Source organism: Zavarzinella formosa DSM 19928 (genome assembly GCF_000255705.1).
GTDB lineage: Bacteria > Planctomycetota > Planctomycetia > Gemmatales > Gemmataceae > Zavarzinella > Zavarzinella formosa.
This window is the reverse complement of sequence record NZ_JH636440.1, coordinates 457115-572457: the sequence shown is the minus strand read 5'-3', so window position 1 is coordinate 572457 and position 115343 is coordinate 457115. Positions and strand designations below refer to the sequence as shown.

99 protein-coding genes and 1 pseudogene (1 of these 100 cut by a window edge) are annotated in these 115343 nt (G+C 59.7%); 64 read left to right on the top strand and 36 right to left on the bottom strand.

The window, feature by feature from the left end; all coding sequences use genetic code 11:
- The 3 genes from BGIM_RS0113305 to BGIM_RS0113295 form a co-directional block, all read left to right on the top strand.
- Window positions 1-2811 carry the 3' portion of a PVC-type heme-binding CxxCH protein gene (locus BGIM_RS0113305; RefSeq protein WP_020470264.1) on the top strand. Its footprint begins 261 nt before the window's first position, so 2811 of the gene's 3072 nt are visible here — the last part of the coding sequence; its start codon lies off the left edge, out of view; its stop codon occupies window positions 2809-2811.
- A gap of 97 nt (window positions 2812-2908) precedes the next feature.
- Window positions 2909-3337 (top strand): DUF2809 domain-containing protein, encoded by a 429-nt coding sequence (locus tag BGIM_RS57410; RefSeq protein WP_020470263.1) that lies wholly within the window; start codon window positions 2909-2911, stop codon window positions 3335-3337.
- The gene (locus tag BGIM_RS0113295; RefSeq protein WP_020470262.1) at window positions 3306-3917 is read left to right on the top strand and encodes a DUF6891 domain-containing protein; all 612 of its coding nucleotides are present in this window, start codon (window positions 3306-3308) and stop codon (window positions 3915-3917) included. The genes BGIM_RS57410 and BGIM_RS0113295 overlap by 32 nt, the downstream gene beginning before the upstream one ends.
- Window positions 3918-3954: 37 nt before the next feature.
- Here BGIM_RS0113295 and BGIM_RS50195 read toward each other — a convergent pair whose 3' ends face one another.
- Complete coding sequence (locus BGIM_RS50195; protein WP_020470261.1) at window positions 3955-4677, bottom strand: 7TM domain-containing protein; 723 nt, start codon at window positions 4675-4677, stop codon at window positions 3955-3957.
- A 167-nt stretch (window positions 4678-4844) separates the two neighbouring features.
- Here BGIM_RS50195 and nuoH point away from each other — a divergent pair, with 167 nt between their 5' ends.
- From nuoH to nuoK, 3 genes are read left to right on the top strand one after another with little or no spacing between them, the layout of a single operon-like run.
- On the top strand, window positions 4845-6047 hold the full coding sequence (nuoH, locus tag BGIM_RS0113285) for an NADH-quinone oxidoreductase subunit NuoH (RefSeq protein ID WP_020470260.1): 1203 nt from the start codon (window positions 4845-4847) through the stop codon (window positions 6045-6047).
- Window positions 6048-6063: 16 nt separating this feature from the next.
- Window positions 6064-6585 carry an NADH-quinone oxidoreductase subunit J family protein gene (locus BGIM_RS0113280; RefSeq protein WP_020470259.1) on the top strand — a complete coding sequence of 174 codons (522 nt, stop codon included), beginning with the start codon at window positions 6064-6066 and terminating at the stop codon, window positions 6583-6585.
- Window positions 6585-6896, top strand: a complete 312-nt coding sequence (nuoK, locus tag BGIM_RS0113275) for an NADH-quinone oxidoreductase subunit NuoK (protein ID WP_020470258.1) — start codon at window positions 6585-6587, stop codon at window positions 6894-6896. Before BGIM_RS0113280 ends, nuoK begins: the two co-directional genes overlap by 1 nt.
- Before the next feature lie 87 nt (window positions 6897-6983).
- Here nuoK and BGIM_RS62825 read toward each other — a convergent pair whose 3' ends face one another.
- Window positions 6984-7154: a hypothetical protein gene (locus BGIM_RS62825; protein ID WP_020470257.1), complete on the bottom strand. Its 171-nt coding sequence runs from the start codon at window positions 7152-7154 to the stop codon at window positions 6984-6986.
- Here BGIM_RS62825 and BGIM_RS0113265 point away from each other — a divergent pair.
- Together BGIM_RS0113265 and BGIM_RS0113260 are read left to right on the top strand one after the other, a co-directional pair.
- Window positions 7153-7680 (top strand): HEAT repeat domain-containing protein, encoded by a 528-nt coding sequence (locus BGIM_RS0113265; RefSeq protein WP_020470256.1) that lies wholly within the window; start codon window positions 7153-7155, stop codon window positions 7678-7680. The genes BGIM_RS62825 and BGIM_RS0113265 overlap by 2 nt on opposite strands.
- A gap of 200 nt (window positions 7681-7880) precedes the next feature.
- A complete protein-coding gene (locus BGIM_RS0113260; protein WP_020470255.1) occupies window positions 7881-9134 on the top strand; it encodes a DUF5690 family protein in 1254 nt (417 codons plus the stop codon).
- Here the strand turns inward: BGIM_RS0113260 and BGIM_RS0113255 are convergent.
- A complete protein-coding gene (locus BGIM_RS0113255; RefSeq protein ID WP_020470254.1) occupies window positions 9061-10245 on the bottom strand; it encodes a substrate-binding domain-containing protein in 1185 nt (394 codons plus the stop codon). The two genes, BGIM_RS0113260 and BGIM_RS0113255, sit on opposite strands and share 74 nt — an antisense overlap.
- A gap of 303 nt (window positions 10246-10548) precedes the next feature.
- On the opposite strand from BGIM_RS0113255, the gene BGIM_RS0113250 reads away from it, so the two are divergent.
- Window positions 10549-11439 carry a DUF1559 family PulG-like putative transporter gene (locus BGIM_RS0113250; protein ID WP_020470253.1) on the top strand — a complete coding sequence of 297 codons (891 nt, stop codon included), beginning with the start codon at window positions 10549-10551 and terminating at the stop codon, window positions 11437-11439.
- Between the two features lie 264 nt (window positions 11440-11703).
- On the opposite strand, the gene BGIM_RS0113240 is transcribed toward BGIM_RS0113250, so the two are convergent.
- From BGIM_RS0113240 to BGIM_RS0113230, 3 genes are all read right to left on the bottom strand, one after another.
- Window positions 11704-12726: a hypothetical protein gene (locus tag BGIM_RS0113240; protein ID WP_020470251.1), complete on the bottom strand. Its 1023-nt coding sequence runs from the start codon at window positions 12724-12726 to the stop codon at window positions 11704-11706.
- 106 nt (window positions 12727-12832) lie between these two features.
- On the bottom strand, window positions 12833-14461 hold the full coding sequence (groL, locus tag BGIM_RS0113235) for a chaperonin GroEL (protein ID WP_020470250.1): 1629 nt from the start codon (window positions 14459-14461) through the stop codon (window positions 12833-12835).
- A gap of 195 nt (window positions 14462-14656) precedes the next feature.
- On the bottom strand, window positions 14657-14953 hold the full coding sequence (locus BGIM_RS0113230) for a co-chaperone GroES (RefSeq protein ID WP_020470249.1): 297 nt from the start codon (window positions 14951-14953) through the stop codon (window positions 14657-14659).
- A 441-nt stretch (window positions 14954-15394) separates the two neighbouring features.
- Between BGIM_RS0113230 and BGIM_RS0113225 the strand changes: the two genes are divergently transcribed.
- The 6 genes from BGIM_RS0113225 to BGIM_RS0113200 all read left to right on the top strand — a co-directional run bounded on the left by BGIM_RS0113225 (window position 15395) and on the right by BGIM_RS0113200 (window position 20145).
- Window positions 15395-16096: a DUF4339 domain-containing protein gene (locus BGIM_RS0113225; RefSeq protein WP_193788975.1), complete on the top strand. Its 702-nt coding sequence runs from the start codon at window positions 15395-15397 to the stop codon at window positions 16094-16096.
- A 143-nt stretch (window positions 16097-16239) separates the two neighbouring features.
- Complete coding sequence (locus BGIM_RS61295; RefSeq protein WP_162136246.1) at window positions 16240-16899, top strand: GYF domain-containing protein; 660 nt, start codon at window positions 16240-16242, stop codon at window positions 16897-16899.
- 81 nt (window positions 16900-16980) lie between these two features.
- A complete protein-coding gene (locus tag BGIM_RS0113215; RefSeq protein WP_020470245.1) occupies window positions 16981-17223 on the top strand; it encodes a TM2 domain-containing protein in 243 nt (80 codons plus the stop codon).
- A 110-nt stretch (window positions 17224-17333) separates the two neighbouring features.
- Window positions 17334-18104: an SDR family NAD(P)-dependent oxidoreductase gene (locus tag BGIM_RS0113210; RefSeq protein ID WP_020470244.1), complete on the top strand. Its 771-nt coding sequence runs from the start codon at window positions 17334-17336 to the stop codon at window positions 18102-18104.
- 207 nt (window positions 18105-18311) lie between these two features.
- A complete protein-coding gene (locus BGIM_RS50190) occupies window positions 18312-19883 on the top strand; it encodes an MFS transporter (RefSeq protein WP_020470243.1) in 1572 nt (523 codons plus the stop codon).
- A 10-nt stretch (window positions 19884-19893) separates the two neighbouring features.
- Entirely contained in the window at window positions 19894-20145 is a 252-nt protein-coding gene (locus BGIM_RS0113200) for a hypothetical protein (protein ID WP_020470242.1), read from the top strand.
- Window positions 20146-20236: 91 nt separating this feature from the next.
- Here BGIM_RS0113200 and BGIM_RS0113195 read toward each other — a convergent pair whose 3' ends face one another.
- Window positions 20237-20608 carry an STAS domain-containing protein gene (locus BGIM_RS0113195; protein WP_020470241.1) on the bottom strand — a complete coding sequence of 124 codons (372 nt, stop codon included), beginning with the start codon at window positions 20606-20608 and terminating at the stop codon, window positions 20237-20239.
- 147 nt (window positions 20609-20755) lie between these two features.
- The gene (locus tag BGIM_RS0113190) at window positions 20756-21805 is read right to left on the bottom strand and encodes an HDOD domain-containing protein (RefSeq protein WP_020470240.1); all 1050 of its coding nucleotides are present in this window, start codon (window positions 21803-21805) and stop codon (window positions 20756-20758) included.
- Window positions 21806-22122: 317 nt separating this feature from the next.
- Here BGIM_RS0113190 and BGIM_RS50185 point away from each other — a divergent pair, with 317 nt between their 5' ends.
- The 10 genes and pseudogenes from BGIM_RS50185 to BGIM_RS50180 all read left to right on the top strand — a co-directional run.
- Entirely contained in the window at window positions 22123-23988 is a 1866-nt protein-coding gene (locus BGIM_RS50185; RefSeq protein WP_020470239.1) for a redoxin domain-containing protein, read from the top strand.
- Between the two features lie 85 nt (window positions 23989-24073).
- The gene (locus BGIM_RS0113180) at window positions 24074-24496 is read left to right on the top strand and encodes a hypothetical protein (protein ID WP_020470238.1); all 423 of its coding nucleotides are present in this window, start codon (window positions 24074-24076) and stop codon (window positions 24494-24496) included.
- Between the two features lie 101 nt (window positions 24497-24597).
- A complete protein-coding gene (locus BGIM_RS0113175; RefSeq protein WP_020470237.1) occupies window positions 24598-24879 on the top strand; it encodes a hypothetical protein in 282 nt (93 codons plus the stop codon).
- Entirely contained in the window at window positions 24876-25283 is a 408-nt protein-coding gene (locus tag BGIM_RS0113170) for a type II toxin-antitoxin system VapC family toxin (RefSeq protein ID WP_020470236.1), read from the top strand. The genes BGIM_RS0113175 and BGIM_RS0113170 overlap by 4 nt, the downstream gene beginning before the upstream one ends.
- 113 nt (window positions 25284-25396) lie before the next feature.
- A complete protein-coding gene (gene nuoL / locus BGIM_RS0113165; protein WP_157368943.1) occupies window positions 25397-27538 on the top strand; it encodes an NADH-quinone oxidoreductase subunit L in 2142 nt (713 codons plus the stop codon).
- A gap of 45 nt (window positions 27539-27583) precedes the next feature.
- The gene (locus BGIM_RS0113160; protein ID WP_020470234.1) at window positions 27584-29425 is read left to right on the top strand and encodes a complex I subunit 4 family protein; all 1842 of its coding nucleotides are present in this window, start codon (window positions 27584-27586) and stop codon (window positions 29423-29425) included.
- A 21-nt stretch (window positions 29426-29446) separates the two neighbouring features.
- Window positions 29447-30403: an RpnC/YadD family protein gene (locus BGIM_RS0113155; RefSeq protein ID WP_020470233.1), complete on the top strand. Its 957-nt coding sequence runs from the start codon at window positions 29447-29449 to the stop codon at window positions 30401-30403.
- A 217-nt stretch (window positions 30404-30620) separates the two neighbouring features.
- Window positions 30621-31235: a hypothetical protein gene (locus tag BGIM_RS0113150; protein WP_157368941.1), complete on the top strand. Its 615-nt coding sequence runs from the start codon at window positions 30621-30623 to the stop codon at window positions 31233-31235.
- A 31-nt stretch (window positions 31236-31266) separates the two neighbouring features.
- Window positions 31267-32625, top strand: a complete 1359-nt coding sequence (locus BGIM_RS0113145; RefSeq protein WP_020470231.1) for a cytochrome c biogenesis protein ResB — start codon at window positions 31267-31269, stop codon at window positions 32623-32625.
- A gap of 78 nt (window positions 32626-32703) precedes the next feature.
- A pseudogene (locus tag BGIM_RS50180) lies at window positions 32704-34519 on the top strand (cytochrome c biogenesis protein); the annotation flags it as partial.
- A gap of 258 nt (window positions 34520-34777) precedes the next feature.
- On the opposite strand, the gene recJ reads toward BGIM_RS50180, so the two are convergent.
- Both recJ and BGIM_RS0113130 read right to left on the bottom strand, forming a co-directional pair.
- A complete protein-coding gene (gene recJ, locus BGIM_RS0113135; RefSeq protein WP_063607887.1) occupies window positions 34778-36541 on the bottom strand; it encodes a single-stranded-DNA-specific exonuclease RecJ in 1764 nt (587 codons plus the stop codon).
- A gap of 157 nt (window positions 36542-36698) precedes the next feature.
- Entirely contained in the window at window positions 36699-37040 is a 342-nt protein-coding gene (locus BGIM_RS0113130; protein ID WP_020470228.1) for a hypothetical protein, read from the bottom strand.
- Window positions 37041-37211: 171 nt separating this feature from the next.
- Here BGIM_RS0113130 and BGIM_RS0113125 point away from each other — a divergent pair, with 171 nt between their 5' ends.
- The 3 genes from BGIM_RS0113125 (at window position 37212) to BGIM_RS0113115 (ending at window position 39368) form a co-directional block, all read left to right on the top strand.
- Window positions 37212-38357 (top strand): citrate synthase, encoded by a 1146-nt coding sequence (locus BGIM_RS0113125; RefSeq protein ID WP_029630008.1) that lies wholly within the window; start codon window positions 37212-37214, stop codon window positions 38355-38357.
- Window positions 38358-38493: 136 nt separating this feature from the next.
- Window positions 38494-39081, top strand: coding sequence for a DUF6580 family putative transport protein (locus BGIM_RS0113120; RefSeq protein ID WP_157368939.1), 588 nt, complete (start codon window positions 38494-38496; stop codon window positions 39079-39081).
- Window positions 39078-39368 carry a YciI family protein gene (locus BGIM_RS0113115; RefSeq protein ID WP_020470225.1) on the top strand — a complete coding sequence of 97 codons (291 nt, stop codon included), beginning with the start codon at window positions 39078-39080 and terminating at the stop codon, window positions 39366-39368. Before BGIM_RS0113120 ends, BGIM_RS0113115 begins: the two co-directional genes overlap by 4 nt.
- A gap of 136 nt (window positions 39369-39504) precedes the next feature.
- Here the strand turns inward: BGIM_RS0113115 and BGIM_RS0113110 are convergent, their stop codons facing one another.
- Window positions 39505-39810 (bottom strand): hypothetical protein, encoded by a 306-nt coding sequence (locus BGIM_RS0113110; protein ID WP_020470224.1) that lies wholly within the window; start codon window positions 39808-39810, stop codon window positions 39505-39507.
- An 86-nt stretch (window positions 39811-39896) separates the two neighbouring features.
- On the opposite strand from BGIM_RS0113110, the gene BGIM_RS50175 reads away from it, so the two are divergent.
- From BGIM_RS50175 to BGIM_RS0113035, 14 genes are all read left to right on the top strand, one after another.
- A complete protein-coding gene (locus BGIM_RS50175; RefSeq protein WP_020470223.1) occupies window positions 39897-40577 on the top strand; it encodes an HAD family hydrolase in 681 nt (226 codons plus the stop codon).
- 173 nt (window positions 40578-40750) lie between these two features.
- Window positions 40751-41836, top strand: coding sequence for a hypothetical protein (locus BGIM_RS0113100; protein ID WP_020470222.1), 1086 nt, complete (start codon window positions 40751-40753; stop codon window positions 41834-41836).
- 51 nt (window positions 41837-41887) lie between these two features.
- On the top strand, window positions 41888-42352 hold the full coding sequence (locus tag BGIM_RS0113095) for a hypothetical protein (protein ID WP_020470221.1): 465 nt from the start codon (window positions 41888-41890) through the stop codon (window positions 42350-42352).
- Window positions 42353-42471: 119 nt separating this feature from the next.
- Window positions 42472-43443 carry a sulfurtransferase gene (locus tag BGIM_RS0113090; protein ID WP_020470220.1) on the top strand — a complete coding sequence of 324 codons (972 nt, stop codon included), beginning with the start codon at window positions 42472-42474 and terminating at the stop codon, window positions 43441-43443.
- Between the two features lie 9 nt (window positions 43444-43452).
- Entirely contained in the window at window positions 43453-44406 is a 954-nt protein-coding gene (locus BGIM_RS0113085) for an inorganic phosphate transporter (RefSeq protein WP_020470219.1), read from the top strand.
- A 142-nt stretch (window positions 44407-44548) separates the two neighbouring features.
- A complete protein-coding gene (locus BGIM_RS0113080; RefSeq protein ID WP_020470218.1) occupies window positions 44549-45493 on the top strand; it encodes an ATP-binding cassette domain-containing protein in 945 nt (314 codons plus the stop codon).
- Window positions 45494-45531: 38 nt separating this feature from the next.
- A complete protein-coding gene (locus BGIM_RS0113075; protein ID WP_020470217.1) occupies window positions 45532-47082 on the top strand; it encodes an ABC transporter permease in 1551 nt (516 codons plus the stop codon).
- Window positions 47083-47225: 143 nt separating this feature from the next.
- A complete protein-coding gene (locus tag BGIM_RS0113065; RefSeq protein WP_029630007.1) occupies window positions 47226-49442 on the top strand; it encodes a motility-associated ABC transporter substrate-binding family protein in 2217 nt (738 codons plus the stop codon).
- A 190-nt stretch (window positions 49443-49632) separates the two neighbouring features.
- Window positions 49633-52071 (top strand): DUF4340 domain-containing protein, encoded by a 2439-nt coding sequence (locus BGIM_RS0113060; RefSeq protein ID WP_029630006.1) that lies wholly within the window; start codon window positions 49633-49635, stop codon window positions 52069-52071.
- 297 nt (window positions 52072-52368) lie between these two features.
- Window positions 52369-54861, top strand: a complete 2493-nt coding sequence (locus BGIM_RS0113055) for a DNA gyrase subunit B (RefSeq protein WP_020470214.1) — start codon at window positions 52369-52371, stop codon at window positions 54859-54861.
- Between the two features lie 160 nt (window positions 54862-55021).
- Window positions 55022-55387, top strand: a complete 366-nt coding sequence (locus tag BGIM_RS0113050; protein ID WP_020470213.1) for a diacylglycerol kinase family protein — start codon at window positions 55022-55024, stop codon at window positions 55385-55387.
- Window positions 55388-55416: 29 nt separating this feature from the next.
- Entirely contained in the window at window positions 55417-56340 is a 924-nt protein-coding gene (locus BGIM_RS0113045) for a WD40 repeat domain-containing protein (protein ID WP_020470212.1), read from the top strand.
- A gap of 12 nt (window positions 56341-56352) precedes the next feature.
- Window positions 56353-57357 (top strand): proline racemase family protein, encoded by a 1005-nt coding sequence (locus tag BGIM_RS0113040; RefSeq protein ID WP_020470211.1) that lies wholly within the window; start codon window positions 56353-56355, stop codon window positions 57355-57357.
- Window positions 57354-58604: an NAD(P)/FAD-dependent oxidoreductase gene (locus tag BGIM_RS0113035; RefSeq protein ID WP_020470210.1), complete on the top strand. Its 1251-nt coding sequence runs from the start codon at window positions 57354-57356 to the stop codon at window positions 58602-58604. The genes BGIM_RS0113040 and BGIM_RS0113035 overlap by 4 nt, the downstream gene beginning before the upstream one ends.
- Before the next feature lie 5 nt (window positions 58605-58609).
- On the opposite strand, the gene BGIM_RS0113030 is transcribed toward BGIM_RS0113035, so the two are convergent.
- From BGIM_RS0113030 to BGIM_RS0113005, 6 genes are all read right to left on the bottom strand, one after another.
- On the bottom strand, window positions 58610-59050 hold the full coding sequence (locus BGIM_RS0113030; RefSeq protein WP_020470209.1) for a type II toxin-antitoxin system VapC family toxin: 441 nt from the start codon (window positions 59048-59050) through the stop codon (window positions 58610-58612).
- A complete protein-coding gene (locus BGIM_RS50170; protein WP_020470208.1) occupies window positions 59047-59283 on the bottom strand; it encodes a hypothetical protein in 237 nt (78 codons plus the stop codon). Before BGIM_RS50170 ends, BGIM_RS0113030 begins: the two co-directional genes overlap by 4 nt.
- A 242-nt stretch (window positions 59284-59525) precedes the next feature.
- The gene (locus tag BGIM_RS0113020; protein ID WP_020470207.1) at window positions 59526-60692 is read right to left on the bottom strand and encodes a HEAT repeat domain-containing protein; all 1167 of its coding nucleotides are present in this window, start codon (window positions 60690-60692) and stop codon (window positions 59526-59528) included.
- A 79-nt stretch (window positions 60693-60771) separates the two neighbouring features.
- On the bottom strand, window positions 60772-62193 hold the full coding sequence (locus BGIM_RS0113015) for a hypothetical protein (RefSeq protein ID WP_020470206.1): 1422 nt from the start codon (window positions 62191-62193) through the stop codon (window positions 60772-60774).
- 124 nt (window positions 62194-62317) lie between these two features.
- The gene (locus BGIM_RS50165; RefSeq protein ID WP_020470205.1) at window positions 62318-63082 is read right to left on the bottom strand and encodes a biotin--[acetyl-CoA-carboxylase] ligase; all 765 of its coding nucleotides are present in this window, start codon (window positions 63080-63082) and stop codon (window positions 62318-62320) included.
- A gap of 33 nt (window positions 63083-63115) precedes the next feature.
- Window positions 63116-63346: a type II toxin-antitoxin system Phd/YefM family antitoxin gene (locus tag BGIM_RS0113005; protein WP_020470204.1), complete on the bottom strand. Its 231-nt coding sequence runs from the start codon at window positions 63344-63346 to the stop codon at window positions 63116-63118.
- Window positions 63347-63402: 56 nt separating this feature from the next.
- On the opposite strand from BGIM_RS0113005, the gene BGIM_RS0113000 reads away from it, so the two are divergent.
- The 4 genes from BGIM_RS0113000 to BGIM_RS0112985 all read left to right on the top strand — a co-directional run bounded on the left by BGIM_RS0113000 (window position 63403) and on the right by BGIM_RS0112985 (window position 69038).
- The gene (locus BGIM_RS0113000) at window positions 63403-65466 is read left to right on the top strand and encodes an FAD-dependent oxidoreductase (protein ID WP_020470203.1); all 2064 of its coding nucleotides are present in this window, start codon (window positions 63403-63405) and stop codon (window positions 65464-65466) included.
- Window positions 65467-65538: 72 nt separating this feature from the next.
- On the top strand, window positions 65539-65817 hold the full coding sequence (locus BGIM_RS0112995; protein WP_020470202.1) for an FmdB family zinc ribbon protein: 279 nt from the start codon (window positions 65539-65541) through the stop codon (window positions 65815-65817).
- 213 nt (window positions 65818-66030) lie between these two features.
- The gene (locus tag BGIM_RS0112990; RefSeq protein ID WP_020470201.1) at window positions 66031-67494 is read left to right on the top strand and encodes a DUF1800 domain-containing protein; all 1464 of its coding nucleotides are present in this window, start codon (window positions 66031-66033) and stop codon (window positions 67492-67494) included.
- Between the two features lie 305 nt (window positions 67495-67799).
- Complete coding sequence (locus BGIM_RS0112985; protein WP_020470200.1) at window positions 67800-69038, top strand: DUF1501 domain-containing protein; 1239 nt, start codon at window positions 67800-67802, stop codon at window positions 69036-69038.
- 70 nt (window positions 69039-69108) lie between these two features.
- Here the strand turns inward: BGIM_RS0112985 and BGIM_RS62820 are convergent, their stop codons facing one another.
- The 8 genes from BGIM_RS62820 to BGIM_RS0112945 form a co-directional block, all read right to left on the bottom strand.
- Window positions 69109-69258: a hypothetical protein gene (locus BGIM_RS62820; RefSeq protein WP_157368937.1), complete on the bottom strand. Its 150-nt coding sequence runs from the start codon at window positions 69256-69258 to the stop codon at window positions 69109-69111.
- A 21-nt stretch (window positions 69259-69279) separates the two neighbouring features.
- Window positions 69280-70131, bottom strand: a complete 852-nt coding sequence (locus tag BGIM_RS67105) for a DUF1559 family PulG-like putative transporter (protein ID WP_084759890.1) — start codon at window positions 70129-70131, stop codon at window positions 69280-69282.
- A 146-nt stretch (window positions 70132-70277) separates the two neighbouring features.
- On the bottom strand, window positions 70278-71855 hold the full coding sequence (locus tag BGIM_RS0112970; protein WP_020470197.1) for a hypothetical protein: 1578 nt from the start codon (window positions 71853-71855) through the stop codon (window positions 70278-70280).
- Window positions 71856-72208: 353 nt separating this feature from the next.
- Window positions 72209-73795 (bottom strand): hypothetical protein, encoded by a 1587-nt coding sequence (locus BGIM_RS0112965; RefSeq protein WP_040888825.1) that lies wholly within the window; start codon window positions 73793-73795, stop codon window positions 72209-72211.
- The gene (locus BGIM_RS0112960; protein ID WP_020470195.1) at window positions 73782-74597 is read right to left on the bottom strand and encodes a hypothetical protein; all 816 of its coding nucleotides are present in this window, start codon (window positions 74595-74597) and stop codon (window positions 73782-73784) included. Before BGIM_RS0112960 ends, BGIM_RS0112965 begins: the two co-directional genes overlap by 14 nt.
- Complete coding sequence (locus BGIM_RS67095; protein ID WP_020470194.1) at window positions 74594-76399, bottom strand: DUF1559 family PulG-like putative transporter; 1806 nt, start codon at window positions 76397-76399, stop codon at window positions 74594-74596. Before BGIM_RS67095 ends, BGIM_RS0112960 begins: the two co-directional genes overlap by 4 nt.
- Window positions 76400-76438: 39 nt before the next feature.
- A complete protein-coding gene (locus tag BGIM_RS57395; RefSeq protein ID WP_020470193.1) occupies window positions 76439-78184 on the bottom strand; it encodes a sigma-70 family RNA polymerase sigma factor in 1746 nt (581 codons plus the stop codon).
- A gap of 9 nt (window positions 78185-78193) precedes the next feature.
- Complete coding sequence (locus BGIM_RS0112945; RefSeq protein WP_157368935.1) at window positions 78194-79576, bottom strand: hypothetical protein; 1383 nt, start codon at window positions 79574-79576, stop codon at window positions 78194-78196.
- Between the two features lie 201 nt (window positions 79577-79777).
- On the opposite strand from BGIM_RS0112945, the gene BGIM_RS0112940 reads away from it, so the two are divergent.
- Complete coding sequence (locus BGIM_RS0112940; RefSeq protein WP_020470191.1) at window positions 79778-80224, top strand: tellurite resistance TerB family protein; 447 nt, start codon at window positions 79778-79780, stop codon at window positions 80222-80224.
- 78 nt (window positions 80225-80302) lie between these two features.
- The gene (locus BGIM_RS0112935; RefSeq protein ID WP_029630002.1) at window positions 80303-81571 is read left to right on the top strand and encodes a hypothetical protein; all 1269 of its coding nucleotides are present in this window, start codon (window positions 80303-80305) and stop codon (window positions 81569-81571) included.
- A 195-nt stretch (window positions 81572-81766) separates the two neighbouring features.
- On the opposite strand, the gene BGIM_RS0112930 is transcribed toward BGIM_RS0112935, so the two are convergent.
- From BGIM_RS0112930 to BGIM_RS0112920, 3 genes are all read right to left on the bottom strand, one after another.
- The gene (locus BGIM_RS0112930) at window positions 81767-82657 is read right to left on the bottom strand and encodes a PhzF family phenazine biosynthesis protein (protein WP_020470189.1); all 891 of its coding nucleotides are present in this window, start codon (window positions 82655-82657) and stop codon (window positions 81767-81769) included.
- A gap of 61 nt (window positions 82658-82718) precedes the next feature.
- On the bottom strand, window positions 82719-83999 hold the full coding sequence (locus BGIM_RS0112925) for a hypothetical protein (protein ID WP_020470188.1): 1281 nt from the start codon (window positions 83997-83999) through the stop codon (window positions 82719-82721).
- Window positions 84000-84443: 444 nt separating this feature from the next.
- Complete coding sequence (locus BGIM_RS0112920; RefSeq protein ID WP_020470187.1) at window positions 84444-86903, bottom strand: YidC/Oxa1 family insertase periplasmic-domain containing protein; 2460 nt, start codon at window positions 86901-86903, stop codon at window positions 84444-84446.
- A 689-nt stretch (window positions 86904-87592) separates the two neighbouring features.
- Here BGIM_RS0112920 and BGIM_RS0112915 point away from each other — a divergent pair.
- The 9 genes from BGIM_RS0112915 to BGIM_RS0112875 all read left to right on the top strand — a co-directional run bounded on the left by BGIM_RS0112915 (window position 87593) and on the right by BGIM_RS0112875 (window position 98425).
- Window positions 87593-88369 carry a FliA/WhiG family RNA polymerase sigma factor gene (locus BGIM_RS0112915; RefSeq protein WP_020470186.1) on the top strand — a complete coding sequence of 259 codons (777 nt, stop codon included), beginning with the start codon at window positions 87593-87595 and terminating at the stop codon, window positions 88367-88369.
- A 155-nt stretch (window positions 88370-88524) separates the two neighbouring features.
- Complete coding sequence (locus BGIM_RS50145) at window positions 88525-90810, top strand: prolyl oligopeptidase family serine peptidase (RefSeq protein ID WP_020470185.1); 2286 nt, start codon at window positions 88525-88527, stop codon at window positions 90808-90810.
- 362 nt (window positions 90811-91172) lie between these two features.
- Window positions 91173-92393 (top strand): UDP-4-amino-4,6-dideoxy-N-acetyl-beta-L-altrosamine transaminase, encoded by a 1221-nt coding sequence (gene pseC / locus BGIM_RS0112905; RefSeq protein ID WP_020470184.1) that lies wholly within the window; start codon window positions 91173-91175, stop codon window positions 92391-92393.
- Entirely contained in the window at window positions 92390-93133 is a 744-nt protein-coding gene (locus tag BGIM_RS0112900) for a cytidylyltransferase domain-containing protein (protein ID WP_020470183.1), read from the top strand. Before pseC ends, BGIM_RS0112900 begins: the two co-directional genes overlap by 4 nt.
- Entirely contained in the window at window positions 93123-94610 is a 1488-nt protein-coding gene (gene pseG / locus BGIM_RS50140) for a UDP-2,4-diacetamido-2,4,6-trideoxy-beta-L-altropyranose hydrolase (RefSeq protein ID WP_020470182.1), read from the top strand. The genes BGIM_RS0112900 and pseG overlap by 11 nt, the downstream gene beginning before the upstream one ends.
- Window positions 94610-95668 carry a pseudaminic acid synthase gene (gene pseI, locus BGIM_RS0112890; RefSeq protein ID WP_020470181.1) on the top strand — a complete coding sequence of 353 codons (1059 nt, stop codon included), beginning with the start codon at window positions 94610-94612 and terminating at the stop codon, window positions 95666-95668. Before pseG ends, pseI begins: the two co-directional genes overlap by 1 nt.
- Window positions 95669-95757: 89 nt before the next feature.
- A complete protein-coding gene (locus BGIM_RS0112885; RefSeq protein ID WP_202947256.1) occupies window positions 95758-96441 on the top strand; it encodes a formyltransferase family protein in 684 nt (227 codons plus the stop codon).
- Entirely contained in the window at window positions 96438-97133 is a 696-nt protein-coding gene (locus BGIM_RS0112880; RefSeq protein WP_020470179.1) for a PIG-L deacetylase family protein, read from the top strand. Before BGIM_RS0112885 ends, BGIM_RS0112880 begins: the two co-directional genes overlap by 4 nt.
- 113 nt (window positions 97134-97246) lie before the next feature.
- Window positions 97247-98425: a S1 family peptidase gene (locus tag BGIM_RS0112875; RefSeq protein ID WP_020470178.1), complete on the top strand. Its 1179-nt coding sequence runs from the start codon at window positions 97247-97249 to the stop codon at window positions 98423-98425.
- Window positions 98426-98709: 284 nt separating this feature from the next.
- On the opposite strand, the gene BGIM_RS0112870 is transcribed toward BGIM_RS0112875, so the two are convergent.
- Window positions 98710-99876 (bottom strand): PP2C family protein-serine/threonine phosphatase, encoded by a 1167-nt coding sequence (locus BGIM_RS0112870; RefSeq protein WP_084759851.1) that lies wholly within the window; start codon window positions 99874-99876, stop codon window positions 98710-98712.
- Window positions 99877-99988: 112 nt separating this feature from the next.
- Here BGIM_RS0112870 and BGIM_RS0112865 point away from each other — a divergent pair, with 112 nt between their 5' ends.
- From BGIM_RS0112865 to BGIM_RS0112845, 5 genes are all read left to right on the top strand, one after another.
- On the top strand, window positions 99989-100390 hold the full coding sequence (locus BGIM_RS0112865) for a bifunctional nuclease family protein (RefSeq protein ID WP_029629999.1): 402 nt from the start codon (window positions 99989-99991) through the stop codon (window positions 100388-100390).
- 24 nt (window positions 100391-100414) lie between these two features.
- The gene (locus BGIM_RS0112860; RefSeq protein WP_029629998.1) at window positions 100415-100789 is read left to right on the top strand and encodes a four helix bundle protein; all 375 of its coding nucleotides are present in this window, start codon (window positions 100415-100417) and stop codon (window positions 100787-100789) included.
- 37 nt (window positions 100790-100826) lie between these two features.
- Window positions 100827-101642, top strand: coding sequence for a bifunctional DNA-formamidopyrimidine glycosylase/DNA-(apurinic or apyrimidinic site) lyase (gene mutM, locus BGIM_RS0112855; RefSeq protein WP_020470174.1), 816 nt, complete (start codon window positions 100827-100829; stop codon window positions 101640-101642).
- Between the two features lie 134 nt (window positions 101643-101776).
- Window positions 101777-102700 (top strand): S1/P1 nuclease, encoded by a 924-nt coding sequence (locus BGIM_RS0112850; RefSeq protein WP_020470173.1) that lies wholly within the window; start codon window positions 101777-101779, stop codon window positions 102698-102700.
- A 339-nt stretch (window positions 102701-103039) separates the two neighbouring features.
- Window positions 103040-103891 (top strand): TolB family protein, encoded by an 852-nt coding sequence (locus BGIM_RS0112845; protein ID WP_020470172.1) that lies wholly within the window; start codon window positions 103040-103042, stop codon window positions 103889-103891.
- Between the two features lie 19 nt (window positions 103892-103910).
- Here the strand turns inward: BGIM_RS0112845 and BGIM_RS0112840 are convergent, their stop codons facing one another.
- Window positions 103911-104684 carry a sensor histidine kinase gene (locus BGIM_RS0112840; RefSeq protein WP_157368933.1) on the bottom strand — a complete coding sequence of 258 codons (774 nt, stop codon included), beginning with the start codon at window positions 104682-104684 and terminating at the stop codon, window positions 103911-103913.
- A 231-nt stretch (window positions 104685-104915) separates the two neighbouring features.
- Here BGIM_RS0112840 and BGIM_RS0112835 point away from each other — a divergent pair, with 231 nt between their 5' ends.
- Together BGIM_RS0112835 and BGIM_RS57390 are read left to right on the top strand one after the other, a co-directional pair.
- Window positions 104916-105536 (top strand): RNA polymerase sigma factor, encoded by a 621-nt coding sequence (locus tag BGIM_RS0112835; RefSeq protein WP_020470170.1) that lies wholly within the window; start codon window positions 104916-104918, stop codon window positions 105534-105536.
- Between the two features lie 16 nt (window positions 105537-105552).
- Window positions 105553-108864, top strand: coding sequence for a WD40 repeat domain-containing serine/threonine-protein kinase (locus BGIM_RS57390; RefSeq protein ID WP_020470169.1), 3312 nt, complete (start codon window positions 105553-105555; stop codon window positions 108862-108864).
- A gap of 18 nt (window positions 108865-108882) precedes the next feature.
- On the opposite strand, the gene BGIM_RS0112825 is transcribed toward BGIM_RS57390, so the two are convergent.
- From BGIM_RS0112825 to infB, 6 genes are all read right to left on the bottom strand, one after another.
- Window positions 108883-110145: a BBP7 family outer membrane beta-barrel protein gene (locus BGIM_RS0112825; RefSeq protein ID WP_020470168.1), complete on the bottom strand. Its 1263-nt coding sequence runs from the start codon at window positions 110143-110145 to the stop codon at window positions 108883-108885.
- 179 nt (window positions 110146-110324) lie between these two features.
- Entirely contained in the window at window positions 110325-110702 is a 378-nt protein-coding gene (locus BGIM_RS0112820) for a hypothetical protein (protein WP_020470167.1), read from the bottom strand.
- 132 nt (window positions 110703-110834) lie between these two features.
- Window positions 110835-111569 carry an endonuclease/exonuclease/phosphatase family protein gene (locus BGIM_RS61290; RefSeq protein ID WP_020470166.1) on the bottom strand — a complete coding sequence of 245 codons (735 nt, stop codon included), beginning with the start codon at window positions 111567-111569 and terminating at the stop codon, window positions 110835-110837.
- Between the two features lie 62 nt (window positions 111570-111631).
- On the bottom strand, window positions 111632-112336 hold the full coding sequence (locus BGIM_RS0112810; protein WP_020470165.1) for a hypothetical protein: 705 nt from the start codon (window positions 112334-112336) through the stop codon (window positions 111632-111634).
- Window positions 112337-112413: 77 nt separating this feature from the next.
- Complete coding sequence (rbfA, locus tag BGIM_RS65795; RefSeq protein WP_020470164.1) at window positions 112414-112902, bottom strand: 30S ribosome-binding factor RbfA; 489 nt, start codon at window positions 112900-112902, stop codon at window positions 112414-112416.
- Between the two features lie 143 nt (window positions 112903-113045).
- The coding region (infB, locus tag BGIM_RS0112800) for a translation initiation factor IF-2 (protein ID WP_157369097.1) at window positions 113046-115343 on the bottom strand (2298 nt) is incomplete at its 5' end.

The following is a 115343-nucleotide window of genomic DNA, read 5'->3' as shown; positions in this document are numbered from 1 at the left end:
GACAAGGTCGTCGTCCTCGACGACTTCGGGGAAGACGGCAAGGCTCGCAAGGTGACGGTGTTCGCCGATGATCTGAACATCCCCATCGGCGTGCTGCCGCTGCCGGATTGCAAGAGCGTGATTGTGTCGAGCATCGACACAACCGTGAACCCGCCCGGTTGTTTCATCTGGAAGCTGACCGATACGGACGGCGACGGCAAGGCCGACGAACGGGTGAAACTTTTCGGATTCTTTGGCATCCGCGACACACACGGGATGGTCAACTCGTTCACCCTGATGCCGGACGGTTGGGTCTATGCCTGCCACGGTTTCTCGAACGATTCCAAGGCGAAAGGCAAGGACGGCCACGAGATCACGCTGAACAGCGGAAACACCATCCGCTTCCGACCGGACGGCTCGCGCATTGAAGTCTTCACGCGGGGCCAGGTCAACCCGTTCGGGATGACTTACGACACCTACTTTAACCTCTACAACGCCGACTGCCATTCCCGGCCGATGACGCAACTGATTCGCGGCGCCGTTTATCAAAGTTTCGGCAAGCCGCACGACGGTCTCGGCTACGGGCCGGACATGATCGGCCACGACCACGACTCCACCGGCCTGTGCGGCTTGCAATGGTACGAGGCCGATCATTTCCCCAAGGAATACAAGGGGATGATGTTCCTCGGGAATGTCGTCACCAACAAGATCAACCTGGACAAGATCGAGTTCACCGGCTCCACTCCCAAGGCGGTGTTGCAGCCGAACTTCCTGAACAGCGGCGACCCGTGGTTCCGGCCGACGGACATCAAGCTCGGGCCGGACGGCGCGCTCTACATCACCGACTTTTACAACAAGATCATCGGGCACTATGAAGTGGACCTGAAACATCCGGGCCGCGACCGCACCAAGGGCCGCATCTGGCGTATTGTCTGGAAGGGACTGGACGGCAAGGCGCCGGCTCCGAAGCCCGTCGGCAACCTGTTGAAACTCAACCGCGAAAAACTGGAACTGCTGCTCGGCCATCCGAACATCACCGTCCGGATGCAGGCCACTCATGCGATCATCAACTATCGATCAGAACAAGCTGAGTTAAATGCCAAAGAAATCATCGAAGCGACTCCGGAGGCGGAGGACATTCGCCGGGCGCATCGTCTGTGGGCTGACGAAGCCGAGAGCCTGTTCAGTTATATGCAACGAGAAATGCGAAAACATGAGGCCGCCAGCCCGGAGATGCCGGTGACGGAAACTCATCGGTTGCGACTGCGAACGGCCATCAAAGAATGGGAACGCGACCGGGAACACCGGGACAAAGCTCAACGGCTGGAACAAGAGACCAGCAAATTCCCCAGCGACCAACCCCAAGTTGACCGGGCGCTGACGGACAACATGACGGCCGTGCCGAACGTCAAGAATCTCTCCCTTCTGCTCAACGGCCTGCCGAAGATCACCAACGACGTGGCCCTGCGGCATTCTACCCGCATCGCCCTGCGAGAAACGCTTCGGCAACCCGGCGCCTGGACCGCCTTGAAGGGGGAGAAACTCGACGAAGCGGCGATCCGCACGGTCGCCGAGATTGCCCTCGGCATCGGCAACATGCAATCGGCCGAGTTCGTCACCGCCAATCTCAAATCGCTCGGCGGCTCGCCGCAATTGGCCGCTTTTGTGGAACACGCGAGCCGTTACGGGGACGAAGCCCCGGCTCTGTTCGAGTTCGTGAAAACCCACGCTCCCAAGAACACCCGCCTAACGCTGGCCATGTTCCAAGGCTACCAACGCGGCCTGCAACAACGCGGCACCCGCTTCGACAAGGGTGACCTTGAAATGGCCCACCAACTCATCACCGAGGGATTGGCCGACACTGACCCGAAGACGGTGCAAACCTGTTTCGACGTGGCCTCGGCCCTCAAGCTGAAAACCTCCTACGAGCCGGTGGCCGCGTTCGCCGCCCGCAAGGACCGCGATGTGAACCTGCGGGCTGCCGCCTTCGGCGCGATGTTGAATCTTGATGCCACTTCGGCCGTGACGCAACTCGGCAACTTGCTGAACCAAGCGGATGAAAGCGTGGCGGCCCGCGAGAAAGTGGCCGGCGTGCTGGGCACAGTCGGCACGCCCGAGGCTTATGCCCAACTGTTGAAGGGAATCGCCCAAGCCCCGGCCCGGTTGCAAACCGGCATCGCCACCGCGATGGCCGGCCGACCGGAGGGTGCCGAGCAACTGCTGACCGCCGTGAAGGCAGGCAAAGCCTCGGCCCGGTTGTTGCAGGAACGCCCGGTGCAGGCGAAATTGACGGACAGCAAACTTCCCAAGGTGAACGAACGCATCGCCGAACTGACCAAGGGGCTGCCGAGCGCCGACCAGAAGATGCTTGCCACGCTGGCCCAGCGAAAAGCAAACTTCGAGAAAGCCAAACCGGACGCCAAACTCGGGGCGGCGTTGTTCAAGACATCCTGCGCGGTTTGCCATCAGATCGCCCAAGAGGGAGCCAAATTCGGCCCACAACTCGACGGCATCGGCATCCGCGGCATCGAACGCTTGCTGGAAGACGTGCTGGACCCGTCCCGAAACGTTGACCAAGCCTTCCGGGCGACAACACTGGAACTGTCCAACGGCCGAACCCTGACCGGCCTCCTCGCCCGCGAAGAAGGGGGCATTCTGGTGCTGGTGGACAACCTCGGCAAAGAAATCCGCGTCCCCGCCAAGGACGTGGACAACAAACGCCAGACCAACCTCTCCCCGATGCCCGCCAACTTCCTCGACACGATGAAAGAAGAAGACTTCCAAAACCTGCTGGCCTTCTTGCTGAGCCAGAAGGCGAAGCCGGAGAAATAAGGAGAATCGCAAGAACGAAAGACAAAGACACCAGCCAGATTCGTCCGGCCACGGAAACACGGATGGCGGGCGTTATGCCGATAGAGAGGGGACGCCCATGTTTCGTTTGCTCTTGGCCCTTGCTGTCACGGTGGCGCTCGGTCTCGCGTCCCGGTTGTGTCCGGCGGGTTGGTATCTCTGGGACAAGGTTCTGGGAGAAATCCTTTATGCGGTGGCCGCCTACCTCGCCCTGGCCATGCTCTTGGTTCGCAAACGGCCGCTGTTCATCGCCACGATGGCGTTTGCTTGTTGTCTGGCGGTCGAGTTTTTCAAATTGACGGGCATTCCGGCCGAATATCACCACATGTTCTTGGTCCGGTGGTTTCTGGGCATGACCTTTTCCCCGATCAATATCGGCTATTATTTCCTCGGCGTGACGCTGATCGCCTTCGCGGACTTTGCGAGCCGTGGCTCAAAGCGAGCTGAGAAAACCGGCGAGAATCGAGAGGTGATTCATGGGCAAAGCACGCGAAACGCCACCGGATGACGAGGATTCGGGCGGCGTCACACGGGAGGATATCCTGCACTGGGTTCGGGGCTTTGTCTGGAGAGGGGAGCACGACCGGGAAGAAATCGCCATCATGATCGAGGAGCAACTTGGCGAGGGAGATGAGATAGACCCGAAGTGGCTTGACAAGGAGATCCGCCGTGAGTTCGCGGCCAAGCGGAAGGCGGAAAAGACCTGGCCGAAAGTGACCGATTGCGACCGCCTCGACCGGGCCTTCGAGACTCTTGAACAGCAAGGGATAATCACCCTCCAAACGGCCGGGTTCACCCAGTCAGACGGATTGGAGGAAGTCGAGGACGCTTACCGCGATGCCGGAGGAAAGAAATCAGGATACGCCGGCCACTGCTTCTTCACCGAACAGGATCAGGAGGGCGCACTGAGCGGGGGCGGCCTGCACATTGGATTCGGCCATCTCTCCGGGAACGACTCGAAGGGCGTCGAAGTGGGCCGAATGGTGCGCGCCGCCTTGGAGCAAGAAGGGCTGAAGGTGAAATGGAACGGCAAAATCACCAGCCGGCTGTACGTCAAGGAGTTCCTCTGGCAACGCCGGGGGGCTTGATTCGTCTCACCCGGCTTCTTCTCTTTCCTCGCGCCTCTCAATTCGTCATGTTTCTGAAACGATAGAGTTCCGTCAGCCGATAGCCTGTGTAGCGGCCCAAGAGCAATTGCCCGGCCAAGACAAACATCAGCGCCTCCGGGTGATGGCGAAACAAATCCCGCACGACACCCCACCGGGCCAACAGGAAGATCACCCCGGCCGTCGCCAGAGTCGTCAGCATGACATTCACGGCCGGGCCGGTACCGTCTTCCTCTTCCATCGCCCAGAAGCGTTCCACCAATCCGGTGACGATCACCAGCGGCAGGAACGGCAGCGCGCTGGCCAGCGGTCTTCCCTGCGAGTTTGACCAGAACACGAACAACACCAACAACGCGGAAACCAGCGACAGCATCACGGAAGAACGGGGCACTTGCAGCAAATTCAACCCGGCGACGCCTCGCCGCAACGCCCAGCCAAAGGTGAGAACAATCATCAACACAAACAGCCCGACCGGGGAATCCGTCTCCCGAAACGCCAGCCCTAACAGCGCGGGGGCAAAGGTTCCAAACGTGGCGAACCCCAACACGTTCCGCACGATGGCGCACAACAACGCGGCCGCCGGGAGCAACAACAAAAACTCAATCAACTCTTGTTCGGCCGGGGGAAGCAACTCCACCCTCGCCCAAACAGGAAGCCCGTCGCCTGATCTCAGATTCATCACCCAGACACCGGCCGCGACCGAACCGATGGCCAACAGCCAGACAATCACGCCACGGGACATCGAATCCTTTCGGTGAGCGAAGATTCCGATGGCGTCATTGAAGGGAAGATACCGGGGATGGCCAATGATCCGGCTCGCCCGGAAATGAAACCTAGAATCTCCCCACTTCCCGCCTAAACTCTTCCTACGGTCTTTTCGGAACCGACTCTCAGGAAGTGGCTCTCCCCGTGAAGGATCTCTTCTCCTTCCTACCGACGCCGTTTGACATGATCGCGGGCGCCGTTGTTGCCGCCGGGTTGCTCGTCACCTTTGTGGCCACCAGCGCGTTGTTTTTCATCTGGCTGGAACGCAAAGTTTCCGCCCGGATGCAAGACCGGCTCGGCCCCACCCGCGTCGGGCCGTATGGGTTGCTGCAAACACTGGCCGACGGCCTCAAGCTGCTCACCAAGGAAGATGTTTCGCCGGATGTGGCGGACAAACTGTTGTTCAACATGGCCCCGTATGTGGCCTTCTGTGCGTCGTTTGTGGCGTTCATTTCCCTGCCGTTCGGCAACGGCATCGTGGCCTATCCGCTCAACGTCGCGGCTTTCTTTGTTCTCGCGGTTCTTTCCAGCGAAATCTTCGGGGTGATCCTCGCCGGGTATTCCTCCGGAAGCAAGTGGTCCCTCTTTGGCGGCATCCGGGAAGCGGCCCAAGTTGTCAGTTATGAGGTGCCGCGTTCGCTGTGCGTGCTGGTTCCCGTCATCGTGGCGGGAACGTTGAACCTGAACACCATCGGCCATCAACAACAAGGGTTCTTCTGGCAGTGGAATGTGTTCCACGACCCCTTCACGCTGGTGGCCTTTGTCATTTTCTTCATCGTGGCAACCGCGAGTTGCAAACGCGCCCCGTTCGATTTGGCCGAGGCCGAGAGCGAACTGGTGGCCGGTTTCCACACCGAATACAGCGGTCTGCGCTGGAGCGTGTTCTTCATGGCCGAGTACGCCAGCATGTTCGCCGTCAGCGGGGCGGCCACCCTGTTGTTCCTCGGCGGCTGGCACACCGGCTTGTTGCCATTCGAGCCAAGCGAGAAATTCGGCTGGGCCGGTCATCTGCTCAATCTGGCGGTGTTCATCTTCAAGGGCTTCTTTTTGGTGTTCGTGATGATGTGGATGCGCTGGTCGCTTCCCCGCCTGCGAATCGACCAAGTGATGATGACCTGCCTGAAATACTTCCTGCCGATTTCGTGCGGATTGCTGCTCGGCGTCTGTGTTTGGGAACTCTACGTGCCCAATCTCGTCGAAAATAGCTGGAAGATCGTGGCCGGTGTCGGCACGCTGCTGGCGAGCATCTTGCTGGTGGTGAAACTGTTCACCGGCCCGCTGACGACGCCGAACCGGGAACTTCCCGGCGTGTGGGCCGGCCGGCCGACCGCCATCACCCCGCCGTGACCAACCGGGAGACCGTGTGAATTTGGATGTCATCCTGTTCGCCGTGATCGCCGGGGCCACGGCCCTGTCGGCCCTGTCGGTCGCGCTCACGCGGGACATCGTCCGCAGCGCCGTGTGGTTGCTGTTCACACTCATCGGCGTTTCCACCCTGTATTTCCTGCTGGGCGCGGAATTCGTCGGGGCCACGCAATTGATCGTCTACGTCGGCGGGACGATGGTGCTGGTGGTGTTCGGGGTGATGCTGACCGCCCAACAACAGTTTTTGAAAATCAAAACCGCCGGGCCGGAATGGCTGGTGGGGGGCATTCTGGCCATCGCCTTGTTCGCCGTGCTGGTGCATGTGTCACTGGGGTTTGGGGAAAACCACCCGAAACCGGCGACGAACACGCTTCCCTCGGCCGGTCCCCTCGGAACGGCTTTTTTGGGCAATTATCTGCTGCCGTTTGAAATCGTCTCGGTGCATTTGCTGGTCGTCCTCATCGGGGCGGCCTACCTCGCACGGGCGAAGCGGCGGTCCAAGGAAGAAGGGCGGTCATAATGGAACTCGGCCTGACGCCCTACCTGATTCTCGCGGCGTTCCTGTTCTCCTGCGGGCTGTTGTGCATTGTCACCAAGCGAAATGCCATCGGCATCCTGATGGGCGTGGAACTGGTGTTAAACGCCGCCAATGTGAACTTCGTCGCCTGCGCCCGCTATGTGCCCGGCTTTGCGATGGAGGGCCAGATCTTCGCCCTGCTGGTGATCGTTCTGGCCGCCGGGGAGGCCGCCATCGCCCTGGCGATCATCCTGAATTTTTACAACAACAGCGCCACCGTAGACGTGGACCGGGCGGATGAGTTGAGGAATTAAGAAGGGGTTTTGTGCCCCTGAAACTTTGCGCCAAGGTATTCAAGAGCCGGGGGACGTGAGTCCCTCGGGTGGCCTTCGCAAGCAAAATCACCGACCTTTTGACTGACGACCAAGGACAACACCCGGAGGACTCACGTCCCCCGGCTCTTGAATGCCCCGGAAGATTCCCGGAACAACCGTCCCCGAAACCCCTCCCCCTCCGGCGGGTTTCATGAAGTAGCCGATCACCCAATTCTCTTCCAGAAGGAACGTCATCATGTTCGTTCGTCGTCCGTTTGCCCTCGCCGGCATCTTGCTCCTGTTTGGGGGGCTGACTCTTTCGGCGGCTTCCAAAGAAGAGGAAGCCAAGAAGTATGCCGACAACCTCAAGAGCAAGGATGTCAAGCTCCGGCTTCAGGCCCTCACGGAACTCGCCAAGCTTGGGTCGGCCTCGCTCAAGTTTGTCACGCCGTACATCGACCAGATCACGGAAACGATCAAAGACAAAGACGCCAAAGTTCGCGGCGAAGCCGGCCGGACGCTCGGCGCCATCGACCCGCCGGACAAGAAGGCCGCCATCGAAGCCCTGACGAAAGCCCTCAAAGACGAGAAAGACCTCAACGCCCGTGGAAACATGGAAATGGGCATCGGCGACCTGGGGGCGATGACCAAGGAGGAAGACCTCAAAAAACTCTGTCTCGACTCCCTCAAAGAAGCCCGCAAGAACTCGACGGACAAAGCAGAACAAAAGAAAATCCAAGCCGCCATGCAGACGATCACGGGCATGGGGAAAAAGAAGAATTGAGGAAGTCGGCGCTGTCGGACCGTTGCCCCCCGGCATCCTCCTGCCGGGCGGGGCAAACATTCATACACATCAATTCATTGCCAAACTAATCGGCGAACCCGAGATTCCTCCGGCGAACCCGCCTTATCTACCCGAGTCGTGACATCAACACTCCGCATCGCCGGACCATTTCCGATCGTCTCGCGGTCGCCCCGTCGTGGGTGTTTGTCGCCTATGCCCTCACCGCCTCTTTCATCACCTACTTCTGCATCTACGGCCTGCGGAAGCCATTTGACGCCCTCGCGTTTCCGGGGGAAAAGTATCTCGGCACCCGAATCGATTTGAAGACGGCTTGTGTTCTCGGGCAGATCATCGGCTACATGCTGTCCAAATACGCCGGAGCCTGGGCTTGCGCCGAGACTCCCCGCCGCTGGCGGGCCGCCCTGTTGCTGGGGGTGGCCGGGTGGGCCGAGTTGATGTTGCTGGCCATCACGGTTCTTCCCCCGGCCCTGTGGCCGCTGGCCTTGTTCGGGAATGGCCTGCCACTCGGGATTGTTTGGGGGTTGGTGGTCCGTTATTTGGAAGGCCGGCGCATCAGCGACATGCTTTTGGTCGGCGTCAGCACGGCGTTCCTGATGGCCGGGGCGGCGACAAAGGATGTGGCGTTATGGATCTTGGCTCATGATGTGCCACGGGAATGGATGCCGGCCGTCGCGGGGTTTGTGTTCTTGGTTCCATACGCCATCGGCGTGGCGTTGCTGGACCACCTGCCGGCGCCGACGCTCGCGGATGAAACCGCCCGGTCGGTTCGGGCAAACGTGGGCCGACCCCTTCGCCGGGTGTTCTTGCGGCATTTCGGGCTGGGTCTGATTCCGCTGTTCGGGGCCTATTTTCTCCTGACGGCCTACCGCGACTTCCGCGATCTGTACGGGCGGGAATTGCTACTTGAATTGGGATATCCGGGGCATCCCGGCCTGTTCATGAGCGTGGATATCTGGGCGGTCGGCGGCGCGCTGGTTGCTTTGGCCTGTCTGAATCTGGTCCACGACCATCGGCGGGCGCTGGCGGTCGTGTGCGGGTTCGTGCTGGCGGGGTTCGCGGTCATCGGCCTCTCAACCCTCGGTTTTCGCGCGGGCCGGATTGACGGGCTGGAGTGGGTGGCGGCGGTCGGCGTGGGGCTTTATCTGGCATATGTGCCGTTCGGCGTGGTGCTGTTCGAGCGACTGGTGGCGGCCGCCCGCTTTCCCGGAACGTCGGTGTTTGCGGTCCAGTTGGCGGACGGCGTGGGGTATTCCGGCTCGGTTCTGATCCAGTTGTTCCGGGATGTCGCCTTCTCCGGGACGAACCGGCTGGAGTTCTTCGTCCCGCTGTCATACGCGGTATCAGTCGCCGGGATCGTCTTCACTCTGGCAACGGCCGGGTTGATCGGACCGCAGGTGTTCGCGAAGAAGGAACTGAACTGTTCCTCACAATGAGCCTCCCCGGAAGAACCATCTTCGCGGGCGGGTCCGTCGGATGGGCGAGCCGGTTCTCCAGCAACCGGACCGCCCAGCGGGCGATCTCCGTTGACGGATAGGAATAGGTTGTCACGCCGAGGGTGAAACTGTTTCCGATGGGGAGATCATCGCATCCGACCACGGCCACATCGGCCGGCACGGTCGTGCCTCGCAGCAGCAATTCGAGAATCAATCCCACCGCCGTGTAGTCTTGATAGCACAAAACGGCGTCCGCCCGCTCGGCCAACACTTGGTCCGCGAGCCAGCCGAACACGGCCGTTTGGTCCATTCCCTCCGGCGGGTACAGCACCAGTGGCGCGAGGCCGCCGGGGTTGGCGCCGATGGCATACAGATAACCGGCGAGCCGGTCCGAGTGGCTGCTGGTCGGGGACGCGAGGACGCAGGCGATCCGTTTTCGCCCCGTCGAGATCAAATGCTCGGTGCAGGTCCGGCCCCCCTCAAAGTGGTCGGAGGCGACGAGGTCATGCGTCAACGACCGGGCCGGACCGCGGATGTTTCGATCCACCAAAACCACCGGCAGGCCGGCCGACCGGCACCCGGCCAAAAACTCCTCATCCTGCTGGCGTCCGGCCTCGCTCACCCGTGACGGCAGAAAAATCACCCCTTTCGCCCCTCCCGCCACGGCGGCGCGGACGGCAACATCCGGGTTGGCGTTCCCGTCTCGCGGATCGATTTCAAACACCACCGGCACAAACGGCATCCCGCTTTCGACGGCCACCCGATCAAACCCGACCCGCGAGGCCGCCTCGGACGCCTGCCGGCTCGGCCCCGGCGACACGCGCAGGACAAGCGCCCACGGGCTGGTCACGGGTTTCACGGCCGCCGGCTTGGGAGCCGGGGCGACGAACGTCCCCGACCGGTCCTTGGCGACGATCAACCCCTCATGTTGCAGGATTTGCATCGCTTTCTGGGCAGTGTAAGCGGACACGCCGTATTCGGCCGCGAGGGCGCGAACCGTTGGCAACCGGCCGTCGCCCCATTCTCCCGTCCGAATCCGGCCGGCCAGTTTTTCAAAGAGCGCGAAGTAGCCCGGCCCGTCCTCCGACGCCATCTTGGATGTTGAATTCACGGCCGCTCCGAAAAGTGATCGAGATATTATCATACACCTTAACAATCTGTACGTACAGATTTCATCCCAAAAACTCGCCGCTTTTCGTGCATTTTATTTCAATTTTGAGCTTGAAATTACCATAAGTCCGGGTGAGAATCTTCTCACAACCTAAACAATTGTTTGGTTGAAAGCACAAACGACGGACCTATTCTGTATTTCATCGCTCTCTTCTGTTTGTATCTGTATTTGATCTGTATTTTCTCTCGTCGAACATAATCTGCAAGTTGTCCGGTGAGAGAGGTGTTCCAACCCGAGGTTCCCATGAGTCAGAATCGTCGAACCGGATTCACGTTGATTGAACTGCTGGTGGTGATTGCCATCATCGCCATCCTCATCGGCTTGCTGCTGCCGGCGGTGCAAAAGATCCGCGACGCCGCCAACCGGATTTCCAGCACGAACAACATCAAGCAACTCTGCCTGTGCATCAACAACTTTGAAAACACGAACGGCTACCTGCCCCCCGCCTTGAGCTCCAACACCGGCAGCCTCTACACCTACACCGCGAACGCCGACCCGAAGTACCCCTACGGCACCCTGTTCACGTACATTCTCTCCTATGTGGAGCAGGATTCCATCAGCAACATCCGCAACACGGGCAACTGGGACATCCTTTACAACACCAACAACTACATGGTGAAACCCTACGTCAACCCGCGCGACCCCACGCTTCCCCCGAACGCGCTGGATGCCTACGGCCACTACATGACCGGCTATGCCGCCAACTACACCGGCCTGGGCTATGTGCTGCGAAGCGGAACCGCCGCCGGCACGACCAACATTCTGCCGATTGCCGCCGTGACGGACGGCACCTCCAACACCATCGCCATCACCGAACGCATCGCCGTCTGCTCGACCTTCTACACCAATGAATGGTCTTACCCTCGCTACGATTCGTCGTGGGAATACCCACCGCTGTTCGCCTTCTACAGCGCCAACGGCACCGACCACAAGAAAGCCCCGCAGTTCGGCGCCATCCCCAGCGGTTCCACCGCCAATTGCAACCGCGTCCGGGCCACGACGGTCAAGACGGACGGCATCCTCACCGGCCTGATCGACGGCAGCGTCCGCATGGTCCGCCCCAGCATCACCGACGCCACCTGGTGGGCCGCCTGCACCCCGAGCGGCGGCGAAGTGCTGGCGAACGATTGGTAAAGTCTGTTTTTGAAGGACAGTGAAACGAAAAAAGCCCCCGCATGATCATGCGGGGGCTTTTTGATGTTAATGGCAAATTTGTCGTAGTGAATTAGCGTTTCTGCGAAACCCCGCCTTCAATGATTCGTTCCAGTCGTTCAAATTCGCGCTGTCGGATTTCCAAAAACCGATCACGAAGCTCCTCTCGTTCTCGAAGAATTTGGCGTTCTTCCTCATCCTGCCGGGTTGGAATTTCAGTTGAGATTGTTGGCGTTTCTGCTGGCATCATGATTTCTCACCAAGCAAAGATTTCAAAAGCATTTCAAACTTAATCCGCAGGCCAAACTCTTGCAAACACAGTAGCAAATCTTCTCGTTCTGTTTCTTCAAACACATTCGACAAATCAGCGTCAATGGAAAGGACACCTTCAACCATCCTGCCCGTTCCGTCGCAAACTTCCTCCAGATAGTGTACGCAAAGGGACTTCAGATAGTTTCGCTGCACTTCACTGAAGAAGAAAAAATCGCCCTTTTCGGCCGCATTCTCGCAATCAGCCACGATCATAATCGGTGTTTTTTCTCGAACACATCGCACAATTTGCGATTGCCGGTCAGTGGCGCCAACTTGAAACCCCTCTTGATGATCCCGGTAAGAAGAGAATGGCTCCGTATGCCCTTGGTTCATGCTGATGGCATGAAGAGGCTTCATCGCGCCATCAGCTCCCTCCACGTACACACCCAATCGTACATTTGGCCGGCGCCCCAATTTATCATTGCCTCTTGCTTGAAGAAGTGTGCCAAGGGTTTCCAAAATCTGCCGTAGTTGGGGAGTCGGGGTCAATGCCTCGCGGGCGTTGGAAATGCTTGCGCTCCGATCAGAATTCTGCCGTGAAACGACGACCGCGAGGGTTCTGTCCAATTTTCTTTTCACAAACACATGGAAAGCGGCCAGCAACTCGGTGCGAAAGCGGCTTTCAGATTTGGCGCGTTCCAATCGATTTTTGATTTCCTTGTCGGCTGCCTTCAAACAAGATTCCACACGATATTGGAGAATCTTCCACGTTACAAACATGACGCCTGCCAGGCTTGTGGCGACAGCCCACAAACTTGAATCAGTTTCCAAATTGAGTTTGGCAATTGCGGTCGCCGTCAAAATTCCCAATGTCAAAACATCGGGGATGCCCTTTACAACCCACTCAATCCACTTCCATGTGATTTTTTGCCAACTTACCCGGTGAACACCGAAGTGAAGAATCAGACCCAAGATGGTCATTAATCCGGCAATGACGGCCATATTCATCGGCAGCATGACTGTTCTCGCGGGACATCCGCAATCATGATTTTGCGAGCGCTTTAAAACACAAAAAGCGAACCGGCAAGCCGGTTCGCTTCGCATGACAGCTTTCAACAATCACTTATTCCATGTCGTCGTAACCGCCGCCGCTCTTCTTTTCGCCTTCCTTGGGGGCGTCGGCCACCAAGGCGTCGGAGGTGAGGAGCAGGGTGGAGACGCTGGCGGCGTTTTGCAGGGCGCTGCGGACCACCTTGGCCGGGTCGATGATCCCGGCGGCCACCATGTCCACGTACTGGTCGCCGCGGGCGTCGTAGCCGAAGTTCGCGGAGCTGTTGGCCAGCACCTTTTCGGCGACGATGTTGCCGTCCGTGCCGGCGTTTTCCGAGATCTGCTTGATCGGGGCGCGGCAGGCGCGAACCACGATGTTATAGCCCACTTCTTCGTCGTGGGTCAGGCCGGTCGGCTTGAGACCGTTGCTGGATCGCAACAGGGCCACGCCCCCGCCGGGGAGGATGCCTTCGAGGTTGGCGGCCCGCGTCGCGTGCATCGCGTCCTCAACCCGCATCTTCTTTTCCTTCACTTCGCTCTCGGTCGCCCCGCCAACGTTGATCTTGGCGACGCCGCCGGAAAGCTTGGCGATCCGCTCGCTCAGCTTTTCCTTGTCGTAGTCGCTGGTGGACTTGTCGAGCTCCCGTTGGATCATGCCGATGCGGGCCTTGATCGCTTCCTTCTTGCCCTGACCTTCGATCAGGGTCGTGTTGTCCTTGTCGACCTTGATCTTCTTGACCTTGCCGAGATCCGTGATCTTGACGTTGTCGAGCTTCACGCCGAGGTCTTCAAACACGGCCTTGCCGCCGCTGAGGATGGCGATGTCTTCGAGCATGGCCTTGCGACGGTCGCCGTAGCCGGGAGCCTTCACGGCCACGACCTTGAACACGCCGGGCTGACGGATCTTGTTGACCACGAGGGCCGCAAGGGCGTCGCCGTCGATGTCTTCACAGATGATGAGGAGGGGCTTGCCTTGCTTGAGGACTTCCTCAAGGATCGGGGCGAGGTCGCGGATGGAGCTGATCTTCTTTTCGTACACGAGGACGTAGGCGTCTTCGTATTCGGCTTCCATCGTCTCGGCGCTGGTGATGAAGTACGGCGACACGTAGCCGCGGTCGAACTGCATCCCTTCGACGAATTCGTGGCCGGTTTCGAGGGTCTTGCCTTCTTCAACCGTCAGCACGCCGTCCTTGCCGACCTTGGTCATCGCCTGGGCGATGATCTTGCCGATCACGTTGTCGTTGTTGGCGGCGATGGTCGCCACGTTTTCCAAATCCTTCTCGACCTTGATCGGAATGGACATGGTCTTGAGCTTGGCAACGATGTCTTCGACGGCCTTTTCAATCCCGCGCTTCATGAGCATCGGATTGCAGCCGGAGACAACGGCCCGGAGGCCTTCGTTGTAAATGGCCTCGGCCAGCACGGTCGCGGTGGTGGTGCCGTCGCCGGCCACGTCGCTGGTCTTGCTGGCGACTTCCCGCACCATGCGGGCGCCCATGTTCTCGAACTTGTCTTCCAGTTCGATTTCGCGGGCGACCGTCACGCCGTCCTTGGTCACCGTCGGCGAGCCGAAGGACTTCTGGATGACGACGTTGCGGCCCTTCGGCCCGAGGGTGACCTTGACGGCGCGGGCCAGCTTGGACACGCCCCGCTTCATGGCTTCGCGGGCTTCCTGATCGAACGCGATTTGTTTGGCGCTCATGTGTTACCGATTCCTATGTGATGAATGTTGGTTGGTTACTGGTGACGGTTATTTGCCCAAGAGACCTCACCCCCTAACCCCCTCTCCTGACAGAGAGGGGGAACCCGAACAAGAAGGCTTTCCCCCTCTTGCTCCCCTTCTCTGCCAGGAGAGGGGGCCAGGGGGGTGAGGTTGCCTTTTGCCGGGGGATCGCCCTTAGTCGATGACCGCGAGAACGTCTTCTTCCCGCATGATCAGCAGGTCGTCGGCGGTCTTGTATTGTTGTTTCACTTCGTCGCCGGCCCATGAGGTGAAGATCACCAAGTCGCCGACCTTCACTTGCATGGCCGCCCGGCCGCCGTCCTTCTTCAACTTGCCAACGCCAATCGCCACGACCTTGCCCTTTTGGGGCTTTTCGCGGGCGTTGTCCGGCAGGAGAATCCCGCCGAGCGTCTTCTCTTCCTGAGCCAGCCGTTGCACGAGGATGCGGTCATCCAAGGGTTGAATCGCCATACGCGTATCGCTCCGAAGTTGCGGAATCCTTCAAGTGATCCCCCAAACAAGCAATTCGTGCGCCAAACGATCACATCAACGTCGCAACCTGTTTTCATCCAAGTGTTTGCGATTTGAGATTCCGACCGGCCCGTGGCCGCTGCTGCCAACTTGGACGGATGGCCACCGGGTGAGACTGTCGGAATGGCAGGGAAGAAAAGATTGCGACCGGCCTGTTGCCGATGATTGAAAGACACCCGCTCGCGAAGCAGAATAGCCGGTTTTTTGCCCGCCCGACCCTAATTTTGGTGTTTTCCGCATGTCAAACACTAATTTTGCTGTTTCTTTGCTTGACTGGCGAAGAACAATCGCCAAAAATCAGCCCACCGACGGGGCGAACTACTTCAGGATCGTGCGGAACGATCCCGAAAATAACCCAATCAATGCTCCGTGGGGCAAGCCGTGAATCAAGAATGGTTTTACAGCGTCGGCGACACCCGACAGGGACCGGTCACCGAGGAGCAACTGCGACAACTCGCGGCCGAGGGAAGCCTGAAACCGACCGACTTGGTCTGGAAGGACGGCATGCCGGACTGGGTGGAAGCCCGGACAATTCCCGGCTTCTTCCCCGAGCGGGACGAACTGCGAAAGAGCAAGCCCCAGAGAATTGACGATGCGGAAGTGGTCGATGACCGCCCCCGACGCAGCCGGTATGCGGACGACGACGATGATGATCGCCGCGACCGCCGCCCCCGATCCAGACGGAACGATGATCGCTACGGGGACGACCGGGATGATTTCGACGACAACCGGCGAAGCGGTTCCCGGAGGAAAGTCCCGAAGCCAGATCAGATCACATCGGTGGCCGTGATGATGCTGGTGGGGGGCATCTTGGGAATCCTCGGCGCGATCGCGGCCGGGACAACCATCTTCTGTTGCGTGTGGCCCGGCATTTATTTCGAGTTTGTCGTCGGCATTTTGTTGATTGTCCGGGCCATCAACATGATGAACCAAGATGATCACGGCCCCCCGACGGGACTGGCGATTTGCCAGATATGCTTTATCTTGAATGGCGACCCGGTCAACTTGACGCTTGGAATCATTGCCCTTGTGATGTTGGGCAGTGACGAGGCCAAACAATATTACAGACGTAAAGGTTTTTGAATCGCTTCGATGGCGGGTCCGCGTTTCGATTGTTGAACAAAACAACTGAAAGATTTTCTTCCGGCTTCGGCCGCAACCGTGATGGAATCCGGATAGCACTAGAGCAAGAGACCGAAAACCGACGTTTCTTGAGGGGGGTTGGCGTGAGTCAGGAATGGTATTACAGCGTTGAGGGGGACCGGCAGGGACCGGTCAGCGCGCAGGAATTGAAGAAACTGGTCGAGGCCGGCACGCTCAAGGCGACCGACCTCGTCTGGAAAGATGGCATGGCGGACTGGGTTCCCGCCAAAACCATCAAGGGCTTGTTCGCCGCCGGAGCCTCCTCGGCCGGCACGCCCGCCCCGGCATCCGCCCCGACCAAGACGGCCGAAAAGCCGGCTCCGGTTGACGAGGACGAAGAGGAAGAGCGGCCCAAAAAGCGCCGCGAAGTCGCCAAACGGGACGAGGACGAAGAGGAAGACGAGCCCCGGCCCAAAAAGCGTCGCCGGGACGAGGATGAAGACGAAGAAGACGAACCCCGGCCCAAAAAACGCCGCCGGAGTGGCAATGTCCCGGATGATGTGGGCAGCAAGAAAATGACGGCCGGGATTCTCGCCATCCTCATTGGCTGGCTCGGAATTCACAAGTTTTACTTGGGCATGACCACCCCTGGCGTGATAATGATGCTGGTCTCTGTTCTGAGCTGCACGGCAGCCGCGCCAATCATGTCGATCATCGCCATTGTTGAAGGGATCATGTATCTGACGAAATCTGATGAGGAATTCTACCAGATGTATGTCCTCGACAAAAAGGGCTGGTTCTGATTCGGCTTTATCCCCGTCGTTATCGCGACGGGGTTTTTTATTCGACTTTCACCCTCAATTTTTTTCACAAGGAGTTGGATCGTGGCTCAATCAGAAGTGGCTCAGAAGAAAATGGTCGCCGGCCTCCTCGCCATCCTCATCGGCTGGACGGGCGCGCACAAATTCTACCTCGGCAACACAACCACCGGCATCATTCAACTCGTCTCGAACATCGCTTGTGGCGCGGGCGCCATCATCGCGCTCATCGAAGGGATCATGTATCTCACCAAGCCCGACGATGTGTTTGAAAAGACATACATCATCGACAAAAAGCAGTGGTTTTAATCCGCAGATGATGCGGAACGCGGGATGAAACACCGGCGATCCATGACGGATCGGTGTTTCATTCCACATGAACCCAGATCGAGCGACACCACCTCCCGAAATCTCCCACCATGAACACAACCCAAAAACTGTTTGATCTCACCGGCCGGGTGGCGCTCGTCACCGGCGGCAACAAGGGGCTTGGCAAGGCGATGGCCCGCGGGCTGGCCGAGGCCGGGGCCGACGTCTTTATTGCCAGCCGGAACGAGGCCGAACTCGGGGCCGCCGCCGAGGAGATTGCCGCCGCGACCGGGCGTGTCGTGAAACATGCCATTGTCGATGTGTCCAAACGAGAATCCGTCAACCAACTGGCGAAGACAGCCATCGAGCAAATGGGCCGGATTGACATCCTCGTGAACAACGCGGGCATGAACGCCCCGCAGGCCATCGACACCATCACGGACGACGTGTGGGACACCGTGATGGAAACCAACCTGAATTCCATCATGGCCCTGACGCGGGCCGTCGTGCCGCAGATGCGCAGTCGGAAATGGGGCCGGGTGATTCACATCTCGTCAATCATGGGGTTTGTCTCCAAGGAAAAGCGAAACGCCTACTCGACGACAAAGACCGCATTGATCGGCCTCGCCAGGGCCAGCGCCCTCGACCTCGGCGGCGACGGCGTGACGGTAAATTGCATCGCCCCCGGCCCCTTCCTGACGGACATGCCGGGCAAGCTGCTTTCCCCCGAGGAAAAACGGGCCTTCGCCGCGATGACCGCCCTCGACCGCTGGGGCGACCCCGCCGAACTCGTCGGCCCGATGCTCATGCTCGCCAGCGACGCCGGCAGCTATGTCACCGGCCACACGCTGGTGGTCGATGGCGGGTATTTGGTGCGATAGCGAAAACCAAGGATGAGGGATGAAGGATGAGGGATGAAAGGAAAACCAATCGATCCGGGTTCTTGGTTTTCCTTTCATCCCTCATCCTTTATCCCTCATCCTTTCTGTCAAAGACGAAAGCCCGTCTCCCCGACTTGAGCATTGAATCCCTCCCGCCGATGCCTTAGACTCGCACCACAGCGAATCTAACCTTCCTTTGGATCACCGATGTCTTCCCCTTCCGACGCAACTCCAAACACCGACCCCACCGGCTGGCGAAGTCTCACCAAACTATCCGCTTATCACTGGTTCGTGTTCATCGTCGCTTGTCTGGCGTGGGATTTGGACTGCATGGACCAGCAATTGTTTGTGCTAGCCCGGAAACCGGCGGTCACGGAATTGCTGGCCAAACCAGCCGCGGACGACGCGCGCCGGCCGGAATACGCCGCCAAACTGACGGCCGATCTTCGGAAGGAAGCCCTAAAGAAAGGGACGGCTGCGGAAGACGCGGAGAAGATCGACGTGCAGCCGTCGGATGATCGCGTGACCGGCGGCCTGAACGATTCCGACATCAACAAGTTCGCCGGATACGCCACGTCCGTCTTCCTGATCGGCTGGGCCATCGGCGGCATCGGCTTCGGCATGATGGGGGACCGGGCCGGCCGCGTGAAAACCCTGATGACCACGATCCTCGTCTACTCGCTGTTCACGGGATTGAGTTCCCTGTCAGTGGGCGTGACGGATTTCATGGCCTACCGCTTCCTGACCGGCCTCGGCGTCGGCGGGGTGTTCGCGGTGGCCGTGTCGCTGGTCGCGGAAAGCGTGCCGACGGCCTCCCGGCCATACATGCTCGGGCTGTTGCAAGCGTCCTCCGTCATGGGGAACTGCGCCGCCGCCGGCCTGTCGATGTGGCTGGGCAGTCTGGCGCAGACCGGGACGTTCAAAGGGATTGAATTCCTCGGCTTCGCGGTGACGCCGTGGCGCATCATGTTCGTGGTTGGCATCATCCCCGCCATCTTGGTGGTCATCATCCAAGGACGGCTCAAGGAACCGGAAAAATGGAAGCAGGCCAAGGCGGCCGGCGTGAAGTCTGGCCGGTTCGGTGAATTGCTCGGGGAACCGCATTGGCGCAAACACGCCCTGTTCGGGCTGTTGCTGGCGTTCGCCGGCGTCGTCGGGTTGTGGGGGATCGGTTTCTTCACGGTCGATTTGCAGTCGAGTATTTTCAAGGCCACCTTCATGGCCGACGCGGCCGCCCAAGGGCTGGGCGGGGACAAGGTGGGGCCGTTCGTGGCCGGCCAGACGGCCAAGTGGTCCGGGATCACGTCGCTGGTGCAGAACCTCGGGTCGTTCTTCGGCATTTACGCCTTCGTGCTGCTGACAGCCAGGGTGGGCCGGAAGGCGGCGTTTGCCATCACGTTCGTGGCGGCGGCGCTGGCCACGGCAAACGTGTTCTGGAACCTGAAGGCATTTCCGGACATCTTCTGGATGGTCCCGCTCATGGGCTTCTGCCAGCTCGCCCTGTTCGGCGGGTACGCGATTTACTTCCCGGAACTGTTCCCCACACGGCTCCGCAGCACGGGCATCTCGTTCTGTTACAACGTCGGCCGTTTGGTCGCCGCGTCCGGTCCGGCCGCGCTGGGCTTGCTCACCGCCCAAGTGTTCAGTACGGCTAATGGGTATGGCGAAGCCCCCGAGCCGCAACGATACGCGGGGCTGGTGATGTGTTCGGTCTTCCTGCTCGGATTGCTGGCGCTGCCGTTCCTTCCCGAAACAAAGGGCAAACCCCTGCCGGAGTAATTGAACAACGATGACCCCTCCCGACTGGCTGACCACCCGCAACGGCGGCCTCGCGGCCGGCCTGAACGACCGGACCTTCTTGGTGACCCTGAACGGCCACCCGCAATACCGTCTCGTGGCCACGCCGGCCCGAGGCAAGTTCACCTGCGTCCTGACGCAGACGAACAACGGCAAACGCCTCGACGGCGGGGTGGAATACCCCTCCCTCGAAAACGCCCTCCGGGGCGGCTTGGACGAACTGCGATCCAAATTGGGTTGGTAGGACTGAGAAAAGAAGAGAAGAGTTCACGCAAAGATCGCCAAGGAGATGCAAAGTTCCCCTTGGCGATCTTTGCGTGAACTCTTCTCTTCCATCAATCCCCAACCGGGGCATAGACGATCAGCGGGGAATCGGCGACCGGGACGACGATCACAGGAAAGAGTTTGTCCAGTTTTGTGATGGCCATGATCTCGGCGAGCGGCGTCGAGGCGGTCACCGTGAATTCAACCGCGCGGGCGTGCAGGATTTTCCAGAGTTTCACGACGGCGGCCATGAACGACCCGTCGATGATCGTCACTTCACCGACATCCAGCCGCACCCGTTTGGCCAGACAGTTTTCGAGGATTCGCAGGTCGGCCCGGAAAGAATCCGCGTCCGGATTGCCGTGGAGATTGGTCACCGGCGCGACGGCCAGCAACTCATCCCCGATGGCCCGCACCCGCAGCAAGCGATAAGTGTCCGCCATGACGCCATCCCCATCGGCGAATCATTGCCAGCCCCCCCCGGTCAGTTTATCAGACGTTGGGGGTTGGCCAAAGGGCGGGGAGTCTCATTCGTCATGGCGGCGTCAAAAAGGTGAACCAAACACACGGTCGTTTCTTGGCCCGACAGATTAGTTTGGCCTCTGATCCGGCTTGGTCTTCGCCCCCGACATCGAAGGGGGTTTCTCGATTTCCAATGACAGCCGGAGGAGTTCGTTGCAACCCAGCGACACCACCTCGGCGTAGTTCGGGCACTGGCCGATGTCCACTTGCAACAGTTCGGCGAAGGCTTCGATTTTCGGCCGGACATCCTTCAGGAAGTTCATGAATTCCTGCTTGTTCATGCCGAACGTCGTGCCGGCTTCCTCGATCAGCCCCGGCAGGACATCCTTTGGCTTGACCTCGTCGATGCTCGCCACCTGATGGCTGAACGACAACAAGGCAGTCCGTTGCCGGATATGGGGCGGCTGATCCTCGGCATCATCCACGCAATGATGATACCGGACCGGTTCCACAATCTCCGGGGGGAGCCGCCATCGTTTCAACAACCCGGCGCTCACGGTGGGGTGTTCGATCCCCAGATGCCGCATCTCCCAAGCGCACAAAGCTTCCCCAAACACTCGCTCCCGGCCGCTCCAAGCCGGCTCGTAAGACTTGGGAATCGTCTGGTAGAGGATCACGGTCCCAAGATCGCACAGGAGGCAGGCGATGAAGGCCTCTTCGTACAGGGGATCACGTTGGGTGATGGCCAGTTCGCGGGCGATGATCGCCGCCGCCACGGACGACCTCCAAAACCGCCGCAACCCGTCATCCTTCTTGACACGGGTTTGCAACGCCGGAAGCGCCAGCCCCAACACGATCGACCGCAAGGGATGCAGCCCCAGAATCGCCACGGCCCGCTTCACCGAGGTGACCGGCCGAGACAGGGCGTACAAGCTGGAATTCAATGTCTTCAACAACTGGGCACAAATGGCCGCGTCGGTGCTCAGCAACTGGATGACTTTGTCGATTTCACATTCCGGATCGCTCACCAACTCCACGATTCTCAACGCCACGGACGGCGCGGAGGGGAGTTTGGGGTCGCTCAGGATTTTGTCCAGCAGCGCGTCGGAGTTGGAAACGGGTCTGGATTGTGGGGGAACCATTGTTTTCTGCGACGACAGAGATAGACGAAAATTCATGTCCGGCTCATCTTCCAAGGGGCGTCTTGCGCGTCGGCGTTCCCGAAATGGCCCCCTCATGGGGCACGGCAAACGTCGGTGGGGGTTCTCGGCAAGTTTGTGCCACGGGCTGAATCCGGTCAAGCGACTCTCCCCCGCCGGGACCGCTTCGGCGGGAAGGTTGTTGAGACCGGGAAATGAATATTCCTGTCTGTGAATGAGATAGTCCGATCATTGACGAATGATCATGCGAACGGGTGGTTTCGGAAACTTCGGCAATCTCGGCCAGCCGTGTCCTACTCTTTGGTGTCTGATGAACCGCCCTGACGGGGTTGTCAATGTCGATTGCTGTCGCCTTGGTGGTGGCGCTGACGCCGGTGTTCTGGCCCGCCGCCCCCATTGATGTCGAATTATCCGAAACGTCCGGGAAGAAAATCCGGCTATCCACGGAGGCCGCCGGCCGACCCGTCGTCGTTGTGCTATTGCGCGTCGATTGCCCGCTGGCGGGCCGGTATGGCCCCCGGTTACGGGAGCTTGCCGGCCTTTTGGCAAAGGACCGCGTCGCTTTGATCGTGGTGAACGCCGACCCGCTGGCCGAGACGGGGCCGACAGACGCATTCATCCAATCCCACCAATGGCCATTCCCCGTTTACATGGACCCGGACGGGGCGATGGTTTCGGCGTTGGGAGCCAGTCGCAGCCCGCAAGCGTTTGTGCTTGATGCCGGCCGTCGTGTGCGCTACCGGGGCCGGATCGACGATCAATATGAGGCCGGCGGATTGGCTCGTTCTCAGCCGACGCGGAACGATTTGCTCGAAGCCGCCCGAGAAGTGGCGGCTGGCCGGCCGGTGAGCATTCCCCTGACTCCGGCGACCGGGTGCGTGATCGACCCGCCGGAACAAAAACACCAAACCACTTCCCGGATTACATTCTCGAAAGATGTGGCGCCCCTGCTGCAAAAGCATTGTGCCGTCTGCCATCGGCCGGGGGAAGCCGCGCCGTTTTCCCTGTTGAGTTTCGCGGATGCCAAACGCCGGGCGGGAACCATCGCCGAGGTGGTGTCAGACGGCCGGATGCCCCCCTGGCATGCCGCCCCCGGTCATCTCCGGCTGGGCAATGACCGGCGTTTGCCCGACATGGCCCGGAAGACGATTCTGGAATGGGTGCGGCAGGGATGCGCCGAGGGTGACCCGGCTGACTTGCCGCCGCCGGTTGAATATCCGACCGGATGGAAGATCGGCACACCGGACGCCGTCTATCCGATGCCGACCCCCTTTCTCGTCCCGGCCAGTGGATTGGTCGAATATCAGCATTTCCGGGTCGATCCGGGGCTGACCAAGGAAGCTTGGGTGCGGGCCATCGAGGTCCGACCGGGCAACCGACGGGTCGTTCATCACTGTTCGGTGTTCCTCAAACCGCCGAGCACCGCCGAGTTGATCGGCGAAAACTACGAGGTCGGAACCCTTCGTTCGTTCAATCTGGTGGCGTGGACGCCCGGCATGGGGCCGACCGTGTTCCCGCCCGGCATGGCCAAGCGGATTCCCGCCGGTTGGGTGTTGGAGATTGTGGTCCATTACACGATTGTCGGCACCCCGCAGGAGGATCGCACCGAAGTCGGGGTGATCTTTGAAGACCCGGACACTGTTCGGAAAGAAGTGGCGACCAAACTGTTGGGCGATGATCATTTGGCCATCCCGCCGCACGCTCCACGGCATGCCGTGGAGAAAACATGGACAGCCGAGCGGGATGTGTTGCTGCTGGCCATGTTTCCTCACATGCACCTGCGAGGAAAGTCGTTCCGCTACGAAGCCGACTACCCGGACGGAAGCCGCGAAACTCTTCTGGATGTCCCGGCTTACGACTTCAACTGGCAGCACCGATACGAACTGGCCGAACCCAAACGCCTCCCCGCCGGGACCATCGTGCGATGTGTGGCGGTTTACGACAATTCAAAGAACAACCCGGCCAACCCGGACCCGGACGCTCTGGTGCGAACCGGCTGGGAAAGCACTGATGAAATGTTCAACGGCTATCTCGACATCGCCCTCGCGGATCAGGACATGGCGGCCGAGTCCCAAACCGCCCGGCTCCGCATTCGGGGATGCCTGGCGGTGGCGGCGATATTATTGGCTGTCGTTTTTGGTTTGCGAATCTTCCGAACGAGCAACCGCCAGAAAGAGGCCCTCACCTTGGGGACCTCGTGAAGTCTTGGTGAACCCATCGCCGTCCGGCCATCGCCGACATACATCAATCGTGCCCAACCACATCTCTTTTTCCAGAGGACACGTCATGCGATTGATTGGCACGCTGGTGTTGGCGACCTTGGCTCTTGGCTCGTTCGGCTTCGCCGAAGACAAGAAAGAACCGGCCGAAAAATCCCCCGTCGGGACGTTCAAGCGATCGGCCGGCGACCTTGCCCTCACCATCACCCTCAAGAAGGATCACAAGCTCGACTTCATCGTGGTGGCCGGGGAAGCCAGCGGCACCCTGGAATGCAAATACACGATGGACAAGGAAGGCGCCGTCAAGTGCGAAGTCGAAAACTTCATCAAGAAGGGCGACTTCCCCGTGACCAAGGAAAAGGGCTACAAGTTCAGCTTCAAGATGGAAACCAAGAAAACGGCCATCGTGCTGAGCAACTTCGATGGCGACGACGTGGACGAAGCCGCCAAGAAAGCCATCGAAGGCGAATACGTCGCCGAGACGAAGTAAGACAACTCCGGTTTTGGAGTGTCGGGTTCTCCGACGCTCCGGACGGCGTGACAAGCTCCCTCTCATCGGGTAAAATCATCCGGGAAGGGAGTTTATTCATCATGCCGACCATCAACGCCACCATTCGCAACGGCCGCATCGAACCCGACGAACCACTCGACCTGCCCGACGGCACGAGTGTCAAAATCTCCGTCGCCGATGACGACGATCTGATGTCCCCGAAGGAGATCGAACGGATCGTCACGGCAATGGATCAGATCATTCCATTTGATCGAAGCCCCGAAGAAGAGGCGAGACTGGAAGCCGACCGGCTCGCGCGCAAGGAATGGGAAAAAGCCCACTTCTTTGAACACGCGAAAAAAATCGACAGGATCTTTGAATGACCCGTTATCTTCTTGATTCGGGGATCCTCGGCCATTTGGTGAACCGCCGACAAGGCATCCGCGAACGCTGCCAGTTGGAAACACGCAAAGGAAATATTATTGGCATTGGTGTTCCCGTTTTGGCCGAGTTGGTTTACGGCATCGAATACGGGGAGAACCGGGACCGGAATATGCGAAGCTTGCATTCCGTCTTGCCTTCCATCACTGTCTGGCCTTTTGACAAAGATGCTGCTTTTGAGTACGGCCGTTTGCACGCCGAACTACGCCGGACAGGTCGTCCGATGCAAGTCATCGACATCATGATTGCCGCGATTGCTTTGACCTTGGGGAAATGCACGGTGGTCTCCACGGACAGCGACCTTTTGGCGATTCCCGGCCTGACTGTCGAGAATTGGACGGTTTGACATTTCCCCGCCAACAACCTCCGCCCATTCTCCCGCAATCCCCGATGATGGCCGGGGGCCATATACCAGTGGGCACGGGCCGTTCGCACACTCCCACGGGCGGGGCGGGATACATGGTAAGTTGGCTGCTTGCATCGCCGGGCCGGATGTATGTCGTGGCGATGTTCCTGCCGTTGGCGGCCTTCGCTCTCCTGTTGATCGCCGGAGGTGTCCGCGCGCTGTGCCGGCCCGCCCGCGAGATCAGCGCCACCGCCCGGTTCTGGTACTTTTTGCTCGGCGGCCACCGGCCGATTCGTCTCGGGGCGTTTTTCGCCACGCTGGCGATGGGTGGCAGCGCCGTCTTCGCCTTCATTGGCCTTGCCACTTATTTGCACGACAGCGAACACCGATCCCCGTTGGAAGTGGAACAACGCTGGGCCGAGCGCACCACCTGGGCCTCCGTCGGCGAGCGATTGCCGGACACGGACAAACCGGCGGCGGTCATCGAACTTGGCTACCGCATCGACCATCTCTCGGCGATTCTTTTTGCGATGGTCACCTTCGTCGGGACGTGCATTTTCGTCTTCTCCCTCGGCTACATGAGCGACGAGCGGGAGATTGAACACGAAGACCACACCGCCCACGTCACCCGGCCGGGCCGGTTCGGCCGGTTCTTCCTGTTTCTGTCGCTGTTCTGCTTCTCGATGCTAAACCTGCTTATCGCGGACAATCTGTTTCAGATTTTCGTCTCATGGGAACTCGTCGGCGTTTGCTCGTTCTTCCTCATCGGGTTTTACTTTGAGCGCAAGTCGGCCAGCACAGCCGCGAACAAAGCATTCCTGATGAACCGCGTCGGTGACGCCGGGTTCCTGATCGGCCTCGCCCTCGCGTGGGTCTATTTCGGCACCTTCAACGTGCAAGACATTGCCCGCGATATCGCCAACGGGCAAAACCCGATGCCCGCGTATTTGTTCACGGTCATGGGCTTGGGAATCTTCCTCGGTTGCGTCGGCAAGTCGGCTCAGTTCCCGCTGCACACCTGGCTGCCGGACGCGATGGAAGGCCCGACACCCGTTTCAGCCCTCATCCACGCGGCCACGATGGTCGCGGCCGGGGTCTACCTTGTCGGCCGGGCCTATCCGCTGTTCACGGCCGAAGTGCGGTTAGTGATCGCTTACACCGGTGCCATCACGTTGTTCCTCGGGGCGACGATTGCCTTGGTACAAACGGACATCAAGCGGGTGTTGGCCTATTCCACTGTCAGCCAGCTTGGCTACATGATGCTCGCCCTCGGCGTCGGCGGATGGGTCGCCGGACTGTTGCACTTGCTGACCCACGCCTTCTTCAAAGCCCTCTTGTTCCTCGGGTCTGGCAGCGTGATTTATGGCTGCCACCACGAACAAGACATGATGAAAATGGGCGGCCTCCGGCGCAAGATGCCGATCACCGCTTACACCATGTTGATCGGCGTGCTGGCCATTGTCGGCACGCCCTTCTTCAGCGGGTGGTACAGCAAGGACATGATCCTCTCGAACGCGATGGGTTTCGCCCTCGCGGAGCCAAATCACATCGCCCTGTTTGTGTTGCCGCTGTTCACGGCCGGGCTAACCGCCTTCTACATGTTCCGGCTCTGGTTCCTGACATTTGCCGGGACGCCCCGCGACCATCATGTGGCCGAGCACGCCCACGAATCACCGTTTTTGATGACCGTGCCGTTGATGCTGCTGGCGGCTTGCAGCGTGGGCATCGCCTGGGGCTGGCCGGCATGGGAGCCACATGCGAGCTACCTCGGCCATTTGCTTGAACAATCGCAACCGGGAATGGCCCACGGACTGGCGAAGAAAGACCATCTCGCCGGGTGGCTGGCCCTCGGCGTGGCCATTCTAGGCGTTACAGTCGCCGTGCTGATGTATGTGACGCAGGCCATCAACCCGGCCAATGTAAAGGCGAAAATGGCCGGTGTTCACCAGTTCCTGATGCGGAAGTGGGGTTTCGACGAGTTGTACCATGCCCTGTTCGTTCTTCCGGTGATGGGCCTGGGATTCGTGGCCGCCCGGTTCGACAAGAAAACGCTGCCGGGCGAACAGGCCCACGCGGTGGACAAGAGCATCAACCTGACGAGTCTGGACGGAGTGATGAGCGCCATCGGGCAGGGAACCATCCTGTTCGGCCGGCGGGTGCGACGCCGGCAGACCGGACAAATCCGGCAATACGTGACGGCGGTGATGCTCGCCGCCGTCGTCCTGCTGGGAGTGTTGAGCGTGCTGTGGATGTGATCGGCAAGGGAATGACGACCCGGTTTTTGGAAGCATGGACCCGACATGATTGAATACGACCTGATTATGATGTCGCTGGTGATCTTTGTCCCGGCGGCATTCGGGCTGCTCTGTCTGATCTTCCCGGCGAAGTTCAAGGAGGCCGTCCGCTGGTGGGCGTTGCTCGGCACGGCGGTGACGCTTTGCCTGAGCCTGTGCCTGCTGGTGGAATATTACTTCCTGCTCGATTCCCGGTCGGATCGCGGGTTGCGCTCGCTGCATCACCCGAAGACGCTGCTCGACGCCCGCGCGGACGAGGCCCTTCGCCGGGCCAGCATGCCCGCCCCGGAGCCGAGGCAGGCGTATGACTGGGTCGGAACCGTGCCGTGGATCGACCGGTTTGACATCCAATATTGCATCGGGATCGATGGCATCTCCCTGCCGCTCATCGTCCTCACATCGCTCGTCATGTTCTTCGCCGTGATCGCGTCGTGGAAGATCGAGACGAATGTGCGCGCTTATTTCTTCCTGTTGCTCACGCTTCAGACGGGGGTGCTGGGGACATTCTTCGCCCTCGATCTGTTCTTGCTGTATGTCTTTTACGAGGTGATGCTCATTCCCATGTACTTCCTGATCGGCGTCTGGGGAGGCGCCCGCCGGAAGTATGCCGCGTTTAAGTTTGTGATTTACACGCTGCTCGGGAGCGTGTTCCTATTGGTGGCGATCATCGGACTGTACTTCACGGATGTGCGCGACTTCGTGGACAAGACCGCCGTGGATGCGCGGGCCGAGGAACGCCGGAAGGAAAGCCCCCGGCTGACCCAGGACGAAATCCGGGAATATCACACGTTCCACATCCCGACGCTGCAACGGGCGGGGCAGGGGGCCATGCTCGTGCTGACGGGCCAGCAAAACCGCCTGACCGCCCGCGACGAACCCGGCGAAGGGAAAGTGCCGTTGCTCGGTCGCGGCGTCCACATCGAGAGCGCGCGGGGCCGGTTTCAACAAGCCTTCTTCCAGCCGACCTATCAGTACTTGTTCTTCGTGTTGCTGTTTGTCGGCTTCGCGGTGAAGGTGCCGGTGGTGCCGTTCCATTCATGGCTGCCGGACGCCCACGTCGAGGCCCCCACGCCCGTCAGCATGATTCTGGCGGGCATTCTCCTGAAACTCGGGGGTTACGGCCTCCTCCGGCTGGCATACCCGATCTGCCCGTGGGCGGCCGATCAACTGTCGCTTGTAATCGCCGGCCTCGGAGCCTTTGGCATCGTTTACGGAGCCTTTGTGGCCCTCGGGCAGACAGACTTCAAGCGGTTGCTCGCGTATTCCTCAATCAGCCACATGGGGTATGTGATTCTCGGCCTCGCCGCGTGGGGAGGCGGGGCGAAGTCCCAATATTGGGCGTGGGGCATGAACGGGGCGATGTATCAGATGGTCGCCCACGGCATCACGGCCTCGGCGATGTTCTTCGTCGTCGGCGTCCTCTACGACCGGTCGCACACCCGCGAAATCCGGCAACTCGGCGGGGTGATGACCTCCATGCCGCTGTTCGCCGGGTTGAGCGCCATCCTGTTCTTCGCCTCGATGGGCCTGCCGGGCTTGTGCGGTTTCGTGGGAGAACTGTTCGTGGTGTTGGGAAGCTGGAACTACCATCCCGGCCTCTCGCTTGCCGCCATCGGGGCCACGGTGGTGACGGCCGCCTATCTGCTGTGGACATGGCAGCGGGTCTATCTCGGCGTGAACCATCATGGCCATTACACCGAAATCACCGCCCGCGAAGCCGCCGTGTTGCTGACGTTCGTGGTGCTTTCCATCGCCCTCGGCGTGCTGCCGCAAACATTGCTGTTGAGTTGGATGGAACCGAGCGTGACCGGCTTGGTGGAATCGCTGGCCCGGTTGAAGCCGGATTGATGTTCACGAAGGAGCCGCCCTGTGGATCACGATCAATTCTTCAAGAAATTGATGCACTTGTTTCTGCGGGACTTCTTCGAGATATTCTTTCCCGCCTGGGTGAATCGCTTCCGCTTCGACCAAGTGGAGTGGGTGGAGCAGGAAATCTTCCCCGACCCGCCACGCGGCGAAAAATTGGTGGTCGATGTTCTGGCAAAACTTCCCGTCATTCCCGCCGATCCGCCACGGGAAAACGAACCTCGCGAGTCGGTGGCCCTCGTCCTGATTGAAACGGAAGGCTCAACTCGCCTCGCGGATTTTCGCCAGCGGATGTACGATTACACCACCGGAGCCGGCGACAAACTCGGGCTGGATGTGCTGCCCGTTGCCATCTTCCTGAACCTGCGGATGGAAGGCCGGAACACGGACGTGTTCGAGCGGTGGTTCTGGGAACGCCGCATCCTGACCTTCGAGTATGATTACGTCGCCCTGCCGGGTCTGCGGGCCGAAGACTATGCCCATCACCCCAACCCTCTGGCGGCCGCGTGGTCCACGCTCATGAACATGGAGCGGGACCGCCGGGCCTTGGCGGCTGTCGAGGCGATGGACGTGATCGCCGCCAGCCCGCTGGATATCGAACGGAAGCATTTGCTGCTGGATTTCATCCAATCCTACGCCCCGTTGGAAGAAACCCAGAAGCGGGATTTGAACGAACTCTTGATCGACCCGAAGCGAGAAAGGACACTAGCCATGAAAAGACTATGGTCTGAGGAAATGAAAGAAGAGGGTGTGCAACAAGGCATGCAACAAGGCATGCAACAAGGCACTCTTTTGACACAACGGCGAATCGCCGAGCGATTATGCCGAACGAAGTTCCCGGAGTTGCCGGATGACAAACTTCAGAATCGTCTGGGGCGTTTGTCCGGGGAGGAACTCGAACAGTTGACTGTGCGAATCCTCTCGGCGACCACCGCCGCCGAAATTGGTTTTGATGAGTGAAAAACCTTCGGACTGGCCGATTGATCGGCGGCTATCCACCTCATATTGTCGGCTCCTCTTGGTCACAAGCGGAGCCGTTTCCGCTTGACCGATGGCCATGCTCCTGTAAGCATAGAGGATGTTGGCCCGCCTCCGCACCGGTTCGCCCTCCGGTTCTCTCCGAGTTTTGTTGATGCCCCTCATGAACACTGGTTTGAATCGTCGCACACGAGGGCGCTTGTCCGTTCTCCTCTTTTTGGGCGTGCTGATGGCCGCCGGTTGTCGGCCCGCGCCGACGATTTCGGTCACCACCGAAAAGACGGCCGCCCATGCCAACGAGGAGACAATGGAACCGGACATGCCGGAGCCAACCTCCAACGGCAATCGCATTCTCGGGGCCTACATCCCCGGCCCGGTGGCCGACGGAATGCAACGCTGGTGGGTGTTCAAGATGCGTGGCGGGCCGGAGACAATCGGCAAACGGCAGGCCGATTTTGACCGCTTTCTGGCAAGCATTCGCCTTCCGGTCGCCAACGGGGAAGATCCCGGATTCCAACTGCCCGACCATTGGAAAACCTCCTCGGCGACGGATGGCATCTCGAAGTTAAACATCCGCACCGGCCACCGTTTGACACCCACTTACATGACTATGAGCGATGTGGGTGGAACATTGCTTGAAAATATCAACCGTTGGGAAGGCCAAGTCGGATTGCCACCAACGGCCGAGGCCGACCTGCCCAAACTTTGGCGGGAGATGAAAACCGCCGACGGCGTGACAATTTACCGGCTGGATTTGAAGGGTCCGGGCGGCAAGCAAAATCAGATGATGAAGCCCCCCTTCGCCAAGAGCTGACGACCGATCAACCGCAGGAGCGACCCTCATCATGGCGAACACCTCCCAAACCCACGACTACGTTGGCGACAGCAAACCCGTCTTGAATAAAAGACCAAACCCGCTGTGGGCGATCTTAAAACCGGTCGCATCCCTCCGGGTGACGATGGTTTTGTTTTCCCTCTCGCTGTTTCTCGTTTTCATGGGCACGCTCGCCCAGAAACACGCGGGTATCGAGCGAGTGCTGACGCAATATTTTTACTGCTGGCTCGCGTGGGTCGATCTCAACCTGATCTCGGATTTTACCGAAGTGTTTTTTCACACCCGTATCTACGGAACGCCGGAAAATCCCGGGAGATTCCTCATTCCGTTCCCCGGCGGATATGTGATCGGCTGGGCGATGGCCTTCAACCTCATCGCCGCCCATGTCGTCCGCTTCAAGATGACTTGGAAACGCTCCGGCATCTGGATCCTGCACGCCGGGATGATGGTGTTGCTGGCCGGGGAGTTTATTCGCGCCGAGCGGGCAAACGAAGACCAGATGATGCTTTTTGAAGGCGAAACATCCGATTACATGTCGGATCTCAACCGGTTCGAACTGACCATTTCCAAGCCATCGGACGGAGACACGACCGAGGTCGTGAACATTCCCGGAGAAATCCTGTCAAAGGCCGCCGGGGACGAAAAACGAAACAAACCAGCCAACCGTGTCAGCTTGCCAGACCTGCCTTTCCACCTGCGGGTGCATGAATACATGGTGAACACTTCGGAACCGAAGACACGGACGGCCGATGAAGAACCCCAAGCGAACAAAGGGGTGGGCCGGGCGGTCACCCTCAAGGCCATCAAGGAGGTTGCCGGGACTGAAACAGGGGGTCGGCCGAATCTGCCCGCGGCCTTGGTGGAGTTTTTTCAAAACGACACGGGCGAGTCTCTCGGAACATATCTGGTCGGAATTTATGTGTCCGAGCAACCGCAAAAACTCGTGGCGGGAGACAAGAACTACATGATCAATTTTCGCAGAAAACGAGCCTACCTGCCTTATAAAATCACGGCCGAGAAGATTGAAAACGATTATTATCCGGGCACAAAAGTCACCCGCAATTTTGCCAGCACCATTCGGCTCCAAGACCCCCGCACGGGCGAGGACCGGACAGTCACCATCTGGATGAACCATCCGCTGCGGTATGACGGGGCGACTTTTTACCAATCGTCGATGGAGGCCTCGGAGGGAGAGCAAAAACGCACAGGCTTGCAGGTTGTTCGCAATCCCGGCAGACACTTGCCCTATGTCTCCTGTGTGATGGTCGGACTTGGGATGCTGATTCACTTTGGCATCAAGTTCGGCGAATTCCTGAAGAAGAAAGCCGCTGCCGACAGGCGGGCGGCCTTGAATGCGACAAGAGTGTGACCGGGATATCCAAGGGGCAACGCGGATCATTGCGACTAGGCAACACCATTCCGGACGGCGACCGTTTTTCTTCCCGCGATGGTATTCGGTAAAAATGGACGGAAAGCAAAAAGGCATCAAGCCATGAAATACATGAAATTTCTGCCGTGGGTCATCGTCGCCGTAATGGGGTTGTACATCGCCATGAAGGCGGTCCCGCCGGGAACCAAAACGAAGGAAATGGACCTGTACGCTTTCGGCGCGATTCCGGTGCAACACAGCGGGCGCATCCAGCCTCTGGATTCCCTGTCCCGCAACACGCTGATGATTCTCACCGGCGGACGACAAGAATACGTCGTTAAAATCGACGGCCGCGAGGAGACCCGCCCGGCCATCCGCTGGCTGTTGGACGTGACGGCTTCCAACAGCCGTGATGACTCTTGCGAGGTCTTCCGTATTGACGATCCGGATGTCCGCACCTGGCTCAACCTGCGCAACAAACCGGGGTCATACAGATACTCAAAAGCGGAAATTGGCGGCAAGAAATTGCAGGAACTGGATGCAAAAAGAGCCGTTTTGGGCGCCAAAAAAGCAGAAGAGCGCAATCAGTTTGAAGAAAGCCTTGTCACGCTGATTCATCAGATTGACATGCAAGACCAAGTCGGCAACTTTGTTGTGCCCGGCCTCGTCCCAAATCCCGATTCTCCGACCGGAAAATGGATGACCCTGTTCGAGATTAATCGGCAGATCGGCGCTGCCTCAGTCGAGCAAGCCAAGGCGGAAGGCGAAATCGAATTCCAGCGTGACATTAAAGAAAACCCGGCCAAATATGACGAGGCCCGCAAAAATCGCACACCGGATTCGTTCCGAGCTTGGTATGAGAACGAGCGCAAGGATCTAATGATGGAAGCCTTCCGCCGTTTGACGGAAACAGGCCGGTCTGAACATTTCCCACAGGCCGCCCTGCTTCTGGAAATCCTGAAAGCCTACGACGCCGACAACGTGGAGAAATTCAACCAAGATCTGGCGAAGTACTATGCGGATTACGTTTCGAAGATGGACCCTTCCGATGTGAGCAAGGCCCGGTCGGAGGCATGGATGAACCACTTTGAACCATTCTTCCTCTGCAAAGTTCTTTACATCATGGTGATGGTCCTGGCGTGCCTGTCGTGGCTTGTCCCGCCCGAGGTGCCATTGGGGCGTTCTGCGTTTTATCTCACCTGCCTCACCCTTGGCGTCCACACGCTGGCGTTGATCTTGCGAATGTTCATTGGCTCCCGCCCTCCTGTCACAAACCTCTATTCCTCGGCGGTGTTCATCGGCTGGGGTTGTCTGGTTTTATGCCTGATCATGGAGGTGATTTACAAGAACAGCCTCGGAACATTTGTCGGCAGCCTCTTGGGTTTTGCCACCATGCAGATTGCCCAACTTCTGTCACAGGGAGGTGACACGATGGAGATGCTGGTGGCCGTGCTGGACACCAACTTCTGGCTGGCGACGCACGTCACCATCGTGACGCTCGGTTATACCGCCACCTTCGTGGGGGGCTTCCTCGGGGCAGCCTATATCTTCGCCGGGATGTTCACCAACGCCCTGCGAAAAGACAGCGGCCGGGCGGTTTACCAAATGACCTACGGCACGATCTGTTTCGCCACGTTGCTGAGTTTCGTGGGCACCGTGTTGGGCGGCATCTGGGCCGATCAATCGTGGGGCCGGTTCTGGGGTTGGGACCCCAAGGAAAACGGGGCCGTGTTGATCGTGATCTGGAACGCCCTCGCCCTGCATGCCCGCTGGGCCGGTTTGGTGAAGGCTCGCGGCTTTGCCGTCCTGACGGTGTTCGGCAACATTGTGACCGCGTGGTCTTGGTTCGGCACCAACCAGCTTGGCATCGGCCTCCATGCTTACGGGTTCAACAAAACTCTGGCCGACAGTTGCGCCATCTTCTGGATCGCGAATAGTTTGGTCATGATCTTGGGAATGATCCCGCTGGGATTTTGGGCGAGCTTCGGCAACGAACCAGCCAAAACGAAGAATTAAAAAGAAAAAAGTTTCACGCAAAGATCGCCAAGGATCATTGAAAAAATGGACACGATTACAAACGGTGATCGTTCCTCATTTCATTGGCCCTTGGCGATCTTTGCTTCTTGGCGGCCTTTGCGTGAAACTCTTCTCCTCATCCCAATGTGGCCGTTGGTCCCGTCTGGAAGTCGTCCACCATCAGTTCCACCGAACGCATGCCGTTCCATTCGTTGATTGTCGGCGTGAACGTCAGGCAACATCTTCCCCCGTCGGACATCAATTCCACGACGCGGTCGCCCATGCCGAAGGCAACAGCCCTCATGCTGGTCGATCCCTGTTTCACCTTGAAGCTCAGATGGCGTTCCCCGGCGCCGATCTTTTTCGGTTCGCCGACGATTTGCAGATTCCCGGCCAAGAATCGGGGTTTGGGATTGTCGGCCCCGTAGGGTTCCAGTTTGTTGAGGTCATTCAGCAGGCCGAGCGTCAGCGAACTCAGCGGAACCTCGGCGTCGATTCGCACTTGGGGGGCCGGGGCGACGCCGGTCGGGAAATGCTCGGCGGCATATTGGGCGAAGCGTTCCCGGAACACCGGGATCATCAGCGGGCGAATCTTGGCACCGGCCGCCATCGCGTGGCCGCCGTGGCCGGCCAATACGTCGTCGCAGGCGTTTAGGGCTTCGTGCAACTCGAAGCCGTGGATTGACCGGCCGGAGCCGGTGACGACCTCCGCGTCCGGCACGATGGCAAACAGCACGGCCGGGCAGCCGGTGTATTCGACGATCCGGCTCGCGACGATCCCGACCACCCCCGGATGCCATTCGGCATGGGCCAACACGATACCGGACAAGTCTTCCGTCATCATCGCGTCGGCCATTTCTTTGGCCTGGGCAGTCATTTTGCGTTCGATCGTCTGACGCTGGCTGTTCTGGTTGTCCAGAAAATCGGCCACCTCGCGGGCTTTCGCCGGGTTGGCCGTCGTGAACATTTCAACCACCAAACGGGCGCATCCAAGCCGGCCGGCGGCGTTGATGCGCGGCCCGAGTTTGTAGCCGATATCCTCGGCCTTGATCAGCTTGTCGGCCGGCAATTTTGCCGATTCGATCAGGGCTTTGATGCCGAGCGGCGGCTTGGTGTTCAGCCGGTTCAGCCCGTGCTTGACGAGGATGCGGTTCTCGTCGTGCAACGGCACCACATCCGCGACGAGGCCGAGCGTGGCGAGACAAAGGGCGTCCAGCAGGTAATCCCGCAGGGCGGGGGTAACCTTCTCGCTGCCGCAATGTTTGACGGCCAGCGCCCACGCCAGCTTGAACGCCACCCCGGCCCCGGAGAGGCCGCCGAAGGGATAATTCGTGCCCGGTAACCGGGGATGGACACACACCGCCGCCTTGGGTAGCGTGGCTTTCATTTCGTGGTGGTCGGTGACGATCAGTTCCAGCCCGAGTTTTTTCGCCACGTCGGCCTCGGCCAGGCTGGCGATGCCGCAATCGACCGTGACGACGACCTTCACCCCGCTCTCGGCGAGTTGCGTCAGGGCTTCCGAATTGACCCCGTAGCCCTCTTCCAAGCGATGGGGAACATAAAACTCGACCGGCGAACCGAGTTGTTGAAACAAACCGACGAGAATGGCGGTGCCGGTGGTGCCATCCACGTCGTAATCGCCATAAACGCAAATTTTTTTCTTTTGCTCGACCGCCCGATACAACCGTTCGACGGCCTCCGGCACGCCGGGCAGCGAGGCCGGGGGGTGCATTCCGGCGAGGGATGCTTCCAAAAATCGTTTGGCCGCCTCGGGTTTGCCGATATCCCGATTTAACAACAGTTGGGCAATGATGGGAGAAACACCAAGCTGGCGGGCGAGATGCTCGATGGCCGTCCGGTCATGCGGCAGCAACCGCCAAAGTTTGGTTACTGCTGGCAAGGTTTGTCCTCGGGAGAGAGACAAGGTGACAAGGTGACAAGGTGACAAGGTGACAAAAACATTTCAGGCATGATGCGGCGATCATGACGGTGAAATGTGTTCATTTCTTGGTTTCCTGGTCTCCTTGTCTTCCGGGCTCTCACGTGTTGTCTTCCCCTTATTCCGTCGGCGGCGTGGGTTCTTCAACTTCCTCTTCGACCGTTTCCTCGCCGAGAATCGTGTCGAACGCCCGGCGCATCACCCAGGCTTGTTCGTTGACATCCACTTCCAGGGCCGTCAATTCCAAGGCGCCCCGGAGGAGTTCCCGTTCTTCCTCGGCGCCGTCCACGATGTGGTTGAGCATCCGGGCGGTGGCGGCGTAAATTTCGTAACAACCCCGGTAATCGCCCGTGTTGTACACCGGGGCGCCGAGCGAAATCGCCGAGGCGATCATCGTCCGGATCACGTCCAGCGGATCGAGGGAATCGAATTCGTCGAACTCTTCTGCTTCCTCGGACATCACTTTTCTCCCAACCGGATATAGGCCAGTCCTAGATTGTAAGCCGCCGGGGCTTCGCCGGATAGCGGACCTTCTCTCTGGCCAACCCGCAAAACGTGCTATAACTGACATGAAGCGGGTCGCCGACCGCGACCACCCCCCGCCAACAGACGTTTCCCCCCGAGATCCCCGATGAGTGCGATGGAAATACCCGCAGGGTTGGCCGACGTTCCGGTGACGAAGTCAGCCATCAGCATCATCGACGGCAAGCGAGCGATGCTGTCCTACCGGGGAATTGCCGTCGAAACGCTGGCGAAGGAAAGTTCTTTTGAAGAAACCGCCTGGTTGCTTCTGAAGGGACAATTGCCGACCCAACGGGAACTGGCCGATTTTCACCACGAACTTCGCCAGCGCCGCAAGGTCCACTACAAACTCATCGACGTCATCAAGAATTTCCCGGCCGACGGCCACCCGATGGACGCCCTTCAGGCGTCCATTGCCGCGCTGGGCATGTTCTACCCGGCCCGCGACGTCAAAAACGCCGCCTCGAATTGGGAAGCCACGCTGCGACTGATCGCCGCCATGCCGACCGTGGTGACCGCGTTTGCCCGGCTCCGCAAAGGGGACGAGCCGATCGAACCGCACCCGGATCTCGATCATGCCGGAAACTTTTATTACATGCTCTTCGGCCGGGAACCCTCGCCGTCCGTCCGCAAGGTGGTCGACGCCTGTCTGATTCTGCACGCCGAACACAACATGAACGCCTCGACGTTCACGGCCCGCGTGACCGGTTCCTCGCTGGCGAACCCCTATGCGACCATCGCGGCCGCCATCGGCTCCCTGTCGGGTCCGCTGCACGGCGGGGCGAACGAGGAAGTGCTGGAACAACTTTCCGAAATTGGCAAAGCTGAAAACGCGAAAGCATGGATGGACGCCAAGAAGGCCGCCGATCCGTCCTTCAAGGTCATGGGCATGGGCCACCGGGTCTACAAGGTGAAAGACCCCCGCGCCACCGTGCTGCAAGAACTTGCGGAACACGTGTTTGCGGAAACCACCCGCCCGGCGATGTACGAGGTGGCCCTCGAACTCGAAAAGATTTGCGTCCCGATCTACGGGCCGAAGGGTGTGTACCCGAACGTCGATTTCTTCTCCGGCGTGGTCTATTCCTCGCTCGGCATCCCGACGGACATCTTCACCCCCGTCTTCGCCATCGCCCGCGTCGCCGGTTGGCTGGCCCACTGGCTGGAACAACTCCAGGGCAACCGGATTTACCGCCCGGAACAGACCTACACCGGCAAGACGGATGTGGCGTACATCCCGCTTGAGAAACGGCCATAAACGTCAAACAATGTTCTGATCGCGGTTTGTGACAAGGCGACAAGGTGACAAGGTGACAAGGTGACCATATCCTGAATGTTTGCGACAAGACGGGATGAGCACTACGTTTGTCACCGTGTCATCTTGAATCTGAATCATGAGACCAATGACCGAATCACCGAAACCCCTCGCGTGGCTTCTGGCGACGCTGACGGCTCTCTATGTGGTGGCGTTTCGCCTGCTTCCCTACGAAACCACGGCTTGGATGCTTTGGCCGTTCACGGCGTTCGGATTGTACGCCGGCGCCCGGTTGCGTTGGTGGCAATCGTTGATGCTGGTTCTGGGCGTTCAGGCCGCGACGGATGCGCTCTTGTTCGCCATCCATCAATGGCCGGTTTCTTACGGGGCCTATCCGAGTTTCGCCCTGTTCGTGTTGCTCGGCCGGATGTTGTTGGCCAACTCCAATTCCCCCGCCCGCCTGTTTGCGGGAACGACCATCAGTTACACCCTGTTCTTCCTGATCACAAACGCCATCGCGTGGCTGGAAAACTCCATGCCGGAATATCGGGTGAAGTCTTTTGACACGCTGATGCTGGCGTATGGCAAAGGGCTGGAATTTGTCCGTGCCCAGCCGATGCAGGTTTTCGGCCAATATGTGATGGCGGCCTTGGTGTTCGGGGGACATGCCGTGCTGGCGAAGCGATGGTTCCCCGCCGAAGTGGTTCAACCGGAGACGGCGCGATGAAGTTTGCCGCGACGATTGAGTATTTGCAAGACGCGGAAAAAGTCGGGGCCATCCGCCCCGCCCACCGGGCCTATTTGTCGAGCCTGATCGAACAGGGCAAGCTCGTCGCCTCCGGCCCGTTCGCCGATGCCAGCGGGGCGCTGATCATTTACGAAGCCGACACGGTCGAAGGTGTCGAGGCCATCATGAAGAACGACCCGTTCCACGCCGCCGGGGTGTTTCTGAAATGGAGCATCCGACCTTGGAAAATGGTCTTCGCCAACCCGGCGTTGTTGAAGACGGACTGAAAAGGCTCGGCAAAGATTAACCACAAAGACGCAAAGGTCACACAAAGTTTCACAGAGAAGAAATAGCTATCTCTTTTGTCTTCTTTGTGAAACTTTGTGTGACCTTTGCGTCTTTGTGGTTAATCTTCGAGCTTTTTCAGTCCAGCAACAACCACCAGCCGATTCCCTGACAAACCACTTCAACAGCCCCCAAAATCATGCTCATGCAGGCGTGACCAAGCCCCCGCTCGTGTTCGTCTTTTTTGGCGATGCGGCGGCCGAAAAATCCCAAAATAATGGCCGCGAAGCCGGTGAGCACGCCGACGCCGGGGACAAGCCCGGCCAGCATGCAGACGTAAGCCCATTTGGCGGCACGGTTTCCTTCCGGCAGGAAAGAGACGCGGATCTCGCTGCGATCATGCGGACGACGGCGTTTGGGCTTCGGTTTGGAAGGTGAAGACATCGGACTCATCAATTACGTACCATTAACCCCGGACAGATGGACCTATGGCTGGGCGTCGTCCGGTCAAGGAAGTCCGGGGGATTCGTATGATTGCAAGTCACATCAGGGCCGTGTTTTTCGACGCCGTCGGCACGGTGTTGTTCCCGTATCCCGGCGTCAGCGCCACTTACGCCCGGTTGGCCAACCAGCACGGCGCGGCCCTCACGGAAGAAACCGTGCGCGCCCGGCTGATGCCCGCGTTTATCAAACAGGAAAAAATTGACGGCCAAAACGGCTGGACCACCAGCGAGGAGCGCGAAGCCCTTCGCTGGCGGGACATCATGGCCGAGGTCATGCCGGAGGCGGACTTGGAAGCCTGTTTCCGCGACCTGTGGGCTCATTACACCACTCCGGCCGCCTGGAGCGTCCCCGGCGAGGTTGGCCCGGCGCTGGCCAATTTGAAGGGCCGGGGGCTGACCCTTGGCCTCGCCTCCAACTTCGACGCCCGGCTCAAACCCCTTGCCGCCGGGTTTCTCGAATTGGAACCCGTTTGGAACCGACTGGTCATCAGCTCACTGGTTGGCCATCGCAAACCTGGTCGGCCGTTCTTCGAGGAAGTGATTCGCCAAGCCGGATGCGCCCCCGCCGAGATTTTGTACGTCGGCGATGATCGCCGAAACGACTACGACGGCGCGATGGCCGCCGGCTTGGAAGCGGTATTGTTCGCCCCGGAGGGAGCAGAACCGGGGATTCGGACGGTCCGTTCGCTGGCGGAACTGGCACATTAAAAAAACCAAGCAAACGTCAACCAATTCCCGGACGGCCCGGACACAATTCATCCTCAAAAGAACGTCTGACTCCTGCCCGTCTTTCAAGGTGTCTATTGCGTTATCTTGTCAATCCGGTTATGGCCCGCGATTGGGGGAAATCTGAAATCACTATTCCAGCCGGGGGGCAGGGAATGCGAGCGTCTTTGTGGGCTGTTTCCATCATTGGGGTGATTGGCACGGGCCTGACACCTGCAAACGCTCAGTTTCCACCGGCGGAGGCCAAGCCGGCCGGGCCGGTGACAATAGCGCCGAAGGTCGATCCGATCCTTCAGCCCGCAAACCCGATGACGCCGACAGGGCCGGCCGTCCCGCCGTTGTCCGAGGGACAACAACCAGCCCGGACGGATGCCGATCCGTCGGTTCAGTTTCCCTCGTCCTTCCTGCAACCGCCCCCCGCCGCCTCCCAAGGGCAGCCATTGTCGGGGCCGGCGCCGTTTGACTGGAATCATTTCCGCGTCGGCGGCCAGTTCCGGATCGAAGGGGACGGCAACAACTTTCCGTTCCACCCGATCTCGCTGCCTCCGGGGCAGACGGATCAAGGACTGGTGACCCAGCGTTATCGTCTCTGGTTGACCTACACCCCGAACGACAACGTCGAGGGTTACATCCAGATGCAGGTTGGCGGGATTCACTGGGGCACGAACTACGACTTCAACAAGAACTTCAACGCCAACTACTCGCCAATCGTCGGCGACCGCGTGGGAATTGAACTGCGTCGCGCCTGGCTGGCCTACAAGGAAGAAGATGTTGGCAAGGTGCGTGTCGGGTTTCTGGACTGGCACGATTCATTCAACGACACGCTGGCCAGCTCCAACTACGACTTCAACCAAGCCGGTATTGACTGGACAAAGACCGTCACTGGCATGAACAACCTCCGGTTGTCGGCCGCGATGTTGCTGTTGGCCGACCAGGCGTTCGCCACTTCGGACCCGGCGAACGCGCCGGGGACGCACACGGCCACCTTGTTCGCCTTCGACGCCGACCAACCGCTGGCCGAGCAATTCTCGGTGGGGGGAAGCGCCTACGTTCTGTATGACCGGGGCGGTTACTCTTACACCACATCCGCCGCCTATCGCTACGCCCTCGACACTTGGTTGGGCGTGCGGGCCAAATGGACCAACGACGTGCTGCCACTGGCCGCGTTCTTCATCACGAACTCCGGTCGCCGGGAGGATGTGGACGCCATCGGTTTCCGTCACACGGGCTTTGCCACCTAGCTGGAAGCCGGCGCCCTCAAAATCGGCGACGCCAAGCTGAGCAGCCAGATTTTGTACGCCACCGGCGGCAATGGCTCCGGGGACGGCCGTTCCAATGAATTCCGCACCGTCGCCCAGTCTTATCGGGATGGTTTCGGATCGCAGGGCTACTGGAGCTACATGCAACTCACCAGCCCGAACGGTCCCGGCGACTTGGCCGACTTGGGCGTCGGCCTCCAGAATCGCGGCTTGGGTCTGTTCACCGCGCAAGGCAAACTGGAATACCCGCTGACGGCCCGGCTCACCAGTTCGACGACGGCCGGCTGGCTGCAAACAGCCGCCCGGAATCCATTGAACGGATCGAAGGGCATCGGCACGGAAGTCGGCGAAATGTTCACTTACGATTTCGGTGGCGGCCTTAAGCTCGACACCGGCTCGGCCGTGTTGTTTACCGGCGATTACTACCGCCCGGCACCGGGGGCGGCCAAGGCCAACACCCTCTGGGAGGCATTCGCCCGGTTGCAACTGGAGTTCTAAACCGGCCGGGTTGAATTCCGGCATCGCCCCCGCCGTCAAACGATGACGCCTGCCCGCTCGATAGTACGATAACTTCCCATCTCTTTTGTTGACGACATTGGCCAAGGAGTTTGTTTCACATGCGATTGATTAGCGCCATGTTCCGCACCCTTCGCGCGGCCGCCTCGAATCTCCCGGCGAAAGCTGCGGCCGCCGTCTTCGGTGTTTCGCTGCTTGGGGGAGTCGCCCAAGCCGACATCGAAATCATCTCTCCGGCCGAGGCCAACAAGCTGATCGAGAATCCCGACGCCGCCAAACGGCCGCTCGTGTTCGACACCCGCGGCGGGTACAAGGATTATTTCCGGGGCCACCTGCCGACCGCCCACCACATCAACTTCGACACCCTGCGGGGAACAGATCACGGCGTTCCCGTGCAATACCTCCCGGAAGACCTGACCAAAGCCTTGCTGGTCCGCGCCGGCGTGGACCGCGACCGGCTGCACCTGATCTATGCCACCGGCGACAAGCTGCCGAACGACGAGATTCTGAGCGCCAGCATGGTGGCGTTTGTCTTGGAAAAATACGGCGTGAAAGACATTCGCATCGTGGACGGCGGTCTGCCGGGCTGGAACAAGGCCAAACTGCCGGTCACACAGGAATACTTCGGCAACCCGAAGGGGACGCTTCCGGAAAAGGGACTTCCGGAAATCGCCCTGACGGTGGATGACGTGCTGAAGCGCAAAGGCCAGCCCGGCGTGGTTCTCGTGGACGCCCGGCCGCACAACGAATACATGGGCGACGACGAAATCTGGCTGCGGAAAGGCCACATCCCCGGCGCCATCAGCTTCCACTGGGCCCGGTTGATGGAAAAGGACAACACCCACCAGTTTCTGTCGTTCGAGAAAACCAAGGCCGAACTCGAAGCCGCCGGACTGACCGGGGACAAGGAAATCCTCGTCTATTGCGGCACCTCCCGCGAAGGAAGCCTGCTGCGGTTCTACCTCAAGCACGTGGCGAAATACCCGAACGTGCGGCTCTACGAAGGATCGTGGAAGGAATATGCTTCGCTCAAGCAATATGAGACCGAAAAGACGGAAAACAAAGCGAAGTAAGCTCCCCGAATGCTGCTCGTCATCCTCTTTCTCGCCGTTGGCTTCGTGGCTTTCACCAACGGGGCCAACGCCAATTTCAAAGGCGTGGCCTCCCTGTACGGCAGCGGCACAACCACGCTCCGCACAGCGGCCTTGTGGGGGACGGCCACCACCTTCGCCGGCTCGATCACCGCCCTGTTTCTGGCGGGAGGAATGATCCTCGTCTTCCGGGGCCGGGGAATCGTCCCGGATGAACTGGTCGCCTCGCGGGAATTTGTCTGCGCGGTGGCCATCGGAGCGGCGTTGACGAGTTTTCTGGCCACCCGCTTCGGTTTCCCCGTCTCCACCACCCACGCCTTGGTCGGCGCCTTGCTGGGAGCCGGGTTGGCTGGCAGCGGCGAAGTGCGGTTCGCGGCGCTGGGGGCGAACTTCATTTACCCCTTGTTTTTCAGTCCGGTGGTCGCGGCCATCGCCGGGGGCGTGGTCTATCTGCTGCTCAAGTCACTTCGTCTGGCCCCGGACCACCGGACACCGACATTAGACACGCTACACTTCCTGAGCGCCGGGGCCGCCAGTTTCGCCCGCGGCCTCAACGACACGCCGAAGATGGCCGCGTTGATGCTGGCCGTGCCAAACCTGGAGGTTTACTGGGCGATTTTGATCGTCGCGGTGATTATCGCCCTCGGCGGCTTGCTGGATATTGACCGGGTTGCGGAGACGCTCGGCAAAAAAATCACCGGGATGAACCCCGGCCAGGGGTTTGCTGCCAGTTTGGTGACGGCCGGATTGGTGACCGCGGCGAGCTTGGGCGCCTTGCCGGTCAGCACTACTCATGTGAGCGTGGGATCACTGCTGGGAATGGGCGTCGTCACCCGGCAAGCGAAGTGGCGTAAGGCGGCCGAAATTCTGCTCGCGTGGGGAAGCACGGTCCCCTGCGGGGCCATCCTGGGGGCGCTGGCTTACTGGCTAATCGTTCAATTCTAAAGCTGGAGCCGGGGTTGCTTGTTACATTGGCGGGATCCAATCACGGATCACTTTGCCAACGGACACTTCCCCAATTGGCCCCGGATCATACGATACCGAAACTCCCAAGGAAGACAGTCCGGGCGACCGTGACGGAAGCACCATGAGCGACCACGCAATTCGGGTGGACGAACTCGTCAAGAAATACGGCCCCGTCGTGGCCGTTGACCGCATTAACTTCTCCGTGGCTCCCGGCGAGCTGGTCGGCTTTCTCGGGCCGAACGGGGCGGGCAAGTCAACGACCATGCGGATTCTCACCACGTTCATGCCCGCCACCAGCGGCATCGCCCAAGTTTGCGGGCACGACGTGATGGAAAACCCGATGGCCGTGCGGCAAAACATCGGCTATCTGCCGGAAAGCGTCCCTCTCTACCCGGAAATGCGGGTCGAGGAGTATTTGCTTTACCGGGCAAAGCTCAAGGGCGTGGACCGCACCAATCGCCGCAAGCGATTGGAAGAATCCCTCGAAAAATGCCGGGTGAAGGAAGTTCGCCGTCGGCTGCTCGGGACGCTCTCCAAGGGCTACCGACAGCGGATCGGGCTGGCTGATGCCATGCTGGCCGACCCGAAAGTGCTGATTCTCGACGAACCGACCTCCGGCCTCGACCCCATCCAAATCCGCGAAACGCTGGCCGCCATCAAGAGCTTCGCCGGTTCGCACACTGTTCTGCTTTCCACGCACATTTTGTCGGAAGTGGAAGCGATTTGCGATCGCGTCATCATCATCAATCGCGGCAGCATTTGGTGGGACGGCAGGCTCTCCTCGCTGGCCAGCGAAATCCCCACGCTGGTGATGGACCTGACCGGGCCGGAACCGGCCATCAGCGACTGGTTCAAGAAAGTCGCGGGAACACGGCCGGCCAACATCATCCCCGGCGAGGAGGGGATCGTTCGCTGCGAAGTGGAGCAATCCGCCGGGGACGACCTGCGGGAAACGCTGGCGAAGCAAGCCGTCGAACGCGGTTTTGGCCTGCGGCGGCTTGACATCCGCCGGAAGAACCTTGACACCCTGTATTCCGAAGTCGTGCTTCGTCGCTCGGCCTCTTGAATTTCCTCGGGCAACCACCGAACCGACCCAAGACACCCATGTCCTCCGCAACATACCAAACACCGCCGGAACTCGCCCCGTCCGAAATGACGGACGACCAAGCCTCGTGGCCGCGAACCGTCGGCCTCACCGGCTTCATGGCCGTGGCGCTTGGCGTCCTCATCCTCATTCTCAACGGGGTGGATTCCAAGCTGGCCATGCAGTTCGGCAACAACGTCGGCTTCGCCGCCATCGTGTTGGGCATGGTCTTCATGCTCTTCCACGCCGCCCGCGACACGGACCAGTTGATCCGGCGGCTCTACGGAACCGTCGGCGGCCTTGGCCTGCCGCTCGCCGGGATCATCCTCTCGGTGATGCCGGTAATTATCTCGGCCACAAAGGCCCTCTCGGAAGGGGAGACACGCAAGATCGTGTCGCTCTTCTTCCCGTTCGGCTGGACCTGTTTCTTCTCCGGCTTGTTCTTCCTGATTATCTTCTGCAAGAACGAAACGGAAGAAGGAAGCCGCAAAACGGGCCTCTACGCCCTCGCTGGTTTCGGGATCGCCTTCGCCCTGACCGGCTTTGTTCTCGGCAACATCATCAACGGCTTCATTCTCACCTACGGCTCGGTGCTAGTGTTGCTCGGCCTCGTCTACCTGAGCGCCTATGTGAGCCAGGTCGGCGGCGCCGATCTGGAGGGCTATAAACCAGCCATCGGCATCGGCCTGCTCGGCGGATTGGTGTTCCTCGTCGCCCTCGCCCGGACGCTGATTCCGCACGAAACCCCGTACTTCATCCCCGGCGGCCTGCTCCTGATGACCCTCGGCGCCGGCTACGCGGCCGTCTCCCTGTTCATGGTCTCCGACTGGCAACTGATCGTCCTGACCCGCCGGGAACTGGCCGCCTACTTCTATTCACCGATTGCGTATCTGGTGTTGATCATCAACGTGGTGGTCGCGGGCATCAACTACCACTATTTCACGGAACAACTGAATCGGCAGCCAATGTTGGAGCCGATCCTCGGGCCGTTCATGTTCAGCAGCATCTTTTGGGCGTTCGTGGTGGTGTTCATGGTCCCGGCGCTGACGATGCGAATGATCAGCGAAGAAAAACGCAGCGGCACCTACGAAGTTCTCATGTGCGCCCCGGTGTCCGAAATCACCGTGCTGCTCTCCAAATTATTGAGCGGCGTGATCTTCTACCTGATGACATGGGGGGTGTGGGGTATTTTCCTGTTGGCCCTGCGGGCCGAGAGCGGAATGGCCTTTGAATATCGGCCAATCCTCAGTTTCGTGCTGGCCCTGACCATCAGCGGATTTACCCTGATCTCGATGGGCCTCTTCTTTTCTTGCCTGACCAAAAACCAAATCATTGCCGCCGGGCTAACCTTCTTTGGCATGTTGTTTTATGTCGGTCTGCTGTTCGCCGCCAAAGAGGCGACGCCAGAATCTCCGGCGCAAGCAATCTTCAAGCACCTGACATTCTTCAGCTTGTGGTTTGAGTCAATCGAGGGACGGATCAATCTGCGGGACATGGTTCTGCAATTCTCAATTACGTTCTTCTGGTTCTTCCTGTCGCTGAAGGTGCTGCAAGCAAGGCGATGGGGATAAAAACCGCAAGCGTCAGGCGACCCGTCCGAACAATCGCCTGACGCCTGTGATGTTCCCCGGAAGTTTTCGCATCGGAACCAAACGAATTCGGACACAGGCGACCAACATCAAAGCTGACGATCATGAGCGTGGACGGATCACCAATGACCACTGAACAGACGCCAAGCGACCCGTTCCCCTTTCTGGTGACCAGCCGCAAGCCCACGGCTGTCTTCCTCGGTGTGCTGGCCGTGTTGTTTGCCATCACGGCCATCTGGTGGGGCATGCGGGCATCGAGCGCCCAACGGAGCAAGGCGGATGCCGATCCGGCGAAAAACGCCGCCAAAGCGAAGCAGTTGCCGGACGAGTTCAAATTGCCCGAAGAGAAGAAGGACGATCAAGCCGAAGGCGCCGGCAAAGCCCCCAGCAAAGACTACGGGCCGGCCGCCTTTTGGGCCGGATTCATGGCCCTGTTGTGCGGCGGCGGGGCATTTTGGCTGAGCAGGCCCGCCGTGGAAGGGGAGGATGTTGTCAGCTCCCGGACGGAGATGCTGGTCTTCGGGGCGGTCGCCGGATTGTTAACGGCCTTGCTCGGCTTTACCCTGGCCTTCAGATGGTCCGAGAGCCTCGCTCTATGGCTGAACAAAGAGGAGCAAGGCGAGGCCAAATGGGTGCTGATTTCCCAAGGAATTTTCTTCATCGGGCTGACGCTGATGTTCGTCAGCACGCAACTCGGCCGGGCCGAGCAGCGGAACAATGTTTTGCTGCGGCGATTGATGCATGGATTTAACGCGGCCTTTCAAGGCATCCTGATTGTCTATGTGCTGGTCGCCCTGAACATCGTCGTGTTCTTCAATGTGCCCGGCACGCTCATCACCAATGATTCGGCCTTCACCACACTGGCGGACGAATCAAAAAAACTGCTCCGGTCGTTGGATCAACCGGTCCATGCCTATCTCATCATGCCGGAGAAATTCGCCCCGACGGGCAAGGCGAAGAATAATAACGAGACCCTTTACACCCACCTGTACACCGACAGCCGGGGATTGCTCGGCCAGGCGGAGGACCAAAGCAAGTTCTTCAAGGCGACCTTCCTGTCTCCGCTGCTGGACAAGGACAAGATCACCGCGTTGTACGACCGGCTCGGGATGAAAGGCGGCGACGGGGACCGGTACGGCATCCTGCTTGTGGTCGGCGACGGGGACAAGCCCGTCACCGGCTTCTTGGAGGCCCGCGACCTTTTGGAAATTGTCCCCACCGACGACAACCGGCCGCAGGTTATTTACCAAGGCGAGAGCAAGCTGATGAGCGAACTCGCCTACCTCACGGACAACAAGGCCAAACTGGCCGTTTACTTCACCAGCGGACACGGGGAACTTTCCTTTGATCCGTCGGCCAGGCAGGACCGATCCATGTCCGGTGTCATTAATTTCTTGCGCGACCGCCGGTTGCGTCCGGAAATTTTGAAGCTCGACCCGGCGGCCCCAAAGATCCCGGACGACGCGGCCTTGGTGGTGATCGCCGGCCCGCAGATGACTATTCCGGCCGATGATCCATTGTTGACCGCCCTGGCCGAATACATGAATCCCAAGACTCCCGATGTGTCCCCCGGCAAACTTCTGGCCTTTTTGCCGCCGTTCCGGGGCGTCACCGGCAAAATCGCTCCCACCGGACTGGAGGGATTGCTGGCCGGTTTGGGTGTTGAGTCGGGGGAGGGCGTGATGGTCACCATCCCGCGGACTGTCGGGTCCGTTCAGGGGCGGGTGATCCCGCCGGACTACCTGCCGGGCCTTCCGGCTGATGTTGACCACCCGCTGATAAACACGTTTTCCAAGGCATTGATTTTGAACGATTGCCGGCCAATCCGGCCGGCCGCCCGGCCCAACCCGGCCATGCGGGTGACGGCCTTGGTCGAAACACAAGAAGGACGAGCCGTCTGGATCGAGGAGAAAGAGGCCGGGGACGCGGTTCTGTCTTGGGAGGCCATTCGCAGAAACCCGGCCGGCCCGGAGGCGGCCGCCCGGAAGCTCACGAACGTCCCGCAACCGTTGATTCTCAGCGTCGGAGCCGTCTCCCCCCCGACTTCACCGGGAGAACAGCCCAAGGAAAAACCCCGGGCCGTGATCTTCACCACCGACAGCTTGTTGCTTGATCGCCCCGCTTTTCCACTGATGCCGCCGGCCATCCACCAGCAAATCGTCAGTGATAGTGTGGACTGGCTGCGGGAACGCGAGCAGAGCATCGGCATCAGGCCTCGCCTCGTGCCATGGTACAGGCTGCCGAAACCAATCGAAGTGTCCAGCAAACTGACGCTGTTGGCCATGGTCACGCTGGGTTTGACGGCAATGGGCGTCATGGTGTGGTATTCGCGACGGCGGTAGTGAACTCTCTGTGAAGCCGCGACGCGGAGTCTTCGGAGCGGAGCGCGGACTCTCTGCGTAAAATCGCCGGATGTTTGGGCAGTCGCTTGGCACGGAAAGTCCGCGATCCGCTCCGAAGACTCCGCGTCGCGGCTTCACGGTTGGTCATTGGTCTTTGGTCTTTGGTCATTTCATCAGCAGGGTTGCTTCCATGAATTTCCGCTCGACTTACATCCTGTTGGGAACAGTGTTTCTCGCCTTGGTCGTCCTCGGCATCTATGTGCTTCGGACGGGGGATGACGCTCCCAGTCCGTTGACGGAGGGGTATTTGCTCCGGCCGTTCAAGGCGGCCAATGTCACGGCCGAGAAAGTCTCGGCCGTGGAGATTGAGTATCCCGGCCAGACGCCGGAACTCATCACGTTTGTGCGGGAAGAGAAGGGGGGCGGTTGGAAAATGACCCACCCCACCCCCGGACGGGCCGATGCCGCCACGCTGGAGGGAATCGTCAATGCCCTGCTGAACGCCAAGACGGACAAGACGGCCGACATCTCCCCGAACCTCGCCGCCCAGGGATTGGAAAATCCGGGCGTGAAGATCACCCTGAAATCGGGCACGCTTTCCGAGACGGTGTCCTTCGGGGACGTGCTGATCGGCGGGGACCGGGCTGTCGTTTATGTGATGACCACCGACCGGCCGGGCAAGGCGCAAGCCGCCAAGCGGAACGATTTCCAAGCCCTCTTCAAAGGGGAGATTTCCAAGGGGGGACCGGCCTCTCAATTTGTGAAGAGCCTGTCCGATTTCCGGCCGTTGCGGTTGCTCGGCGACGGCATCATGGATGCCGGCAATCAAGTCCGCTCGTTCCGCATCATCGACGGCAAGGATGAGATGGCCATCTTCCGCACCACCGACAACGTGTGGAAGTTCCGGCTCCCCGCCGATTTCGGCGACGCCGAGGCCGACAGCGACGCCCCGGTCGCCAAGGATAACAAAGTGCAAGTCACCAATGTCCGGCAACTGCTCAACGAAATCATGAACATCCGGCCGGGCGACGCCAAGCAAGTGCTTGAAAAGCCGGGCGACCTCGCCAAATACGGCCTCGACCCGGCCAAGTCGAAGCCCATGCAGATCGACTTTTCACGAGACGACGGCATTCAGGAAACCCTCTTCGTCGGCGATGTGGTGAAGGTTGAAAACACCGACCGCTACTACGCCCGGCATCAGGGAGACAACATGGTGGCCGAGGTGAACGCCACCGCCGTGCGGACCGTCCGGGAGGCCATGAAAGCCAAATACCTGCTCCGGGACCGCACCGTGGGCAAGTTCTTGGCGCCGCGAGTGGACGCCATCGACGTGGAAACCAACGGCGAGAAGTTTGAGCTCCGGCAAATCGCCGGACAATGGAAAGTCTTCGATTCGGAAGGCCTGTCCCGTCCGGCGAAGCGTTTCCTGATCGAAGAATTAATGAGCGCGCTGGCGAAGAAATCGCTGGCGACCGGTTTCCCCAACGCGGACATCCCGGAGGATCGCCGAGGCTTCGTGAAGCCCGTGGTCGAGATCAAAGTCTGGGAAAGCGGCATCGTTAAAGACGACAAGCAAGACCCCAACGCCAAGCCAAAAGTGACTGCCCCGCCGACAATACGGTTTCAGTTCGGCAACAAGGACGTGGGAGATGTGGTGTTCCTGCGCCGGCTGGTCGGGGAGGCGAAGGCCGATTTTTATGTGCCGCTCACCGCGCTGACGGTCGTTGAACGCCCCCGGCTGGATTACATCGACACCTCGTTCAAATCTTTTGACATTGAACCCGTGTTGAAGTTTTCCTTCACCTCCGGGAAAGATTTGGTCGAACTCGAACGCCCGGCCGACGGCAAACCGGCCCGCGAAGCCGCCTGGAAGATCACCGGGCCGGACAGTCTCAAGGGGCGGCCCGTGGATGCCGGCAAGGTGGCCGATCTCATCATGTCCGTGGCGCTGACCCGGCCTTTGAAGATCGCCGCCGACCGGCCGAAGGATGATGTGTTGAACCGCCTGCAACTCGATCCCAAGTCCCCTCGGGCCAAGGCGACCGTCAGCCACAAAGACCTCGGCAACATCGTGTACGATTTCGGAGCCGACGCCGGGACGGACAAGCGAAACGTGTACCTCAAAACCGGCGTGGAAAACATCATCTACGAGGTTGATCGTGGCGTTTACGACAAACTGCAAAAGGGCGACATTCAGGACACGGTGATCCACCGGATCGATCAGGCAAAGGTCAAATCGTTGAAGATCAAAGGCTGGCAGGCGACCGTTGGCGAACTGAAGACGCTGGAGTTCGAGCGCAAAGAGGGCAAATGGACCCTGAAATCCGGCGGCATGTTCGAGATCGATCCGAAGAAGGTTGACCAGTTCATCGGCGATCTGGCGACGCCGCAATCCGAAAAGGCCGTGGTGTTGAAGACCGGAGCCAAGCCGGAACACAACTTCGACCCCGCCAAGAACGCCCTTGATGTGGAAATGGACGTGGAGGGCACCGGCAAGGTGACCATCCAAATCAGCCCTCCGGATGCCATGCTGAAAGTGTTCGTCACCTCAAGCCTGGCCCCCGGCGATGTCTATCTGATGGCCGACAAATTCGGCTGGATGCGCGACAAGCCGACGGCGTTTAAGTGACAACAAATCCGGTGAGCCGGGTGGCGTGATCGTCCGGAGTCTGGATAAGCCAGACTCCGGACGATCACGCCACCCGGCTCGCCTTTTTTCCAGTCAAAACTCCCTTTCGCAATCCCCCCTTCGCGCATGGACTTACCCCCCCGAAACGGTAAAATGAAGAGACGGACGACCATGGCGCGCCGGGATGAAAAAATCCGTGTGCAAACCATTATTCGTGAATGACTTGCGTTCTCCCATCTTCACGTCTCGTCAGCCGGGATTTGTCATTCGTCTTTCCTGCGAAAGGGTCGGCAGCCAATGAGCACGGACTTAGTTTCGGCGGACGTTGCGGTCGCGGTCGGGGACAGTGATTACACGGCGAAAAACACCCAAGTTTTGCGAAACCGGGATCACATTCGCAAACGGCCCGACAACTACATCCCCGACACCGGCACGCGCGGACTGCATCACCTCGTCTACGAATTGGTGTACAACGCCGTCGACGAACACCTCGCGGGCCATTGCAAAACGATCCAAGTCTCGATCCATGTGGACGGATCGCTCTCCGTGAGCGACGACGGCCGCGGCATCCCCGTGGACATGCACCCGACGGAACACAAATCCAATCTCGAAGTGGTCATGACCATCGTCGGGGCCGGGGGGAAGTTCGACAACGCCGCGTACAAATCGTCGGCCGGGTTGCACGGCATGGGCTCGAAGGCCGTCACCGCCCTGAGCGAATTGACGCGGGCCGAAGTCCGCCGCAACGGCCGGGTATACATGATGGAGTTCGACCGCGGCGTCATCAGCGGCGCGTTGAAGGAGATCGGCCCGGCCGACCGCACCGGCACCAAGATCACCTTCTGGCCCGACGTGGAAATCTTCAACGACGCGACCTTCGAGTTCGACACCTTGGAGAACCGCCTGCGGGAACTGGCGTTTCTTAATCGCGGGCTGTCCATCACCATCAAGGATGAGCGAACCGACAAAGAAACCCACTTCATCTACGAGGGGGGTGTCTCGGAATACGTCGCCTGGTTGAACCGCAACGAGCAGGTCCTGCACCCGCCGATCTACATTCTGAAAACGGTTGACTGGACAGACGGCGACGGCAACAACGACCCGATCAAAGTGGAAGTGGCTCTACAGTATTCCACCGGCGACGAAGAGCGGGTGCGCTGTTACGCCAACAACCAGTACAACCCGAACGGCGGCACCCACCAAACCGGTTTTCGCCGAGCGCTGACCCGCGTGGTGAACGCCTACGCCGAAAAGGAAAAGCTCTACAAGGACGACACCAAGCCCGAAGGGAAAGACTTTAGCGAGGGCCTGACGGCCGTCGTGAACGTTACCCTCAGCAAGCCGCACTTCGAGGCCCAGACCAAGATCCGGCTGAACAACCCGGAAGTGGACGGGGCCGTCAACAATGCCGTCAGCGAAGTGCTTGCCAAATATCTGGAAGAGAACCCGAAAGAGTCGAAGCTCATCATCCAAAAGGTTTCTCTCTCCGCCGAAATGCGCGAGGCCCAGGCCAAACTCCGCAAGTCAATGATCGACCGCAAGAAGATCATCGGCGGCGGCGGCCTGCCCGGCAAGTTGATGGACTGCACGACCCGCGACCGGGAAATCAGCGAGTTGTTCCTCGTCGAAGGGGACTCCGCTGGCGGGTCGGCCGAGAGCGGGCGGGACCGCCATTATCAGGCCGTGTTGCCGCTGCGGGGGAAGGTGCTGAACGTCGAAAAGGCCCGACTCGAAAAGTTGCTGCAAAACAAGGAAATCGCCAGCCTCATCGGCGCCATTGGCGTGGACATCGGCAACCCGGAGGACATCTCGAAGCTCCGCTACGGCAAGATCGTGATCCTGACCGACGCCGACGTCGACGGCCAGCACATCCGCACGCTGCTGCTGACCTTCTTCTTCCGGCAAATGCGCAAACTGATTGAAGACGGCCATTTGTACGTCGCCCGGCCGCCGCTCTTCAAGGTCACGCAGAAAAAGAACGTCCGCTTCGTGCAGACCAACGAAGAGATGTTCACCGAACTCAACAAACGCGGCCTCAACGGCTCCCGGCTCGAAACGCTAGTCGGCAACTTCGAGGGAGATTCGCTGGCCACATTGTTGGAAACGATGGACCGGCTCGAAAGCTCGCTGGCCATTCTCGAACGCCGGGGCGTGAGCCTGACGCACTTCGTCAGCTTCGCCAACGCCGCCGGGGATCTGCCGACTTGGCACGTCCGACTGGAAAGCAAGGAATCGTGGTTCTTCACCTCGGAGGAAGTAAACGCCTTCCGCATGACGGAATCGACCCGGCTGGGCCGCGACCTGATGGTGGAGGACACCGAAGAAGAAGTGGCCGGGGCGTTGTCCCAATTCGTGGCCGACGAATATCACGAAGTCCGGGCGATCAACCGGGCACTGGCAAAACTCCGCGACCTCGGCTTCACCGTCGCCGATTTGATCCCCGCTCCGCGCATCGCAGGCCGCGAGCCGCCGATCCGCTACACGATGGTCCACGACGACACCCGGCACACCCTCATCAGCCTGCGGGATGTCGTCTCCGAGATCCGGCACTTCGGCGAAAAGGGCCTGACGATCACCCGCTTCAAGGGGTTGGGCGAAATGGACCCCGACGAACTCTGGGCGACAACACTCGACCCGAAAGTCCGCCAACTCCTGAAGGTGACCCTGGTGGACGCCCTGACCGCCAACGACCTCTTCCGCACCCTGATGGGCGAGGAAGTGGAAGACCGCCGCAACTTCATCTTCGACAAGGGCATCAATGTGAAGGACGCGATCGACTACGGGGCTTAAATGTGACTGTGAAGCCGCGACGCGGAGTCTTCGGAGCGGAGCGCGAACTTCCCGCATTCAATCGACAACACCAATGGCAAACGCTTGATGGGTGGCAGTCCGCGCTCCGCTCCGAAGACTCCGCGTCGCGGCTTCACGATGTTTCTCCAATGGCCACCCCATGAACCGCCGCACCTCCCGACTTCGCAGTTTTCGCTTCGCCTTCGCCGGTCTGGCGACCCTTCTGAAAACACAGCCCAATGCCCGGATTCATGCGATCATCACGCTGGCCGTCGTCATCGCCGGGATTGTGTTCAAATTGACTTCGCCTGAGTGGTGTTGGATCGTGCTGGCGACCGCCGCCGTCTGGGTTGCCGAGGCGTTGAATACCAGTCTGGAGTTTCTGGCCGATGCCGTGTGTCCGGAGTTTCACCCGTTGGTGAAGCATTCCAAAGATGTCGCCGCCGGGGCCGTGCTGCTCGCGGCGGCCGGGGCTGTTGTCATCGGATTACTGATCTTTGGCCCGCATCTGCTGGCGATATACTGACTGTCTTCAAATCTTTGGAAATATTGGCGATGAAAGTTCTGAACGCTCCAGGCGGAGTGACTCAGTTGCGGTTTTTGCCGGACGGACAACGGCTGATCGTGGAGGCCAACGCATGGTTCCATGTGCTGACAATTGAAACCGGCGAATCGATTCCCTTGAGTTCGTCGAAGAAAGTCTTGCCTGCGGATTGGAATTTCCGCCAGTCCCACGAGGTGGCCGTTCCGAGCGCGGGCGATTGGTTTTACGTAATCGGGGACGGATATCTGCGTTCCTTTTTGCTCAAAGATTGTTCTCCGCGTCCTGTGCCGGAAATCCACAACAACTTTCGACATGTGGCCGTTTCAGCATCGGCAGATCGGGTGTTGGCAGTCGTGCCCGGCACTTATTCCGGTAATATTCCTTGGAAGCCCATGAGGCTTTGCGCGATCGACACAAGCCCGACAGGAGATCAGGCACGGTTCGATATGCCTCTTCCCCCGGAGTATCAACGACTCGTTGGAATCCTTCCCGACGGGAAGCGGTTTGTCACGTTGGAGGACATGAAAATCCGTATTCGGGATCTTTCAGACGGCCGTGAACTGGCCTCCGGAAAGCACAAGATTCACGGAGGCGACTGGGCGCAATTGTCGCCAGACGGCCGGCATGTCGGCACGCTTGGCCGTCACAGCATGTATGTGACCGATCTGGAACCGCTCGCCAAACCCCGGCTTATCTCCGGGTCATCCAACAACAACAATTTCATCTCCTTCGCGTTCCACCCCGCCAACGGCACAATGGCCGTCATCCACGGCGGGCCAACACTGGTCAAGATTTACGATGTGGCGACGCTGAAACAAACGCTCGTATACAAATGGAAACTCGGCCCGCTCGGCGCGGTGACCTTCAGCCCCGACGGCCTGTTGGGGGCGGCCGGCAGCGCCGACGGTCAGATCGTCATTTGGGACGTGGATTGACGGCGGCATAAGATGAACGAATCAACCTCCGTTGCCGGTTCCATGCCTTATTCCAATCAGCTCCGAGTTCCGAATTCCGAAACTCGCGTCTCCGTCATCGACTCCCACACCGGCGGGGAGCCAACCCGTGTCGTCATCGGCGGCGCCCCCGATCTTGGCTTGGGTTCCCTCGTCGAACGCCGCACGATTTTCCGGGAGAAATTCGACGCCTTTCGCTCGGCCGTCGTCAACGAGCCGCGTGGCTCGGATGTGCTGGTCGGGGCGTTGCTTTGCGAACCCGTTGATCCATCGTGTTGCGCGGGGGTGATTTTTTTCAACAATGTCGGCTATCTCGGCATGTGCGGGCATGGAACCATCGGGCTGGGTGTGACGCTTGGCCGGATGGGGCGCATCTCGGCCGGGCGGCACCGGCTGGAAACACCCGTGGGCGTCATCGAATTTGAATACGACGGGACCAACGGCGTCTCGCTGGAGAATGTCCCTTCGTATCGGCTTCGTCAGGCGGTCACCGTCGAGGTTCCCGGGTTTGGCGCCGTCACCGGGGATGTCGCGTGGGGGGGCAACTGGTTTTTCCTCATCAAGAAACATCCGTTCCTTCTCAATTTGCGAAACACGGAACAACTCACCGATTTCGCCTGGAAAGTCCGGCTGGAACTCAACACCCACGGCATCACCGGTGCCGACGGCGCCGAGATCGACCATGTCGAACTCTTCGGCCCCCCCGGCGACCCGGCGAACCACTCGCGGAACTTCGTGCTGTGCCCCGGCAAGGCATTTGATCGCTCCCCCTGCGGCACCGGCACCAGCGCAAAACTCGCCTGCCTCCATGCGGACGGGCTGTTAAAACCGGGAGAAGAGTGGCGGCAGGAAAGCATTCTCGGCAGCGTGTTCACCGGTTCCGTCCGTGTCGTCAATGGCCAAGTGATTCCCCGCATCTCCGGCACCGCTTTCATCACCGCCGAGGCGACATTGATCCTTGATTCGGCAGACCCTTTTCGGACGGGCATTCATTCATGAGCGAACGGCCGCATGCGGTGATTATCGGAGGAGGCGTCATCGGCACGGCCTGCGCCCATTATCTGGCGAAGGCCGGCCGCCGCGTCACCATATTAGAAAAGGGCCAGTTTGGTCGGCAATGCTCGCACGGCAATTGCGGACTGGTGTGCCCGAGCCATGTGCTGCCGATGGCGACGCCGGGAGCGTTCGGTTTCGCCGTGAAAGCCATGATGACGAAAAATTCTCCCTTTTACATCAAGCCGCGAATCAATCTCACGCTCTGGCGCTGGCTGCTCGGCTTTGCGAAACGATGCAACAAGCGGGACATGATGGCTTCCGGCGTCGGCATTGACGCCATCCTGCAATCCTCGCGGAAACTCTACGCGGAGTTGGTGGACATCGAGGGCATCGAGTGCGAGTGGGAAACTCGGGGGTTATTGTTCGTCTTCCACTCCAAACACGGAATGGAGCATTACGGCGAAACGAACCAACTGCTCACAAACGAATTCGCCGCCCCGGCGAAGCCATTCTTCGGCGACGCCCTGAGTGAACTGGAACCGGCATTGAAACCCGGCCTCGGCGGCGGCTGGCTATACGAGGGGGATGCCCACCTCCGCCCCGACCGGCTGATGACCTCCTGGCGAAGGCGACTGGAGGAGGGCGGGGCGGTTGTGCGGGAAAACTGCGAGGTGAAGGGCTTCGTCCGCGAAAACGGCCGAGCCAAGGCGGTGACCACCGATCAGGGCGAAATCGCCGGAGACGAGTTCGTGCTGGCGGCCGGGGCGTTGACGCCGTTTCTGAACGATCATCTCGGCTGTCGCATTCCAATCCAACCGGGAAAGGGCTATTCGGTGACGATGCCGCGCCCGTCGAGATGTCCCGCCATCCCGATGATCTTCGAGGAACACCGGGTGGCCGTCACCCCGATGCAAACCGGCTACCGGCTCGGCTCAATGATGGAATTTGTGGGCTACGACGAAACGATCAACCCCAAACGACTGGAATGGCTGGCCCAATCAGCCGGCCACTACCTGCACGAACCGGCGTGCGACCCGGTGCAAGAAACCTGGTACGGCTGGCGCCCGATGACGACCGACAGCCGCCCGATCATCGACCGAAGCCCGGCCCTCCCAAACGTGGCCATCGCCGCCGGCCACAACATGCTCGGCCTCTCGATGGCCCCGGCCACCGGCAAATTGGTGAGTGAATTGCTGACCGGGGAAACACCCCATTTGAACATGACGCCATACCAGGCGGGAAGGTTTTGAGGGGATCAGGAAACTTTCGGCGGGTCCATCCAATTCTCGAAGCGAAGCCCCGGCGCTTGTTCAAAATCCCGGCGATTGGCCGTCAGCAACAGCGCATCTTGCGCGAGGGCAATGGAGGCGATTTTAAGATCCATCGTCGAAACTCGCGACTTGGCGGATCGCAATCGCTGAAAATGACCTGCGGCTGTCTCATCAAATGAAACAATCTCAAACGACTGCAGAAACCTCATTGCATCGCCAAATTTTTGATAAGAATCGACCTGTCGAAAAATGTCCCGCTCTTTGGCGATAGAGGCAAGCCACCCTCGCAGTTGTTCCTCCGCAGAGATGATGGTTGTCGCAAATTGCAAAGCGGGGTCCGCCGCCATTTTTTCAATGATCCTTAATCGACGCTCATTCGAGTGAAATTGAAGCACCGTCAGATGGTCGGTGTCGAAGAGGATCATTTCCCGGCTTCCACCGCTTTGGCGTCTTCCAAGGCCCATTCCCGGCGGGCCGTTTCTCGTTCGGCCTCGCGAGTTGCCAGAATCTCTGCAGTTACTTGCCTGGCTAATTCGCTATCGCCAAAAATTCCGATGACACTTCGCCAGTCTGGTTTCACAGGCCGATCATTGCCAGCCAGCTTGCGTTCGATTTCTTCGATCCGTTTGGCCAGCGATTCCAGTGTTGGCTCAGCCATGAATTACTCCTTGGCACATCAAGCAACTTTCATCTTCCACAAGCAACGTCCGACGGCTCGCCGAGAACTGTGTTGATCGTATCGGATGCGTTCATGTTGAAATTCTACCCGCCAAACGCGGGCAAGGGAAGAAAAGACGTGCCAGGAAACGCCGGCGGCCGGAGGCAATCACCCGCCAATCGCCGGGGCGTTGGAAGGGTGATTGTCTCCGGCCGCCGAGGCGTGCCGTGTTGACGAATCGATCAACCGGCGTTGGCGGATTCGCTGACTTCCACGTCGATCGGCAGGCCGACGGGTTCGAGACGGAGGCGGAGTTTGTTCAGCGTTTTGGCGGCTTGGTCGCGGACCTTGGCTTCGGGATCGCGTTCGCTGAGGTTTTCGAGCATGTCGAGGCCCTTCATCGCCGGCTTTTTCATCTGGCCGAGGTTGAAGGCGGCCATCAGGCGAACCACGCTGTCGCGGTCTTCCAAGGCGCGGATCAGGGAGTCGCCCACTTCCTCCGACTCCTTGCCCAGCACCACCATCGGCCGGATCAGGTTGTAGTCGCGGGTGAAGCCGGTGCGTTCGAAGGCGTCCACCAAGTCCGGCAGGGCTTCCTTTGCGGCCTCGCCCATCCCGGCGAGCGTCTCGGCCACCTTGCGGCGGAAGGCCGGTTCCGGGGCGTACTTGAGGGCCAGTTTCAGAATCGGCAGGGACTCGGCGCCCACGCGGCCCCCCTCGGCAGCGTCTTCCAGAATCTTTTCGACGGCCTTGGTCACCTGACTTTGCTTGTCCTGACCCTTGGCCTTCTTGTCCGGACTCTTTTCCGTCAGCCGTTTGAGCGTCGCCTGAATGTCGATCTTGGACGACGCGGAGAACGTGCGGTTGTCCGGCCCGAGCGTCGGCCAGAGTTCCGGGAGAATCTGCGGGCCATAAGCGGGAATCGCTTCCTTGGCGACCGCGTCGGCCACCGGGGCGAGATCCTTCTTTTCTTCCAGGTGTTTCAGGTAAATTTGCAACAAGCGCAGATCGGTCACGGTGCCGAGACGGGTGGCCGTCTCGATGGCCTCCACCTGCACTTCGGGCTTCACCTTCTTGGCGAACGGCCGGGTTTCCGGCACAAGCAGATACAAGCTCTCGGCGGCCATCGGCGTGGACCAGTGGCCCCCCTCGGGAATCTCCTCGACATTCCCGCGAACACCGGCCTCGGCATTGTTCAAGCGGTCTTGGAACAAGCCGCTCATGAGTTCCAGAATCGGGGCGGGAGCCTCGTCGTCGTCCGCGTCCTTCAGGCGGGCGCCGATTTCCGACAGATGCGACGGGGCGTCGTCGGCCCGGCCGCGGACATTTTTCATCGCCCCCCGGTCAACACCCGTGTGGGCCGCGTTGATGAGGGAGCTGGTGAGAAGGCTGATATCTTTGCTGGCCATGATGAGTCGGTGTTCGCTGGGAGATATTCGGGTGAAAGACCCCGCCGAAATTCGCGGGGCCACGCGGTCAAGTCGCGGCCTACAAACCCAGCCGCAGGTGAACCTTCGGAGTAATCAGGGCGAGGGGTTGGGCGGCGATGGTGTTCATCGTCATCCGCACAAACAACCGCACCAGTACGGCGGGCTGGTCCTTGCCGAGCATCGCCGTCCCCCGAGCGAGGTTGGCGACATTGGAATAATCCTTCCGCATGTCCCCGGCTTCGATGCGGGAACCGTCCACGTCTTCCAAAACGGTGAACTTCTCGCCGATCTTGCCGATCAGGGCCGGATGCAGCAACACCACGGCTTCGCGCGGGGCAAGCGGCGTTTTCAGTTGTTGTTTGAACTCCTCCAACACTTCGGAGAAGAGCGGCTTTGCCAGTCCATAAGCGGTGGCGAGGGCGTCAGAAACGTTCCCGCCAATCACCTCGGCCGTTTTGTCCCATTCGAGGCGGCTGTTGATGAAACCGGCGTGAAGGATGGCTTCCCGAACGGTCACCGGAGCTTCGTAACTCGGCTGTTGCGGAATCTGGTTCACCCCCTTGAAGGGGCGGTGCGAAACCGACTGGTAAATTTTGCCGGTGTTCAGATCAATCAGGCTGCTGATTTCGGCCCGTTGTTGCCGGGCGTCGTCGTCCGTGCGCTCATAGGCCAATTCCAACAAGGAAAGCCCGTTCACCGTCACCGGGTTGGCCGGGGAACGGCCGAGCAATTCGGCCCCGAGATATTCGGTGACATTCGCCGGTTCCCCTTCAATGGGGGTATTGTGCAAGAAAGACTTCACGCGGTCGCTGATCGCCCATAGTTGGCCGAGCAGTTCGCCGCCGAGCAAATTCTTGTCGTCTTCGGAAATCTTCTGCTTTTCCAGAAGCATCAATCGGCGAACCGCATACGACGCGGCGGGCACCCCGGCGTCGGCAAGGGCCTTGCCGACCCGTTCCATCTTTTCATGGTGGGGTTCGGAATACCAGTCCCCGGCGGCAACGAGTTCAAACAACAACCGGTCCAGTTGTTCGACGGCATCATTGGCGGCGGCCGTCTTCTTGTCCGTCTTCGCCAGGCTGGAGCGCTTCGGGGCGGCCGGGCCGAACTTCTTGCGTTCGTCGGCGGCCACCTTCTTTTCACGCTTCAGAATTAATTCGTCCGAAGGTTCCCGAGTGCCGAAGCTCTCGGGCTTCCGGGCATAGGAGAGGAGCAAAGCCAGCGAATATTTGTCCGGCGAGGCGCGTTCCGGGCTGGTGGAACGCAGGGCGGGTTGGTTGACATCCACGAAATCGGCCGAGACAGAGTAGGGGAGCTTGGCCGATCCCTTGGCGTCGGCAAGCAGCCACGAACCGTCCGCGGACACGCCCGGATTCAGCAGGCGGTCAGACTCGGCGATTTCGACCGCTTTTTGCCAGATCAAATCGTTCGGGGAAAGCCCCTTAATCATGTCTTCGGTGATGGTTACGTTCAACGGCATCGTCACGTCTCAATTCGTTCAGCCCCGCGGGCGAGCACGGGATGGTGTTTCTCTCGCAAGCGGGCATTATAGAAACACGGACATGAATGAGACAGACCCTTCCTCATCCAGAACTTGCCATCATTCAGCCATGCGAACGAACATGCCGGACTTCCACGGATTTGAAACTCCGGTCTTCCAGTTCCACCGTCTCGAAGCCCATGTCCCGCAAACGGCCCCCGTGTTCTGTGCCGTCCATCAATTCCACGGTCACAGGTTTGCCAAGCAGGCCCATTCGCCATTTCCAGCAAGCTTCGAGGGGGGCAATCTCCCCGGCCAGCAACCGGCCATACTCGCTGTCGAGGTTGTCGAGCAATGCCTCGGTGATCGCGGAAACGGTCAACCGTCGTCCGACCATCATGGCCAGCGAGCAAGCGTCCGGCAACTCTTGGGCGGCGAAGTCTTCGGCCGTCTGGTTCACATTCAGGCCAATTCCCACAATAAAATGTTGCGGAGAATCGGCCCCGTGCCGGTGAACGCCGGACTCGATCAGGATGCCGCAGATTTTCTTGCCCTTGAATAGCACATCATTAGGCCACTTGATGCTCGTTTGCTGCCCGGTGATTTGAAGCACCATCTCCCCTACGACGACAGCCGCAAAGGCGGTGAGAATGGCCGGATGCCGTAACTCCGGCGGGGGAAAGAGCAACACGGACATCAACACGTTGGTGTCCGGCTGGCTTTGCCAAACCCGCCCATACTGTCCCCGCCCGCGCGTCTGCACCCCGGCCGTGACAACCGCCCCGGCATTGGCCGGATTTTTGGCCAGTTCGGCCGCCCGGTTGTTAGTGCTGTCGGTTTCGGGAAGATGAAGGTGCTGCTTGCCGATGTGCTGGCGGGTTGTGGACATGCTCACCAAAGTCGTTCAGGACAGGGAAGATTTTCAGTTGAGGTGTTCGGCGAAATCTTTTAGATACTCGTCATCATCCGAGACAACCACCATCATCCCCGCACAATTGCCCGGCCGGCGGGGCTGGCGGGTCGGCTTCGGCCCGCCCAACACGCGGGCCAGCGGCTTTTCGTCGCGAGTGATGACGATTTCTTCGCCGGGTTTCAAGTCATCCAACACAGTCGGCATCAGGGCTTGGAATTCTTGAACGCTGAGGGTGGTCATGAATGTTCTCCCGTGTCACTATTCTATCCCCAATCTCTCCTCCTTCGAGAACCAACATGACAGCCCGCTTTCTTCCACTCGTCGCTTTCTTGGTTTTTGCCGGAAACAGTCAGGCCATCGAGACGGATGTGTGTGTCTATGGCGGCACGGCGGCCGGGGTGACAGCTTCCATTCAGGCGGCCAAGATGGGGAAAACCGTCGTCCTCATCGAACCGACGACGCATATCGGCGGCCTGACCTCCGGTGGCTTGGGCTACACCGACTCCGGGGACAAGCGGGGCGTCGGCGGGCTTTCTCGCGAGTTTTATCAGCGGGTGAAAACCCACTATGACCAACCCGCTTCGTGGACTCAGGAGAAACCGGAGAATTATAAACTCTACCGGACGAAGGAAGACACCATGTGGACGTTCGAGCCGAAGGTGGCTGAACGCATCCTGCGGGAGATGTTGAAGGAACACAAGATCACTGTCGTCACCGGGCAACGGTTAGATCGCGGGCCAAAGGGCGTCGCCCTCGACGGCAAACGGATCACCTCGTTTCGCACCACCTCCGGGGAAACCTATTCGGCCAAGATGTTCATTGATGCCACCTACGAGGGGGATTTGATGGCCGCCGCCGGGGTGTCGTACACCGTTGGCCGGGAGCCAAATAGCAAATACGGCGAAACGCTCAACGGGGTGCAACGGGCGCAAAACATTCACATGCACCGCTTTGTCGTGAAGGTTGACCCGTATGTCACGCCCGGCGATCCGAAAAGCGGCCTGCTCTTCGGCATCGACAAGGAACTTCCCAAAGATGGCGACGGCGATCATCGGCTTCAGGCGTTTTGCTTCCGCATGTGCATGTCCAACGCCCCGGCCAACCGGATACCGTTCCCGAAGCCGGCCGATTACGACGAGAAGATGTATGAACTGTTGTTTCGCAACTTCGCCGCCGGGGATCTGCGGTTCCCCATGAAGCCGGACATGATGCCGAACGGCAAAACGGACACTAACAACAACTGCGCGTTCAGCACGGATTTCATCGGCCAAAATCACGCCTACCCGGATGCGACGGATGCCGAGCGTGAAAAGATCATCGCCGCCCACCGGACATATCAACAAGGATTGATGTGGACGCTCGCCAATCATCCTCGCGTGCCGGAGAAGATTCGCACGGAGATGGCCAAGTGGGGCTTGCCGAAAGACGAATTCACCGACAACGGCAATTGGCCGCATCAGATTTATGTGCGGGAAGCCCGGCGGTTGGTGAGTGATTATGTCGCCACGGAGGCCGATTGCCGCCGCAAAGTAAAGACGCCGCAACCCGTCGGCCTCGGCTCTTACAACATGGATTCGCACAACTGCGCCCGCTATGTGACGTCCGAGGGATTTGTGCAAAACGAAGGGGACGTTCAGGTCTCCCCCGGCGGGGCGTATCAGATTTCGTATCTATCGCTGGTTCCCAAAAAAGGGGAATGCCCGAACCTGGTGGTGCCGGTGTGTCTGGCGAGTTCGCACATTGCCTACGGCTCGATCCGCATGGAGCCGGTGTTCATGCTCCTCGGCCAAAGTGCCGCGACAGCCGCCGTCATCGCGATGGAGGACGGCGTGCCCGTGCAGGAAGTGAGTTACGACAAGCTGAAAACCATCCTGTTGAAAGACGGCCAGGTGTTGGACATCCCATCGCAACCCGCCGCCAAGGGAGCCATCGACCCGAAGACCCTGCCGGGAATCGTGGTGGACGATGAGCAAGCCGAGAGGGAAGGTTTCGGCACCATCAGCTCGGCCAACCCGCCGTTCGTAGGCACCGGCTACCGTCACGACGGCAACACGGATCGCGGCAAACAATCGATCACTTATACGCCGAAACTCCCGGCCGACGGGCAATACGAAGTGCGGATGAGCTATTCCCAAAACGCCAACCGGGCGACCAATGTGCCGGTGACGATCATGGACGTGGCCGGTGCGACGACGAAGACAGTCAACGAGCAAAAAGCCCCGCCGATCAACGGAACGTGGATTTCGCTGGGAACCGTGACATTCGAGAAGGGCAAACCAATCGGGGTGAAAATCACCAACAAGGACGCGGACGGATACGTTGTTGTGGATGCGGTGATGTGGATTCCGGTGAAAAAGTAACCGTCTGTTGGTCCTCGTCCGGCGGGGTATGATGAAGGATATCCCGATTCCGAATTTCAAAGGGTGAATCCCATGCCGATGTATGTCTATCAAGTGATTGAAACCGACGGGAGCGACGGAGAGGTCTTCGAGATCATGCAGCGCATGAGCGAAGACCCGCTGACCGTTCACCCGGAGAACGGCAAGCCGGTGAAGCGCATCCTGTCGGCCCCGAACACGATGCGGAAATTCGGCCCGGCCAACATGAGCGACTCCAACCTCAGCCGCCTCGGCTTCACCAAGTACCAAAAAGCTGGCGACGGCCACTACGAGAAGAAAGCCGGCAGCGGCCCGGATGTGATTAGCGGGTGAGAGTCTCGAAGAAGGGATGAAGGATGAGGGATGAAAGGAAAACCAATCAGGAGTCGTAAGGTCTCAATGGTGTGTATGTTCAGGGGTTTTCCTTTCATCCCTCATCCCTCATCCCTCATCCCTTGCCTTTCGATGTCTCCAACTTTCTCGTTTGTCTTAGACCCGTCGTTCGTCTGAACATCAGCACCGCCTCAACTCTCAAGGGCGTTCGTCATGGCGAAGACGACTCTTCCACCGCTTGACACCCTGGACCCGGCCACGGAATGGGCTTCGTGGGAACCGACTCCCGCCAGTCCTTGGGATGCCCGGTGGGCCGCCCATTTGTATCGCCGGTTTGGTTTTGGCCACACGCGGGAAGAGTTGAAAGCCGCTGTTGACACCGGGCTGGCGGCCACCGTGGACCGGATGTTCGCCGACCCGAAAGAGCCTGCTCCGCGGCCGGAGATCATCAGCGGGGCGCCGCCGATCAACCCGGCCACCAACATGCCGGATGCGAGCTACCAAGCCGCCGCCTTGCGGGCCGCGTGGGTTCAGCGGATGCTAGGCGGCGTCCAACCCGCCCGCGAAAAATTGGCCCTCTTCTGGCACAATCACTTTGCCACCAGTGTCCGCAAGGTGGCCGACGGCGCCCTGATGGAACGGCAGGGCGAACTTCTTTTCAGGCACGCCCTTGGTTCCTTCCCGGCGATGCTGCGGGAGATCAGCCAGGATCCGGCGATGCTCGTCTGGCTGGATTCCAACCAGAATGTCAAAGGGAAGCCGAACGAAAATTACGCCCGCGAAGTGATGGAGCTTTTCACCCTCGGCGTGGGAAACTACACCGAGGAAGACGTGCGGGCGGCCGCTCGCGCCTTCACCGGCTGGCACACATCGCAGGGCAAATTTGTTCTGGATGCCGCCCAGCATGACACCGGCGAGAAAAGCATCTTCGGCCAGAAGGGCAATTGGGACGGCGGGGACATTCTCCGGTTCCTGCTCGAACGCCCGGTCTGCGCTCAGTTTCTCGTTCGCAAGATGTACCGCGAATTCGTGAGCGAGAACCAAGCCCCGCCGGACGCCTTCTTGAAACCGTTGGCCGACGCCTTCCGCAAGAGCGATTACGACATCCGCGTCCCGGCCATGATGATCGCCCGGTCGAGGCATTTTTACTCGGCCCACGCCTATCGGCAGAAGATCAAATCCCCGATCGAGTACGTATTGGGAACGAGTCGCCTCATCGGCGTCGGTGTCACCGGGAAGGTGATTATCAGCCCCTACTCGCTGCTCGGCGCCTTGGAACTGATGGGGCAAAGCCTCTACGCCCCGCCGAACGTGAAGGGATGGGAAGGCGGGGCGGCCTGGCTCAGCACGGCCACGGTGCTGGCCCGGCACAACTTCTCCAACGCCCTCGTCAACGGCGGTGGCGACCTGAACGAATACGCGAAGAAATACAACCCCCGAGGCTTCTACCCGGTGGCCAACCCGCTCGCCCTCGCCCTGCGCTCCGGCCAGGCCGGGCCGGAGGCCATCGTGAAGTTCTTCGCCAACGTGCTTCTGCCGGACGATTGCCGGGACGAGGTGAAACAAAAACTCGTCACCCACATCGGCAAAACCGACCCATCCACCGAGGGGTATTTGCAAAAGTGCCGCGACGCGGTGTTTGTGATGCTGACGTTGCCGGAATATCAGTTGAATTAACTGTGGAAAGACTGAAGGCAAAAAACAGAAAACAAAAGACAGAAGACTAACCACAAAGACGCAAAGATCACACAAAGCTTCACAAAGAAGAAAGCAAAGGGATGAAAAAAGGAAAAGCAAAGAGATGAAAAAAGAACATTGAGGAAAGCAGTTTGGAAGTTTGCTTTTGATTTTACTTGGTTTGCTTGTGTTTTTTCCTTTGCTTCTGATCTGTTTTGTTCTTTGTGAAACTTTGTGTGATCTTTGTGCCTTTGTGGTTAGTGCTTTGCTTTCTCTTCCCTGATTTTCTCCATGAGGGGCAAACGATGAACCGACGTGACTTTCTCCGGCGTTCCACACTGCTGGCGACGACTCCGCTTATCCCCGCGTTTATCGAGCGCACGGCGAGGGCGGCCGAGCCGGAGAAGGACACCGTTCTCGTGGTCATCGAAATGACCGGCGGGAACGACGGGCTGAACACCGTCATCCCCTTCCGGGATGATAACTACTACAAAATGCGGCCAACCATCGGCCACCCGGTTAACACGGTGTTGAAACTTAACGACAGCATCGGCATTCACCCGTCGCTAAATACCCTGAAGCAAATGCACGATCAAGGGGCGCTGACCGTCGTGCAAGGGGTCGGCTATCCGAACCCGGACCGTTCTCACTTTGAGAGCATGGACCGCTGGCACTGCGGCGAAATCGCGGCCAAGGTTTCCGGCAACGGCTGGCTTGCCAAGAGCGTGCCGGACCTCGCCAAGAGCAAAGGGGGCGGCGTGCCGGTCGTGCATGTCGGCACCGAGAAGCTGCCGATGGCCTGCCGGGGAACCACGCAGGGGGTCTTCACCCTGAACCAAGAACAGCCCTTCGAGTTGAAGCTCGGCCTGCCCGGTTCGGAGGAAGAGGACACCCGGAAGAAGCTGCTCAAAGAGGTGGCCGGTTTGGGAGTCAATGACTCACAGGAATTGCTGCCGTTCGTGCAACGCCGACATCTGCAAACTTACTCGGCTTTCGACAAACTGCAAAAGGTAATGAAGGAAAGCGAAACCGAACGCCTGCGCGGCGGCATGGCAGCGAACACGCTTTATGCCAAGGCCGACTTGGTGGGCCGACTAATTTCGCAAGGCTTCGGCACACGGGTGTTTTACCTCGCCATCGACGGTTTCGACACGCACAGCAATCAATCCCAAACGCACGCCGGGTTGATGCAACAGATCGACCAAGCGGTGGCCGTCCTCTTCAACCGTTTGCGCGGCAATGGGGATGACAAGCGAACACTGGTGATGACCTTCAGCGAATTCGGCCGCCGGGCAGCCGAGAACGGCAGCAAGGGGACAGATCACGGCAGCGGTTCGAGCATGTTCCTCGTCGGCCCCGGCGCGCGGGGCGGCCCGGTCGGCACCCATCCGAGCCTGACGGACCTGACCGACGGCGACTTGAAGTATCACACCGACTTCCGCCGGGTATATGCCACCATCCTCGATCAATGGCTGAATGTGGACAGTAAGACCGTGCTGGGCGAGAAGTTCGAACACATGGATTTGCTGCGGAAACGAGCCTGAAAGCAGCGGAATCGAAAAAGAGGAGGCCCCGGACGGGGCCTCCTCTTCCGGCAATCATCACCTCAACAAATCACTTCTTCTTGGGGCTGGCATAGGGATCAACCGTTTGATTCATGCCCGGCGTGTCGGGTGGATTGACTGGTTTTGGGTCCGATTTTGAACAACCCGTCAGCATCACACCGGCGAGACTTCCGACGAGGACGATCTTCCGAAACATCATGAAATTCCGTTTCATTGCTGATTAGGGGAAAGTGACAACATTGCCGTCGGAATAGACCCACATTTGCCAGGAGATGGTCGAGTTGGCGGTGTATGAAATGCCGCGCACCGAACCGTCCGCCAGCAGGCCGTTCAGCGCCCCGATATGGGCGGAGCCAAAAAGCGCCTGCATCCCGGAGCTTCCCCGGAAGGAGGAGCAATAGGGGATGTCCGTGGCCGAGTAGCCGCCATTCTTGTCCTGCCGGAAGCCGAAGGGGCAGCGGAACCGCTCCAGACACGCCCCTTGATTGGTGCCGCCAGAGGTACAGTCGGTCGTCGAGGACCAAGTGTTGTCGTAAGGGCTGGCCGTGGCGGTGTAGGTGGAGGGGTCCATGCCTTTTTCGGCCAAAAACAGCGTGTTTGACATGCCGTCGGTGATGCTGGCGAACGTCTGGGGAGCCTGACTATAGCCATACAGGATCGACGAGCCGGTCGGGCTGAGCCACGAACTGGGGTGATGCGAGGCGGCGTAATCATGCCGCGCGCCGGCTGTCGTGCTTCGGCGGCTGGGGCAGAAGAAAATGCTCACGGGTTGTGGCGTCGTGGCCCAGTTCGTGGTCGCGAGGGCGGTTTGTTCGAGGTATGGCAGCAAGACGCCGTAATACGAAGTGCCCGCCGCCCAATCCGAGGGGAATTGGGACATCGTGTCGTGATAGTTGTGGAGCCCCAAACCCAATTGTTTGAGATTGTTCGTGCATTTCATCCGGTTGGCGGCTTCCCGGATCTTTTGCACGGCCGGCAACAGCAGGCCGATGAGAATGGCGATGATCGCAATCACCACCAACAATTCAATCAGCGTAAACCCGCGTCGTCTGTTCAAAACAAGACGGACCATCAAAGGCTCCTTGGGTCGGAGGGAGAGTGCCTGATTTCCATCAACTGAGCGATGAAGAAATTCAAGGTTTGTGATGTTGGCATGTCCGGCCAACTCAATCAAGTGAAAACTTTGTTTGTGTTACGCAATCAATACCGCGGCAAGCGTCAGCGCTGCGGGGAAAGCCCGCGCCGGACCAGAATGACGGCGGCGCCCAGCAAAAGCAGGGCGAAAATCCCCCCGCTGATGCCGATGTACAACCATTTCCGGGATTTCGGCTGCGGGACCGAATCAAGCATGATGGTCTGCGTGTCCCCGTTGCCGGGGGCCGGGGCGGTCACCAAGGACCGGCCGCTTTCGGGATCGACGAGTTTGCCGGATTTCACGGTCAGGTCGCTGATGTTTGTGTCGATGACGTTGGTGCAGTTGCCCCCCATGTCCGTCGCCAGGCGAAGCCGCCGGATCGGCGCGGTCACATATGGCATCCGGGCGATTTCCCGGATGCCCGGATTGTCCCCCTCCTGGGCCGAGAAGATCATTTCCGCGCCGACCCGTTGAACAATCAACCGGCCGCTCATGGCGGTGGTGCGAACCGACATCGTGTCGTAATTGTGGCCGACTTTGTGCGGGCTGTATCGGGTGATTCCATAGCGATGCCCGACATCCTTGGAAAAACTCCGGCCAAACGAAATAGAGCCGATGGGGCTTTCGGTTTCAAAGTTGATGTTCAAAGAGACGGAGCCATATCCCTCCCGGCTGCCGAAACTAGCCTTGTTCACCCGATACTTCATTGACACCTCGAAATCACCTTCGAGGGCAAACCGGGAATCACGGAACCAATATCCCGTGGCCTCCTTGCTGTAAGCGGGCAGGGTGGGGGGCACAACCCGCAATCCGTCCCCCTCGACCTTGAACACGCCGGCGTTATCGTTGGTGTTGCCAAAGTCTGTGAGAATCCGGGCCGCGTTTTTGGAGTAGTCAAGCTGGAGGGCATACTTTCCAACCGGGATCGCCGGGGGGACGGCTTGGGTCGCCTCCGGGCCGCGAATAATCCGGGCCGCCTTGATGACAAAGTTCGAGAACAAAACATTCAACGGTTGCAAGTCGGCCCCGTTTCCCTGATAGGCCGAGATCCGCAAATTTGGGGAGACCAACGGATTCGACGGATAGCGCACCAGTTCGACCAGCGGGGCGTCCGGCCCGTCGGCCGCCAGAAACACCACTTCGTCTCCCTGCCGTTTCATGCCGATCCGGCCGGTCGTTGAAACACGCGGAAACGTCAGCATGTTGAAATGCAAACCGCCGTCCCCTTTGGAATTGACGCGAAGCACCCGGAAACAGGAGGGTGACTCCGGGTGGGAGTTCACGTTGATTCCCATGATGCCGTGCTGGCCGCGGCCGGAGAGAGAGAGTTCCGCATTGACCTCGTTGGTGACTTTCTGCGGATCTCGCCCGAGCTTTCTCACGTCGTAGTTGGCGATGAACTCAAAATCCCCGCCCAAGGCGAACGCCGAAGAGGTTTGCCAGAGATTTATCCCGCGCTGGCCCGGCAGTTTGGCCGGCTCCGGGGGATCGACATTAATCAACATGCTGTTCCCCTCGCGCCGGAACACCGCTTTGTTCGTGGCGCCCACGATGGGGAATTCCTCCAACAATTTCTCGGGCGTGTCCTGGGCAAAACCAACCCCGGCCGAGAGCATCAGGAACAACAGGGGCAACCCCGTCCGGCGGTCAATCAGTTTCATGGTGATTTCCCTTTTGCTGGCGAATCAGCAACTCAAACCCGGCATGGATCAAGTATGACGAGCAAGGCAGGCAATTGGACGGAACCGGCGGTCAGATTTTCCCGTGAAAAGGACGCTAATGCAAAATTCAAACAGCAACATTTGCACCTGATCCCAAGAGCCCCACTGCGTGAGCGGTGGGGGTGACTGTCACACACAGAAATCCACCCCCACCGCTCACGCAGTGGGGCTCTTGGGATCTCACACAAAATGTCCGTCGAATCAGCGCCTCCCCGGCCCAAGCGTGGCCTTCGCGGACGCTTCCGGCTCGGAAAAAATCACTTCGCGTCAGTGGCCGGGCATCGCCTCAACCATCAGCGATTCGAGGAAAACCCTCCCCGGATCATGACGATGAAGACGCCCAAGAGAAGAACGCCGACAACCGCCACGCCGACACCGAGGAAAAGCCACTTCCGTGAGGCGGGTTGCGGAACCGAATCGAGCGTGATGGTCTGCGTGTCCCCGGTGGCCGGATCGGCGCCGACCGGGGCGGTCACCAACGGCGCTCCGCTTTCGGGATCGACCAGCTTGCCGGATTTCACGCTCAGATCGCTGATGAACATATCAATCGCGTTTGTGCAACTGCCGCCCATGTCCGTCGCCAGGCGAAACCGCGTGATCGGGCCGGTGGCGAACGGAAGCCGGCCGATTTCCATGAGGAGCGGGTTTTCCCCCTCCTGCGCGGAAAAGATCATCTCCGCGCCGACTCGTTGAACAATCAACCGGCCGCTCAGGGCATTGGCGCGGGCGGATTGCGTGTCGTATCGGGGGCCGGCCTTCGTGGGGCTGTGTCGCGTGATCCCGTAGCGATGCCCGAAATCGCGGGACAACCCGCGGCTAAAGGAAATGGAGCCAATGGGGCTTTCGGTTTCAAAATGCAAACTGAAGGACGCAGAGCCGTATCCCTCGGCGCCGATGAGATTGATCCGGTTGATCTGGTATCGCATCGACACCTCGAAATCACCCTCCAAGGCGAACTTGGAATCATGGAACCAATACGTGGCGGCATCTTTCTTGTACACCGGTTGCTCGGGCGGCACGATCCGAATTCCCTTGCCTTCGGCCCGGTAGACGCTCATCTGATCGTTGCTCCGGTTGAAGTCCGTGAGGATTCTCCCCGGCGTTTTTGAATAGTCGAGATGAAGCCCGTATGTCCCGGCGGGCACGGCCGGCGGCGTCACCTGCCTCGCCTCCGGGCCGCGAATGATGCGGTCGGCCTTGATGGCAAAATTCGAGAAGAGAACATGCACCGGTTGCATGTCGGGCCCGTTTCCTTGAAAGGCTGAGACGCGCAGATTCGGGGAAACCAACGGATTCCACGGATAGCGCACCAGTTCGACCGGTTGGGCATCCGGTCCGTCGGCCGCCAGCAGGATCACGTCCGCCCCCTGGCGGCGTATGCCGATCCGGCCCGTCTGGAACTTCCGGGGAAAGGCCACGATATTGTAATGCTTGCCCCCGTCGCGTTTCGGGTTGGTGCGGACCACCCGGAAGCATGTTCCCGAATCAGGGATGGAAGTCACATTGATGCCGATGCCGTTGTGATAACCCCGCCCCGTCATCGCGATTTCGGCATTCGCCTCGGCGGTGATTTTCTTCGGGTCTTTCGCCAGTTGCCTCACGTCGAAATCGACGAAGAATTCAAAATCCCCGCCCACCGCAAAGGTTGAAAGCAACTGCGTGAAACTCTGCGTCCGCTGGCCGGGCAAAAAAGGCAGCAACGGGCTTTTGGCATTGATGAGCAAACCGTTCCCCTCGCGGGTGAAAACGGTTTTGTCGGTGTCCGTGGAGTCGGTGAACTCATCCAGCAGTTTCTCGGCCGTCTCCTGGGTACACCCGGAACCGGCGAATAACAACACGAACACCAGAGGCAGCATCGCCGGGCGATTAGCTGTTTTCATGGCGATTTCTCCTTCTTTTGAGAATCAGCAACACAAGCCCGGCCAGAAAAACAGGCAGCGAAAACACCAGAAGCCATTTGGTCCAGGGCCAGCGGGTGTCCGGCGGAAAGGCCGCCCCGTTGATGGCATCGGCCCGCACGACGATGGACGAAAACCGGCCGTCGATGGGCAGTTCGGCCCCGCCGGTGTCGCAGTAAAACCGAATCTGGTTGATCGGGTCGGCGCCAAAGGGAATTCGCTTCAATTCCTTCAATTCGCCTTTATTCTCGGCGGCCAGCAAGATCAGTTCTTTGCCCGTTCGCCGGATGCCAAGCCGGCCCTTTTTGGCGCTGGTGGAAAACGGTTCGGCCTCGTATTTCTTCTCAGGCTCCCCCGGCAACTCCCGCGTGACAATCAGGCACGAACTCCAGTCCGCGTGATGGGAGCGAGAGAGGAACACGGCGCCCAACGGGCCATTGGTGTGGACGGCGATGCCGAGGGACATGCCGTATCCCGTGGCCGGTTTCGCCAGATCGATGGCATCGTAATCGGCCAGCAACTCGAAGTCCCCGGCAAGCGTGAAATGGGAATAGATCCCCGCCTGCGTGGAGTCCTTGGGGGCTTTCTTGATCTTCAAGCGGACGCTGTTGCGGTCAAGGCCGATGGTCCGGTAGGGATCGTAGCCGTATCGGGCGAAGGCCGCGTTGAGGATGTAATCAACCCGCTCGCTTTGAATCTCCTGCTTCATGTCCCCGGCGAATCCCGAAGAGATTGCCGACAGGGAGATCATGATGGCGAATAACAAGGCATTGAGGAATCTCATGGCGCGCTCACCACCTCTCCGCCGGACGGGGTGAGCAAACCCAGCAGAACATCCCACGGCGTCTGGTAATTGAGGATTCGCACGCTTCCGTCGCCGAAGGCAAATGGCACGCCTCCGACATGTTTTGAACCCCAGCTATCCTTGTAAGGGATGCCGGGCGCGTCCTGATACAGCGCCAGCCCGCCCCGCGACCCTCCCTTCGATCCGCCGATGAAATAAGGCTCGTCCCAGTACCAACTCGTGGGTATCTGGATCGTCGGGTCAACCGCCTTCTCGCCGATCAGGGCCGTGTTGGAAAGCCCGTCCGTGAAGCGGTTCATCGAATAGACGACGGGCCGGTTGGCGAAGGCCTGCAAGTTCACCGCGTAATCGATTTTGGCCCACGCCAGCCCACCGCTAAGGTATTTTCCGTGGATGTCCTCCGCATCCGGCGTTTGCGCTTTGGCTCGCCCGCGCATCGGGCAGAGATACGGCGGGACCACTTGGTTTTGCGCCGCCAGCCGGAAGGCGTTGTCCTGCTCCACCTGCGGAAGAATCGAATAGGCCCAGCTTCCGGTCTGGGCGGCGGGGGCCAGATTCGGGGCGCCGACGCCCCACCGGTACAACTGACTCACTTCCTTGTCGTAAGTTTCCGGCGTGAACAGCGCGCCGGTCGAGTCTTTGATTTTTTGCGCTCCGTCCCATCCGCCGTTGCTCGGAAAGCATTGGTTGATGTCGTGAAAATTATGCATGGCGAGGCCGATTTGCTTGAGGTTGTTGGTGCAACTCGCCTGAGCCGCCGTTCGGCGGACGCTCTGCACGGCCGGAAGCAGCAGCGAAATCAGGATGCCGATGAGGGCGATCACCACCAACAGTTCGACCAGCGAAAACCCCGGCCGCCGGGCAGCGGGCTTCGGACGCTGACGGAGATTGCCAAGAACCGCAACCATCGAGACCCCCAGGAACAACACGGCGATCAGCCACACCCAGCCAACCGGCGGGCGTTTGGCGGGGTCTTTCTCTTCCTTCACCGGTTCGTTGTTGGTTGCCGGGATGTTGGGGATCGGGGGAAGCGGGATGGCGGTCTCCGCCGGAAAGCCCACGAACAGCGGTGCCTTGCCCGGCCGGCCGTCATCATCGATGCCCGTGTAACCGATCTCCAGATTGGAGAACCGCATCGACAATGATTGCGTTTCCCCGCCCGAATCGCCATAAACGCGAACCCGGAGCCGGGTCGTTTCCCGGAAGGAGATTCTGTCCAGCAATTTCCACGGGGCGTCGGCGGCATCGGAGACGAAACACTCGGCCAAACCGTCGATCCGGCGAATCATCAGGCGGCCGCCATCGCTGGCCGCCTGATATTTGCGAAGATCGTACTGGTTTTTGCCGTTCTCGCGGTGACGGTAAACCACCACATACGTTTGCACGCCCGTCACCTCCCGGCCGCGAAGTGTCATGACCGATTCCTCCGCGCCATCAATGGCGATCCCGCCGGCCATTCCATAACCCTCTTTCGGATGAGGAAGACGCAACACTTCGTAATCCGTCTTCACCTGAAAATCCCCGGAGATTAAAAACCGGGAATTGATGCTCAACTGCGAATTCGGCGCGGTCATCGTCGGCGGCAGGTTGATTTGCACACCGGCCCCCCGGCGAACCAAGGCGTTGGGCTTGTCTTTTCCAACGAACTCAAACATCTCGTTCATCCAAACCGGGGCGTTCGCAAATTTCAATTCATGGGGCCACGACGGCTCCTGCCCGCCGACCTTGAGGCACGGCAGGCCGGCGAGAAGCAGCACACTGATGATTCGCAACCGGTCCAAGATGATTTCTCCCCCCGCACGGCCGGATATCCGGTCATCTCACCGTTGCCAGTCAATCCAGAAGGGACGGCCGTACAAACGGTTGACGCCGGTTGTCTCCCCGGTCATGACCCTCACCGGAAGAATTTTCGGACCAGCCTCGCCGCTCGCCCGCCGGATGACAATGCTCTCCAGCCGCGAACCCGGCCCCGTTGATCCGCACAACAAATCCCGGCCATCCGGGGACCAGCCATAGAACCGGTCGGACGGTTCGCCCGTGAACTCGCGCAGTATCCCCGCCTCCAAGTCGAAGACGGCCGGCCGGATTACATTCGCCGCGGATTGTTTCACCCCCGCCGCGGATCGCCCATCTGGCGAGAATCGCCACTGCATGGCCAGTTCCGCCGGCCCGACGTTCAACGTCATAATGGTCCGCCGGGTGTTTTTCGCATCAACCAACGCCAGTTGGGCCTCCCCGCCGTCGGCGGGCCGGATCACCGCCAGAATCATCGTCCCGTCCGGCCGGAGGTCAATCGCCGTGTGGGTTTCCGGCAGGAGGATCCCCGCCGCCCCCGCTTTCATTTCCAGTGATCGCAGCGTCAGCGGCTCGAAGGTCGTCGTCAGCATCGGCCGACTGTCCGGGGAATAGAAGAACGTCCGCGCGTCCCTTCCAACCCGTGTTCCGGGAAAAGGATCGGCGAACCGCCAGAGACACAAGAAATGCCCCTCTGGCGTCAGGTGTTCAAAAAACAGCGATTGCCTGTCCGGCGCCAGACGAAAGCGGCCAATCGCCCCGTGCGGCAGGGGAGGGCTGATGGCGGTGGGATCGCCTCCGTCGGGGTTCAGCAGGTAAAACGCGCGCTCGGACGCCATCACGATATGCCCGGCATGATATCTCCAGACAGGCCCGCTCTCTTGTGAGACCACGGGAGTAGGAGCCGACGGAATCGGTGTGTGGCGCGGCGAAATTACCGAAACCGCCACTGTTGCCGCCACCGTCGAGGTCGCGGCGATCCCGGCGGCGACCGCCGATACTTTCGTCACCACCGTCGAGGTCATCTTCCCGGCCACATCCGCGACCAAGGGCGAAACGCCTGCCGTGACGGAACCGGCCGCATGGCCGAGAACATTCCCCCCCACCGTCGCCGCCAGCGATTGGGGAACCTGGACCAGCAGCATGGCGGCGCTCATCGTCGAGGCAAACGCGAGTTTGTGCCCGGCCAGTTGCTCGGCCAGCCGATCACGCGCCCGTTCAAGACGGCCGCGAAAGACGTTCGGCGTCAGGCCCAACGCCTTGGCGGCCTCTTCGTGGCTTTTCTCCTCCAGATAAACCAGCACGAGGGGAGCCTTGTGCTTCTCCGGCAATTTGTCGAGTTCGGCGTGCAAAATCTCACGGGCTTCGCGGAAAGTGAGTTCGTCCAGAGCGTCGCCAACGGCCGGGTTCGTCGGCCGCGATTGCGCCCGCTGACGATCCCGAATCAATCGCTGCTGATAATTCCTTGCGGTTTTCAGCGACACCCCGTGCAGCCAGCTCGCCACCGATCCCCGCTGGCGAATCGACCTGGCCCGCTTCGCCAACACCAGAAACGTCGCCTGTGTCGCATCCTCGGCGTCATGTTCGTTGCCAAGAACGCTTCGGCAAACGCGATAAACCATCGGGGAATGCCGTTCGACCAGCTTCGTAAAAGCCGCCGCGTTGGAATCCGCCGCAAAGCGCGTCAGGAGGGCGTCGTCGCCATCGTCGGGGCGTTTGGCTGGGGAAAGCCCCGGAATCAACCCCCGCATTCGTTCGGGAAACCATCCCATGCGACACGCCTACGTCCGGGAATTCAATGAACCCTTTGGGAGAGTAGTGTCCGCCGACGGAATTTCTTCACGCGGAAATCCGAAAAATTTTCCCACCCCCCGGCAAACGGTGTCCAGCCACCAGGCGAGCAACAAGACTTTCAGCCCCCACAGAGGGAATTCATAACGGTCGTAATAACTCACCACCACATAAGGCAATAGATAAACCACCAGCAATCCAAGCCCCGCCCAGACGGCGGACGGATGCCTCACCAACGGGGCCATCAACAAAAGTGAAATGGCCGCAAAAATCGGCAGCGGATGCAACAGGTAACAAATCGTCACCACGGTCGGCCGCTGATATTCTTGCTCATCCATCGGGCTGTAATCAACCGTGGCCGCCAACAGGCGATCTTGCGCTTTGCGGACAAACAGCATGGGGTTCTGCCGCACCGCGTGCCAGAAGGCGGCCCGCTTGGCGTCGAGGAAGGCCATCTCTCCCTTCTCCGCGCACTCGGCCCGCTCCGTCCCGTTCTGGGCGTAGGGATGGGTGCCGAAAACCTTCGTCTTCAATCGGCCCTCGTCGTTGAGTAATTGCGACTGGTACAATTCGTAAGCCAGATTCGATTTGACCGGGATAAACCGCTTGAAAACGATGGCGTTGCGGACCACCCACGGCATCATCACCAAGGTCGCAACCCCGATCGCCAGCAATGGTTTGCGCCACTGCCGATGCCTGATCGCCTCGGCCGCCGTCATCACTCCCCAGCACAATCCGGTGATCGGGCTAATCAGCATGACAAGCCCGCCGCCGAAGCCCCAAACGACGGCCCGCCGGGAAGACTCCGTGATTCGCCCCCACACAATGCCGGCGACCAGAAAATCGACGGCCAGAAGCACCAGCCACGAATCATGGGTGACTTGAAACGCCGTGTGAAACCGCGTGACCAACGCCAGGACCGTCAAGCCGACCACCACCAAACTCGGGACCTTCGGGGCGGTCCGGCGCGCCACGACAAGCGTCAGCAGCCCGGTGACGCAAAGTGAAAACACTTGCGAGATAATAATCACATTCATGACGGCGGTTTTGTCCTTGTCGAACATCCACAGCAACCCGGCCTCGTACAAGGTCAGCACCGGCGGCATCCACGCGGTCGGGCCGGTGGGCGTCTTGAACGGATCGGCATAGCCCCGGCCGGAGACGAGGGCTTCGGCGATGTTGAGGTATTCGGCCCCGAGGTGCTTGTTGTCGTTCGCGTTCACGCCAACTTTGAACGGGGGAAACCAGGCATATTCATTGGGATCTTCCACATCGTGGCTGAGATTCGCATAAACGGACGCCCCGACAATTCCGGCGATCATCAGGATCAGACTCGCCAAAAAATCCGGGCTGCGATGCCACGGCTGAAGCATGATCGTCGTCCTCAAACGCTGGTCCGGGAGTATCCCTAACATGACGACGAACCGCCGGGCGTCAATCCAAAAATCCCGACAATCGGCGCAAAACTCTTTCCAGACAGGATTTTCGCCGCCGGTCACTTTTCCTTGACTCTCCCCCCGCATCGATTAAATTGGGGCGTGCAATTCCATCACGTCTTTTTCGCAAGGTGACTCATGGGCCTGTTCGACAATCTCTTCGGCGACAAATCAACCAGCAACCGCGAACTCAGCAAACAAGAAGCCTTTGCGGGCATTTTGCTCGGGGCCAGCGCCTGCGACGGCCACATTTCCGACGAGGAGGTTCAAAGCCTCTTCACGACGACAGAGCGGATGAAACTGTATGAAAACATGGTCCCCGCCAAATGGAATTCCATGATGGATTCATTGGTCAAGATCCTCAAGAAAGAAGGCCCGACAGGCTTGGTGGACCGTTGCGCCCGCGCGCTGCCCGAGGGACTGGCGGACACGGCCTTCGCCAACGCCTGCGACATGGTTCTCGCCGATGGCGTCGTCGAAGATGAGGAAAAAGAATTCCTCGACCACCTGCAAAAAGCCCTCGGCATCGACGGCGACACCGCCTTAACCATCGTGGAAGTGATGATTACGAAGAACAAGGGCTGAACGGGCGTCTAAGGAATCTGGATGGTTTTCGGCAACCGGGTCAGACACCCGGCCCGAGTCAAAATCGCAAAGGCATCCATGATTTCCAGACGCACTTTTTTGAGCGCGGCCGGGGCGGCCGTGATCGGAACCGGATTATCAGCCGAAGAACCCGGCAAACAGCCGCGCAAGAAACTGGCCATCGTGACCACGGAGTGGCGATATCTTTCGCACGCCTGGCACATGGGAGAGCGTTTTCTGGCCGGTTACCCGATCAAAGGGCGCTGGCACCGCCCGGCGATTGACGTGGTTTCCGCATATGTGGATCAATTTCCCAAAAACGACCTGAGCCGGGACCGTGCCCGCGAATCCGGTTTCACCATCTATAAATCGGTTGCCGAAGCCCTGCGCTGCGGCACGAACAAGCTCGCCGTCGATGCCGTGCTGATTATCGGCGAACACGGTGACTACCCGAACAACGAGTTCGGCCAAAAGAAGTATCCCCGCTACGAGTTCTTCAAGCAAGCCGCGGAAGTCTTCAAGAAAGACGGCCGCGTGGCGCCCATCTTTAACGACAAACACCTCTCTTGGAAATGGGATTGGGCGAAGGAAATGGTGGACACCGCCAAGGAAATGAAGATCCCGTTTTTGGCCGGATCGTCCTTGCCGCTGACGTGGCGGCTGCCGGCCGTTGAGATGCCGCTTGGAGCCGAGATTGAAGAAGTCATGAGCTTGGCGCACGGATCAGTGGACAGCTACGACTTCCATGCCTTGGAAGTCATTCAGTGCATGGCCGAACGGCGCAAGGGAGGCGAAACAGGTGTGGTCGCGCTGCAAGCCCTTCGCGGCGACTCCGTTTGGAAGGCGATGGAAACGGGAACATGGAATGTCGGCGGGTGGGACCCCAAATTGTTTGAAGCGTGTCTCTGCCGCAGCCAGACTTTGGCGCAGGCCCCGACGAACAGCCATCGCCACCCGACGCTCAACCAGATGCGCGAGTGGGTCAAATCACCAGTGGCTTATCGCATTGAATATGCCGATGGCCTGAAGGCCACCATGCTCTTGGTGAACGGCCTTGTCACCGACTTCACCTTCGCCGCCCGCCTCAAGGGAGAGGCTGAACCCCTCTCGACGCTGTTCTACCTGCCACCAAACCCGAACGTCGCCTACTCGGCCGCCCTGATGTCGAAGGCCGAGGAACTGTTCATGACCGGCCAGGCCCCGTATCCCATCGAGCGGACACTCCTCACCGGGGGACTGGTCGAGGCGGGAATGCAATCGCTCGGCAAAGACCAAAAGCGACTGGAAACCCCACACTTGGCGATCCGGTATCAACCACCCAAGGCGTCATTGTTCTCGAAGGAATGAAGAGAAGAGGAATGAAGAGAAGAGTTCTCGCAAAGTACGCAAAGGGGACGCAAAGTTCGCCAGAGTCAATGAAAAATGGTTCTCGAATCATCCGGCCCCGGAGTCATCATTTATTTCGTCGACTCTTGGCGAACTTTGCGTCCCCTTTGCGTACTTTGCGAGAACTCTTCTCTTCATTCCTCTTCTCTTCTCCTCTCAATCAACTATCTGCTCACCCACAAGACAGCCCGCTCCGGCGATTCGCACTTCACACATTTCGCCGCGCTGGTCTGTCCACACCAACACCCGGCCATCGCGGCCGACTTCTTGCCCTTGCTCCACCACCAGCGGCGACGGCGGCGAACCGATGAACTTTCGGTAGTAAGCCCCCAGCACCCCGGAGGCCGTCCCGGTCACGGGGTCTTCCGTCGTTCCCGAACGGGGAGACGAGAAATGCCGGGCATGAAGATGGGATTGCGGGTCGATGACCTCGCGGCAGAAGGGGTGGACCGAGGCCGTCGGCATCTCGGCCAGCACATCGGGGAACTCGGCGTTTCGCGGGATCATCCGCCGAATCGCCGCGAGCGTTCGCACCGGGACCACCAGCGTCCAAAGACCGGTGCTGCCGTAAACGACCGGCAACTCCGGGTCGAAATCGGCCTCCTCCACGCCAAGGGATCGGGCCAATTTCGCCCGGTTTCCTTGAAATTCGACGAATTGCGCCGGGGCCTGTGTCATCGTCACCATCAACTGGCCGACCGGGTCGATTTCAAGAACAATGGGAAGCATCCCGGCCAGCGTTTCCAGCATGAGCCGGCACGGAACCGGCCGGGGCAACAGCCCGTGATGGTGCAGGGCGACAAAACTGGCCACCGTGGCGTGACCGCACAAATTGACTTCATGGCCGGGAGTGAAATACCGGAGGCGAAGATCCCCGCGAGCCGAGGGAAGGACAAACGCCGTCTCGTTGAACCCAACCTCCCGCGCGACATGTTGCATCGCCTCGTCATCAAGCCCGGAGGCATCCAAGACCACCCCGGCCGGATTCCCCATGCGCGGTGTCGTCGAAAAAGCATCAACATGAAGAACACGAACCATGCGGCTCATCCTCACACACTCGATATCGTTCGCCCGGCCCGTAACAGGCCCGCCGAATCGCTCAACAAATCTATTGCTTCCACGCGAGCGTGACCTTCTCCGTCGCCGGGTCAATCAAGAACAGGAACGATTCGGCTTTCCCCGGCCGGCCGTTTTCATCTCGCGAAGGCGCCCCGCCGATTAACACCGCCAGATGGTCGCCGGCGCTGATCAGTTGAGCGCGGTTCTCGAACCCGATACGGCCGATTACTCCGGGAAACATTGGCGCGGGCATCCGCGTTGATTTCAAAATCGCCCCTTGGGCGCTCATTTGGTACAAGACCGGGCGTCCTCCGTCATCCGATCCGGCAAATTCTTGCCCGAGACCATACAGCATGTCATCCTTCGGGTGGTAGGCCAGTCCGGTCAGTTCGGTCAACCGGGGCAATTCGGCCACCGCCCCCCACTTCCCGGTGGCTGGAACATACTCGCAAATGGTTCTGTTGGCGACCACCAACAGCCGCTCCCGCTTGGTGTCAAAGGCCATTGCGCGGAGCGAGCCAATGTTCACCGTCCCCGGAGTAGGCGTCAGTTTGACGCTTGTTCGCTTCTCCAAGTCCGCCTCATGGATGTCGTGCGCGGTCATCCCGTAATGCTTCTTCCCCTTGGGGTCGAAAACCAGCCGGACAAGCCTGCCGGGGAGCGGCTTGAACGTGGCTCGAACCGGGCCGTCTTGGGTGAAATCCCCCAACGATCCGGCTGTCTCATGGCCGCCCGTTGCGACGAGATGAACAGCTTGAAATTTGACCTTCGGAATCTCGGCCGCCCGCGACAGTGTGGGATAGACGGAGGACAGCCTTGGTTCATCCTGGATGGCGTCCACCAAAAAAGGGAAAGCAGGTTTGAAGCTGTAAACCCCTTGAAAACTCCTGATTTCCTGGCCGGTCAGCTCATGAATCGCCTGGACGGACGGGCGAAATCGCGGGGAGTCCAGCTTATAGTGCAGATACAAATACGGCTTTTCATCCCGGCCCTCGTGGAAATACTTGACCACTTCGGTCCCGTTCGGCACATTGGCCGCCTGGCCGTGATACCCGGCAAGAATGACTTTTTTGATGATGGTTTTGGGAGTGGCGGTCACATCCCAAGTGACCGGGTTATAACCGCTGAGGACGAGCGTGACCTCGACACCCGGCCGGTCCACCTTGACGCTCGCCGTCGGATTGGCGGCCTTGCGATCAACTTCGTTGACGGCCACCACATGCAGTTCCGTCGGGCCGGCCGGTTTTGCCTCCGGCAGACGGGGGAGGGCCGCCCCTTGGGCGGCGAAAAGGGCCAATGACAGCAGAGCGTTGCAAAAGGGTTTTAACATGGCTGCTCCGGGGGTGACGGGCATCGCCATCAGGCGACCGGTCAGATCAGACCGGAAGGCTGCCGGTGGCGAGAACTATCCCCAAAGCTATCGAGCATTCCCAATCGACACAATGAAATTGCGATGGCCACGAGGCCCCTTCCCCAAACCTTCATGAATGGCCGAAACCACTAATTAAACTCCGCTTTGACGCCGGTCAGTGGTCACTGGTCATTCACGAGTTATACCGAATCACATTGATTAACATCCAAGGTGAAGCCTCGGAGACCCCCTCCGGCTCCCCCTTGCCAAGGGGGAGAGGAAATCCGGTCTCTGCCAAAACCATCAGCCTCGGAAGAGAGGCCGGTTTTGCTCTCCCCCTTGGCAAGGGGGAGCCGGAGGGGGTCTTGACTTTAACCTTTCGTCAGTGATCAAAGCGATTCGGTATTAGTCATTCCCTGACGCTTACTTTTTCTTTTTCCGCGGATTCCCGGCAGGCTTCTGTGGTTCCTTGGTCACCTGTTGTTGCTTTTGGGCTTCCTCCAGCAATTGTTCCCAGCGGGTCTTCAACTCGGCCTTTTTGCGACCAAGCCAGCCCTTGGGGGCCTCCGGTTTCGGCTTGTCGGCCGGGCTGGTTCCCTTGGGTTCCGAGGTTGGCAGTTTGACATTTTTGATGAGCCGCCGTTCGATCATCCCCCACACGCTGGACATGATGAAGTAGATGCACAACCCGGCCGCCACCTTGTAGAAGAAGAACGCCATGAAGACCATCATGAACTTCATGGTCTTCTGCTGCATTTGCATCTGCGGATCGTCCGTCTTCGGCATCATCTTCGACTGCGTGTACATCATCAGCCCGACGGCCACCATCGGCAGCAGGTTGAAATACGGCCCGAGGTAGAACGTCGAACCCAAGTCTTCCGGCGAACTGATGAACGGGATCTTCTCCGTCCACCAAATCAGCATGTCCGGGGCCGCGAGGTTGGGCAGCCAGAGGAAGGGCTCCAACCGGAAGAACACGCTCTCTTGGAGGGCATAATACAGCCCCATGAAAATCGGCATTTGGGCCAGCAGCAAGAAACAGCCGCCGAAGGCTGCCGCCGGATTGATGCCATGCTCGCGGTAGAGCTTCATCTTCTCGACATTGAGGCGGTTGTAATCGTTGCCGTACTTCTCCGTGAGCTTCTTCATCTCCGGAGCCACTTTGGCCTGTTTCTCTTGCATGATCTTGGCATTGATCGATTGCCGCCGGCTGAACGGGTGCAACATCCCCCGGACGAAGACGGTGATGACGATGATGCAAATGCCAAGACTCGGGATGATGCCCGTGAGAACGCCGAGCAGCGAATGCACGATGTTCGTGAACACGATCACCAAGTCAGTCCAGAAAATCGCGTTGGCGAAGCGGCCCAAGAAGTTCGGCATCGGGGCGTCGGTCAGCGTGCTGAGGTGCAGGGCGTCCTTGTAACGCTCCACCGTCTCCTCGGGGACGGCTTCCGCACCCTTGAGTTGCTTCAACAACCGAACCTTCACCGGCCCTTGATACAGCACATAGGAGTGGCTGACCGGAACCGCCGCGTCAACGGCCTTGCTGATGGCCCGGAAGGTCATGTCGTCGAGAAATTCCTTGCCCTTGTTCGTCGGCCCTTGGGGAGTGAAGCGAATGTATTCGATGTAATCCGGCTTCTGTCCGGCGGGTTGGACATTGTCCAGGGCCAGCACGGAGGCGAAATACTGCACCATCAACCCGGCATAGCGGATCGGCTTGGTGTCCTTGCCCACCAGCCGGTCGCTTCCCTCGGTGAGGCGAACTTCCCGGATGTCTTCCAGAGACCGCGTCGCGTTATCCCTCGTGTCCACCCAACCGACGACGCCCTGACGATGGGTGGTCGCGTACCATTCGCCTTCGAGGGGAATCCCCTTGGGTCCGTCGATCTGATAACGGAAACCTTCCGAGCGAACGCCCTCGGGGCGTCCGGAGGGCGTCAGTGTTACGTTGAGACCAACGTGATATTCATCCCGCTTCAACGTGTAAGTCTTGGTGATCTTCACATAGTGCGGCTCGCCCAGTTCCGTCTCGAAGGAAACAGTTTGCACGGAGCCATCGGAGGACGTGGTATTGTCAACAATCTTCCAGTTGCGTTCCCCGAGGGTGTTCACCGGGTGGTCGTCAGAAGCTTTTTCGTAGTGGTACATCACATAGGAGGGATGTTCCAGATAATCCGTGAACCGGGGAATCTTGCCGGGCACCAGTTCCGGCACGGGAACCTGCCGTTGCTCGCGGATGGTGGGCATCCGGGGAACGCGCACGCCGGGGATCAGGTGCAACGGCTTCTTGGAACCGTCGGCCTCCGTGACAGGCAATCCTTCCCGGTCGGCATGTTGGAAGCGGGCCAGCACCACTTGCTGGATGGAGGCCCCCTTCGTGTTGAGCATCACCCGCAGATGATAGGTGTTCTCGGAGTGCCCCAAGGGAACCAATTCCGGCTGGTCGGCCGGCTTGGGCGCGTGCAGTTGGAAACGGTTGGCGACGGGCATTTGAGACAGCGGCCGATCATCGGCAGGCATCGCGGCCAGCAACCCGCCGGTGACGAACAAGACCGTCTCACGGTATTCAAACAACGGAACGCGCGGCAGATTGACGACGGGTGATGTGGGGGCCGCCATCCCGCCGACGACCGACATGACCGCCTCCTGGCGGCCTCGCATGATGTATTTCCGCTCCTGCTCTTGTTGCTCCAAAGCAGGCGCCTCGATGCGGATGGCCGTGTCAATCAGCCCGCCCCCGGCAAATGCGGCCAGCTCACGCTCGGCCGGTTTTTTCGGGGGAGGAGGCCAGATGGCGTTCTGGATGAACGGCCAGCCAATCAAAACGGCGGCGCCGATGATGAGGTAAACGAAGGCGAAACGGTTGCGTGGTTGCATCGGGGTATCTTAGCGGAGCCTGTGAAGATCGGGTATTAGGTGGTTCGCCGAACCGTCGAATCCTTTTTGGCTATCTTTGCCCGTCTTCACAATTCCCCGGCCAGTCAAATTAATTGGCCGACTGTTTCTCACGATTTGAACTTATTTCCCTCGACAAGCATCACGGGGCGAGTTATTCCCCCGCTCACATTCCTGCATCGGAAGGCCGTTGCGAGGTTGTCAGTTGATGTGTCGGCGAAAACCGCTTGGGGAAGTGGTTCTTGCCGATGCCGACCGGTCTGCCACACAGACACGATCCGGCGATCCGGGTTGTGCCTGTCAGGACCGGGAGACGCGAGACGATTTTTGAAAAAATTTCGTTTCAGACCTCAGTAGTGGCAAGTCGATGTGGGGATGTACGGCACACTTCGCCTTGTGCCATCGGAGTTTGGAGGGTTGACACGCCGCCCGCATGGGCGACTCGGTGAACACGGGGGATTTCCGCAACACACGCATGGACGCGCCACGGGGCCGATTCGTCGGGGGAGACGAATGGCCGCGCGGGTTGACGGGTACTTCGCATCGAATCGTCTCGAATTGACTCAGTCAGTTCACTTGCGGGTCGCATCAAGTCGGGGGAGCCGGGCTGGCATTCAGCACGGACGACTTGGTCTCGGCGGGTCACTTCCAATCAACAGGGAGGGATCCGAATGGTGACGCAGGTAAACTTGGATATTCCGCAGGTTTGGCAGTTGTACCGGGAAACCGGGAACGTCGAGTATCGCAACCGGCTGGTTGAGCGTTACCTGTCGCTGGTGAAGTACAACGCCGAACGCATCTGGGCCCGATTGCCCGATGGCGTGGAACTGGACGATCTCATCAGCTCCGGCACGTTCGGGCTGCTGGACGCCATCGACGCCTTCGACTTGAACCGCGGCGTGAAGTTCGAGACCTATTGCGTCCCGCGTATTCGCGGGGCCATGCTCGACGAACTGCGCACAATGGACTGGGTTCCCCGGCTTGTCCGGGCGAAGGCCTCCAAAATGGAAGCGGCCCGCAAGGCCCTCGAAGCCAAGCTCGGTCGGCCGCCTCGCCCGGATGAACTGTCCGAGGTTCTGGGAGTCCCCATTGAGCAGCTGGGCACCCACGTCGGCGAGGCCACGGCCGTCGGCCTCGTGAGCCTGAACAAGAAGTGGTACGAAACGGACAGTTACAAGGATGTTCGCGAGATCGACATCCTCGAGGACAAAAAGTCCGAAGACCCGACCCACCGCATCCAAAACGGCGACCTGATGCGCCTGGTGACCAAGGGCCTCAACCGCAACGAACGCCTCATCATCATCCTCTACTACTATGAGGACATGACGATGAAAGAGATCGGGGCCACGCTCGACCTGAGCGAATCCCGCGTCAGCCAGATGCACTCCAGCATCGTCGCCCGCCTGCAAGCGCAACTCAACCGCCGCCGGCCCGAGTTCAGCGCCTGATTTCAACGGACTACATTCGCATCTTCCACGCCACCGCCGGACCTCCGGCGGTTTTGGCGTTTGCGCATTTGCTTCCCTCATTTTTCTCTCCGCCTCCCGGCCTCGCCGTGGTACAACTTTTTCTCCGCTTGCGTGCATTTCATCAGGGAGTTCTCATGCGTGTCGTGCTGGCGTTTACCATCTTGATTCCGTTCCTGGCCCTCGCGGCCGACCCGCCGAAGACCGAGCCAAAAAAGGAAGCACCGAAAGCTGAGCCGCCGAAGGCCGAACCCAAGAAAGAACTGCCAAAAGCCGAGCCGCCGAAGATTGAACCCAAGAAAGAGGCGCCCAAGGCCGAGCCGCCGAAGACTGAACCCAAGAAAGAAACGCCCAAGGTCGAACCCAAAAAGGAACCCGCCGTGTTCCCCGGCGAAGCGACCATTCGGGGTTACTTCCGACAGCAAGTGAAGGAAATCCAAGACACAACCCTGACGGGCTACAAGACCAAAGAGGAATGGGAGAAGGCCCGGCCGGAACACAAGCGGCAATTGCTTGACATGCTCGGGCTGTGGCCATTGCCGCCCCGGACAGAATTGAAACCCGTCATCACCGGGAAGATTGATTCGCCCAAATTCACGGTGGAGAAACTATATTTCCAGTCGAAGCCCGGCCTGTATGTGATGGCCAATCTGTACCTTCCCAAGCCCGCGCCGCAAAAGGCCCCGACGGTGCTGTATGTGTGCGGACATGGCAACGTCGTCAAAGACGGCGTCAGTTTCGGCAGCAAGGTCTTTTACCAGCATCATCCGACCTGGCTGGCCGAGCATGGTTATGTGTGCATGGTAATTGACACACTACAACTCGCGGAGATTCAGGGGTTCCACCACGGGACGCATCAACTCGGCCAATGGTGGTGGCAGGGCTTGGGCCACACGCCCGCTGGGGTCGAGTGCTGGAACGCGATGCGGGCGCTCGACTATCTTGAAACCCGCCCGGAAGTGGACACGAAGCGAATCGGCGTCACCGGCCGATCCGGCGGCGGGGCTTATTCATGGTGGATCGCCGCGACAGACGAACGGGTGGCCTGCGCCATCCCGGTCGCGGGCATCGCGGACTTGCAGGCCCATCTGTTGGAGGGTTACCCCGGCCGGTTGGAAAAAGGGGTGATCGCCGGGCATTGCGACTGCATGTTCATGGTGAACACTTACCGATGGGACTTCGCCACGCTGGCCGCGATGATCGCCCCCCGGCCGGTGCTGCTCGGCAACAGCGACGCGGATGATATCTTCCCCGTGGCCGGTTATCGTCGGCTGGCCGAGAAGACTCGCAAAATCTACGAACTTTACGGAGCCGGGGAGAAATTCGCCCTGTTGGAAACCAAAGGTCCGCACACGGACACGCCGGAACTACGGGCCGGGGCGTTTCGCTGGCTCAACCGCTGGCTGAAGAACGACAACGCCGAAGTGACGGACCCCAACCCGGCAACCCCGAAATTCGAGCCGGCCCAACTCAAAGTGTTTGCGAAAATCCCGGAGGACCAACGCAACACGACGATTCAGGAAACCTTCGTCGCCACATCGAGCATTGAGTTGCCGAAATCGCCGGAGGTGATTCGCCAATGGTGGCCCGCCAAGCGGGAAGAGATGTTGAAAGAGTTGAAGGAACACACCTTCCGCAACTGGCCGAAGGAAACTGATTTGGCCCTCAAACCCGCCGGGGACAAGACGCACGATGGCATCCGCTTGCGGGCGTGGGACTTCACCAGCGAAACCGGCGTGGAACTGCGACTGTGGCTGATGACCGCCGCCACGACCGACAAACCTTCGCTGGTGGTTTTGAACGCGCTTGGCGAAGCCGATTGGAAAACATGGTGCGCCGACTTGGGATCGGAATTCACCGATGTGCTGAAGGTTTCGACGCCCATCAAACGGGACGAGGCCAAATTCAAACAGAACAAAGCGGTGATGGAGAAGATGAAATGGTCGTTCGCGGCCGTGTGCCCCCGAGGCATCGGGCCGACACGATTCGCGGAAGCCGGCAACCGGGATGAGATTCAATATCGCCGACGCTTCGCCCTCATCGGGCAAACTTGGGAAGGCCAGCAAGTTTGGGACGTTCGCCGGGCCTTTCAAACATTGGGTAAACTCGGCGAAGCGAAGGAAGCCCCGTTATGGTTGCAGGGCAAGGGGGACATGGCCACGGTTGCGCTATTCGCGGGGATTTTCGAGCCGACCGTGGCCCGACTAGATCTTTGGCAGCTTGCCCCGACTTACAAAACCGCCCCGCCGATGCTGAACGCCTGGCGGCATCTGGACATTCCTCAAGCTCTGGCCCTCGCGCACCCGAAGAATGTTAAACTGTATGTGAAGGATGACGCCGCCCGCGAGGCATGGGCGTGGCCGCTCGAAATGCAAAAGGCGCTGGGGAAGGAAACCCTGCAACTTCGCGTCGTCGGCGAATAAGTTGACATCAGAAATAGGAAAGAAGAGAAGACTAACCACAAAGGCACAAAGATCACACAAAGTTCCACAAAGAGATGAAAAGAACGGCATTTGTATGCGAAGTTCTTGGTGAAACTTTGTGTGATCTTTGCGCCTTTGTGGTTAGTCTTCTCTTGCTGATTTGGAGCAAACGGAAAGAATGAAACAGTCGGCGATGAGAGTACTCCGCACGCTCCGCGTGCGGGCGGGACTTTGACCCGTTTCATCGTCTGGCCTCGGAGGAAGTCCCATCCGCACGCGGAGCGTGCGGAGTACTCTGGTCACCGGCCATTCATTCTTTCCGCTCACTCTTAATTTCGGACACTCCAAGGACCGGGAGCAAAATGGCTTCGCCGATTCCCTACGGCCGGCAGTGGATTGACGACGACGACATCGCGGCCGTGGTCGAATGTCTGCGGGGCGACTGGCTGACGCAAGGCCCGGCGGTCGAACGCTTCGAGCAATCGCTGCGGGACGCCACCGGAGCCAGACATGCGGTGGCCGTCGCCAGCGGGACAGCCGCCCTTCATCTCGCGGCCCTCGCGGCCGGGGTTGGCCCCGGCGATATCGGCCTGACCTCAGCCATCACCTTCACCGCCAGCGCCAATTGCGTCGCCTATTGCGGCGGCGATCCGCATTTCATCGGCATTGACCCGGCCACCGGGTTGATGGATATCTCCTTGCTCGAAGCCCGCGTGCGGGAATTGGCGAACAAGGGAACGCCGCCGAAGGTGATCGTCCCGGTGGACCTCGCGGGACAACCCGCCGACCTGCCCGCCGTTCGCCGGATCGCAGACACTGTCGGGGCATTGGTCATCGAAGACGCGGCCCATTCCCTCGGCGCCCGTTACACGCACAACAACACGACCTTTCGGGCCGGGTCGTGCGAACACACCGATTTCGCCATCCTCAGTTTCCACCCGGTGAAACACGTCACGACCGCCGAAGGGGGGGCCGTGCTGACCAACAACCCGGAACTGGCGACGAAACTCCGCGACCTGCGAACGCACGGCATCCACCGAGACCCGAAACGCCTCACACGGCCCGACGAAGGCCCGTGGTATTACGAACAGGCATCGCTCGGCTTTCACTACCGCCTGTCGGACATGCAGTGCGCGCTCGGCATTTCCCAGATGAAAAAGCTGGAGGCGTTTGTCGTTCGCCGCAACGAGATCGCCGCCCGTTACGATGACGCCTTCGCCAAGGCTCCCTTCGCCGGGAAGATTGTTCCGCTGAAGAAAACGGAGCATCTGAATCGTAACGCTTATCACTTATATGTGATTCGCTTGATGCGACAGCCCGGCGAAACGCTCGACGCCGTCGCGGCCCGGCGCAAGGCGCTGTTTCTCAACCTCCGCGAGCGGGGCATCATCCCGCAGGTGCATTACATCCCCGTGCCGATGCAGCCATATTACCGCGACAAACTCGGCCGGCTTGATGACGGTTCGCGAGAATATTACGCCTCGTGCCTGAGCATTCCGATGTATCCGAAGATGACCGACGGCGACGTGGCCCGCACGATTGACACGCTGGCCGAGTGCATCAATGCGGGGGACAACCGATGACCGCCAAGCCTCGCATCATGGCCATCATGCAGGCCCGCATGGGATCGAGTCGCTTGCCCGGCAAGATCATCGCGGAGATCGCCGGGCGGCCGATGTTAAATGTCATCATCGACCGGCTGGGCCGCTCCAAACTGATGGATGAACTGGTGATCGCCAGTTCCGAACGCCCGGCAAACCAAGTGGTCGAAGACTTGGCCGCGAAGGCGGGCGTGCGTTGTTTTCGCGGTTCCGAGGATGATGTGCTGGATCGCTTTTATCAGGCGGCCCGGCTGGGGAAGCCGGACATCATCGTTCGCCTCACGGCCGACAATCCGTGCATGAACGGCGAATGGATGGACTTCTTAATCGAACAAGCCCTCGCCGGGAAGTGGGACTATTTCGCCCCGAGTTTCCAGACGCATCCGCACGGCGTCTCGGCTGAAATATTTCCGTTCGCCTGTCTCGAAACCATGTGGAAAGAAGCGACTCACCCCGAGGAACGGGAGCATGTGACGCCGTTCCTCTATCGCCGGCCGGATCGGTTCCGTGTGTGCTGGCATGAATCAGCCGAGAATAACTCAGACCTTCGCCTCACCGTGGACACCGAGGACGATCTTCGCCTCGCCCGCGAAATCTTCGACCACTTCGGCCATGACCAGTTCACCTGGCAGGAGGCGGCACAAGCCATCCGCAACCACCCCGAATGGCGGGACTTGAACCGGCACGTTCATCAGAAGATCGTGAGCCATCGTGTCCAGTGAAGCCCCGACGCTCTTGATCCGGGCCGATGCCGACCCCCGCATGGGAACCGGGCATGTGATGCGCTGTCTGGCCCTGGCGCAATGCTGGCTCGATCACGTCGGCCCGGTCACCCTGGCGGCCGCCCGCCTGCCCGCGGGCCTGCGAGACCGCCTGATCGCCGAGGGTGTCAGCGTGCGAACCGTCTCGGACCAACGTGCGGATATCGTGAGGCTTGCCCGCGAATTGTCGGCGGCGGTCGTCGTCCTCGACGGATACCACTTCACCACCGAAGACGAACGGGCTGTTCGCGAGGCGGGTTTTCCCGTGCTGGCGATGGACGATTACGGCCACACCGCCCACACCCATGCGACGTGGGTGCTGAATCAAAACCTCGGCGCGTCCGAATCCCTCTACAACACACCCGCCCGGTTGCTGCTCGGGTCACGCTATGCGATGCTTCGCCGGGAATTTCTTGAGTCGAAACCGCTGCCGCGTCCGGCGGCCGATGTTGCTCGAAAAATCCTGATCACGATGGGCGGAGCCGACCCGGACAACATCACCGGGCTCATGTTGAAAACCTTTGAATCAATCCCGGCCGACGGATTGGAACTCCTCGTAGTGATCGGCGGCAGCAATCCGCATGCAGCCGCCATCGAACAACAAACCACCGCGTTTCCGCATCGGGTGACCGTGCGGCGTGATGTGACGGACATGCCCGACATCATGCGGCAGGCCGATCTGGCGGTCACGGCCGGGGGAACCACCACTTGGGAACTGGCCGCGTATGGCGTGCCGATGATCGTCGTCACTGTGGCGGACAATCAGGAAAATTTGGCGAAAGCCATCCATGAGGCCGGGCTGGCCGTCAATCTTGGCTGGCCGGATTCCACCTCGCCCGAACAGAAGCATGACGTGATCCACCGGATGATTGGCGATGCCACCCGGCGACAGGCCATGAGCGAGGCCGGCCGGCGCACGGTGGACGGTTGGGGGGTCACCCGCGTGGTCCAGACATTGCAATCAACGCCGGTGATCTCCCTTCGGTCGGCGAACGAGGGCGATTGCCGGATTGTCTGGGAGTGGGCCAACGATTCGAGTTTGAGAAGCGTCTCGTTCTCCCCCGATCCTATTCCTTGGGAAACTCACACAGTCTGGTTTCGGAAACGCCTGACGGATCCCGCGTGTCTGTTCCTGATCGGACAGGACGCCGACGGTTGTCTGACTGGCATGATTCGTTTTGATCGGTCACCGGAGGGGGTCGTTGTTTCCGTGTACCTGACTGCCGAATCTCGTGGAAAGGGTTATGGCATGGTGTTGATTCGTCGCGGGACCAAGCGGGCGTTGCGGCATTTTCAAGAGTCTCGTGTCAGCGCGTGGATCCTGCCCGATAATCCGGCATCTCTGCGGACGTTTGCAAGGGCGGGCTATCGTGACATGGGAACGAGGGAGCATCAAGGCATCCGGGCCCATCTGATGGTTTTTGAGGAGGGAAACTGATGATCGCGAGATCTTTTCGCCTTGGCCGGGCCGAGGTGGGTCCGGGGCATCCGGCTTACATTATTGCCGAATTGTCGGCGAATCACGGCCAGAATTTTGAGGAGGCTGTCCGGCTTGTGCGGGCGGCAAAGGAGTCTGGCGCGGATGCCGTGAAACTTCAGACGTACACTGCGGACACAATGACCATTCCCTCAAACGGCCCGGATTTTCAAATCCGCGGAGGAACGATTTGGGACGGCCGGAATCTGCACGAACTATATCAAGACGCTTACACTCCTTGGGAATGGCAGCCCAAGCTAAAACAGGTGGCCGAGAGCCTCGGGATGGATTTGTTCAGCACGCCGTTCGATCCGACGGCCGTGGACTTTTTGGAGTCGATGCACGTCCCCGCCCACAAAATTGCCTCTTTTGAAGTTGTCGACCTTCCGCTCATCGAGAAAATCGCCGCGACAGGCAAACCGATCATCATGTCCACGGGGATGGCCACGCTCGCGGAAATCACCGAGGCCGTGGACACAATCTTTGGCGCCGGCAACAGGCAGTTGGTGTTGTTGAAGTGCACCAGCGCCTATCCGGCCGCGCCTGACACGATGAACCTGCGGACCATCCCGCATCTGGCCGAGGCGTTCGGCGTGCCGGCGGGTCTGAGCGACCACACCCTGGACATTGCCGTGCCGGTGGCGGCCGTTGTTCTCGGAGCGTGTGTGATTGAAAAACATCTCACCATGTCACGATCCGTGCCGGGACCGGACAGCGCTTTCTCCCTCGAACCCGCCGAGTTTCGGCGAATGGTCGAGGCGGTGCGGGCAGCCGAGAAAGCCGTGGGGAGCGTGCATTACGGAGTCACGGCGGACGACGCCAAAAGCCGCGTGTTTCGCCGTTCGCTGTATGTCGTCGCGGATATCAAATCCGGGGAGCCTTTCACCGAGGCCAACGTGCGAAGCATCCGGCCGGGTCATGGCCTGCCGCCCAAAATGATCCGGGAGGTATTGGGCCGGCGCGCGGCCACGGACCTGCCCAAGGGAACCGCGCTTCGTCTCGACCTGATCTTGTCATAACCCTGCGGCCGCGAGCCTCGCATGGTCACCCGAGCAAAGGGACGTTTCGTTTGGAACTTCAACAATCTTCGGAACCCGAATCATACGCCGTGGCCACGATCCGGCCCTGGAATCTGGCCGAATACGAAAACAACATTTCCAAACTGCCGGGACGGTGGACGCTAATCACCGAACCCCGGGAGTTGACGGTGGAATACCTAGACTCCCTGCGGCCGCGATATGTCTTTTTTCCCCATTGGAGCCACAAGATTCCCCCGGAGATCATCCGCCGGTTCGAGTGTGTTTGTTTTCACCAAACGGACCTGCCATATGGCCGTGGCGGCAGTCCGATGCAAAACCTGATCGAACGCGGCCACGAACACACTATGCTGACCGCCTTGCGAATGACGGAGGAATTTGACGCCGGGCCGGTGTATCTCAAGCGTCCCATGTCGCTCCACGGCCTCGGCGAGGAGATTTTTCTTCGCGTGGCCCGAACCGTGACGACAATGATTGCAGAAATCATTGCCAATCATCCCGAGCCGGTTCCGCAATCGGGCGAGGCGACGGTCTTCAAAAGGCGGACCCCCGCCCAAAGCCAGATCCCGCCCGAAACGATCTCACTGGAAAAATTGTTCGACCATCTTCGCATGCTCGACGTGGCCGGTTATCCCCCGGCGTTTTTGGAATACGGCAATATCAGGTTGGAATTCTCCCGCCCGGCGTTGCGCACGGGCCGCATCGAGGCGGATGTCAAGATTAGCATTCTTCCCAAGCAGGCAGGCTTGTCATGAGTTTTGGTTTCAAAAATGTCCTCGCGTTCTTTGCCCACCCGGATGACGAGACGCTGGCGGCCGGGGCGACCATGAATCGCTTGTCCCGTGAGGGGGCGACCGTCCACGTGGCTATTTCAAGCACGGGCATTCACAGTCGCCGGAATGTGATCGACCAGGCCACCCGGGATCAGACACTGCCGTTGTTACGAGCGGATTGTGTCAAGGCATTGGGAATGATCGGAGTGCTTCCCCCCAATGTCTATCTGGGTGAATTTTCAGACAACGAGATGGATCGCCATACGTTGTTGGAACTCATCCACTGGCTGGAGGAGATCCTCGCGAAGGTTCGGCCGGACGCTATTTTCACCCATCATCGCTATTGCACGAACATCGACCACCAGTATTGCCACGAGGCGGCGGTGGTGGCGACCCGGCCCAGTGTGAACTCACACATCCCGGTGTTTTGCGGGGAAATTCCTTCCAGCACGGGATATCTGAAGCCCACTCATTGGGATCCAAACTTCTTTGTAAACGTCGAGGCGGCCGACGTGGAAGCCAAAATCCGGGCCATGCAAACCTACAAGGAGGAAGCCCGCCCGGACCCTCATCCCCGCTCTCCGGAAGTGCTCCGGGCCTTGGCCAAAGTCCGGGGATCCGAGGCGGGTTATTTTTTTGCCGAAGCGTTCATGATCCAAAAATTGTTCGCCTGACCGTCACCCGGTTTCTTCCGCGAACATATCGTTGTTGACGGCCCGTTTTTGGATTACAGTGGAACCGTATCGGAGACCTCGCGTCCGCTTCCTGTGCGGCAAGGAATCACCCCGTGGCCATTCACTATGCCTGCCCCGTTTGCAAGACGAGTCATGTGGTCGACGACTGGGAGGCCGGCAAAAAATCCAACTGTCAAAAATGCGGCCAACGCCTGCAGGTTCCGGCGGCCTCGCCGCCACAGATGAGAACAATCTTGGGCGAGACCGTGTCCTCGGAACCGCGCCCGAAGCCGGCGCCGCGACCTCCCCGCCAGACGCCTCCCCCGCCGACGCCCGCGTCACGTCCTGATCCGGTTCCCATGCCGTCCTACCTGGCGGTCAACAAAAACACCCGCCTGCGAGCCGGGCCAATCATGGTGGTTGCCGTCACGTTATTTGGCTTGATCGGCATCGGCGTGGCGGTGGTCTCTTGGATGGTTCGCAAGGGACCGGCGCCGGCCGTTGCCACGACGGCGACCAAACCGGAACCCGCATCCGCCCCCAAAACAACTTCTGCCCCTGTGATCCCGCAAGAAGAAAACACCAAAACGCCTGCCGCGGAACCGGACGATCCTCCCCCGGTGGTGGTGCTCACGCAACCATTGACCGGGGAACAGGTTTACGAGAGGCTGGTTCGCAGTTCGGTGTTTATCATCACCCCCACCGGCGCGGGAACCGGCTTCATCGTGAGCAAGGGCAAACGGTTGCTGGTCACGAATTTTCACGTCGTCGGCCGGGAAACCGAAGTGTTGGTCTTATACCCGCTGTACGACAAGGCCGGCGAACTCATCACGGATGCCAGCTTTTACCGCAAACAGGGCCGGGGGATTGCCGTGCCGGGCACGGTGGTCGAAAAGGATGTGACGCGCGATTTGGCCATGATCGAAGTGGAAAAGATTCAAGAGAAGGCAACCGCCGTCTCGCTGGCCATTCGCCCGGCCGCGACGGGTTCGACGTTGTTCTCCGTCGGCGGTTCCGGGATCGAGGAAAACCTGCTCTGGCGACTGACCAAGGGAACCGTTCGCGGCCGGGTTCAACGCCGGCAAAAAGCCGAATTCGGCACGGTCGATTGCATGATTCTCGAAACCGACGCCCCGCTCAACCACGGCGACAGCGGCGGCCCGGTGATGAACGACCGGGGCGAACTGGTGGCCGTCGTCTCCCACGGACTGGCCAACCAGAGACAGGTAAGCGGTAACATCGACGTGGAGGAAGTGCGAAAGTTCGTGACGAAATTCACGGCCAAACGGTGACGAGAGAGTATTCCGAGCCTGAAACGTCCGTTTTGAAGTCGCGCTTTTTGGGTTTTCAAGGTTGTTCTTGGTCTTGGCGAGCCGAGCTCCGTCAGGAGCCGGGTGGCTTCCAGTGGTTGAGCCGTCTCCCCTTTATTCAGCCTGATTCAAACCCGTGGCTAAAGCGATTTCCCTGCCGGAAGCCACCCGGCAGCTTACGCTGCTCGGCTCGCCAATACCAAGACCATCCAAACCCAAAATGCGCGACATCAAAACCTGAGAGAGCCTGACCTGACCTTCAACCCTCACTTAAACTCCACGCACAACAGCGTGAAATCTTCCGGATGCTGGGAGTCTTCCAGCAAATCCCTTGCCACTTGATCGACGAACGGCTGCACGGCCAAGTGCCGGTGTTTCTTCACCGATTCGATCAGCGGGTCATTCGGGCCGCCGGGGCCGGTGCTGGGGGGGTGGACGCCGTCGGAGTAGAGGAGGACTTTGTCGCCGAGGCGCAACTGATGTTGCTGCACGGGGTATTCGGCTTCGAAGACGCCGAGCAGCGTACCGGAGGAGTGCCAGTATTCCGGATCGGCATCCGTCGGAACATACAGCGGATGCGGATGGGCGGCGCGAGCGAAGGTCAGGTTGCCATCGCGGCAGTTTAGCTGCATGTAGATCATGGTCACGAACGGCGGTTCCGGCAGGCTCAGGTTCACCAGTTCGCGGTTGAGCCGGTCCAGCACTTCGCCCGGCGGCACCAGCCGGTATGACCGGCCGAGGATCTCCTTGGACACCATGCTCTTCTTCACGAAGATGCTCAACAGACTGCTGGCGGGGAGGCCGCGGCCCATCGCGTCGGCCACATAGACGCAGACGTGTTCCTCGTCCAGCCGTACCACATCGTAAAAATCCCCGCCGATCCGGCTGCGGGGGCGGTAACAGACGCCAAAACGGGCCTGCCCGATCTCGGGCATTGTCTTCGGGAGGAAGCCCCGGTGAATTCGCCGGGTGAGTTCCAAATCGCCGTCGATTTGCTGGAATGCCTGTTGCAGCCGCTGGTTGAGATGTTGCGATTCAACCGCCCGGCTGGAAAGCCGGGAATGCAGGTGTTGCACCCGCAACAGGGCCTTCAACTGGGCGACCAGATGATCGGCCGGAACCGGCTGCCGCAAGGCCACGTCGGCCCCGGAGTCCAGCCCCGCCACGGTGGCGACATCCTCGCCAATCAGCCAGATCATCGGGACATAATGTTCGCCAAGCTCAATCCGCCAGCGGCGGCACAAGGCCTGGGCGGTGTTCAGATTTTTGGCCGGCACGTCCAGCACGGTGGCCTGGGAGCGCCCCACCTCGACGGGATCGATTCCGGAGAATCCCGCGACCGTGACCGCAAACCCGGCCCCTTCGAGGGCCGTCCGCAACTCGGCCGAGGGCGATTCGCCCACCAGTAAAATCCGCGACAGAGGTGTGCTCATGGCTCTTCAGACTCCCGATTGATTCCCTGATTCTACGTCAGATTGGGCCGCCGGGGAAACGACTGGTATAATCGACGCATATCTGTCTTCCGTGGGCCAAGGGGGGATTGCCGTGCCCGTGCAAATGGAATTGAAGCGGATCATCATCTCCGAGGTCCATGAACAGCAGATCATCGTACTCCGGGAAGTCGAAGGGACACGTAGTTTTCCCATCGTCATCGGCATCTTCGAGGCCACGAGCATCGACCGGCGTGTGAAAAGTATCGTCCCGCCAAGACCGCTCACGCACGACATGATTGTGAACGTGGTCGAGCAGCTCGGCGGCGAAATCCAAGACATTCTGATCAACGACCTGCAAGACCACACTTATTTCGCCCGCCTGCGCATCCGCAAGGACGGCGAACTCGTCGAAATCGACTGCCGCCCGAGCGACGCCATCGCCGTGGCCGTGACCGCGAAAGTTCCGATCTGGGTGGCGGAAGAGGTGTTGGCGGAGATTATTGAAGGCGGCTGAGAAGAGAGGGATGAGGGATGAGGGATGAGGGATGAAGAAAGCGGAGAACGAATAGATTTGCGGGTGCGGACCAAACAGTTCGCACTACGGATCATCCGACTGTATTCGGCTTTGCCTAAGCGAACCGAAGCCGAAGTGATCGGCAAACAAGCGTTACGGTCGGGGACATCCGTGGGCGCCAATTTCCGGGAAGCTCACCGGTCGAGGTCAGATGCCGAGTTTGTCTCCAAACTTGGCGATTGCCTCAAGGAATTGGAGGAAACGATTTACTGGTTGGAGCTGTTGGTCGAAGGAAAAATTGTCCCTGCGGGCCTACTGACGCCTTTGCAGGACGAGTGCAACCAACTTATCGCCATCCTAACCACCATTGCCAAAAAAGTGAAATCCCAAGCCAAATAACTCATCCCTCATCCCTCATCCCTCATCCTTCAAAAAAATGCCTGAGCTTCCCGAAGTTGAAACTGTTGTCCGTGATCTTCGCCCTCTCTTGGTTGGCCGGACGCTTGGCGAAGTTCGCCGGAGTTCCAGCGGATTGCGGCGAACTTGGTCCCCGGAGTGGGATGATTTGCTGGCCGGGCAAACAGTGGCGGCCATTCATCGCCGGGGTAAATGGATTCTCGTGGAACTCGGCGGCGGTGCCTTCATGATGGTCCATCTCGGGATGACCGGGCAATTCACCGTCATGACCGCCGAGACGCCGATTCCTTCGCACACGCATCTTGTTTTTCCGCTCGACAATGGAACCGAATTACGGTTCCGCGACATCCGGCGATTCGGCAGCGTGACCTATTTGCCCGACCGGCCGACATGGGAAACTTTCCTTGCGGACAAACTTGGTCCCGAACCTTGGGACATGGAACCGAAGGTTTGGCGGGCCATCCTGAAAGACACTTCGCGGAACCTGAAGGCCATCCTCCTCGATCAGACACTCATCGCCGGGGTGGGTAACATTTACGCGGATGAATCATGCCACGCCGCCCGGCTCAACCCGCGCCGCGCGGGCAAAAGCCTGACCACCGCCGAGGCCAACCGACTGTTGGAAAAAGTCCGGGCCGTGCTGACAAAGGCCATCGAATCCCGCGGGTCAAGCATTCGGAATTATGTCGGCGGGTCCGGCCTTGAAGGGGGCTTTCAGGACGAGTTCCAAGCCTACGGCCGAACCGGCGAACCGTGCCACACCTGCGGCCAGCCCATCGAATGCGTCCGGCTGGCCGGACGGTCAACTCATTTCTGCTCCAACTGTCAACGATGAAGAAATGGAGATGGGCGAGTTTTCAGTTTTCAGTTTTCAGTTTTCAGTTAAGACAATCCACACAGTGCTTGATGTTCGCAGTCTCAGTGTTTTCACTGAAAACTGAAAACTGAAAACTCTTTTTCGAGAACTCCATGACCCGATTCCTGACATTTCTAACCATCCTCTTGCTCGCCGCCCCGGCGGCGGCATGGAACGACAAGGGGCACATGGTGGTGGCCCGGCTGGCGTGGAAGGAACTCAAGCCGGAGGAGCGGGCGAAGGTGATCGAGATGCTGAAATCGCATCCGCACTACCAGGAATTTTTGACCGCGAACCGGCCAGACAACATCCCCGAAGACGAATGGGCCTTTATGCGGGCGGCCACCTGGGCCGACTGGATTCGCGGAGGCCCCCCGGCCCGCAAGGCATACCATCAAGGGCCGTGGCACTATGTGAATGTGCCGTTCGTCGCCGCCGGTTCCAAGGTGAAGCCGCCGGGGGAGGGGGATGAGAACATCATCAAGCAAATCGACCTCTCCAAAAAGGCCGTCATGACCGCAACCAGCCGTGAGGACCGGGCCGTCCATGTCACGTGGGTCTTCCACTTGATCGGCGACATTCAACAACCGCTGCACAACATCACCCGCTTTTCCGACGATCTGCCGGACGGCGACCGGGGCGGCAACGAATCGGCCGTGATGCTCAACGGCAAGCAAGTCCGTCTGCATACGATGTGGGACAATTTGCTCGGCACGGAAGTGTCCCTTGCCTCCATCAGCAAATCCGTGCTGGAAATCGAAGAAACCATCAAGGACAAGCCAAAGAACACCGCCGAAGAACTGGAAAAGCACACCACGCCGCGATCCTGGAGCGAAGAAGCCCACGACCTCGGCTTCAAAATCGCGTACCTGAACGGCGAACTGAAGGTGAAGAAGTACAACGAAAAAGCCGGCGAAGGAACGCCGGATGCCCCGGAAAATTATGCCAAAAACGCCGGGGAAGTGGCCCGTTATCAGGTCTACAAAGGGGGCAAACGACTGGCGGCCTATTTGCGCGAGATGATTGGGAAGAATTGATTTTGATTGATGGCTCTGACAAATCTTTCTGTCATGCCCGATTGGTTTTCGCCCCAAGGGGGCGCTCGAAAATAGCCAGGGGCGGAAGCCCTTGGTCAACGACCGCCAAAAGAAATCCACCCCAACGGGGTGGCACAACTCGCAAGCGCTGCCCCGTTGGGGCAGAAAACCCTTCAAATAACGGGATTCCAGGGGCTTCTGCCCCTGGCTATTTTCGAGCGCCCCCTTGGGGCGAAGACAGACCGCCGTGCAACTCCTCCGGGCGGATACCTTGGGAATATGTTACCATGTCCGGGCCGTCGATTCGCCCCGCTGATTCTCTCTCCCAGAGGGCCTCCCATGCGGGCCATCATTCTTTGGTTGTCGGCAATCGCCGCATCATCGGCAGGCGAGCCTGTCCGTCTCACCGGCGATGGTTCCCACAAACAGCATCTCCAGTGGTCGCCGGATGGTTCGCGGATTCTTCTGACTCGCATTCATGAGGGGAAGATGGCCCTCTGGACAATGACCGCCCAAGGGAAAGATTTCAAGCGACTCATCGAGAAAGACACGCCGCACTTCGACGGCCAATGGTCCCCGGACGGCAAAAAGATTTTCTTCGTGCTGGACATCTTGCAGGGGACCGACGGCAAATTGCAAATCGACCGGGTGAACGCCGACGGCACGGATCACAAAAACATCATCCCGCACAAGGCTTTTGACGAATCCCCCCGGCCGAGTCCGGATGGCAAGAAACTTCTGTGGGTCAGCACCCGCGACGGCAACCCGGAACTTTACTCGGCCGACGAGGACGGCAAGAACATCAAACGCCTGACCAGCGAAGTTGCCTTCGACCTGCACCCTGCCTGGAGTCCGGACGGCAAACGCATCGCCTTCAGCAGCGGCCGAACCGGACGGCAGAAAATTTTCACCATGAGCGCCGACGGCACGGACGTGAAAAAACTCACCGATGGCGACGGCCTCGAATCATGGCCCGCGTGGAGTCCGGACGGCAAACGCATCGCTTTTGTCAGCAACCGCACGGGCAATTACGACATTTGGTTGATGTCCGCCAACGGGAAGGATCTCAAAAACCTCACCAACCATCCCGGCACGGACACTTCGCCAACATGGAGTCCGGACGGCAAGCGCATCGCCTTTGTCAGCGACCGCGGCGGCGCGTCGGAAGTGTGGGTGATCGACGTTCCGTGAGCCATTGATCCCGCGCGTTTCAAACCGGCGCCGGCGGGAAGAACATCTCAACAGCCGTTCCCTTCCCCGGCTCGCTGCGAACCGCGACGGCCCCGGCCATGCGGCGCATGATGCCCTGAACCATCGACAGACCCATGCCCTGGCTGGCGGATTTCGTCGAGAAAAACGGATCAAACATCCGGTCTTTCGTCGCGGCATCCATCCCCGTTCCCGTGTCCCGCACTTCCACGGCGACATACATCCCCTCGCACAAGCCCCGGCCTCCGATCAGGGAGTCCAGCTTTGCGCGGTCAAGGTGCGTCATTCTGGCGGAAATCCAGATTCGGTTTCGTCTTGCCCCGCCCGCCTCAACGGCATTGAGGACGACTTCCATCAGAGCCTGGCGGTAACGAGTCGCATCGAGGCCGACCTTGGGAAGATCCCACGTGCTTCGCCAATACATATCGGCCTTGTCCCGGAACATCGACTGGAGCAACAAAAAGAAATCGCCCGTCAACACGTTGATGTCGTGCGGGACAATCACATACCGGCCTTTCCCCGCATAGGTGGCCATTCGCTGGCAAAGATCGGCCGCCTGTCCGGCCGCCTGTTCGATGTTCCGCAGATACTCCACGCACGGAGAATCCTCCGGCAATTTCAGCATGATGAGTTCGGAATAGCCCAGCACGCATGTCATCAAATTGTTGATGACATGCGAGGTTCCGGCTGTGAAACGTTCCAGGGAATCCGTCATCATCGCTCGATTCAACGAAGCCTGGGCGGGTTCCAGTGTCCGGGGTGCAACATGCTTCATGGGAATCACCCGGACTTCATGCGTTGAAGGCAAATCCGCCATCTCTTCAAAAAATAAAACTCGAAAATCATGTTCGGCTTTTCCTATTCATGCAATGTCCTCTCGGTGGAGAGGTCTTCGGTACGGTTACGACCCGACCAACCGGAACCTATCATCGCCCTCGGATTTTTTTTGTTCGGCGTCGCTCTCGGATGTTCCCTCATCCAAGCGCGGCGGTTCGCGGGAAGGCACATGCAAGATTGGGTTGAAGACCAGCCGGATGTCCGCACTTCGCCAACACTCCTCGGCTTATTCCACAAAAATCCGCATGATCCGGTGGCCTGGAGCCGGTTCGTGACGCTCTACGGCCCGAAGATTTATGCGTGGTGTCGCGCCTGGAAACTTCAGGAGGCGGACGCGGAGGATGTCACGCAGGCCGTGTTGATGAAACTCGTTTTCGTCCTGCGGGAATTTGAATATGACCCTCGGAAAAGTTTTCGCGCATGGCTGAAAACCGTCACGCATCACGTCTGGCGCGATTTTGCCAAACATCAAGCGCGGTTTGAAAACCGGACGGATCGGGCGGCGTTATTGGAACAAGCCCAAGCCCGTGAATCGCTGGCCGATGCGTTGTCGGATGCGTTCGACGAGGAATTATTGGAGACGGCCATGACCCGGGTCCGGCTCCGGGTGGAACCGCAAACATGGGAGGCTTTTCGCTTGCTCGCGTTCGTAGGATGCACCGGCCGGGAGACAGCCGACCGGCTCGGGATGACCGTCGCCGGCGTGTTTTTATCCCGAAGCCGGGTTCAACGAATGCTCCGGGACGAGCTCGGACGTTTGGAAAACCCGGTTCCCGCCAGCGCCGGTTAGAATTGAAAGTCCGACGATGCGATCTTGTCCCGATCCGGCGGCGCTGGAGGATTTTCTCCGCGGCCGGCTGCCCGACCGGTTGCTGGCCGAACTGACGGCGCATGTCGAGGAGTGTTCCGCCTGTCAGCTCACGCTGGACATCCTCTCCCGCGAGGAACCGCTCCCCGACGGCCGGCCGGTGATCTCCGACGAACCGGTTCTGCCGCCGTTCCTCTCCTCGCTCGCCAACCGGCCGCCCGTGCCCAAAGAAATCGCGTCTCATGCGCCCCCGAATTGGCCCGTTTTGGAGGACTATGAAATCCTCGGCGAACTCGGCGACGGCGGGATGGGGATCGTGTACAAGGCGCGCCATCTCCGCTTGAACCGGATTGTCGCCTTGAAAATGCTTCACGGCGGCATGCACCGGCTCGAAAACCTGCGGGAACAACTTCGCCACGAAGCCAGAACCCTTGCCCGGCTGGAACACCCAAACATCGTCCGGGTGTATGACATCGTGGAACACGGCGGGCACCCGTTTTTCTCGCTGGAATTCGTCGAGGGAACCACCCTCGCCCGGCTGATCGGCGGGAAGCCGCTGCCTCCCGCGCAGGCCGCCGAACTGCTCGCCACGACGGCGATGGCCGTTGATTACGCCCATCGCAACGGCATCCTGCACCGCGACCTGAAACCCGCGAACATCCTGTTGGAGGAAATTTCACCAGCGCGCATTGACTCGCCCCAAGTGTCCTTGATTGAACGCTGGTCCCCGAAGATCGCCGACTTCGGCCTCGCCAAAGTTTTCAGCCAGACGGACACGCTTCCCGGTCCGATTTCCGAATCCGGTTCGCCGATGGGCACGCCGGCCTACATGGCCCCCGAACAGGCGGATTTCTCGGCCGATCACATCGGCCCGGCGACGGACATTTATTCCCTTGGCGCGATCCTCTATGAACTGCTCGCGGGCCATGCGCCCTTCGCGGCCGACAGTACGCTGCGAACCATGATGAAGACGCTGCACGAGGACCCGCCTCCGCTTGCGGGCATCCCCCGTGATCTGGCGACCGTCTGCATGAAATGCCTGGAAAAGAAGCCCGAGAACCGCTACGCGCGGGCCTCTGATTTGGCCGATGATCTGCGCCGCTTTCTGACAGGCGAGCCGGTGGCCGCCCGCCCCCTCGGACTCGGCGGGCGATTCATGAAATGGGCCAGGCGCCGTCCCGCCGTCACGGCCGTTTACGGGCTGGCCGCTTTCGTGCTGATCCTGATGACGACGGCCGGCGTGGCCGTCGCCCTGTGGCAGCAGGCCAGACAAGACGCCGAGCAAATCCTGCTTCGGGAGGCCAGACTCCAACAGCAAGCCGGGAATGGCGGCGAGGACCACGAATGTCTGGAGCAAATCGCCTGTCTTCACAACGTCGGATTGGCCGCCCTCGAAAAGCTCAACGGCAATTTTCTCCGCGCCGCCCGGTTGCTTGACGAGTGCGCGCCCGAATGGCGGGGATGGGAATGGCATCACGCGGACCGGCTGATCCATGAGGAAATTCACTCCGGCCTCTGCCGTCGATCACCGGTTGACGCGGTGTTTCTTCCCGATGGCCGGGGGGTGCGAATGGCGAACCCAAGCGGCGATCTGACACGATTCGGTTTCGACGACCGGCGAACGGCGACTCTCCCCGCCCCGCAAACAAGTGGCTTGAACCTGGTCCGCCTTTCGGCCGACGGCCGGCGAATGGCTGTCGCCTCCTCATTAAAGCGGGAGGGGCCTTGGCGCGTCGAGATCCGGGACGCGGACACCGGCCGACGCCTGGCCGATTGGGACGGGGGCAAACAGGACATCCGGTTTCTGACCATTTCGGACGATGGCGAACGGGTGGCCGCCGCCTTCGGAGACGGTCAATTGTTCGGATACGAAATATCCTCCGCCCAGCCGCGACACGTCAGTGCGCAACCGGCGGCCCCTTCGCAACGGCCACGATTCCTCGGGGCGACCTTCTGGTTGTTAGTCGATTCCGGCGAGGACTATGTGATCATTGACGCGGGCAGCGGCAAAATCGAACGCCGGTTCACGACCCCCGACTCCGCACGGGCCGCCGCCACGGCCGGAACCCAGGATGGCCGGGTTCTCATCATCGCCACCATCACGGGGATCCTGCATGTCCATGAACGGCCGACCGGTCGGATACTCGAAAAAATCAAGGCCCACATGGGAGAAGTAACGGCGATGGCCGTCAGCCCGGACGGCAAGACAGTGGTCACCGGCGGCGAGGACGGGGCTGTTCGCCGGTGGGACAGCGCCTCCATGCGGACGTTTCACGGCCATCGCGGCCGCATTCTCGGCCTCAATTTCAACCGGGCGGGGGATCAACTCGTGTCGTCGGACGACAGCGGGAATTGGCGGGTCTGGTCAATGAACAAGCCCTCTTCGCCCGTCACGACCATGAACATCCCTCCCGATCCGGCCGGCATGGTGACGGTCAGCCCCGACCTCGGCCGGGCGTTTGTCCGCGAAAGTCCGAAGGGGGGCATGTTATGGAACATTGCCAAACGGGAGCGGGCGTTCGTTCAAGGGCCAAAGAATCAGGCGGTCACGGCGTCCGCATTTCACCCGAACGGCCGAATGTTTGCGCTCGGCGCCCCCAACGGAGACGTGGAATTGTGGGACATGTTGGAAAAAGGCCCGGTGTCACTCGGAAGCCTCAAGGGAAACCAGCAAGAGATGAGCGACTCGGCCATCACATCGCTGCAATTCTCCGCCGATGGCCGCCGGGTGTTGGTGGCCAGCACGCTTCGCCTTTCCGTGTGGGAGACCACGACCCGGAGCAGGGTGTTCGACCACGCCGGCGCGGAACATGTCGCCCTCAGCCCGGACGGCCGCCGCGTGGCGTTCGGCTCCAGCCAAATGGTTTGGGTGGTTGATCTGACTCATTCCGCCAAACACGAACTGATCGTTCCCCCCAAGATCACGGCCTTGGGATTCACCCCGGATTCACAAGCCCTGATGGCTGGCACAAAAACCTGGAGCGTGCTGAGATACCCGCTCAGCCAGACCGGCGAACCGCACACGACACCCGACATGCGGTTTGTCGGCCACACCAACGTGGTGCGAAGCCTCGCGTTCGGCCCGGACGGCCGCCGCCTCGCCACCGGAGCCGAGGACGGCGCCGTCAAACTTTGGGACACCCGCACCGGTCAGGAAGCCATCGGCCTGGAACCCAAACAATCCAAGCCAATCCTCCGCCTCCAATTCACTCCCGACGGCCACCGCCTCGCCGCCACCCCGCAAGGCCAGTCGCCGGTGATCTTCGATGGCGCCCCGCGAGAGGAGCCGATTGTGGAGATTGGAAAATAACCGGTTCATTCGTCCGACTTAAAATCGGAACTCCATTCCCAAGGACATGGAGATCAACAGCAGGTTGTTTCGGATCGGCGGCTCGCCGGAATTCAGCGGCGGGAGAGAATCCAGTTTTGTGGCCATACCCGCCGGAAGGCGGTCAGGCCGGATGCCCAGTTGGAGTTGGTTGTTGGCCTTGGCGACGACCGGCAGAAACAGGGCCGATGTTCCGGCGAAAAGACGCAGGTTTGAAGTGACGGCATAGGAGAGGCCGAGATCAAGTTCCGGAAGGGCGGTCACTTCGTTGGCGCGAAAGTCTCCCATGTCCTGCTTCAACAGGTAGGTTCCCTCCTGTTTCACAAGCCGGCCGCCGCCCGGAAGGATGATTTGTGTCAACCCTTCGCGGGTGACTTCTCGATCAGCCACGGCGATGCTGACTCGCGGACGGATGGTGAGGGTCCAATCGTTCCAAGTCGCGTCAGCCTGGAAACCGAGCAGGAACCCGTTGTATGAGTTTTTCGTCGTGATCTCGTCGCGCGAGACGATAGCCGTCCCCGGATTGAGGAATTTGGCGACGGTGACCACCCCCGCCACGGCCCGCAGCGATTCGCGGTAATCCAAATACCGATAACCGGCCAGCCCGTCGATCCGCCAGCCATCCCCCTCGACCAGCCCAAATCGCCCGGCCAGTTCCCCGCCAAACAGCGTCTTGGCGCCAAGTTCCAGGCTGAGGCCCCCTTTGACGAGATCAGGAACCTGCACGGGAACCACCACGATTTTCGGGGGACGTCCCTGAATGGCCGGCACGCCAACGGACAGGCCCAGTGTGTCCCCCAAAACAGCCCGATCCCCCGGCTGGAATATCAACCGGCCGGGGGATCGGGTCAGGTAAGTGAGCGAGCCTTCCACGCCGATGGTCTGCTCATTGTCGAGCCACGCTCCGGCCGTCAGACGATAGCCCTGCCGATCCGACCCGAAGGGTTGGTGCAGACTGACAGGGCCGACACTTTCCCCGGAGACCAGCCGCGAGGCCACCGGCGGCAACTCGAAGTTGAAAGCCTGGGCTAGTTTCAGCAGCTTGCCCGAAACGGTCAGCCACAGCAAATATTCGCCGCGCAGCCAGACCCGTTCCGGTTGGATTGGTTCAAGGGGAATCAACTCCCGCCATGATTCCCGGTCGTCGGCCGCGACAACAAACGGCTCCTCGGCACGAACATTGTTCGGCAGGAAACCGATGCCGAGGCAAAAAGCCAGCAGCAAGAAGCGGCGAACATTCATCAATGGCGGCCAAAGGATCATGCCATTTAGCAATCGGCCGCCCGGACAATCCAAATGAGCATAATCTGACGAATGCGATGAATATGCCGTATCTGACGAGACCGGGAATGATGGGGAATAGGGAACAGCGACGGCATCTTGGAAAATCGCCCCCCGTCTGTTGGCAGCGGGCATTTGCCGGTGATCGAAACGGGCTCGCCCTATTGTTTTGAAAGGGCCATTAATTGTTGCACTGTTTTGATCGTCGAGGGAGCGTTAAAAATCTTGGCAAGCGACTCAATCAGGTTGTCTTCGTCTGCCGCCTCCATGTCAGGCAATTTGTCAGCGACAATGGTAACGGGGTAATGCGATGTGATTCCAAATTTGACCTGCAAAAATGGAAAATGAAATTGTAATTTTCGGGAATAGAGAGCGTAAGTTAATTCCACAGTATTAACTTGAACTACGACACCCTCATAAGAAAACCTAACCAAGCCGTTGGTCTTCTCCTCTAACCCCGCACCAGCTTCTTCAATGATTTGTTTGGGAGAAAGAGGCATCTGCCCAATATCAAAATCCGGCCAGAGGTTCTTGGTCATTTCTTTTCCCCATCATCTTTGCCGACAGACAAATTCATCGCAAAAACAACCGGCAAATGGTCTGAACAACGCCTTCGGTCTGGAATCCCTCTCTCACTGAGGAGGGGAACCCCTCGTAAGGCTGTCACAATCTCAAATTCGCCGAAAGAAAAGTTGTTGAGCAAAGACGGACGAATCACCACTTGGTCTAACATATGCCATGTATAACTCATGCGGATTGGAACCACGATAGTAGTAAGTTCCCGGGGAGGTTCCGCGAGGCTCGTCACCAAACAAATTCCACATCGGATTGTAAAAATACGGATAACTTCGACCGAACATTTGACGAGGCTCGTCGCTGGCAATTGAGCGTGAGGCCACCGCATTCATGCCAAGAACACTCGCCACTGATGATTCAAACGGATTGGCGTTGAAGTCACCAAGCACAATACTGCGATCATGTCCAATCTGCGTTTCAAAATAGGCGATCGTTGCTGCCACTTGTTGCAAAAACAGCCCTTGTTTCTCCGGCGAATTGTTACGCTTGTCGAGTCCGTGAACCACACTGACAAGAATCTCTTGTTGAAGAGGCAATTGTAATTGCCAAACATCGAAGCGATCATTTGAAACTGGCAAAGACAGGCGGGCAAGGCATTTGGGATTAAATCGAGCAACTACCTTGAAGCGATTTCCGCAAGAAATTGCATGATATTCCGGCCCTTGGTCAAAGGCCGCAAGCAAAGCGGGAACAGGTATCCCACATTCAATCAAAAAAAGAATATCAAGTGATCGTTCAACAGCCAGTTCGGCCGCCAAACGGGCAATTTCTCGCTCGTCTTTTGAAGTGTTCCGGAGCGAGTCGACATTCCAGAAGCCAAACGAAACCATGTCTTGAGTCTCGTTGGAGATTCAATCGTGGCGGATGAGGAAAATCTCAACGATCAAAATCGTTACCGCGATTTCCTCGGCTTCGCCTCAGTTCCCTTTAATTCCTGCCCGGCGGGGCAGTCCGGCAACAGCGGGCATTTGCCGCATTTGGGGTTTTCTTCGGTGCAAAGCGTTGCGGCGTGCTGGCTGAGGAGTTCCACCAGTGTGCCCCCTTTTGCCTTGGGGACGAAGTGTTCGATGGTTCCCCGCAGGCTTTCGAGGCTTTCGGATTCGCCGTCGAGGATGCCGAGGCGGCGCAGGACGCGGATGCTCGGGGGGTCCAGCGGGATGGCGTGGCCGTTGAGGCCGTGCTGCATCACCCAGGCGACGGAGAAGTCGTTCGCGTCGTTGAGGCGGGAGATTTTCTTCGCGCCTTCCTTCATGCCCTTTTTGGCAATCTCCTCCATCTCGAAGCTATACGTCATCTCGAACCACTCTTGCAGGATGCCGATGAGCCGCGTGGCCCGCGTGGCGACATCGGGGAGCGGCCCCATCGCGTCGCACAATTCCTGCACGGTCGAGACGCGGATTTCGTTCAGGTCAACGAATCGGTCCTGGATGCCGCGAAACGCCTTGTCGGCCAGTTCCGTCGTCGTTCCCTCGCGCACGACGGCATAGAGCAGATGCTCCATGACGGAACGGCTGGGTTGCTCGGCGACCTCGTACTTTTTCTTGAGCGCCGTCAGGACGTGTTCGAGAATCTTTTGTTTGTTCGCGGCGGCGGCCATCAGGATCCTCCCCCCAATTGGAACTCGAAATTCGGAACTCGGAACCCGGAATCGCAAATCCGGTCAGGCGGGAGAGATCATTTGACCGGCTTCGTCGAGTCTACCGCTTCCTCGTTCTCGTCATCGTCCTCCGTGTCGTCACCCTCTTCGTCGTCTTCAGCATCGCCTTCGTCGTCATCCTCGTCGATTTCGTCTTCCTCCTCGGGAGGAATCTCGCCTTCCCCGTGGGGCTTTTCGAGGCTGAGAAGGCGGCTCACCTCCATGCTGTTTTTCATTCCCTCGTCGAGGATGAATTCCAGCACGGGGATGAAACGGGTTTTCATGCGGTCCGCAAGGCGCGACTGCACAAAACCGGCGGCATTGTTCAGTCCGGTGAGGGTGGTCTTGCAATCTTTCTCGGAGCCCATCACGGAGACGTACACCTTGGCCTTTTGAAGATCGGCGGAGACCTCGGCGCGCGTCACGGTGGTGAACTTGATGCGGGGATCCCGCAGTTCAAACAGAATGGCCTCGCTGGCGACCTCGCGGATCGCCTCGGAGACTCTTGCCAGTCGGTGATTTTTCATAGTTGTCTGTTCATTTCAATGGCGATGGGCGGGAAACCGCCCGGTCATGAGCCATGAGCTATGAGCCATGAGCAAAGCCAAAAAACGTCTCATGACATTCTTGGTTTTGCCCACGGCTCATAGCTCATGGCTCACGGCTCGGATCACAGCGTTCGCTTCACCTGCTCGATGCGGTAGGCTTCGATCACGTCGCCGACCTTGATGTCATCGTAGCCGGCGAGCTTGATACCGCAGTCGTAGCCTTCCTTCACTTCGCGGACGTCGTCCTTGAACCGCTTCAACGAATCGAGGCCGGCGGTGCGTTCGCCCTGCGGGAACACCACGATCCCCTCGCGGATGAGCCGGATCTTCGCGGAACGCTCGATCGTTCCCTGCGTGACGTAACAACCGGCGATGACGCCGACCTTGCTGATCTTGAACGTCTCGCGGACCAAGGCCCGGCCAAGGTGGATGACGCGCTCTTCGGGCTTGAGCTTGCCTTCCATCGCCGCCTTGATGTCTTCCGTGAGCTTGTAAATGATCTGGTATTCGCGGATCGGAATTTCCCGCGAATCGGCCAGCTTGATGGCCTCGTTGTCCGGCACCACGTTGAACCCGACGACCAGCGTGTCCTGCGGGGACGCGAGGGCCAGCTGGATGTCACTTTCGGTGATGGCCCCGATGCCCGCGTGGAGCACCCGGACCCGCACTTCGTCGTGAACCAGCTTTTCGAGTTCCTTGCGGATGGCTTCCACCGAGCCGCGGGCCTCGGCCTTCAGGATCACCTTCAACTCGGTGACCTTGGTCTTGGCCTCGGCCAGCGAATCGAGCTTCACGGCCTGCCGCACGTTGTAGCCGGCCTCGGCTTCCCGAATCTTGCGGCTTTCGGAGATTTCACGCGCCCGGGCCAGGTCGGCCACGACGTGGAAATGATCGTCCGCGTTCGGCACCTGATCCAGCCCGGTGATCCGCACCGGCACGGACGGACCGGCCGAGTTGATCGGCCGGCCAAGGTCGTCGTACATAGCGCGGACCCGGCCATAGGCCGCCCCGCAAACCAGCACGTCGCCCTTCTTGAGCGTTCCCTGTTGCACAAGGAACGTGGCCATCACGCCTTCGTCCCCGGACATGTAGGCTTCCAGACAGGTCCCCTGACCGGTCTTGTGCGGGTTGGCCTTCAAGTCCTTGATTTCGGCGACGAGAGCCAGCGTTTCCAGCAATTCGTCGATCCCCGTTCCCTTGACGGCGCTGGTGCGGACGAATTGCACGTCCCCGCCCATCGTGTCCGGCAGCAGGTTCAGGTTGTAAAGCTGTCGCTCCACCTTGGTCGGGTCGGCGCCCGGCATGTCCATCTTGTTGATGGCCACGACGATGTTGACCCCGGCGGCCTTGGCGTGGGCGACGGCTTCTTCCGTTTGCGGTTGCACACCGGAGTCGGCGGCCACCACGATCACGGCGATGTCCGTCACGTTCGCCCCGCGAGCCCGCATCTTGGTGAAGGCTTCGTGGCCGGGCGTGTCGAGGAAGGTGATCGGCTTGCCGTCCTTCTCCACGCGCCAGGCCCGGATGACCTGCGTGATGCCGCCGTGTTCGGAGGCGACCACGTTGGATTCCAGCCCGTAATTCTTGCGAATCCGGTCGAGCAGCGACGTTTTGCCGTGGTCGACGTGGCCCATGATGGTGACCACCGGCGCCCGCGGTTCGAGCTTGCTTTCGTCCTCGGCGGCTTCCTTGTGTTCCTCGAACAAGTCGTCTTCGACGCTCTTGGGCTTTTGGATGTCGAGTTCGACACCCTTTTCCCCGGCGATCAATTCGGCGACATCCACTTCCACGGTGCTGTTGATCGTGAACAACGAGTTCGTCAGGTCTTTCAACTTGAAGAGCAACTCGACGGCCTTCATCCCGATCGCTTCGCACAACGAACGAACGGTGATCGGCAGCGTGATGGGAACCTTGCCCTTGCGCTCAAGGGTTCCCTTGAGTTGCCGCATCTTCTGCTTCTTCAGCAGGGCGGCACGGCGGCCGTGCTTCGGCCCGAAGGTTTCGAGTTCCAGATCGACCTGACCGTCCTGGCCGATCACGACGTCCTTGGTCTTCACCTTCCGCTGTTCGGTGCGGATCTGGCGTTCCTTGGCCCGCTGATCCTTGCCACCGGCGCCGGGGGGACCGCCGGGGCCCTTGACGCCGCCGGGGCCCTTCTTCTTTTCGCCTTCCTCGTCTCCCTCTTCGGCGGGAGTGAAGCCGGGCTTGACGACATTGACCTGTTCGGCTTCCCGCTTGATGTCGGCGACGGTTTTGCCATCGCGGAGCTTGGCCAGTTCCTCCGGGGTGAACTTGCGGGGCGCTGGCGGCGTCGGAGGAATCTGACCGGGGCGAAGGCCGCCGGGGCCGGGGGGCCGATGACCGGCCGGGCCGGTTCCCTGTTGACCGGGGCGAAGCGGTTGCTGGTTGGCGGGCCGGGG

What these genes read in the sequence shown, in the direction of transcription:
- BGIM_RS57410 (WP_020470263.1), top strand. Translation starts at nt 2,909, where the DNA reads ATGTTTCGTTTGCTCTTGGCCCTTGCTGTCACGGTGGCGCTCGGTCTC.
- BGIM_RS0113295 (WP_020470262.1), top strand. Translation starts at nt 3,306, where the DNA reads ATGGGCAAAGCACGCGAAACGCCACCGGATGACGAGGATTCGGGCGGC.
- BGIM_RS50195 (WP_020470261.1), bottom strand. Translation starts at nt 4,677, where the DNA reads ATGTCCCGTGGCGTGATTGTCTGGCTGTTGGCCATCGGTTCGGTCGCG.
- nuoK (WP_020470258.1), top strand. Translation starts at nt 6,585, where the DNA reads ATGGAACTCGGCCTGACGCCCTACCTGATTCTCGCGGCGTTCCTGTTC.
- BGIM_RS0113265 (WP_020470256.1), top strand. Translation starts at nt 7,153, where the DNA reads ATGTTCGTTCGTCGTCCGTTTGCCCTCGCCGGCATCTTGCTCCTGTTT.
- BGIM_RS62825 (WP_020470257.1), bottom strand. Translation starts at nt 7,154, where the DNA reads ATGATGACGTTCCTTCTGGAAGAGAATTGGGTGATCGGCTACTTCATG.
- BGIM_RS0113250 (WP_020470253.1), top strand. Translation starts at nt 10,549, where the DNA reads ATGAGTCAGAATCGTCGAACCGGATTCACGTTGATTGAACTGCTGGTG.
- BGIM_RS0113240 (WP_020470251.1), bottom strand. Translation starts at nt 12,726, where the DNA reads ATGCTGCCGATGAATATGGCCGTCATTGCCGGATTAATGACCATCTTG.
- groL (WP_020470250.1), bottom strand. Translation starts at nt 14,461, where the DNA reads ATGAGCGCCAAACAAATCGCGTTCGATCAGGAAGCCCGCGAAGCCATG.
- BGIM_RS0113230 (WP_020470249.1), bottom strand. Translation starts at nt 14,953, where the DNA reads ATGGCGATTCAACCCTTGGATGACCGCATCCTCGTGCAACGGCTGGCT.
- BGIM_RS0113210 (WP_020470244.1), top strand. Translation starts at nt 17,334, where the DNA reads ATGAACACAACCCAAAAACTGTTTGATCTCACCGGCCGGGTGGCGCTC.
- BGIM_RS50190 (WP_020470243.1), top strand. Translation starts at nt 18,312, where the DNA reads ATGTCTTCCCCTTCCGACGCAACTCCAAACACCGACCCCACCGGCTGG.
- BGIM_RS0113200 (WP_020470242.1), top strand. Translation starts at nt 19,894, where the DNA reads ATGACCCCTCCCGACTGGCTGACCACCCGCAACGGCGGCCTCGCGGCC.
- BGIM_RS0113195 (WP_020470241.1), bottom strand. Translation starts at nt 20,608, where the DNA reads ATGGCGGACACTTATCGCTTGCTGCGGGTGCGGGCCATCGGGGATGAG.
- BGIM_RS0113190 (WP_020470240.1), bottom strand. Translation starts at nt 21,805, where the DNA reads ATGAATTTTCGTCTATCTCTGTCGTCGCAGAAAACAATGGTTCCCCCA.
- BGIM_RS50185 (WP_020470239.1), top strand. Translation starts at nt 22,123, where the DNA reads ATGTCGATTGCTGTCGCCTTGGTGGTGGCGCTGACGCCGGTGTTCTGG.
- BGIM_RS0113180 (WP_020470238.1), top strand. Translation starts at nt 24,074, where the DNA reads ATGCGATTGATTGGCACGCTGGTGTTGGCGACCTTGGCTCTTGGCTCG.
- BGIM_RS0113175 (WP_020470237.1), top strand. Translation starts at nt 24,598, where the DNA reads ATGCCGACCATCAACGCCACCATTCGCAACGGCCGCATCGAACCCGAC.
- BGIM_RS0113170 (WP_020470236.1), top strand. Translation starts at nt 24,876, where the DNA reads ATGACCCGTTATCTTCTTGATTCGGGGATCCTCGGCCATTTGGTGAAC.
- nuoL (WP_157368943.1), top strand. Translation starts at nt 25,397, where the DNA reads ATGGTAAGTTGGCTGCTTGCATCGCCGGGCCGGATGTATGTCGTGGCG.
- BGIM_RS0113160 (WP_020470234.1), top strand. Translation starts at nt 27,584, where the DNA reads ATGATTGAATACGACCTGATTATGATGTCGCTGGTGATCTTTGTCCCG.
- BGIM_RS0113145 (WP_020470231.1), top strand. Translation starts at nt 31,267, where the DNA reads ATGGCGAACACCTCCCAAACCCACGACTACGTTGGCGACAGCAAACCC.
- BGIM_RS0113130 (WP_020470228.1), bottom strand. Translation starts at nt 37,040, where the DNA reads ATGTCCGAGGAAGCAGAAGAGTTCGACGAATTCGATTCCCTCGATCCG.
- BGIM_RS0113125 (WP_029630008.1), top strand. Translation starts at nt 37,212, where the DNA reads ATGAGTGCGATGGAAATACCCGCAGGGTTGGCCGACGTTCCGGTGACG.
- BGIM_RS0113120 (WP_157368939.1), top strand. Translation starts at nt 38,494, where the DNA reads ATGAGACCAATGACCGAATCACCGAAACCCCTCGCGTGGCTTCTGGCG.
- BGIM_RS0113115 (WP_020470225.1), top strand. Translation starts at nt 39,078, where the DNA reads ATGAAGTTTGCCGCGACGATTGAGTATTTGCAAGACGCGGAAAAAGTC.
- BGIM_RS0113110 (WP_020470224.1), bottom strand. Translation starts at nt 39,810, where the DNA reads ATGTCTTCACCTTCCAAACCGAAGCCCAAACGCCGTCGTCCGCATGAT.
- BGIM_RS50175 (WP_020470223.1), top strand. Translation starts at nt 39,897, where the DNA reads ATGATTGCAAGTCACATCAGGGCCGTGTTTTTCGACGCCGTCGGCACG.
- BGIM_RS0113100 (WP_020470222.1), top strand. Translation starts at nt 40,751, where the DNA reads ATGCGAGCGTCTTTGTGGGCTGTTTCCATCATTGGGGTGATTGGCACG.
- BGIM_RS0113090 (WP_020470220.1), top strand. Translation starts at nt 42,472, where the DNA reads ATGCGATTGATTAGCGCCATGTTCCGCACCCTTCGCGCGGCCGCCTCG.
- BGIM_RS0113085 (WP_020470219.1), top strand. Translation starts at nt 43,453, where the DNA reads ATGCTGCTCGTCATCCTCTTTCTCGCCGTTGGCTTCGTGGCTTTCACC.
- BGIM_RS0113080 (WP_020470218.1), top strand. Translation starts at nt 44,549, where the DNA reads ATGAGCGACCACGCAATTCGGGTGGACGAACTCGTCAAGAAATACGGC.
- BGIM_RS0113075 (WP_020470217.1), top strand. Translation starts at nt 45,532, where the DNA reads ATGTCCTCCGCAACATACCAAACACCGCCGGAACTCGCCCCGTCCGAA.
- BGIM_RS0113065 (WP_029630007.1), top strand. Translation starts at nt 47,226, where the DNA reads ATGACCACTGAACAGACGCCAAGCGACCCGTTCCCCTTTCTGGTGACC.
- BGIM_RS0113060 (WP_029630006.1), top strand. Translation starts at nt 49,633, where the DNA reads ATGAATTTCCGCTCGACTTACATCCTGTTGGGAACAGTGTTTCTCGCC.
- BGIM_RS0113055 (WP_020470214.1), top strand. Translation starts at nt 52,369, where the DNA reads ATGAGCACGGACTTAGTTTCGGCGGACGTTGCGGTCGCGGTCGGGGAC.
- BGIM_RS0113050 (WP_020470213.1), top strand. Translation starts at nt 55,022, where the DNA reads ATGAACCGCCGCACCTCCCGACTTCGCAGTTTTCGCTTCGCCTTCGCC.
- BGIM_RS0113045 (WP_020470212.1), top strand. Translation starts at nt 55,417, where the DNA reads ATGAAAGTTCTGAACGCTCCAGGCGGAGTGACTCAGTTGCGGTTTTTG.
- BGIM_RS0113040 (WP_020470211.1), top strand. Translation starts at nt 56,353, where the DNA reads ATGAACGAATCAACCTCCGTTGCCGGTTCCATGCCTTATTCCAATCAG.
- BGIM_RS0113035 (WP_020470210.1), top strand. Translation starts at nt 57,354, where the DNA reads ATGAGCGAACGGCCGCATGCGGTGATTATCGGAGGAGGCGTCATCGGC.
- BGIM_RS0113030 (WP_020470209.1), bottom strand. Translation starts at nt 59,050, where the DNA reads ATGATCCTCTTCGACACCGACCATCTGACGGTGCTTCAATTTCACTCG.
- BGIM_RS50170 (WP_020470208.1), bottom strand. Translation starts at nt 59,283, where the DNA reads ATGGCTGAGCCAACACTGGAATCGCTGGCCAAACGGATCGAAGAAATC.
- BGIM_RS0113020 (WP_020470207.1), bottom strand. Translation starts at nt 60,692, where the DNA reads ATGGCCAGCAAAGATATCAGCCTTCTCACCAGCTCCCTCATCAACGCG.
- BGIM_RS0113015 (WP_020470206.1), bottom strand. Translation starts at nt 62,193, where the DNA reads ATGCCGTTGAACGTAACCATCACCGAAGACATGATTAAGGGGCTTTCC.
- BGIM_RS50165 (WP_020470205.1), bottom strand. Translation starts at nt 63,082, where the DNA reads ATGTCCACAACCCGCCAGCACATCGGCAAGCAGCACCTTCATCTTCCC.
- BGIM_RS0113005 (WP_020470204.1), bottom strand. Translation starts at nt 63,346, where the DNA reads ATGACCACCCTCAGCGTTCAAGAATTCCAAGCCCTGATGCCGACTGTG.
- BGIM_RS0113000 (WP_020470203.1), top strand. Translation starts at nt 63,403, where the DNA reads ATGACAGCCCGCTTTCTTCCACTCGTCGCTTTCTTGGTTTTTGCCGGA.
- BGIM_RS0112995 (WP_020470202.1), top strand. Translation starts at nt 65,539, where the DNA reads ATGCCGATGTATGTCTATCAAGTGATTGAAACCGACGGGAGCGACGGA.
- BGIM_RS0112990 (WP_020470201.1), top strand. Translation starts at nt 66,031, where the DNA reads ATGGCGAAGACGACTCTTCCACCGCTTGACACCCTGGACCCGGCCACG.
- BGIM_RS0112985 (WP_020470200.1), top strand. Translation starts at nt 67,800, where the DNA reads ATGAACCGACGTGACTTTCTCCGGCGTTCCACACTGCTGGCGACGACT.
- BGIM_RS62820 (WP_157368937.1), bottom strand. Translation starts at nt 69,258, where the DNA reads ATGATGTTTCGGAAGATCGTCCTCGTCGGAAGTCTCGCCGGTGTGATG.
- BGIM_RS67105 (WP_084759890.1), bottom strand. Translation starts at nt 70,131, where the DNA reads ATGGTCCGTCTTGTTTTGAACAGACGACGCGGGTTTACGCTGATTGAA.
- BGIM_RS0112970 (WP_020470197.1), bottom strand. Translation starts at nt 71,855, where the DNA reads ATGAAACTGATTGACCGCCGGACGGGGTTGCCCCTGTTGTTCCTGATG.
- BGIM_RS0112965 (WP_040888825.1), bottom strand. Translation starts at nt 73,795, where the DNA reads ATGAAAACAGCTAATCGCCCGGCGATGCTGCCTCTGGTGTTCGTGTTG.
- BGIM_RS0112960 (WP_020470195.1), bottom strand. Translation starts at nt 74,597, where the DNA reads ATGAGATTCCTCAATGCCTTGTTATTCGCCATCATGATCTCCCTGTCG.
- BGIM_RS57395 (WP_020470193.1), bottom strand. Translation starts at nt 78,184, where the DNA reads ATGGGATGGTTTCCCGAACGAATGCGGGGGTTGATTCCGGGGCTTTCC.
- BGIM_RS0112945 (WP_157368935.1), bottom strand. Translation starts at nt 79,576, where the DNA reads ATGCTTCAGCCGTGGCATCGCAGCCCGGATTTTTTGGCGAGTCTGATC.
- BGIM_RS0112940 (WP_020470191.1), top strand. Translation starts at nt 79,778, where the DNA reads ATGGGCCTGTTCGACAATCTCTTCGGCGACAAATCAACCAGCAACCGC.
- BGIM_RS0112935 (WP_029630002.1), top strand. Translation starts at nt 80,303, where the DNA reads ATGATTTCCAGACGCACTTTTTTGAGCGCGGCCGGGGCGGCCGTGATC.
- BGIM_RS0112930 (WP_020470189.1), bottom strand. Translation starts at nt 82,657, where the DNA reads ATGAGCCGCATGGTTCGTGTTCTTCATGTTGATGCTTTTTCGACGACA.
- BGIM_RS0112925 (WP_020470188.1), bottom strand. Translation starts at nt 83,999, where the DNA reads ATGTTAAAACCCTTTTGCAACGCTCTGCTGTCATTGGCCCTTTTCGCC.
- BGIM_RS0112920 (WP_020470187.1), bottom strand. Translation starts at nt 86,903, where the DNA reads ATGCAACCACGCAACCGTTTCGCCTTCGTTTACCTCATCATCGGCGCC.
- BGIM_RS0112915 (WP_020470186.1), top strand. Translation starts at nt 87,593, where the DNA reads ATGGTGACGCAGGTAAACTTGGATATTCCGCAGGTTTGGCAGTTGTAC.
- BGIM_RS50145 (WP_020470185.1), top strand. Translation starts at nt 88,525, where the DNA reads ATGCGTGTCGTGCTGGCGTTTACCATCTTGATTCCGTTCCTGGCCCTC.
- pseC (WP_020470184.1), top strand. Translation starts at nt 91,173, where the DNA reads ATGGCTTCGCCGATTCCCTACGGCCGGCAGTGGATTGACGACGACGAC.
- BGIM_RS0112900 (WP_020470183.1), top strand. Translation starts at nt 92,390, where the DNA reads ATGACCGCCAAGCCTCGCATCATGGCCATCATGCAGGCCCGCATGGGA.
- pseI (WP_020470181.1), top strand. Translation starts at nt 94,610, where the DNA reads ATGATCGCGAGATCTTTTCGCCTTGGCCGGGCCGAGGTGGGTCCGGGG.
- BGIM_RS0112880 (WP_020470179.1), top strand. Translation starts at nt 96,438, where the DNA reads ATGAGTTTTGGTTTCAAAAATGTCCTCGCGTTCTTTGCCCACCCGGAT.
- BGIM_RS0112870 (WP_084759851.1), bottom strand. Translation starts at nt 99,876, where the DNA reads ATGAGCACACCTCTGTCGCGGATTTTACTGGTGGGCGAATCGCCCTCG.
- BGIM_RS0112860 (WP_029629998.1), top strand. Translation starts at nt 100,415, where the DNA reads ATGAGGGATGAAGAAAGCGGAGAACGAATAGATTTGCGGGTGCGGACC.
- mutM (WP_020470174.1), top strand. Translation starts at nt 100,827, where the DNA reads ATGCCTGAGCTTCCCGAAGTTGAAACTGTTGTCCGTGATCTTCGCCCT.
- BGIM_RS0112850 (WP_020470173.1), top strand. Translation starts at nt 101,777, where the DNA reads ATGACCCGATTCCTGACATTTCTAACCATCCTCTTGCTCGCCGCCCCG.
- BGIM_RS0112845 (WP_020470172.1), top strand. Translation starts at nt 103,040, where the DNA reads ATGCGGGCCATCATTCTTTGGTTGTCGGCAATCGCCGCATCATCGGCA.
- BGIM_RS0112840 (WP_157368933.1), bottom strand. Translation starts at nt 104,684, where the DNA reads ATGAAGCATGTTGCACCCCGGACACTGGAACCCGCCCAGGCTTCGTTG.
- BGIM_RS0112835 (WP_020470170.1), top strand. Translation starts at nt 104,916, where the DNA reads ATGCAAGATTGGGTTGAAGACCAGCCGGATGTCCGCACTTCGCCAACA.
- BGIM_RS57390 (WP_020470169.1), top strand. Translation starts at nt 105,553, where the DNA reads ATGCGATCTTGTCCCGATCCGGCGGCGCTGGAGGATTTTCTCCGCGGC.
- BGIM_RS0112825 (WP_020470168.1), bottom strand. Translation starts at nt 110,145, where the DNA reads ATGATCCTTTGGCCGCCATTGATGAATGTTCGCCGCTTCTTGCTGCTG.
- BGIM_RS0112820 (WP_020470167.1), bottom strand. Translation starts at nt 110,702, where the DNA reads ATGACCAAGAACCTCTGGCCGGATTTTGATATTGGGCAGATGCCTCTT.
- BGIM_RS61290 (WP_020470166.1), bottom strand. Translation starts at nt 111,569, where the DNA reads ATGGTTTCGTTTGGCTTCTGGAATGTCGACTCGCTCCGGAACACTTCA.
- BGIM_RS0112810 (WP_020470165.1), bottom strand. Translation starts at nt 112,336, where the DNA reads ATGGCCGCCGCCGCGAACAAACAAAAGATTCTCGAACACGTCCTGACG.
- rbfA (WP_020470164.1), bottom strand. Translation starts at nt 112,902, where the DNA reads ATGAAAAATCACCGACTGGCAAGAGTCTCCGAGGCGATCCGCGAGGTC.